Genomic DNA, 113,321 nt, shown 5'->3' with positions numbered 1-113,321 from the left:
ACCTGCCCGAAGACGCGATCCAGTTGGTGCCCACACGCGACCGAGCAGCCGTTCAGGAACTGCTGACGATGACCGACTATGTCGACGTGATCGTCCCGCGCGGTGGTAAAGGGTTGGTGGGCCTTGTCCAGCGTGAGGCGCGAGTGCCCGTGTTCGCGCATCTGGAAGGCATCGTGCATATTTATATCGATAAAGCTGCCGATCCGGCCAAAACGCTTGAGGTCGTGCTGAACGCCAAAACCCGCCGGACGGGGATCTGTGGAGCAGCCGAATGCCTGCTGATCCATCAGGACGTTGCTGAAACTTTGGGCCGGGATGTCATCCAAGCTTTGTTGAGTTCAGGTGTCGAAGTCCATGCCGAGAGTGGTTTGGAGATGAACGGAACGATTGCAGCGTCGGCCGACGATTGGGGAAAAGAGTTTCTCGACAGTATCATCGCCGCCAAACCTGTTGCCGATATTGACGCTGCTATTGCGCATATCCGGCAGTACGGCTCTGACCATACAGATTGTATCATGACCGAAGATGCAGAGGCCGCTGCGCGGTTCTTCGAACGTCTCGACAGTGCAATTCTGATGCACAACGCCTCGACGCAATTTGCCGATGGTGGAGAGTTTGGCATGGGCGCCGAGATCGGTATCGCCACCGGCAAGATGCATGCCCGCGGACCTGTGGGCGCTGCTCAGTTGACCAGTTTTCAGTATCTGGTCCGCGGAAACGGGACTATTCGCACCTAAAACCGTATCTCGACGCGGGTTGAGGTTGTATCCACCGCAACCCGCCGTCCCATAGAAGTCGCGGTATCGGGGAGCAGGGCGAACTGAACGTGGGCAGGCGTGACCTTGTTGGCAAACCGCCCGCGGGGCAGGTTATTCCATAAGTCGTTGTCGATGTTCAATTTGTCCGCGATACCCGTGACGGACCAGCGGTCTATATCATTGCGAATGGAGACTTCGCCGCCGAACGGCATTGCGCTTTCACAGCACATCAATGCCAGAAACGCCAATTTGACCTGATTGCGCGGAACGGCTTCGGTGAGGTTCCAGTTCACCCGCAAACGTCCGGCTCGTTCTACATCTTTCAGCAAATCGCTGACTTCAGTCCGCCCCAAGGGTTGATCCCCAGCGGACCCAAAGGCCACGCGAAAGAACCTGATCCGCGCGCCAGCGCTGCCGACACTGCCCGAGATCAGCTCCATCTCGGGGCCTTGGGTGCCGCCAACCATTTCCAGCAGTTCAAGCCCGTTGGTAATCGCGCCAATAGGGCTGATCAGGTCGTGACAGATGCGCGAGCCGATCAGCTCGGCCAGGTTGACGTCTGTAGCGCTCATGCGTACCTCCTGCCGTATCTGCCGCCGGACCCGGAGCCCAGTCATGTCAGACCTCAATGCCATTCTTGCACCGGGCATGTTTGTCCGCCACCCCGATTTCCCCGATTGGGGCATTGGACAAGTGCAGTCCAATATCGGTGGCAAAATCACCGTGAACTTCCGCGAGCAGGGGAAAGTGGTGATTGACGGATCGCGCATCGCCCTGATGCCCGTCTTTGATCCGTGAAACTGGTTTAGGAAAGGTTAACGCGCGGTCGGTTGCGGCCCATGTTGCCATTCCCCCGATACCTGCGGTATCAGCCCTGAAACCACAGGGACGTTCTAATGTCGGGTACAGGCCCATCCTTCACCGTCAGACTCGCCGAGACCGAGGCCGAACTGCGTGCCGCGCAGCGGCTGCGTTATGACGTCTTCGTCCGCGAATTAGGCGGTGGCGGAGAGATGGTGGACCACGACGCTGGGCTGGAACAGGACCGGTTCGATCCATATTTCGACCATATGCTCGCCATCGACGACCAGACGGGCGAAACTGTTGGCGTTTACAGACTGTTACCGGGTGAACGTGCAGCAGATCTGGGTCAGTTTTATTCCGAAGACGAATATGATGTGAGCGTCCTTAAAGACAGCGGTCGCAAGCTGTTGGAATTGGGGCGATCCTGCCTCCACCCTGACTATCGTGGCGGCACGGCAATGTATCATCTGTGGAACGGTCTGGCCGCCTATGTGAACGCGCGCCAGATTGAAGTTCTGTTCGGCGTCGCCAGCTTTCATGGCAATGATGTTCAGGCGCTGGAGCAGCCTCTGTCGATGTTGCATCACAACCACCTCGCGCCGCCAGACCTGAGGGTGCGGGCGCAACCCGATGTGTTTCAGCCGATGGACTTGGTGGACGTGGATGCGCTGGATCGCCGTGCAGCCATGGTGCAGGTTCCAGCGCTGATCAAAGCCTATCTTCGGCTGGGCGGGTTCGTGGGCGAGGGCGCTTTTATCGACCATGCCTTCAACACAACGGACGTGTGCCTGATCTTGGACACAGCGCGTATGAACGAGCGCCAACGGCGCATCTATACCGGAGCATAACCCTTGAGCGACGCATCCTGGCACAGCGAAGACGCGCCTGATCCCATTGAGTTGGGCCTTATCGGCTGGATTCTGGTCATCTTGCGTGGTCTTCCTCTGGCGGTGTTAGTCTTCGGCGGTCTGATTGTTCTGCTGATCCTACGCCTGATCGAACGACCGATTTACGGTGTCCGCCGCCCCATCACGCCCTTCATCACACAGTTTGTATGTCGCAACGCTTTTCGCATTCTAGGAATGGGGTTCCGCAGTTCGGGAGAGTTGATGACCCAACGCGGTGCAGTGGTGGCCAATCACTCCTCGTGGTTGGATATTTTCGCACTTAACGCCCGCAAGAGGGTCTATTTCGTCTCAAAAGCCGAAGTGGCGAAATGGCCCGGTATCGGCTGGCTTGCCCGGGCCACGGGTACGGTCTTCATCGAACGCAACCGTAAAAAGGCGCGCGAGCAAACCTTGTTGTTTCAGGAACGCTTGTCCGCAGGTCATAAGTTGGTGTTTTTTCCGGAAGGCACCTCAACCGATGGAATCAGGGTTTTACCCTTTAAAACAACACTCTTTGCTGCATTCTTTACCGATGAACTGCGCGAATTCATGTATGTGCAGCCGGTCTCGGTGATCTATCACGCTCCTGCTGGGCAACCCAACAGGTTCTATGGGTGGTGGGGAGATATGGATTTCGGTCCGCATTTGCTGAAAACGCTGGGCGCCCGTCGGCAAGGCTGGGTCGAGTTGATCTACCACATACCCGCCAAGGTCAGCGACTTTGAAAACCGTAAAGCGTTGGCTGCTCATTGCGAAGAAGCCGTGCGTCATGCCCATAGCTTGGCGCGGCTTGAAAAATAGGGGCGAAAGCCTCTTGCGTTGCACCAAAACCTGCCGTATACGCGCGCCATTCAAACCCGCAGGCGGGGTTTGGGCCTTTTGCAGGGAGACATCCTCATCAGGCCCGCCGGTTGGAGCATCCGCTTCTTTCACCCCCGCCAAGGCGTAAACCGGAAAAGGAAAATAGCATGGCTCTTCCCGAGTTCACCATGCGTCAGCTGCTGGAAGCTGGCGTTCACTTTGGTCACCAGACACAGCGTTGGAATCCCCGCATGGGCCCGTTCATCTACGGCTCGCGCAATGGCATCCACATCATGGACCTGACCCAGACCGTTCCGATGCTGGATCAGGCTCTGCAGGCTGTTCGGGACACCGTTGCAAAAGGTGGCCGCGTTCTGTTCGTTGGTACCAAGCGTCAGGCCGCCGGCCCGATCGCCGAAGCGGCTGAAAAGTCGGCTCAGTACTACATGAACCACCGCTGGCTGGGCGGTACGCTGACCAACTGGAAAACCGTTTCCCAGTCGATCAATCGTCTGAACCAGATCGACGAAGCAATGGAAGCCGGCGCAGAAGGCCTGACCAAGAAAGAGCGTCTGGGCATGGAGCGTGACCAGCAGAAGCTGCAGGCTTCGCTGGGCGGTATCCGCGAGATGGGCGGCGTTCCTGATCTGCTGTTCGTCATCGACGTCAAAAAAGAAGCTCTGGCCATCGCCGAAGCCAATAAGCTGGGTATCCCGGTTGTGGCTGTTGTCGACACCAACTGCTCGCCCGACGGTGTTGACTACATCATCCCCGGCAACGACGACGCAGCCCGCGCCATCGGTCTGTACTGCGACCTGGCCGCACGCGCGGCTCTGGACGGCATGACCGCTCAGATGGGTGCTGCTGGCGTGGACCTGGGTGCATTCGAAGAAGCACCGGTTGAAGAAGTAGTCGCCGAAGAAGCCCCCGCGGAAGCAGAAACACCTGCCGAAGCGTAAGCTGCCCGTCACGTAAATGACATATGGGGCAGGGTAGACCTGCCCCAATTCCGTTTGATTTGAGGAGAGCCGAAAGATGGCAATCACAGCAGCAATGGTTAAAGAACTGCGCGACAGCACAGGCGCAGGCATGATGGACGCGAAAAAAGCGCTGACCGAAACCGGCGGCAACATGGACGAGGCCGTTGACTGGCTGCGTACCAAAGGTCTGGCCAAGGCGGCCAAGAAGTCCGGTCGTACTGCCGCCGAAGGTCTGGTTGCTGTTCACGTTAACGGTGGCAACGGTGTTGCTGTCGAGGTGAACTCGGAAACCGACTTCGTTGCGAAAAACGCTGAGTTCCAGGAAATGGTCGGCAAGATCGCATTTGCAGCCGAAGGCGTAGCAGATGTTGACGCTCTGCTGGCGGCTGACCTGGGTGGCAAATCCGTTGCCGACACTCTGACCGACAAGATCGCCACCATTGGTGAGAACATGTCGGTGCGCCGCATGGCGAAACTGTCGGGTGACACTGTTGTGTCCTACGTCCACAATGCAGCCACCAACGGCATGGGCAAAATCGGCGTTCTGGTCGCTCTGACCGGTGGCGACGAAGCGATCGGCAAGCAGGTTGCGATGCACATCGCAGCTGTGAACCCGGCAGCTCTGTCCGAGGCGGACATGGATCCAGCTGTTGTCGAGAAAGAAAAGCAGGTTCAGATGGACATCGCTCGCGAATCCGGCAAACCGGAGCAGGTGATCGAAAAGATGATCGAAGGCCGCATGAAGAAATTCGTGGCTGAATCGACTCTGCTGAACCAGTCGTTCGTTGTGAACCCTGACCTGACCGTTGAAGCAGCCGCCAAAGAAGCAGGCGCAACCATCACCGGCTTTATCCGTCTGGAAGTTGGCGAAGGCATCGTGGTCGAGAAAGAAGACTTCGCAGCCGAAGTTGCCAAAGCCGCGCAAGGCTAAGATGTTTTGTCCGAACCCTTACGGGGGTTCGGCACCTTATCGGAACCGGTCACGCACAGCGTGGCCGGTTTTTTCGTATGGACAATAAAAAAGACGCCGCAGCGCCTGAAATTCAAGGATAGGGTTGGGGGGCCCCGCATGATGGGGATGGTCGAGGCCCCCCAGTGTTTCCGGCAAAGGTACGTGGACGAATAGACGCCCCTGTGCCAGAGCGGTTGGAGAGCCCTGAAATTACAAAGATCCAACCAAATGTTCCCAGGCTAAAGCCACCACTCACGGAACAATCTCACTTTGCAACTGTAGACCGGGATTCGGAAAGTCATGTTTTCCTTACCTAGGGTAAGTTGATGCAAATTAGCGTCAAATTCCCGGTGTTATGCCTCTATTTTGAACATCTGATTCTGCAATGACGCCTTCAGTACAGCCTGAGCGGTGGTTTCAACCGACAGCGATTCTCGGGCTAGCCTCAAATGCTTTTCGACTGTCGCTGCGGTTAAGCCCATCAACAGGGCGATATCTTGCGTGGTTTTGCCATCCCCAACCCATTCCAGCGCTTCACGTTGGCGATTGGTCAACGCTCGATTAGGAGCATTGTAGGGCAGCGTAAGAATTTTCAGATGCGCCACGTTATTCATGAGAAGAATGTCATCGCCATGTTCAGCCCAGATCGCATCGACTTCTTGTTGGGACTGGCCGCCAGAGGCAGAAAGCGAGATCGCACCTTTCGATCTAAAGGAAACCGAGTTGAAGCTGACCGTATAGCCTGCGACGACCCCCAACGACCGATTGAACTCGACCACTTTCCGTTCTTGCGGCGATAGGGTGCCATCCAAAAGCATGTCCTGCGTCATTTGCCAGCTTGCAGCGCCTTCGTTCTCAAGCGCCCATTTCAACATAGGGGCGTTGAAATAAAGCCCATCTCGCAGGAACCCATCCAAGTAGTCCTTGCCATGGTTCGTCAGGATCGTGAAGTCCTCGGGGTCACCCAGGGAAGTTTCCGTTTTGTAGCGCGTAAAGCCGTATAGCAGGCGATCAAACCCATATCCGGCCATCTGACGGCAATGGGCATCCCAAAGCTCCTCAAGCGACTTGACATAGCTGAGAAAGTGCAAATAGGCATCCAGCTTCATGCGCCAACCTCGCCGTCCAGATAGCCCGCCAGTGCGTCCAGTGCCAATACGTAGCTTCGCGTTCCAAAGCCACAAATCTGACCCAACGCAACCTTTGAGATATAGGATTTGTGTCGGAATGGCTCTCGCGCATGAATGTTTGACAGATGAACCTCAACCACCGGCAGGTCGACAGAAGAAATCGCGTCCATCAGAGCAATAGAAGTATGCGTATAAGCTCCGGCGTTCAGAACAATCCCGTTCTGGACACCTTTCGCCGCATGGATCGCGTCGATCAATTCGCCCTCATGATTTGACTGCAAAGTCGAAACGTCAATTCCTATTTTTTTTCCATGGTTAAAGCACAATTCCTCAACCATTTTCAGAGTGGTGCTACCATAAACCTCGGGCTGGCGCGTCCCCAGCAAATTCAAGTTTGGGCCGTTCAAAATCAGAGCTTTGTGCATCGTCTCACTGTTCCCATTTATGAGTTTCTTAAACACGAAGGGGTGCCCGAGTCTACTGCCCGCGCACTTATCACGCGAGCAGGTGTGTTTCTAAACAACGTAGACCGCCTCTGATCCGGAAGTTTCAGGGCATCGACACGACGACTTTACCCAGCACGGACCGATCTGCCAGCTTCACCAGCGCGTCTTGCGCTTGTTTCAGTGGGAAAGTGGCGCTGATTTGCGGTTTGATCTTGCCTTCGCCATACAACCTGAACAAATCGTTGATGTTTTGCGTGTGACCCGCTGGATCCCGGAACACGGATGCTCCCCAGAAAACACCGACAATTTGGCACCCTTTGAGAAGCGGTAGGTTGAGGGGTATCTTGGGAATTCCAGCGGGAAACCCGACTACAAGGTATCGACCATTCCACGCCATACTACGCAGTGCAGGTTCGGCATAGTCGCCTCCGACCGCGTCATAGACCACGTCCACACCCAAAGGTCCGGCCATTGCCTTGATTTCACCCGAAAAGGCTTTCTGCGCATCGCGGTCCATCTGATGGTCGTAGACGATCACCTCATCTGCGCCAATCTTACGGCAGAATTCGGCTTTTTCTTGCGAAGATACAGCCGCAATCACCCGCGCACCCTGTGCCTTTGACAATTCAATCGCAGCTGTCCCAACGCCGCCCGCTGCGCCCAGGACCAAAACAGTTTCGTCTGCCCGCAGGTGCGCCCGGTCTTTCAATGCATGGTATGAGGTGCCGTAGGTAAATATGAAACAAGCGGCATCCTCGAACGGCATCGATTGCGGAAACTTAACCGCTGTCGGCGCCTTGATCGTCATATGAGTCGCGAATCCCCCATGGCCGGTCAAGGCAAGAACACGGTCCCCGACCTCGTAACCCGCGACATCCTCACCAATGGCCAGAACCTCACCTGCAATTTCGCCACCGGGTGCAAAGGGTCTGGGGGGCTTGATCTGGTACAGGTCTCGGATCATCAGGGTGTCGGGGTAATTGACCCCAGCGGCCTTAACGCCAATCAGCAACTCGCCTTTTCCCGGTTCCGGATCGGGCAGGGTGGTCAGTTCCAAAGTTTCCGGTCCACCCGGGGCGACGCTGAGTAAAGCTTGCATGTTGGCCCTATTGTCCTTGTTATTGATTCAGGAGGAAGTTTGGCGCAGCAGCGGGTGTTGTCAAGAAACCGACGAGGTGCAACCCTCGGTCGATCAGCAGCATGCGATTGCGCCAAATAAATGATCGAGGAGCACACTATGACGCCCGAAACCCTATTTTCATTGCATGGAAAGACAGCATTTGTGACCGGGGGCGCCACCGGAATTGGGCGCATGGCTGCTGAGGCATTGGTTCGGGCCGGTGCGCGGGTTCTGATTGCGTCGCGCAAGGCTGACGCGTGTGAAGCCGTCGCCGCGGAACTAAACGCTCTGGACGCGCCGGGAACCGCCGAAGGGTTCGGTGGGGACGTTGGGACAAAGGAGGGCATCGAAGCGTTGGCGTCCGAGGTTCAAAAGCGGACGGACCGACTTGATATCCTTATGAATAATGCCGGTGTATCTTGGGGTGCGCCGATGGGACAATTTCCCTATGAGGCATGGGACAAAGTCATGTCGGTCAACGTTGCTGGTATCTTTGATCTGACCCAAAAACTGTTGCCAATTTTGATGAAGTCCGGAACCCCCGAGGACCCGGCCCGCGTGGTTAATGTGGGCTCGGTGATGGGTGAGGTGCCAATGGGCGATGGCGCATACAGCTATTCGGCCTCGAAAGCGGCTGTATTGCATCTGACCAAGATCATGGCAAAGGAACTGTCGCCGTATCACGTGACCGTCAACGCGCTGGCTCCTGGTCCTTTTGTGTCGCGGATGACCGCCTTTGCAACGGCCGACACAGATACACGGGACAGGGTGGGTAAATCGGTTCCACTTGGCCGCGTCGGCAGCGAAGACGATATCGCAGGATGCATGCTGTTCCTGTGCGGCCGGGGAGGGAGTTATGTAACAGGCGCGGTCATTCCTGTCTCTGGTGGAATCAATGTTGTGACCGCCGGAAACATTTTCGCCGAGGCGCTTTAAGATCGCATTGGAGGGAGCTGAAATGGCGAATAGTTCGACATTGGACCTTGATGCCGTTGATCGGTATCTCAGCGCACATTTGGAAGGGTATCAAGGCCCTCTGCAAGCCACCAAGTTCGATGTCGGGCAATCCAATCCCACCTTCGAATTGCGCACGCCTGAGAAGACTTATGTGCTGCGCCGTAAACCGCCCGGTACGTTGTTGAAATCCGCGCATGCTGTCGATCGCGAGTTTCGTGTTCAGCGCGCGTTGGCAAACACCAACGTCCCGGTTCCCGAGATGTACCTGCTGTGCGAAGACGATGGCGTTATTGGTTCAGAATTCTACGTGATGGAACGTCTTCAAGGGCGCGGTTTTCTCGAGCCTACCATGGACGGCGAAAGCAATGAGACCCGAACAGGGGTTTTCACCGAAATGAACCGTGTGCTGGCCGAACTGCATATGGTCGATATCGACGCGGTCGGTCTGTCTGACTACGGGCCTCCTGGAAACTACTTTGAACGGCAGATAGCGCGGTGGACCAAGCAGTACCGAGCCTCGGAAACCGACCGGATCGATGAGATGGACAGGCTGATTGCCTCGCTTGAAACGTCGTTGCCTGCGGATGACGGGCAACGGACAATGGTTCATGGCGACTACAGGATCGACAACATGTTGTTCGAGCGTGACGGAACGCGTTGTATAGGTGTTCTTGATTGGGAGCTATCGACAATCGGACATCCTTACGCAGACCTGGCCGCTGTTATCATGCAGTGGCAAATGCCGCCCGGAAAAGAAGGTCGCGGATTGGCAGGATTAGATCGAGAAAGCCTTGGTATCCCTTCGGACCATCAGTTTATCTCAGAGTACTGTGAGCGCCGAGGGCTTCCGGCCATCGACAATTTTGGGTTTTATCTTGCTTTCAACTTCTTCCGCATGGCCGGTATTTTGCAAGGCGTTTACAAACGTGCTCTAGACGGTAATGCCTCTGATCCGAAACGCGCTATGAAATTAGGATCTTATGTTCCGATGTTCGCGCAATATGGATTGATGGCGATGAAGGCATCCTAACGATTTTCAAATGCTGGCCCTATGCAAGTTCCAGTTCGAGGTTCCCCAAACTGTTCTTGCCGAAAAACATCTCGGGCCCGCTGAAGAGGGTCGGCACCCCGAACACTCCGCGCCGGACAGCAGCTTTGGTTTGATCCTTCAGCTGCTGTTTCACATCCGGACTGCTGATGGCTTCGCGTAGTTTGCGGACAGGCAAGCCGTTCTCTTGCAGGATTTCGGTTAGTACATTGATCTCATCAACTTTTTGCCCATGCACCCAAATTGCATCAAAAACAGATTTTATGTATCTGTCTTCCCATGATTTTCCAGAGGCATAGATCGCGCCGCGCATGGCGAATTTTGTATTGACTGGAAAATGTGGACTCATGTGAAAGCTCAGGCCGCGGCGCCTGGCAAAACGATGCAGGTCATGCGTCAGATATGCTGTTTTTTGTCTGTTTTCGGAATAGGCTTGAAACGGGCCCTGATTGTTGGTGGCCTTGAATATTGTGCCTAGCAAAACCGGGACGTTGGTCACTGAAACATCGTGGCGGTTCGCCAGTTCAGGAAGAACCTTGTGTGCCAGATAGGCATTTGGACTGCAAAAGTCGTAAACGAATTCTATGGTTTGTGTCACTTTTCTCACTCCCGACCGGTAATCGTTGAAAAAGCACTCACCACAAAAACGAATCTGTTGTGTGACGAGCTTACCATCTCGCCGCAGTATTCAGCCCAGTCTAAATGGGTTTGCTTGAATTTCGCTGTTCATTTTGGGCGTCCTTGCGCAGTGTAAGGCACGTGTATTTCAGGAGACCTAGCCCCTATGATTTGTCCGCCTGGCTTTGACGCCGATCGATTGGATCGTATCCGGATCTGGATGCAGCGCTACGTGGATGACCGTAAATATGCCGGCAGCTCGTTTCTCTTGCGCCAAGGGCAAGACGAGGTTCTGTTCCATGCTGCCGGACACCGCAGCAAAGAGCAAAACCTGCCATTCGAAAGAGATACGATCGCTCGCATTTATTCGATGACAAAACCCATTACATCGGTCGCTATTATGATGTTGGTTGAACAAGGGTTGATCCACTTAGATGGGCAAGTGTCAGACTTAATTCCCGAATTTCGGAATGTTCAGGCGCTGATCCCCGGTGCCGAACGTCTGGATCAAACCGAGGATACGCAACCCCCGACACTGCACCATCTTTTGACCCATACCAGCGGTCTCAGCTATCCGTTCAACCCTGGTGTCCTTCCCGCAGCAATGAATGAGATGGATCTCATCTTTTCAGCTGACCAAGGCCCCCTTAAGGACCGGGTACGTGAATTGGCGACGCTACCGCTCGCGTTTCAGCCGGGCTCCCTTTGGGAATATTCAGTCGGGATAGACGTTTTGGGCCGCGTCGTCGAAATCGTATCTGGCCAACCGCTGGACAAGTTCTTCCAGGCTCAAATATTCGACCCGTTGGGAATGACCGAGACGGGATTCAAGGTTCCCAAAGGGGCAGGGGACAGGTTTGCGTCGCTCTACACACCTCTTTCCGGCGACGCCATGGCGCTGAACGCCACCAAAGAAAGCACGGACACTCTGAGACTGGTGGACGAACCGGGCGCATCGCCGTTTGAACGAACCACCACATTCTCGGGCGGAGGAGGTCTGGTTGGAACGATTGACGATTACGCAAAATTTGCGGACATGCTCAAAAACCGAGGCAGCCTGAATGGGCAGCGTCTGCTGGGGCCAAAAACTGTAGACTTCATGATGGTCAATCACTTACCGGGTGACATTGCATCGATGGGCCCACAGAGTTTCGCCGAACAACCGATGGAGGGAACCGGGTTCGGTCTGGGTGGAGCAGTAGTTATGAACCCCGGCCGCACACGCACTCCGGGCTCGGTCGGAGATTTCAGTTGGGGTGGTATGGCCTCGACATTCTTCTGGTTGGATCGGGTCAATGACCTCACTGCCGTGTTCTTTACTCAGCTCTCGCCATCCAGCTCTTATCCGTCACGCGCTGAGCTCAAGGCGCTTGTCCTAGGGGCAATGATTGATTGATCGGAACAGCGCTGATACCTGTTTCACACGACTCAATCGGAGAGCTGTCATGACCGAAGCCGAACGCGTTCTGCTGGACCTGTTGAATGTCGAAAGGCTGGAGGTTGACTTGTATCGCGGCACCGGTTCCGGCGGTGAAACGCCTAAACGGATCTTTGGCGGGCAGGTCGTATCGCAGGCCCTTGCCGCAGCGTACAGGACCGTCGATGATCGGCTATGCCATTCGCTTCATGCTTATTTCATAAGGCCGGGTGATCCAAGCATTCCCGTGATTTATCAAGTAGATCGCGCCCGAGATGGAGGTTCGTTCACAACCCGTCGCGTGGTCGCCATACAGCATGGCAAACAGATTCTGAACATGTCTGCTTCGTTTCATATCGTTGATGAAGGTTGGGATCATCACCACCCAATGCCTACGATGGAGGCGCCTGAAAATTATCCAGCGCGCACTGATCTGAGGAACAAGTATGTCGATCTTGTTCCTGAAAAACTGCAGGGTGAGTTATTGCGAGAGCGTCCGATCGAAGTTCGTGAGGCAAGCCATTTAAATCCTTTTGCGCCGGAAAAGTCCGACGATCGAAATCAGGTATGGTTTCGGATGAATGCCGCAGCACAAGCAGATCAAATCACACAACAACTCCTTCTGACTTATGCGTCGGATATGTATCTGATGAGCTCGGGGATGCGCCCCCATGGGTTAAGCTGGTTCACCGGCGAAGTGAATGGTGCCAGCCTGGACCACGCGCTTTGGTTCCATGCACCTGTTCATTTTGAGAACTGGCATCTCTATGCGATGGATTCGCCTTGGACCGGGCGAGGGCGCAACTTCAACCGTGGATCAATCTATTCTCAAGATGGCACACTGGTCGCTTCGGTTGCGCAAGAAGGTTTGATGCGCAAAGCCAAGAGGACAGTTTAGTTATTCTCGATAAACACTTGGTTTAACTTCCGCATTCCGCCAAGCCAGCGCTCATAGTCTCCGGCTTTGTGTCGGATGTATTCCAACACCTGAGGATGCGGAAGGATCAGAAATTGCTCGGCCTCTATGCCTTTGACGCAGGCATCAGCAACGTCCTCCGGCTCAAGCATGCCATCGATTGAGGCTACCGAGGTCTCATGACCTTTGGTCATATCGGATCGGACGGCCTGAGGACATAAGACAGACACGCGCAAACCTTTGTGACCATATGTCAAAGACAGCCATTCGGCGAAACCAACGGCGGCGTGTTTGGTGACGCCGTATGGTGCTGCGCCGGGCTGATTCAACAATCCGGCTGCAGACGCAGTCGTAAGGATGTAGCCGCCGCCACGCGACACCATGCGCGGCACCAGATGGCGCGCGGTCCAAACGTGAGACATGACATTGATCTTCCAGATCCTGTCCCAGTCCTCGTCGGGGACATCCAGACCTCCTAACGTCAAAATACCGGCATTCGCGCAGAAAAGATCAATGGGTCCAATGTCTTCTTCGACGGTATTGATTAAGTCTCTGACGCTGGCTTCACTGGATACGTCGCAGTGAAATGCGTGGCCACCAATCTCATTTGCAATGTCCGTAGCGCCGGCATGATTGAGATCCGAGCAAACAACCGTCGCACCTTCGGTAGCAAATCGACGGGCGAGACCTTCGCCAATCCCACCGGCTGCACCTGTTATAACGACGGTTTTGTCATTCAGTTTCATGAATCACTCCAGAGCCACGGGTTCAATTCGTGATCCTATGGTATTGGTAAAGAATGAAAAGTTGCATTTCATTCCACGCACTTAGTTACCATAATACCAATTACGCGATATTTAGTAGAAGGCTTGCAAGCCCGTTTGTGCGCGCCCAAGGATCAACGCGTGGACGTCATGGGTGCCTTCATAAGTGTTTACGGTTTCGAGGTTCACCATATGCCGGATCACTTGGAATTCGAGCGATATTCCGTTGCCGCCATGCATGTCCCGCGCCAACCGTGCGATGTCCAAAGCTTTACCGCAGTTGTTGCGCTTGACGAGCGAGATCATTTCAGGCGCAGCTTCGGCTTGGTCCATAAGACGCCCAACCCGCAGGCTGCCTTGAAGCCCAAGTGCAATTTCGGTTTGCATGTCGGCCAGTTTGCGCTGGAACAATTGTGTCTGGGCCAAAGGTTTGTCGAATTGCTTGCGATCCAACCCATATTGACGCGCAGCGTGCCAGCAGCATTCAGCGGCCCCCATAACTCCCCAGCTGATGCCATAGCGTGCGCGGTTCAAGCAACCAAACGGACCTTTTAGGCCCTGAACATGCGGCAACAGTGCAGTCTCGTCCACCTCAACGCCGTCCAGAACGATTTCTCCGGTGATCGAGGCGCGTAGACTTAGTTTGTTCTGTATCTTCGGCGCGCTCAGACCCTTCAGCCCCTTTTCCAGGACAAATCCACGGATTTTCCCATCATGGGCGTCGGACTTGGCCCAGATTACGAAAACATCCGCAATGGGCGCGTTCGATATCCACATTTTGCTGCCGGTCAAACGGTAGCCATCATCAATTTTCTCGGCGCGTGTCTTCATACCGGCCGGATCCGAACCCGCATCAGGCTCGGTCAGGCCAAAACAGCCGATCCATTCGCCGCTGGCCAGTTTCGGAAGGTATTTGCGGCGCTGCTCTTCGCTGCCATAGGCATAGATTGGGTACATAACCAGCGAGCTTTGGACCGACATCATGGAACGATAACCCGAGTCGACACGCTCGACCTCGCGCGCAACAAGGCCGTATGAGACGTACCCGCCCCCTAGCCCGCCGTATTCCTCGGGGATCGTCGTTCCCAGCAGGCCCATCTGGCCCATTTCGCGGAAGATTTCAGGGTCCGTTTCTTCATTCTGAAATGCCTCAGTGACGCGTGGTTGCAGCTTTTCCTGCGCGTAGGCCCGCGCGCTGGCCTCGATCATGCGTTCATCTTCTGTAAGCTGATCTGTCAGCCGGAACGGATCGTCCCAAGCAAACCGGCCCATGTCCGGAGCATCCTTGGCGCGCAGGGTCGGTTTGGTATCGGGGGCATTCATGGTCCATCTCCGCTCTGTCAGGTTTGACGCAACCTAGCTTTACCGACAGGTAAAAGACAGAAAGAGTTTGGCAATACCTTATGAGAAAAACTCATAAGGTAACATGCGCCCTACCCCAACGCGTAACCTGCGCCACGAACAGTTCTGACCGGGTCCGCACCGCCATGCTGGGTCAAAGCCTTTCGCAGGCGACCGATATGCACGTCCACGGTGCGTGTATCGACATAGATGTCGCGTCCCCACACCCGGTCGAGCAGTTGTTCGCGGCTCCAGACACGGCCGGGTTTTTCCATGAACGTGCTCAGTAGCCGGAATTCGGTTGGGCCAAGTTTCAGCGGCTTGCTATTGCGACTGACTTTATGCGTTTCCGAGTCCAGGATGATATCGTCAAACTCTAGCCGAATGCCAACAGTCGCCGGGCGCACACGGCGTAATTGCGTGCGCACACGGGCCATCAGTTCGACCACCGAGTACGGCTTGACCACATAGTCATCCGCACCGGTTTCCAGACCACGAACCTTGTCGACCTCTTCCGTGCGGGCCGACAACATGATGATCGGAATTGAACGTGTGTCAGGGCGTGATTTGAGGCGGCGGCAGACTTCGATTCCGCTCAGGTTGGGCATCATCCAGTCCAACACGATGATATCCGGGCTGTCTTCATCCACCAGCAGCATGGCTTCGTCACCGCTGGCGGCCTTGGAGACGCGGAACCCTTCTGCCTCGAGGTTATAGGCCAGCACTTCACGCTGTGCTGGCTCATCCTCAACGACCAGAACTGTAGGCTGATCTGCAGACATGGATCAGATCTCCTGCGGGATTTGGGACGTCGTGTCCGCCTTTGGGCGGGTCTCGGTCGGGCGTTCGCCGGTCACCAGATAGACAACCTGCTCCGCGATCGCGGTGACATGGTCACCCATGCGTTCGATGTTCTTTGCGATGAAATGCAGGTGCATACAGGACGAGATGTTGCGCGGGTCTTCCGCCATGAAGGTCAGAAATTCCCGGAACAACCCGTTATACATCTGGTCCACTTCTTCGTCGCGGTTAATGACGTCGGTCGCCAGTTCCGCGTCGCGCTGGATATAAGCGTCCAAAGCGTCGCGAAGCATCCGCTCGACTTCGCGCGCCATGCGGCGCAGGGCGGCGGCGCTGCCGTTGATCTCGCCCGCATTGACCAGTACCGTCGTCCGTTTGGCGATATTCTTGGAATAATCACCGATGCGCTCAAGGTTACCGGACACTTTCAAGACAGAAAGGACCAGACGCAAGTCGCTCGCAGTCGGCGCTCGCAGCGCGATCAGACGCGCGGTTTCCTCGTCAATCAACTCTTCCAACGCGTCGATGGCCTTGTCGCCCTGCCGGACTTCTTGGGCCAATTCTTCGTCTCGGGTCTCCAGTGATCTCGCGGCGCTCATGATGGCGGCCTCGACCAGCCCGCCCATCTTCATGATATGAGCCTGAATCGCCTCGAGGTCGCGGTCGAATGCGGATGCAATATGTTGTTCGCTCATGGTCTGATACCTGTCCTCAGCCGATCCGGCCGGTGATATAGCTTTCGGTGCGGGGATCTCCGGGGTTGGTGAAGATTTGCCCCGTCTCGCCGAATTCGACAAGGTTGCCGAGGTGGAAGAATGCGGTTTTCTGGCTGACCCGCGCGGCCTGCTGCATCGAGTGGGTCACGATCACCACCGAATAGCGCGAGCGCAGTTCGTCTATCAGTTCCTCAACCTGCGCAGTTGCAATCGGGTCCAGGGCCGAGCACGGCTCGTCCATCAGCAGAACCTCAGGCTCGGTCGCGACGGCGCGGGCAATACATAGGCGCTGTTGCTGACCGCCTGACAGGCCGGTTCCCGGGGCGTCCAGACGATCCTTGACCTCATCCCAAATCGCACCGCGACGCAGGGATTTCTCAACGATCTCATCCAGTTCCGCCTTGTTCTTGGCAAGGCCGTGGATGCGGGGGCCATAGGCCACGTTGTCATAGATCGACTTTGGGAATGGGTTCGGCTTCTGGAACACCATGCCCACTTTGGCGCGCAGCTGAACCGGGTCAACGCGTTTGTCATAGATATCCTCGCCATCCAGCAGGATATCGCCCTCGACCCGGCAGATGTCGATCGTGTCGTTCATCCGGTTCAGGCAGCGCAGGAAGGTGGACTTGCCGCAGCCCGACGGACCGATAAAGGCGGTCACGGTCTTGTCTTCGATCTGAACATCCACGTCCTTGATGGCGTGGGTGTCGCCGTAATAGACCTGAACCTTGTTCGCGGCGATTTTAATGGCTTTGGAGTCCACGGCTCTCTCCACTCGTGTCATGTCGTTCATAATAAGCCCCTTACCAGCGGCGTTCAAAGCGGCGGCGCAGGATGACCGCGATGGTGTTCATTGTCACAAGGAAGATCAACAGAATGATGATGCCCCCCCATGCGCGTTCGTAAAAGGCCGGGTCGGCGCGTTTCGACCATTCGTAGATTTGTGCAGGCATGGCCGAGTTTGGAGACAGGAAGCCCGCCACCAGCCCGTCGGGCGGGTTCGAGGCGATAAAGCCCACCATCCCGATCAGCAGCAGCGGCGCGGTTTCGCCAAGCGCCTGCGCCAGACCGATGATCGTACCGGTCAGGATACCGGGCGCGGCCAGTGGCAGAACATGGTGGAACACCGCCTGCATTTTCGAGGCTCCTACCCCCAGCGCCGCATCGCGGATCGATGGTGGAACCGCCTTGAGCGACGCGCGGGTCGAGATGATGATCGTCGGCAACGTCATCAGCGTCAGCACCAAACCGCCAACCAGCGGCGCCGAGGTCGGCAGGTGCATGTAGTTGATGAAGACAGCCAGACCCAGAATACCGAACACGATCGACGGTACGGCGGCGAGGTTGGATATGTTCACCTCGATGATATCTGTCAGCCGGTTCTGCGGCGCGAATTCCTCAAGATAGATCGAGGCCGCGACGCCAATCGGCAGCGCCAAAGCCAACACGACGAACATCATGAACAGAGAGCCCAGCATCGACACGCCGATCCCCGCGGCCTCGGGCCGTTGGTCGGAGGCGTCAGAGCCGAAGATGAAATCGGGGTTGAACGCCTTATACAGCACGCCCGCATCCCGCAGTTGATCGACAAAATCCAGCTGCGCCACCGTGATGCTTTTGTCATTGGCAATGGAGCCGCGGGTCACGCGGCCCTTCATGTAACCATCGACGCGGCTGTTGACCAGAAAGCGGAAGCTGACGGTTTTGCCGATCTCATCAGGGTTTGCGATCACATAGTTCCGCAGTTCAGCCTGTGCGGCTTTGGACAATATCTTACCCATGTCCTTGGGCGAAAGATCGGTCTGGATACCCAGCTCTTGCACTTCCATCTCAATCGCCGAGGCGATCAGCGGCGCGTAGCCAAAGGTCGAGACCTTCTTGATATCCTCGATATTGCGGTTGCCCTTCTTGTCCAGCTTGTCTTCTTTCAGCTCAACATTCAGCTCAAGGAAAGACTGCTGGAACGCTCCGGTGCCCGCGGTCACGATGTTTGTGACAAGCACGATCAGCATCAGCAGGCCGATACCGATGGCAGCAATCCCATACATCTTAAACCGGGATTCAGCCGCATTGCGTTTTTTGGTACGGGCATCCTTTTCGAACAGCGATCCGTGTTTGGAATGTGCCGCAGGTGCTGCGCCGGGGGTTTGGGAAATATCGGTCATTCGTACTGCTCCCGGTATTTGCGCACGATGTAGAGGGCGAAGATATTCAGCCCCAGCGTGATGATGAACAAGGTCAGACCCAGCGCGAAGGCTACCAGCGTTTCGGGGCTGGCAAAGTCGGTATCGCCGGTCAGCTGGCTGACGATCCGGGTTGTGATGGTGGTCATCGCCTCGAACGGGTTGCCCGAGAATTTGGCGATTGCACCGGCGGCCATCACAACGATCATCGTCTCACCGATAGCGCGGCTGGCGGCCAGCAGGATCGCACCCACGATCCCCGGCAGTGCGGCCGGCAGAACCACCTGACGGACGGTTTCGGAGTGCGTCGCGCCAAGACCCAACGAGCCGTCGCGCATCGACTGGGGTACCGCGTTGATGATGTCATCGGACAGCGACGACACGAATGGGATCAGCATGATGCCCATAACCAGACCCGCCGTCAGAACCGCGTTGGAACTGGCCATCCAGCCCACTCCGAATGCACCGCCTTCGCCGAACATTGACACTAGCGCGGGGCCAACTGTCAGCAGGGCAAACAGACCGTAAACAATGGTCGGGATACCGGCGAGGATTTCCAGTAACGGTTTGGCAATCGAGCGGGTCGCACCCGATGCATATTCGGACAGGTAGATCGCTGCGAACAGGCCGATTGGAACCGCCACTAGAAGCGCAATCAATGAGATATAAAGCGTGCCCCACAACAGCGGTAGGATTGATAGTTCCGAGCCCCCTCGGAAGTTCGGGGCCCAGGTACTGCCGAAGAAGAAATCCTTCCACGAATGCAGCTGGAAGAAGTTCATCGTCTCGAACAGCATCGACAGAACGATGCCCACGGTCGTCAGGATCGCGATGGACGCAGCCAGCAGCAGCAGCGCTAGAACGCCCTGTTCTACCACGTTACGCGCGCGGAACTCCTTGTGCGTACGGATATAGGCAAAGGCCGCGCCCAACAGTGCGACCGCGAGCACGATCACCTGCATCGCCACCGAACCGGTTCCGGTCATGCTGCGATAGGTTTGTGCAGCAACCAGAATGGGTTGCGTGATATCCTGCGTCAGCACCTGCCCTGCGTCTTTCAGCGTTTGGGTCAGCTGCGCGATGTCAGCATTTGCGTCTTGAGCCTGCGCCTGCGTCAAGGCACCGACGGCCACCGCGCCCTCAAGACCATCCGCCACCCGGCGGACCTCGCTCATGATCAGGCCCCGGTCGGACCCTTCGGGGATCGCGCTGTCGGGGATTATGCCCGTCACGGTGCTGTTCACGAAAACAGGTTGCGCCAGCAACCAGACAATCAGTACCCCGATGGCAGGGACCAGCGCCGTCAGAGCGACATTGTAGCCATAGTAGGACGGCAGTGAGTGCAGATCACGCGCATCCCCTCCGGCACTTGCCAAAGCACGGGACCGGCCCGTGAAAAATCCGATCACTGCCAGTGCAAGCAGGATGATCAACAGCCAGGATAATGCCATGGGAACTCCGTGGGGATGGCAGTGGTGGAGTCAAAAAGAACCGGGGCGCGCGAAACGCCCCGGTTCTAAAGTGTTAAAGGCTTAGGAGCCGCCGCCCAGAACGGTTTCGTTCGCAACAGCTTCCTGAACTTTTACCAGCTCGGGATCCGAAACCAGACCGTATTCGGCCAGCGGGCCGTCGGGGCCAGCGATCTCGTCTGCGACGAAGAACTCAGCATACTCTTTCAGGCCAGGGATCACGCCGATATGGGCTTTCTTGACGTAGAAGAACAGCGGACGCGACACAGGGTATTCGCCGGTTGCGATCGACTCGGTCGAAGGCACGATGCCGGACATGGTCGCAACTTGCAGCTTGTCGGTGTTGTTCTCGTAGAACGCCAGACCAAAGACGCCGATGCCGTCTTTGTTGCTGTCGATACGTGCCAGAGTTTCAGTGTAGTCGCCGTCAATGTCGACCGACACGCCGTCGGTGCGGATCGCGATGCACTGTTTTTCGGCTGCTTTCTTGTCGTCGCCGGCTGCTGCCTTGAACACTTCGAAATCGCCCAGGTGCTCACAACCTGCCAGGATGACCTTGTCTTCGAACACTTCACGGGTGCCGTGCTTGGTGCCCGGGATGAAGGTTGCGATCGGTTGCGCCGGGAAGTCCGGGTTCACGTCGGCCCAGGTCTTGTTGGGGTTGTCGACAACTTCACCGTCTACGACGATTTTCGCGGCCAGCGCTTTGTACCAGTCTTCCGGCGTGAACTCGAAAGAGTTGCCGTTGATGTCGGATGCGAAAACGATGCCGTCATAACCGATCTGAACTTCGATGATGTCGGTTACACCGTTTTCGGCGCAGGCTTTGATCTCTTTTTCGCGGATGGCGCGCGATGCGTTGGCCACGTCGATGGTGTTTTCGCCAACACCTTCGCAGAAGCGCTTGAGGCCAGCCGAGGAACCGCCCGATTCAACAACCGGTGTCGGGAAGTCAAAGTTTTCACCGAAGGCTTCGGCAACGATCGAGGCGTAAGGCAGAACGGTCGAGGAACCGGCAACCTGAACTTGATCACGTGCAGCAGCAGTAGTGGCCGAAACGGCAGCAATCGCCAGAGCAGAAGCCGACAGTTTTACAAAGGACATCTCAGTCTCCTTGAGAAAGATAACAAATGATCACCCCCATGATGATCTTGGGCGAACCCCTAGAAGCCGCGCGTAAGCCTTTTGTGACAAGTTTGTAACGGTTTTATGACAACTGAATTTGTTTCAACGTGACCCAGCGTAAACGTAAAGAAAGCAGACAACCACGTGGGACTTTCAGGGGTATCATAAACTTGATGTCATCGGGGCAGAATGACAGTAAAAACAGAGCCTTTCCCCAAGTCGCTTTCGACCCTAAGCCGCCCGCGGTGGCGATTCACGATGTGTTTCACAATCGCCAGCCCCAGCCCTGTTCCACCAAGTTGCCGCGACCTGTGGCTGTCCGCGCGATAGAATCGTTCTGTCAGGCGCGGCAGGTGAACGGGATCAATGCCCGGCCCTTTGTCTATCACCTGAACCCGCACTGCGGGTCCCCGCATCGCCGTATCCCGGTCCGAGGCCGTTGCATGAACGTCCACACGCCCACCACTGCCGCCATACTTTATTCCGTTTTCAATCAGGTTGGTAAAAACCTGCCGTAATTGATCGCTGTCGCCAACTATCGACACAGGCCCGTGCGTTTCACTGAGAACCAGCTCGACGCCCGCGTCCTCTGCTAGGGGGCGCAAGGAATTGATAATGGATTGCAACAGCCCGATCAGTTCCAACTGCTCTTTCGGGCGCACCCGTTCTTCACTTTCCACGCGGTTCAGTGAAAGTAAGTCGTCGACCAGACGGTTCATACGGCTGGCCTCGTCGGTCATGATCTGCAGAAACCTGTCCCGGGCGGCGACATCATCGCGTGCGGGTCCGCGTAGCGTTTCGATGAACCCCATCAAAGCCGTTAGCGGCGTGCGCAGCTCGTGGCTGACATTGGCGACAAAGTCTCGTCGCATCTGGCTGGCCTGTTCCAGATGTGTCACGTCCTGAAACGTCGCAAGAACCGCCCCGCCCGAGACGGCCCCCACCCCGTTCATATACCGGCATTCAACTTCGAAGGTTGTATCCTGCGCCCCGTCATTTGCCAGATGTCGGGTTCTAGTGGTGCCTTTCGAACGCAAGCTCTGTTCCATCGCGTCGATAACCTGCGGTTGCCGCAGGATCGTCGCGAAGTGGCGCGTCTCGATGTTTTTGCCCAACATCGTCGTGGCGTCCGTGTTCGCAGCAATGATCCGCTCGGTCTGATCGACCAGCAAAGCAGGCATGGGAATGGCCGACACGAATTCGGCAAGAAGGTTTTCGGACATGGACGTCAACTCTTGCAGGCACTCAGACCCGTTTCATGGTGTCCCGGAATTTGCGCATATTGCTTTGGTAGTGCAACGCACTGAGCGTCAGTTTCTGCGCGGCCGCGTCATCCAACTGACGAATGACCTTACCCGGCGAACCCATGACTAACGAGTTGTCGGGGATTTCCTTACCTTCAGTGATCAGGGCTCCGGCTCCGATCAGGCAGTTCTTGCCGATTTTGGCCCCGTTTAGAACAATGGCCCCCATTCCGATCAAGGAGTTTTCGCCAATCGAACAGCCGTGCAGCATGACCTTGTGACCAATCGTACAGTTCTTGCCAATGGTCAGCGGAAAACCCGGGTCGACATGCATGACGCAGTTTTCCTGAACGTTACTGCCCTCGCCTACACGGATTTCCTCGTGATCGGCACGCAGTGTGCTGCAAAACCAAACCGAGGCCCCCTCTTCCAACACCACTTTCCCGATCAGATTTGCATCAGGTGCGACCCACGTATCCTCATGAAGCTGCGGTGCGTGATCCCCCAAGGCGTAGATGGTCATGATTGTTCCTCAAATTCATTTTGCAGGTTGCGAACGTGGTTCTGAAGGCTGGGTTGCTGGATGCGGCGCATCCGCTCGGCGCTGACTATGGTTTTCAGCTTTTCCTCAGTCGAGTCTAAATCATCATTTACCAATACGTAGTCGTAATAGCCCCAGTGGCTGATCTCATCCCAGCTTTTTAACATCCGTTTTGAAATCACGTCGTCGCTGTCCTGCCCGCGCGTCTCAAGTCGGCGGCGCAGTTCCGGGATCGAGGGCGGTAGAATGAATATTGAAAGCGCGTGCTTGCCCAAATCCGAGTTTCGGATCTGTACTTCGCCCTGCCAGTCTACGTCGAACAGAACATCCTTGCCGGATTCGATCGACTCACGCACCGGACCGGCAGGTGAGCCATAGAAATTTCCAAAGACATGCGCGTGTTCCAGCATTTGTCCGTCGGCAACCTGCTGTTTGAACGCATCCTCCGAAAGGAAATAATACTCGCGGCCGTGTTCCTCGCCCGGTCGTGGTGCGCGAGTGGTGGCCGATACCGAGAATTTCAGATCCGAATCCCATTGCATCAACCTTTTGGCCAGCGTCGATTTCCCTGCCCCTGAAGGCGAGGACAGAATGATGAGAAGGCCGCGTCGATCCGCCATTTGGGGCTCCTGTCGTTATTCCACGTTCTGCACTTGCTCGCGCATCTGATCTATTGCGGCCTTCAACTCAAGCCCCACCGACGTCAGATCAGCGCTTTGCGCCTTAGAACACAATGTATTGGCCTCACGGTTGAACTCTTGCATCAGGAAATCAAGCTTGCGTCCGACCGCAACATCCTGCGCCAATAGGTCCCGAGCTGCACTTACATGGGCCTTCAGGCGGTCGACCTCTTCGGTGATGTCGGCTTTGACAGCGAGTAACGCCAGTTCTTGCGCGACCCGGTCGGGTTCGACCCCCTGCGCGTTGTCCAGAACCCGCGACAGGTTTTCGCGCAGGGCCTCTGCCATTTTGTCTTTGCGCTGCTCAGCAAGATCTGCGGCCTGGTCGGTCAAACTGGCAACTTGGTCCAGCTGTCCACCCAAGACCCGAAACAATGCCTGACCTTCGCTTTCCCGCATTTGGATGAAATCGCTCAGGACGTCCTTAAACTCGACCACCAGGTGCGCGACCAGAGGCGCGGGGTCGTCAATATCACTGCCTGCATCCAACATACCTTTGAGCGATAGCAACTCGGCCGCTGAAGATGGGGCAAGTGTCACATCACGCGCCGACGCCAATTGCTGAGTTCGCACCAAAGCATCCAGCACCGCAGACATTGCGGTTTCGTTCAGCATCAGATCAGGTGCGGTTTCGTCTTTAGACAGCCGCAGAGAAAGGGTTACGTTTCCCCGGCTCAACGATTTTGACAGTTCTGCCCGTAAGGCGGCTTCAAGTCCGCTTAGCCAGTCCGGCATCCGCAATCGCAGATCAAGACCCTTGCCGTTGACGCTGCGCAGTTCCCACGTCCAGCTATGCGGGCCCAACGCGCCTTTACCCGATGCAAATGCGGTCATGGATCTGATCATGCCGGTTCCTTCTGTCTACGCCTGCGTTTGCCTGCCTGGCGCACCTAATGGCATTGGCCGCTTCAGAGCAAGAGTTTGCTGAGTTTGACGGCAAAGCCGACAAGTTAACCTTTCATTAAAGAATTAGTCCAAAATTGACTCAACCCGTGTCAATTTGATCACCGTTAGGACTGGTCAGTCAATGATGCCGCCGGTATCTGGCATTTTATGAAAATCGTGGTCGATTGATGCTAGGGTGATGAAATGAAAACCTTTTTCGGGAACGGATCCGGGTCAAGTTTTGGAAAGATCGTCGCTATGGATCGATTCGACAGTGGGCGCAGCCTGTCGCCCATCCGGCAGGCCGAGGCATATTGGACAGCGCTGCTGACTGGCGACAGTGTTCCTATGCGCACGCAAATCGACCCGCGCGGGCTTGAGAGCATACTGGAATATACCTTTATCCTTGAACGCATCGCGCCCGGCTTGGCACGTTTCCGACTGGCGGGCAGTCATCTGAACAAACTTGCGGGTATGGAGGTGCGTGGAATGCCTCTAACCGCGTTCTTCGAAGCAGAAGCGCGTGAACAGGTCACCGATACACTGGAACAGGTCTTTGGCGGCCCCGCGATTGCCGAGCTGGGTCTGATGTCGACCGGAGCGCTGGGTCGTCTCAAACTGGAGGCGCGGATGATACTCTTGCCGCTGAAAAGCGATCTCGGCGACATCAGCCGGGTGTTAGGCGTTATGGTCAGCGACGGTCCAACAGGCCCCACACCACGTCGGTTTGGCGTGCGCGATCGCAAGCTCCACCCTGTGTCCGAAGTTCAGGCCCCCAGCAAGCGTCCAGCGCCGGAACCTGCAGGTTTTGCGGAAGACACAGCAGAATTCAGCCGTCCCGGTTCGCATTTACGATTGGTCGTTTCGCGTGACGACTAACGGAGTTGGCGCCTGGTCCGAGTTGGCGCCTTCGGAAAAAGGAAGTTGGAGGATCTGACCAGATTTCCAGTAGCGCCCGACCTTGCGTTAGGGCGCTCCGTCCATACGCAACAGCGTGCGAGGATCGGATATTGGTTCAAGGTTCTGCAAATAAGGCGTCAAACAACAAAAGTCATTTGACGCCTTGCTTTCATTCGTTTGGAATATCCGCGCCCCGTTAACCGGCTTCGCGCTTAGTCCGATTGCGCCGCAATGACGTAAGCTCTTCCGCGACAAGGAATGCCAGTTCAAGCGACTGCGACGCATTCAGGCGTGGATCGCAAGCAGTATGGTAACGATCCGAGAGATCCTCTTCCGTTACGGCGCGAATACCTCCGGTACATTCGGTGACGTCCAGACCAGTCATCTCGAAATGCACGCCACCGGGGATCGTGCCTTCCGCCTGATGGACGCCAAAGAAGTCGCGCACCTCGCGAAGGACCGAATCGAACGGACGGGTCTTGTATCCCGTGGCCGACTTGATCGTGTTGCCATGCATCGGATCGCAGACCCAAGTGACCTGGGCGCCCTCTTCCTTGACCGCTTTGACCAGACGCGGCAGATGCTCACCCGCTTTACCGGCACCGAAGCGCGCGATCAGGGTCAGGCGGCCCTCTTCATTTTCGGGGTTCAGTTTGGCCATCAAAACCTTGAGGTCTTCGGCGGTCGTGGTCGGACCGCATTTCAGACCGATCGGGTTCTGAACGCCCCGGCAGAATTCCACATGCGCGCCGTCGGGCTGACGGGTACGGTCGCCGATCCAGATCATGTGACCCGAGCCGGCCAGCCAGTTGCCGGATGTCGAATCCAGACGGGTCAGCGCCTCTTCGTATTCCAGCAGCAGCCCTTCGTGGCTGGTGTAAAACTCCACAGTCGAGAATTCATGCGTGGTATCGGCATTGATCCCGGCAGCATCCATGAAGTCGATGGAATCCTGAATGCGGTCTGCGATTTCCGAGTATTTCTGAACGTCCTGATCGTCGGTAAAGCCCAGCGTCCAGGAATGGACGCGGCTCATATCGGCGAAACCACCGGTCGAAAATGCCCGTAACAGGTTCAACGTGGCCGCCGCCTGAGTGTAGGCTTGCAGCATTTTGGATGGATTCGGAATACGGGCTTCGGGCGTAAAGGCCAACTCGTTGATGATGTCACCACGGTAGCTGGGCAGCTCCACGCCATCAATCACCTCGGTCGGCGCGCTACGCGGTTTGGCGAATTGACCCGCCATGCGGCCCACTTTGACCACCGGCACCTTGGCGCCATAGGTCAGAACCATGGCCATCTGCAGCATTACTTTGAAGGTGTCACGGATCGCATCCGCGCTGAATTGTTCAAAGCTTTCAGCACAATCCCCGCCCTGCAGCAGGAATGCCTCGCCGCGGCCAGCGGCACCCAGTTGCTGTTTTAGGCGTCGCGCCTCGCCCGCAAAAACCAGCGGGGGATACTGTGCAAGCTGGGCCTCGACCTTGGCCAGCGCGGCCGCGTCGGTATAGTCTGGCATCTGAACCCGGGGCTTGTTGCGCCAGTTCGATTTTTGCCACTCGGTCATAGCTTTGATCTCCGCTGAAGTATTCAGGTCGTCTCTATACAAAATGCATTGCTGAGTGACCATATCCGATTTGCGCCCCTTGACGACCTAAACAACCTTTGATCATGGTGGCTGTCACATCTGTCGCCAGACGCAACGTCATCAGGCGCCGAATCAAGGACACCTCGCCATGCAAGAGCAACGCCAAGTTGTCACGGTGCAAGACACTGCGGCCAACCCCCGGAATTTCGTATTTGTCCTGCTGGACAAGTTTTCGCTTTTGTCATTCGCTTCGGCGCTGGACAGTTTGCGTATCGCGAACCGGATGGCTGACAAAGATCTGTATTCCTGGACCTTCGCGGGCGAAGGAGGCGAGACTGTCAAATGCTCGGCCGGGACCGAGTTTAAGTTGGACACCGACCTGAATGAGTTGCAGCGCGATGACGTTGTGATGATTTGCGGTGGCGTCGACGTGCAGGCCGCGACAACCAAAAAGGTTCTGAACTGGGTGCGGCGTGAAGCACGGCGTGGCCTCAAGATCGGGGGGTTGTGCACAGCTGCCTACACGCTGGCCAAAGCTGGTTTGCTGGACGGTAAACGCGCAACCATTCACTGGGAAAACGCAGACAGCTTTGTTGAAGAATTCGATGAGGTCGAGCTGACCAAGTCTGTTTTCCAAATTGACGGCAACCGGATGACAACGGCGGGCGGGACGTCGTCGATTGATCTGATGTTGAAGATTATTGCTGATGACTATGGTGAAGATCTTGCTAATGCCGTTGCCGATCAAATGATCTATTCCTCGATCCGTACGGATCAGGACACTCAGCGTCTTTCCACACCTACCCGGATCGGCGTTCGGCATCCAAAGCTTAGCCAAGTTATCCTGATGATGGAAAAGAACATCGAAGAGCCGATCTCGCCCTCGATTCTGGCCAAAGACGTGGGTATGTCGACCCGTCAGTTGGAACGCCTGTTCCGCCGCTATCTAAGCAGGTCGCCCAAGCGGTATTACATGGAGCTGCGCCTGCACAAGGCGCGCAACTTGCTGATGCAAACCGATATGAGTGTGATCAACGTGGCCCTGGCCTGTGGCTTTGCCTCACCCAGCCATTTCTCGAAGTGCTATCGTGCGCATTACAACACGACGCCTTACCGCGAACGCGGAGCCCAAGCCGGGCGGCTTTCCGTCTGACCGGGCTACAGGGTCTTAGCAAAGTAGTGTAGATGCGGTCTCAGCATGGGCTGATCCAGATAGGTGGTCGTCTCGATGGGTTCGGAAAGCTCTACAAATCCCAATTTCGGATACAGGTTCCGCATCTCGATATTCGGCGTAAGCGTGTCGGCCACCAGGCGCTTTAGTCCCAAGGAACGCGCCGCGTCCTCTCGCGCTTGAATCAAGGCTCGCCCTGCACCTGTGCCGCGTGCAGTTTCGGTCACGAACACCCGTTTCAATTCACCAGTTTCCTGATCCAGACGTTTCATCATGCCGCATCCTATGATCTGACCTGTGCAGTCTCTCGCCAGAACCAGGCACCCGTTCGGCGGTAGATAGTCATCCGACCGCGCCCAAAACTCTGCCAATGCGCTTTTCGGAGCAGCCGGGTCTATTTCAAACCCCATGGCCGTCATGCGTTGAACGATCAACGCATAGTACTGAGACAGGATTCCGTTCAGCTCCTCGTGATCCGGCAGGTCGTCACACATTTCTATCGAGAAGTCGCGCAATGGACAGCACCCTGATATGACCCTGATGCCCCAAAACAAGCCTGGTTCAGGGTCAACAGTCAAGGATCGAGGCCAGCACCCTATGTGTCAGGCGAAAGCCGGAAAACCGCTCCTTGTCCAACGGAAATGAACCAGATCGTTCCGTCCGGTGCTTCGACGATATCCCGAACGCGTTCCGTTTCGGGGCCTTTGATCTGTTCGACTTCTTTCAGGGGGGTACCTGTTAGTCGGGCGATGTAGTTGAATTTGAGCGATCCAACGAAAATATCCCCTGCCCATTGCGGCCACAGTTTTCCCGAATAGACCAACAAGCCGGACGGAGCGATCGATGGATCCCAATAGTGACGCGGCTGCTCCATTCCGTCCTTGGCGGTACCTTCGCCAATACTTTGTCCGGAATAGTGCTTTCCGTATGAAATCACGGGCCATCCATAGTTTAAGCCGGGGCGGATCAAGTTCACTTCGTCGCCTCCGCGCGCACCATGTTCCGATGTCCAAAGCCGGCCTTGGGCGTCCAGCCCCGCGCCTTGTGGATTTCGGTGCCCATAGGACCAAATCTCGGGCCGAATATCGGTTTGGCCCACGAACGGGTTATCCGCGGGGACAGAGCCGTCGCGATTGATGCGGACCACTGTGCCAATATGGTTCGACCTGTCTTGCGCCTGAGGACGATCACCGCGATCTCCGATTGTGACGAACAGTCTCCCGTCCGTCGCTTCGACCACCCGCGAGCCGAAATGGCGACCGCCCGAGCCTCCGGGCAGCGCCTCAAAAATCACCCGTAGGTTCGTCAAACGATCTCCACTTTGCGACAAACGCGCCACGGCAAGTGCAGTGCCAGCACCACCCCGCTGTGATTTTGAAAATGTCAGGAAAATTTCACGGCTCTGGTCAAAATCCTTTGGTACCGTGACATCCAGCAACCCACCTTGCCCGTTCGCAACCACTTTCGGAACACCGCGCACAGGGTTGGCTGTTCCTTCTGCGACATACAACAACTCACCATCCCGTTCGGTCACGAGAAATGCGCCGTTGGGCAGAATACCGATGGCCCATGGCGTATCCAGGTCCTCGACCATCGTGTCGACCTGAACATTCCCGGCGGAGGTTTTCAGCGTATCCGCCAAAGCGGAACCCGTGCCGAACATAAAAACAAGAATCGCAAATACCCGAACCGTCATGTTTTTCACCTTGGAACCGCTGTGTTAGCACTAAGAAAACAAATAGGTTTCCTCTCGACAAAAACACGTTTTCGTTAGGACTTTTCTTTTCCGAACAGCTTGCCTAGGGTCGTGACCAGAACGAATACGTTCACAATAGGGAGTAACCATATGAAAAAGCTGCTTACTGCAACTGCAGCATCCGCTCTGCTGGCTGGTCCGGCACTGGCCGAAGACATTTCGCTGGGTGTTCTGTTTGGCTTCACCGGACCGATTGAATCGCTGGCCCCGGCCATGGGTTCGGGTGCCGAGATGGCGATGGCCGAGGTCACCGAATCCGGCAAGCTGCTGGATGGCACCAAAGTGACCGCGTCGCGTGCAGACACTGGCTGTATCGACAATGGTCTGGCCACCTCGAACGGGGAACGCATGATCGCGGATGGCGTTGCCGGCATCATTGGCGGCGATTGCTCGGGCGTGACCGGCGCGATCCTGCAAAACGTCGCGATCCCGAACGGCATGGTGATGATTTCGCCGTCGGCGACCTCGCCCGGCCTGTCGACCATGGAAGACAACGGCCTGTTCTTCCGCACCGCCCCGTCGGACGCGCGTGAAGGTCAAGTGATGGCGGACATCCTGAATGACCGTGGCATCAGCTCGATTGCTTTGACCTACACCAACAACGACTACGGCAAGGGTTTGGCAGACGCGATCCAGTCCTCGTTTGAGGCGTCAGGTGGCGAAGTGACCATCGTTGCCGCACACGAAGACGGCAAAGCCGACTACTCGGCCGAAGTGGGCGCGCTGGCCTCGGCCGGTGGCGACATTCTGGTTGTCGCGGGTTATCTCGACCAAGGTGGTCTGGGCATCATCCAGTCGGCGCTGGACAGCGGTGCGTTTGACACATTCGGTCTGCCCGGCGGCATGATCGGTGACTCGCTGCCCAACAATGTTGGCCCCGACCTGAACGGTTCGTTCGGTCAGATCGCCGGTTCGGGTGGTGAAGGTGCCGAGAAGTACTTTGCCATGGCCGAAGCTGCAGGTTTCGACGGTTCGTCGCCTTATTCGCCGGAAAGCTATGACGCGGCTGCGCTGTTCATGCTGGCGATGCAGGCGGCCGGATCCACAAACCCCGCTGACTACGGTGCGAAAATCATGGATGTCGCCAATGCTCCGGGCGAAAAAATCTATCCCGGTGAGCTGGCCAAGGGTCTGGAACTGCTGGCCGCAGGTCAGGACATCGACTATGTCGGCGCGTCCGGCGTTGAGCTGATCGGCCCCGGTGAAAGCGCGGGCTCGTACCGCGAGATCGAAGTGACCGACGGCGAAAACAAGACCGTCAACTTCCGTTGATCCGTCGAATACAGTCATAAAAACAAACAGCCCGGGCCTTGTGTCCGGGCTGTTTCAATGACAAAAGCCCGCACCATTCGTACAGGGATGTGGCAACAACGCCGGAAAACGGCGGCTAGGGGATAAGATGATCGTCGTCGAAGACGTGCACAAGCATTTCGGCGGGTTTCATGCGGTGGACGGGGCATCGCTGGAAATCCAAAAGGGCTCGATCACCGGTCTGATCGGACCGAACGGGGCCGGAAAAACCACTCTGTTCAACGTGATCGCGGGCGTTCTGCCGCCGACCAGCGGGAAGGTCCATATGGATGGTGAGGATATCACCGACCTGCCCCCGCATGAGCTGTTTCACAAAGGCCTGCTGCGCACCTTCCAGATTGCGCATGAATTCTCTTCGATGTCCTGCCGCGAGAATCTGATGATGGTTCCGGGGGCGCAATCGGGTGAATCGCTTTGGAACACGTGGTTCGGCCGAAAGCGTATCGCCGATGAAGAACGCGCTTTGAAGGCTAAGGCCGATGAGGTGCTGGAATTCCTGACCATCGAACATCTGGCCGATCACAAGGCCGGTCAGGTCTCGGGCGGGCAGAAGAAACTGCTGGAACTGGGCCGCACCATGATGGTCGACGCCAAGATCGTGTTTCTGGACGAAGTTGGCGCGGGCGTTAACCGCACCCTGCTGATGACCATCGCTGACACCATCCTGCGCCTGAACAAGGAACGCGGCTATACCTTCGTGGTCATCGAGCATGACATGGATTTCATCGGCAAGATCTGCGACCCGGTCATCTGTATGGCCGAGGGCAAGGTGCTGGCCGAAGGCACTCTGGATCAGATCAAGGCCAATGAGCAGGTGATCGAAGCTTATCTGGGCACCGGCCTCAAGAACAAAGACAAACTGGAGGCGGGCGCATGAGCGACAACCCCTACCAGGATGACAAGGGCAACAAGGACGCCTCGATCACCAATACGCATGGTGTCGGCACCATGATCCCCGCCCATCGCACAAGCGGTGAGACGCACAAGGTCGAAGGCGGCCCCTTCCTGATCGGCGACACCATGACCGGCGGCTATGGCAAGGGTCCAGACATCCTGCACGACTGCACCATCGCCGTGGAAAAGGGTGAGATTGCGGTAATCGTCGGCCCCAATGGCGCGGGCAAATCCACCGCGATGAAAGCCGTGTTCGGCATGCTGGACGTGCGCTCGGGCGCGGTGCGGCTGGACGGTGAGGACATCACCAACCTCAGCCCGCAAGACCGGGTGATGCGCGGGATGGGCTTTGTGCCGCAGACCTCGAACATCTTCACGTCGATGACGGTGGAAGAAAACCTTGAGATGGGCGCTTTCATCCGCCGCGACGATATTTCGGGAACGATGGAGCAGGTCTATGACCTCTTCCCCATCCTGCGCGACAAGCGCAACCAAGCAGCGGGAGAGCTGTCGGGCGGTCAACGCCAACAGGTCGCCGTGGGCCGCGCGCTGATGACCCAACCTAAGGTGCTGATGCTGGACGAACCGACCGCTGGTGTCTCGCCCATCGTTATGGATGAGCTGTTTGACCGGATCATCGAGGTCTCGCGCACCGGGCTGCCGATCCTGATGGTCGAACAGAACGCCCGTCAGGCGCTGGAGATCGCGGATAAGGGATATGTGCTGGTTCAGGGGCGGAACGCCTATACCGGCACGGGCAAGGAATTGCTGGCCGATCCCGAAGTGCGTAAGAGCTTCTTGGGGGGGTGAGGTGAGAACCGTATTGATTGTCGCATTTACCTCTTTTTGCAGTTCAGCATGGGCAGCCCCCTGCATACTGCAAGAAATCTGCACAAACCTGGAGAACTGTGAGGGCGATGAGTTCACGCTTGAACTATTGGGCACACCTCCCGAGCGTATAAAAAGTAGCTTCGGAGATTTTTCAGTCGATAGGATCGCCAGAGCAGGCGAGATCACCTCGAAAATTCGTTTGTCCGATGGTCAAGAGTGGACCGCCACTTCACAAAACGACTTGCTGACGGCGTTCCGGGTCGAAGGTGATAAACACGAGTATATGTATGTGACAAAGACTTCGACCACCGAACTATCAGTGACGTTTCTAACCCAACCGCTGCGCTATGCCGACTATACGAAAGCTAGCAACGGACGACGCGCATTCTCAGGCAAATGCGAGCAGGAGTTTTAATGGACTTCCTCAACGCCCTTGTGGCGCTCTCCAACTTCGTTCTTGTCCCCGCAATCGCCTATGGCAGCCAGTTGGCGTTGGGCGCTCTGGGGGTGACGCTGATCTATGGCATCCTGCGGTTCTCGAACTTTGCCCATGGCGACACGATGGCCTTTGGCGCGATGATTGCGGTTCTGGTCACGTGGGGCCTGCAGGCCGCTGGGGTCAGTTTCGGGCCGCTGCCAACTGCCCTGCTGGCCCTGCCCTTTGCCATTCTGGGCTGTATCGTTCTGGTGTTGATCACCGACCGGCTGGTTTACAGGTTCTACCGCGAACAAAAGGCCAAACCGGTCATTCTGGTGATCGTGTCGATGGGCGTGATGTTCATCATGAACGGCATTGTGCGATTCATCATCGGCCCGGATGATCAACGCTTTTCGGACGGCGCACGGTTCATCGTCTCGGCGCGTGACTTCAAAGCGATGACCGGCCTGCGTGAGGGGCTGGCGATCAAGACCTCTCAGGGCATTACTGTGGTCGTGGCCGTTGTCGCCGTGGTGCTGCTGTTCTGGTTCCTGAACAAAACCCGCACCGGCAAGTCGATGCGTGCCTATTCGGATAACGAGGATCTGGCCCTGCTGTCCGGCATCAACCCCGAGCGTGTGGTGATGATCACATGGATCATCGTTGCTGCGCTGGCGACCACTGCAGGTGTGCTCTATGGTCTCGACAAAAGCTTCAAGCCCTTCGTCTATTTCCAGCTTCTGCTGCCGATCTTTGCCTCGGCTATCGTGGGTGGCTTGGGCAATCCACTAGGCGCCATCGCGGGTGGCTTCATCATCGCGTTTTCCGAGGTGACCATAACCTATGCGTGGAAAAAGGTGCTGACCTATCTGGCGCCGGAAAGCTTGGAGCCTTCCGGATTGGTCCAGTTCCTGTCAACCGACTACAAATTCGCCGTCAGCTTTGCGATTCTGCTGATCGTGCTTCTGTTTAAGCCCACGGGCCTGTTCAAGGGGAAAGCGGTATGACCGAGCCCGTCAAAAACACGCTGCTTTTTGTGGCCGTTGCCAACCTGATCCTGCTGTCCGGTTTCACGCAAAGCTGGAACTCGGCCATATTGATCCTGAACATGGGGCTGATCTCGGCCATCATGGCGATCGGGGTAAACCTACAATGGGGATTTGCCGGTCTTTTCAACGTCGGCGTCATGGGGTTTGTGGCCTTGGGCGGGTTGGCGGTTGTTCTGGTCTCGACACCACCGACACCCGGAGCGTGGGTCGCAGGCGGGTATGGGGTCATACTGTCGCTGGTACTGGGTGCAGCGACCGTGGTGGCGACCGTCGTGACCGCTCGGAAATTACCAAAAGGTCGTGTTCAGACATTGACGATTGTGGCCATCCTCATTGTCGGGTTTTTCATCTACCGCGCGGTATTTGACCCCAATGTCGCGGCGATCGAGGCGATCGACCCGGCCGTAGCGGGTAACATCGGCGGCTTGAACCTGCCGGTTCTGATCGCGTGGCCTGCTGGCGGTCTTCTGGCAGCCGGGGCCGCCTGGTTGATCGGAAAAACTGCACTGGGGTTGCGATCCGATTATCTTGCCATCGCGACCTTGGGGATTGCCGAAATCGTCATTGCCGTCATGAAAAACGAGGATTGGCTGGCCCGCGGCGTCAAGAATGTCTACGGCATTCCGCGCCCGGCACCTGTGGTGGGATATGAGGTCGAATTGCAAGCAGATCCCGGTTTCATCGCTCGCGCCGAATGGCTGGGTCTTGATCCCGTTACGGCCTCGACGCTTTCGGTCAAGCTGGGCTATTCGCTGCTGTTCACCATAGTGCTGCTGGTGCTGCTATGGATGGCGCAGATGGCGCTGAAAAGCCCATGGGGCCGCATGATGCGCGCCATTCGCGACAATGAAGTCGCGGCCGAAGCGATGGGCAAGGACGTCACGCGCCGGCACCTGCAAATCTTTGTTCTTGGCTCTGCAATCTGCGGCATCGCTGGCGCAATGATGACCACCCTGGACGGGCAGCTGACACCGGGCACCTACAACCCGCTGCGTTTTACCTTCCTTGTGTGGGTCATGGTGATCGTCGGCGGTTCGGGCAACAATTTCGGAGCGGTTTTGGGTGCGTTCTTGATCTGGTTCCTGTGGGTTCAGGTGGAACCCATTGGTCTTTGGCTGATGAACCTGATCACGTCCGGAATGCCCGAAGGAAGTGCGCTGAAAGCCCACTTGATCGAAAGTGCCGCGCATATGCGCCTGTTCACTATGGGGCTGATATTGCTGATCGTTCTCAGGTTCAGCCCCCGTGGTCTCATTCCGGAAAAATGATCACTTCATCTTGAGAGGCACTACAATCACGCCCGATTTTGGGCGTGATTTCTTGATTTACCCGCCTCTCCCGTCTAGAGCACGTTATACACCATGCGGCCCCAGGAAAACTTCCGGTGTTTACCGGAATTTAGACAAACCGCTTGAGACTGCGACCAAACACTCACAATAAAGAGTTCACATGATTATGACACTAGCCAAACCAATCCTTTTTCTGACGCTGATCGCTGGGCTGACGGGGTGTGTTCCAAGCCCAGAAGATTTTGAAACCACCCCGGTGAAAATCCAGACGCCCGAAGGTGAAATCACCTGTCAACTTTATCGCCAGGATCGCGTGAACTGGGACCGGGCCATTGATTTCCCCGCGACCAAGCTGACGGTTCCTCAGGCCGATGCCTATTGCAAGCAGGAAGGCCAGCGCCGCCTGAAAGGGTGACCCTTCGGCCGGGAAAGCAGCCTGTTTTCCCGGCTTTACCTGCTTTTGAATAGACCCCCAAGAATTCCGCGGACAATACGCCGGCCAGTGGTTCCTTTCAGCTCTTTGATGACAGCTTCACTCATGGCGGTCGCGAACGTGTCCTTCTTGCGCGATACTCGGGAAGATGAGCGTCCGACACGACTGCCTGAATATCTGCGGGCTGTTGCGAACTCTCGTTCGGCTACGGACTTGGTTTCGATCTCTTCCTCGGCCTGTTGAGCCGCCTGAGCAGCGGCATCGGCCCGCGACTGCAAAATCTCAAACGCCGACTTTCGGTCTTTCAAGTCACGGTATTTCTGTTTCATGGGCGAAGCATCAATGACTGCTTGCCGCTCGGCTGAGGTGATGGGTCCAAGGTGAGTCCCTGGCGGGCGGATCAGCGTGCGCTCGACAATTCCGGGCACACCCTTTTTTTGCAGCATCGAGGTGACAGCTTCGCCGACGCCGACTTCACGAATTGCTGCCTCGGTGTCGAAGGCGGGGTTTTCGCGATATGTCTCTGCGGCCAGACGCAGATTTTTCTGATCCCGTGCAGTGAACGCACGCAGCGCATGTTGAACGCGGTTTCCAAGCTGCCCAAGAATATCCTCGGGGATGTCAGCAGGGTTCTGCGAGATGAAATACACTCCCACACCTTTGGATCTGATCAGGCGTGCGACTTGCTCGACCTTGTCGACAAGGATCTTTGGCGCGTCTTCAAACAGCAGATGCGCTTCGTCGAAAAAGAACACCAGTTTGGGCTTTTCGGGGTCGCCGACTTCGGGCAGTTCCTCGAACAACTCGCTGAGCAGCCAAAGAAGGAATGTCGCATAAAGGCGGGGCGACCCCATCAGCTTGTCCGACGCCAGAATGTTCACCATCCCCTGCCCCTGTGCGTCGGTGCGCATTAAATCCGCCAACTCGAGCGCTGGTTCTCCGAACAGGTTGGTCCCGCCCTGATTTTCAAGCACCAAGAGGCGCCGCTGAATAGCTCCGATCGATGCCGTCGAGACATTTCCGAACCGAAGTGACAGTTGCGACCGGTTCTCGCCGATCCAAACCAGCAACGATTGCAGGTCCTTCAAGTCCAAAAGGGGCATCCCTTCATCGTCTGCCACTCGGAAAGCTATATTCAGGATGCCTTCCTGTGCCTCACTTAGATCCATTAGGCGGGACAAAAGCAACGGGCCCATTTCGGTCACTGTTGTACGGACCGGGTGGCCCTGCTCGCCGAACAAATCCCAAAAGGTAACCGGGCAAGCGCCATAGACGTAATCCGTAAACCCAATACGCTCGGCGCGTTCCTGAAAAGCCCGGTGAAGTTTCTGAGTTTCGCTTCCTGCCTTGGCCAACCCGGACAAATCCCCTTTGACGTCGGATAGGAAAACGGGAACGCCGGCTTGCGAGAACCCCTCGGCCAAAATCTGCAGTGTCACTGTTTTGCCAGTTCCTGTTGCTCCTGCAATCAGGCCGTGCCGGTTGGCGTATTTCAATGCAAGGGCCTGCGGCTGCCCGTAGTCCTCACCACCACCGCCCAAGAAGATACTGTTTTCCATAGATTTTCAGCCTTGATTTGCACCGATCTGTCCTCACCATACAAATTTAACATTTGCCTGCGATAGTCTAATTGCTGCCTTCGCGTTTAAGCGCGTCGGCGGCAAACTTCCTCCCTGTCGACTGGCCGCGCCTTATGGCGCGGCTTTTTTGGACAAATCACGCTTTTGAGATTAAAATTTCAGGTTAGCAGTTGACCGTTGCGCTCCCCTTTCGTAACGTCTGCGCATAACTAAGTCGGCCAGTCCGACGGGGAGAAAATTCTATGAAAGGGAGCCGCTCCACCGGCTCCCTTTCTACATCTGGTGCTGGTTTCACGATATTGTATAAACCGGCAAAAATCCGACCAGATTATCGGCTTGGTCAACCTTAGCGACTGACACTGCCGATCAGGGATGGTAGACGAGAAAAAAAGGATCAATCACCTGACCGAGGCATTCATGATCAAGAACACTCTATCTTATAGCTTGCTTGCGACCGCGCTCTGGTGCGGTGCTACTTTTGCGCAGGAAGCCGCGCAAGACAGCGAAACGCCACAAACACAGGTCGGAACCGATCTGGACCTGGGCGAAGCCGGCCCGCGCGTGGGCGAGCAATATGTGAAGGAACAATCCGGCGACTGGGATATCACTTGCCTGAAGACAGAAAACGGAGATGATCCCTGCTTGATGCGTCAGGTTCTGAACGGTCAAGAAGGGCAGCCCATTGCGGATATCACGGTCACCAAACTGCCCGAAGGTTCCGCCGCGATTGCCGGCGCAACCGTTCTTGTCCCTCTGGAAGTTCTTCTGCAGGCGCAGATTGCGCTATCAATAGATGGTGCCCCTGGCCGCCGCTATAATTACCACCACTGCAACCCTGTGGGTTGTCTGGCGCAGCTAGGGTTCACGCAAGGCGATGTCGACGCGATGAAAGCCGGAACCAAAGCCGTGCTCTCACTGGTATCTGTGGTAGCGCCGACGCAGTTGTTGGAACTAGAAGTTTCTCTGGCCGGGTTCACTGCCGGGTTTGACGGACTGCAAGCGCAGCAGAATTGATACCCGATACAAAAAAGAGGCGGCTTTTCAGATCAGCCGCCTCGAATGTTTAGGGCCTTAGACCTGCTTCAATGCCAGCACAGCGTTCAGACCGCCGAATGCAAACGCATTGCTGAGTGCGACATCAACCTTAGACTCTCGCGCCTCGTTTGGGACTACGTCCAGTGCGCATTCAGGATCGGGTTCTTCGTAGCCGATAGTCGGAGCAATGACGCCGTCGCGCAGCGCCATTATACAGGCCAACAACTCAACCGCACCGGTTCCGCCGATCAAATGGCCATGCATGGACTTGGTGGATGAGATCATCAGATCATCCGCATGCGGGCCGAACACATCCGCAACCGCCGCGCATTCTGTTTTGTCATTGGCCGCTGTTCCGGTGCCGTGGGCGTTGATATATCCCACCTGATCCGCATTGATACCCGCATCGGACAAAGCACCCGAAATCGCACGTGCAGCTCCTTGTTTACTGGGCATGACGATATCGGCCGCATCCGAGGTCATGGCAAAACCGACCACTTCGCACAGGATGTCAGCGCCGCGCGCCCGTGCGTGTTCGTATTCTTCAAAGACAAAGACGCCTGCGCCTTCGCCCTGGACCATTCCGTTGCGATTGGCACTAAAAGGACGGCAGGCATCTTTGGACATCACCCGCAGCCCTTCCCATGCTTTGACCCCGCCAAAGCACAGCATGGATTCCGCGCCGCCGGTCAACATCGCCGGGGCCGCTCCGCTGCGGACCATCTGAAACGCCAATGCCATGGCATGGTTGGACGATGCACAGGCTGTCGATACGGTAAAGCTGGGCCCCTTAAGGTTATACTCCATCGAAACATGGCTGGCTGCCGCGTTGTTCATCAACTTGGGCACGACGAATGGATGAACCCGGTTCTTACCATCCTCATAGACCGAGCGGTAATTGTCATCCCAAGTCGATACACCGCCCCCAGCGGTTCCCAGAACAACGCCTGAACGCGCGGCCAAGTCGCCGTGGAACTCGATGCCAGACTGTTCTATCGCCTCTTTCGCAGCGGTCAGAGTGAATTGCGTGAACCGGTCATACAGGCTCATTTGTTGACGGTTAAAACGGCCCTCGGCCTCGAACCCGCGGACTTGACCGCCAATTTTGATGGCCAGCCGTTCGACGTCACGAAACTCGAGATCCGAAATTCCGCAACGCCCTTCGCGCATCGCCTCAAGCGTCGCGGGAACGGAATGGCCCAACGAGTTGATCGTTCCGGCCCCGGTAATAACAACGCGTTTCATGATCCTGTGTCAGACCTTTTCCGACACGAGTTTTTCAATGCCCGCAATGATTGCCGCCACGTTCGAGATGTCAAAATCGCTGGCCGACGGTTCGTTCGCATTGAACGGGACCGAGATGTCAAACTCTTCCTCGATGGCGAAAATGCTTTCGACCAGTCCAAGGCTGTCGATTCCCAGATCCTCGAGCGTACTATCGGGCGTCACATCCGAAGGTTCCAGCACGGCCTGCTCGGCGATGATGGCGATGACGCGGTCGGTGATGCTCATGTCGATCCTCTGATTATCACATTGAGGATGATTTAATCGCTCGGCGACTGTTTGAAAACAGCCTTTTTCAGCGCCTCGACGTCACGCGCCATGCGCGGCAAACGCCGTTGAGCTTTGTATACGTCCGTATGAGTTTCCATCTTGATACCTGGATACCCCATGATCACACGGCCTGCTGGTACGTTGGACAAGATTTTTGTACCGCCGCCTGAGATCACCCCGTCACCGATAAATATGTTGTCGACAACGCCGGTCTGACCGCCCAGAACAACATTATTTCCAATATCAACCGATCCAGATACGCCGGTCTGACCGCACAGAAGGCAATCGCGACCAACCCGCGTATTGTGGCCGACATGCACAAGGTTATCCAGTTTTGAGCCATCGCCGATCCGGGTGTTCCGGATTGTGCCATTGTCCACGGTGCAATTCGCTCCGACCTCGACATCATCCCCAATCTCGACGGCACCAAGCGAGTGGATGCGCAGCCAGCTTTGCGCGCGCGCATCGCCCTTGTCGCCCATAGTCTTGCGTACGTTTTCGACGTCCGAGACCTCGGGGGTCACAAAGCTGAACCCGTCCCCGCCAATCCGCGCGCCTGGTTGCGCGATAAAACGGTCCCCAATGACAGCACGGGCCCCTATGCTGACCATCTCGCGCAGCAAGGCGTTTTTGCCAAGAACAGCGTCCATACCAATGACGCAATGGCTGCCAATCACCGAGCCTTCGCCGATCTTCACACGCGCTCCGATCACTGCAAGAGGGCCAACCGATACATCTTCACCCAGCTCTGCCGACGGGTCGACAACGGCTGAGGGGTGAATGCCCGGTTCAATCCCCTGCCCGCGATCCAACATTGCAGTAATACCAGCCATGGCCATACGAGGGCGTGGAACAAAGATCGCGGCGGACAATCCCAAAGCCTGCCAATCGGCTCCTTCCCACAACACCGCCGAACGGGCCGCTCCGACACCAAGTGCCTCGGCATATTTGGGCGACATTGCCATTGCCAGATCATTCGAGCCCGCATCTGCGGGTTCCGCGGCGCGTTGGATCGTCAGCGATGTGTCGCCCTCGCAGGTCGCGCCCAAAGCGTCGGAAATCTGCTGGATGGTATAGTTCATGTCGGGTTCCCCGGATTAAGGATAACCCGGTGATTACCCCTGAACGTCCGGCAGGGCTACCCCTGCTTTCTGCAGAGCCTCCCAGATTTTCTGATCGCGGCCGTAAACGTCACGGCGATACTGCACATCCCCTTTCGGGCCGATATAGGCTGTCCGGTAAATCAAGTGAACCGGCACGTGCTGTTTGAGCGGAACGGTTGTTTCCTTACCGGTGGACAAAACACGTTGAAAGAATGCTTTGGGATCTTCTTCCTGTTTAGCCAGCAACGCATAGGCAAACTCGAACGGTTGGGCCAGCCGGATGCACCCATGTGAGAACGCGCGCGTTTCCCGGGCAAACAGGCTTTTCTGCGGCGTATCATGAAGGTAGATGTTGTACTGGTTGGGGAACATGAACTTCACCAAGCCCAACGCATTGCTTTTGCTGGGGGGTTGACGCATCGCGAATGGGAAGTTCCGTGCCGTGTATTGCGAAAAATCAACTGCTCCACGATCGACCTGACGACCGCTGCGATCTGTAATGTGGATATGATTAACTGCATTCGGGTTGGATTGCAGTTGCGGTAAATATTCCTTGGTGATGATCGAGCGCGGCACATACCAGCTGGGGTTGATCACCATATGCTCCATCTTATCCGAGAATTCCGGGCTCCGACGATCGTGAACATTTTTGCCAATAACTGCGCGGGTTTCGAAGGTTGCCAGCCCATCATCCACAATTTTGGCGGAAAAATCCGCCTGATTTACCAGGATGTGACGCTGTCCCCGCTCGCGGGGCAACCAGCGTTCGCGTTCGAGTGCGACATATACGGATTTCAGACGGTCTGACGCGCTTCGGTTCAACTCGGTGATCGTGCCCTGCCCGGCCACCCCATCCGATGCGAGACCATGCGCGGTTTGGAAAGCCTTCACTGCTGCAAGTAGTTCTTTGTCAAACTTGGGGCTTGCCGACGGTTTCATATACCCCATCGTGATCAGCCGATTGCGCAGCTTGATGACGTTTGGCCCGATGTCACCGAATTCCAACTTGTCGATGGGCACCCCGGCGCCCCATCCGCCCTGATCAACCAATGTCTGCAGGGCTAGCTTTTGCTTCATCAATGCGCGGTATTGCGCAGTCTGGGGCGGCAAACCGTCTAAATAGGACGCACCGCCAGCAATGACGCCGCGCAAATGATCCTTGGTTGATCTTCTCTGGACTTTACGCACCAGACCGTCGTCAATTTCGGAAGGGCGCAACGCACCCGAATACATATCATTTGCATAGCGAACAAAAGCACGGGTCAACGAGATCTCGATTGCGCCTATTTCGCGCAGAGAACGAGCATTTTCCATTTTGGCCATAAGGCCCTGCGCGCCATATTTGTCTTCCGGCAACCCGTGTAAATGTACCGAAGTCAATGCCCGCATTAAATGCGCGCGGCGCGTTTGGTGTTCTTTCGACGTCCCTGTCCAGATTGGCGCGAACCCGGTTTCTCGATAGAAGTCCGCAATACCAGATCCCGCAGGTGCAAACTCGGCAACAGCCATTTGAAAGCTGGTCGCAGGCGCACGTTCCGCATGCGCAAAGCTGACAGATGCGGTCACACAAGCCGCGACTACAAAACCGGTATAAGCACGAAAAAACGTTCGCATGGGATGACCTTGACTAAACAATGACTTATGCGTCGCACTAGACGCGTTCAGACAATATGGTTTTCCTCATAACCTTATGTCCATTCACAAATACCTCAATTTGACGCTTCTTTATCCGCGTGATGCGCGTTTGCATCGGACACCTAAAAACCGAAGTAACCTGCCCTAAGTTTAAACAGAAAAGCGTCATCTGCGCAAAAAACTGCCGAAAATTCCCCCTTGAAAAGATGAATATGAAAGACTTCTTGGCGCTCTTCCGCGACTGTGCCATAAATTCGCCACCTGGGATGGGAAAAAATTAAGAACGCGCGCGTAACATCGTGTGCAGGCAGGAACAGTACGGGACGAAACATAAAATGACGACGAGCAGTTCCTCGGGCATGACCCGGCGGGCCCTATTGGGCGCATTTGCGGCGACAGCAGTAGTTGCAGCACCGACATATTCAAACGCAGCAGGTTTCCTCCGCGGTGGCGGCGATATTCGTCGTATCCGTATGTATTCCGGTCGCACAGGCGAGCGGATCGATATGATATATTGGGTTGATGGCAAGTACATCAAGGACGCTGTCAAAGAAGTGAACCACTTTATGCGTGACTGGCGGACGGACCAAGTCAAAGACATGGACCTGCGCACTATCGACATCATGGCCGCTTCGCATAATCTGCTGGACGCAAACGAACCTTATATGCTGCTGTCGGGATACCGGTCGCCACAGACAAATGCTATGCTGCGGTCTCGCTCGCGTCGCGTGGCAAAGAACTCCCTTCACATGAAAGGTCAGGCTGCAGATTTGCGTCTTGCTTCTCGGTCGGTTTCGCAGATGGCGAAGGCTGCGATTTCATGCCGTGCGGGCGGTGTCGGTAAATACTACCGTTCGAACTTTGTTCATATGGATTGCGGCGAGGTCAGGTCCTGGGGCGGTTGATACTTGCTAAAGACCATGTCTTCTCTAGCTGGCAGGCGCGATTCTTTCGCGCCTTTGTCTTTGCCGGGTCATCCAACCGAGATACCGACCAAGTGTTTGGCCTGAATTGTTCTGGTTGACGTAAAATCGGCCCCGCGGCCTCTTTTTTTCGACGCTACAAACAAGTTACTTGCCGATGATTCAGCGCGGGGGTGCTGTCATCTGCACATCGAAAACCGGCCACACCTCGCAAAAGGTTTCGACAAAAAAACGGCCGCAATTTCTTGCGACCGTTCGGAATTCGGAGTTCGAAACGATTAACGTTTCGAGAACTGGAACGAACGACGAGCTTTGCGCTTACCGTATTTCTTACGTTCCACGACGCGGCTGTCGCGGGTCAGGAAGCCAGCGGCTTTCAGAGCGCCACGCAGGCTGGGATCGTACAGCTGCAGTGCCTTCGAGATGCCGTGCTTGACCGCACCGGCCTGACCGGTCAGGCCACCGCCTTTGACGGTTGCAACAACGTCGAACTCACCTTCTACACCGGCAACCTGGAACGGCTGGCGCAGGATCAGCTGCAGAACGGGACGCGCGAAGTACTTGTCCTGGTCTTTGCCGTTCACGGTGACCTTACCGGAACCCGGCTTGATCCAAACGCGGGCAACAGCGTCTTTACGCTTGCCGGTGGCGTAGGAGCGGCCCAGCTCGTCACGCACGGGTTCACGCACGATGACTTCTTCGGCTACGGTTTCAACGCCTGCGACGGCGCTCAGCTCTTCGAGAGTATTGATCTGATCAGCCATCGGTCATTAGCTCCGGGTGTTTTTCTTGTTCATGGACTTCACGTCCAGAACTTCGGGCGCTTGCGCCTCATGGGGATGCTCGGCACCGGCGTAAACGCGCAGGTTGGTCATCTGCTGGCGTGCCAGACGGTTGCCCGGCAGCATACGCTTGACCGCCTGGGTCACGACGCGCTCGGGGTGTGCACCTTCCAGGATTTGCTGTTTGGTGCGCGACTTGATGCCGCCCGGGTGGCCAGTGTGCCAGTAGAAGTTCTCTTCGCGCTTCTTGCCGGTCATCTGGATTTTGTCAGCGTTGATCACGATGACATTGTCGCCCATGTCCATGTTCGGGGTGAACGACGCTTTGTGCTTGCCACGCAGGCGCATGGCGACGATCGAGGCAAGACGGCCCAGAACAACGCCCTCAGCGTCGATCAGGATCCATTTCTTGTCGATGTCTGCAGGTGTTGCAGAAAAGGTTTTCATGGCAGGATAGTCCTGTTTGATGTGAAAGACCGCCCCAAGTCAGAGCGGTCCGAATTCGATGGAGCGTATGTAGAGGGGAGTGTGGCGCAGGTCAACAACAGCAATGTCTTTTAAATCAAGCAATAACAGAGACTTATAAAATAGGTATTATTTTACCCCAATCTAAACGCTGATTTGCTCGGGCGGATTGTCTAGTAGGTTGCGCAGGCGTTGCATTGCGTCCTCGAACCTTTCCAATGAGACATGGCCGTTCATTGCAATACGCACTGCGTTCGGCGCACGACCATCCCGTAAAGCAAATTCATCAGCCGAACGCAGTTGGATGCCTTCCCGCTCCGCCGCACGACTGAACGCTGCGGCGCGCCAACCGGAGGGCAGGTTTAGCCAGACAAAAGGCACGTCCGGTGCCCAATTCAGGTCAAACCCTCCCAAAGCATTCACAGTCACGCGAACATATTCACCCATTTTCAGTCGAACATCGCGTGCAATGCGCCGCGTGCGGGGGTCGGACAACATTAACCGAGTTAACTCGGCAAGCGGCTGCGCAAGACCGAAATAACCGTATTCAGCCGACCGACGCAGATCTACACTTCGTTCGCGCGGCGCAATAGCGAAACCAACACGCAGCGCGGGCGTCAGCGTCTTGGAGATGGAGGACACGTGCCACCCCCGCTCTGGTGCAAGAGCGCGATAGCTGGGTTCACGCGCTTCGCCCATTCGGTAGCAATCATCCTCGATGATTTGTAGATCAAAGCGTCGCGCGATTTCGACAACCTCTTTCCTTCGCTCAAGTGGCGTATGCGCGCCGGTGGGATTTTGCACTTCAGGAGACACGCAAACAGCCTGGGCAGGGTTCTGGCGCAGAACGTGCTCCATTGCGCTGGGGTCGATTCCCCACTTGTCCATCTTTACGCCGACCACTTCAGAGCGCATGAGTTCCCCGGCTCTGCGGAATCCCGCGTAAGACAAGTCTTCCACCAAAACGATGGGCTTGGGTCCTCGCAGGATGGTTTGGAAGACAAGGCAAAGGCCGTTCTGCCCCCCGTGCGTAAGTACAATGTCATCATGGGACAATGCGCCCAAGGGCAGATCTGACAACCACTCGACCACCGCCTGACGCATGGGTTTGTAAGCATCTCGGGTGGGATAGTTCAGAAACAATTCCGGATCCGCATGCGAAACTTTTTGCAAGCACTCGCGGATCAGGGCCACTTGCCCCACATCGGCTAAGCGTGGGCTGAACAGGCTGACATTTGCGCTATACTTGTCCTCGCGCAAATGCAGTTGCCGTGCCCAAACGTCGTCCAGTATCGGCGATTTTGGAGGGGCAACAAATGTACCACGCCCCACCTCGGCATGCAGCAACCCCTCATCGGTCAGAATAGTATAGGCGCGCGCCACAGTGCCCGGTGTGATTTGTAACCGATACGCCAGCTCCCGGACCGGAGGCAACTTGGCTCCGACTTCCAGTAAATTGTTATCAATAGCTTTTCGAATTGTATCGGCCACCAGAGTATACTTGGGGCCCTTGGATTTCGGCAGTGATTCCGGCCAAATTGTATCCATTACAATTCTTCCTTTGATTTTAACACAATGTGGAATGTATCAATCACACATACCGAACATATTACGTTTGTGTCAATACAATTTGAAAGGATACCCAAGATGACACGCGCAATGCACACCCCCGCCCTTTTGTTGCTGAACGACAGCCCTCGGCTGCCGCTGATCGCATCGCTGGCCGTGCAGTTTGCGGCGACTGTCACCAAGTGGGAGCGACAGCGCCGCAGCAGGGTAAATTTGTCAAAGCTGGATGATCGGTTGCTGCGTGATGTCGGGTTGACCCGCCATCAGGCCGACCGCGAAATCAATCGCCCGTTCTGGCACGGGTAACAAATCCCCAGTCCCATTTGGGACCTCTTCCTTGGCCGGGCTTGACCCGGCCATTTTTTATCCGAATGCTGCTGCAGCCGAGCCTTCTGGGGGCAGAGAATAAGTCATTGTCGCTCGGGCCACAGGTTTATCTGAGCCTTCCGAAAACATCAGCACATCACCAACGGCCAAAGTTTTTCCAAGTTTCAGCAAGGTGCAATGTGCGATCATGTCCCGCTCTCCATCTGGTTTGCGCATAAAATCCATCGAGCAACCTGTCGTAACAGCCAGAGACTGTCGGCCTTTGCGTGCAAGAATAATCGCGTAAACGCAGACATCCGCCAGACCGAACATCGACGGACCCGACACAGTTCCCCCCGGCCGCAAATGACGGTCTTCAACGACCAGCCGCATGGTGATTTTGTCTTCGGTCAGATCTTCGACTACGAAATCGCGATGAACTTGCGGAAAGATCTGATGCATGTAGTCGCTTAACTCTTCCCGGTTCAGAACCAATGACATACTTCCCCTCCTCGATTTGCCGACCTAGAGTTGGCCCCACATCAGATCGGAGGGCAAGATGGGAATTCTGGAACGTCGCGACACGGGTGCGGTTGCAAGGTTGAAAATGAACGCACCAGAGCGGCTTAATGCCCTGAGCGACGAAATGCTGGCCGCCTTGCAGGTTGAGTTCGACACGTTGCGCGAAGACCAGACGATCCGCGCTGTGATCCTGTCGGGCGAAGGCAAAGCGTTTTGCGCAGGGCATGACCTAAAACAAATGACTGCTGGTCGTCAGAGCGAAGACGGAGGCAAAGCGTATTTCCAGGATCTTTTTGCCAGATGCGCGCGGATGATGTTGTCGATCCAGTCCCTACCCCAACCCGTCATTGCGCAGGTTCATGGCATTGCGACAGCAGCCGGGTGCCAATTAGTGGCCACCTGCGATCTTGCCGTCGCCGCTGAAGGTACAAGGTTTGGCGTAAATGGGGTAAATATCGGGTTGTTCTGCTCGACGCCGATGGTGGCGCTCAGTCGCAATATTCCGCGAAAGCAGGCGTTTGAAATGCTGACCACAGGCGATTTCATATCCGCTGAGCGCGCAACAGAGCTTGGGCTGGTCAACCGCGTCGTCCCTGAAATGCTGCTTGAACACGAAAGTCAGGCACTGGCGGAAAAGTTGGCAGACAAGCTTGGGTCGGCGGTCAAGATCGGCAAACAAGCTTTTTACCAACAACTCGATATGCCAATCGAAAAAGCCTATGACTATGCCGGTGAGGTAATGGCGCAGAATATGCTGCATCGGGATACCGAGGAAGGAATATCAGCATTTATCGAAAAAAGACCGCCAAATTGGCAGCAATAACGCAAATGTTCTTAAGTATTTTATGCACTGTTCGCATTTTTGGACTTTTCAAAAGGGCAACACTGTGGCAATGCTGAGACAAGGCTAAGGCCGATTTACTTATTTTGGGTCGCCGTAGGCGGAAGGTCCCTCCGAGCTGGTCTCTCTCACCAGCGTTGACATTCCCGCAGCGGCGACCCCAAAATTTCCCAGAAAATGTAAAAACTCCGCGCCTTGAGGGTTTGCGTTGCTGTGTGCTGTGCCCTATGTGGCAGCGCATGACACAGAAATTGCATATCGTGGGCGGCGGCATGGCCGGGTCCGAGGCGGCCTGGCAGGCTGCGGAAATGGGCGTTGACGTGGTGATCCATGAAATGCGACCCAAAGTGGGCACCTTTGCGCATCAGACTGGAAATCTGGCCGAAATGGTGTGTTCGAACTCGTTCCGGTCCGACGATGATGAGCAGAACGCTGTGGGTCTGTTGCATTGGGAAATGCGGGCAGCCAACGGATTGATCATGATAACCGCGGACACTCATCGCTTGCCTGCGGGCGGAGCGTTGGCCGTGGACCGCGACCCTTTTGCCGAGTCTGTCACAGACAAGCTGCACGCCCATCCACGCGTAGAAGTGACCGGAGAAGAAGTTACTGCCCTGCCCGATGACGGCCACTGGATCATTGCAACCGGTCCACTGACCTCGGCCGCGCTTGGCGAGTCGATCCGTTCTGAGACAGGGGCCGAGTCACTGGCGTTTTTCGATGCAATTGCGCCTATCGTCTACGCAGACAGTATCGACATGAGCAAAGCCTGGATGCAGTCGCGGTATGACAAGGGCGAGACCGAGGAAGAGCGGACCGCATATCTCAACTGCCCCATGGACCGAGACCAGTATGAGGCATTCATCGACGCTCTGCTAGCTGCCGATAAGACCGAATTCCACGAGGGCGAAACGGCGGGCTATTTCGATGGATGTCTGCCGATCGAAGTCATGTCTGAGCGTGGCCGGGAAACGCTGCGCCATGGCCCGATGAAGCCGGTCGGTCTGACCAACCCGCATCAGCCCGAGGTCAAGCCGCATGCGGTTGTACAATTGCGTCGGGACAATGCGCTGGGGACGTTGTTTAACATCGTCGGCTTCCAGACCAAGATGAAATACGGCGCGCAAACGGACGTCTTTCGGATGATCCCCGGGCTTGAGAATGCCAGTTTTGCCCGCCTGGGCGGCATTCATCGCAATACGTTCATCAACTCTCCAACCCTTTTGGATGAGCAGATGCGTTTGAAATCACGTCCCAATATCCGGTTTGCAGGGCAGATCACCGGTGTCGAAGGTTATGTCGAAAGTGCAGCCATGGGGTTGTTGGCGGGACGGCTCGCTGCAGCCGAGATGCTGGGTCGCACCCTTCCGGACGTTCCACAGGACAGCGCCATGGGGGCCTTGATCCACCACATCACCGGTGGGGCCGAGGCCAAGACGTTTCAGCCTATGAACGTGAACTTTGGCCTGTTCCGTCCTGTCGACGGTCTTAAGGGCGGACGTCGGGGGCGCAAAGATCGCTACAAGGCTTATACAGATCGCGCCAAGGCGGCTTGGACTGACTGGCTCACCCAATGCTGACTGGACGTGTGACGCTGAACAAGCCTAACATGGTGATATGAGCGATGATTATCTAAAAGACGTCTATGGCCTCGACACGCCCGAGGCCACTCGCGATCACTATCAGAAGTGGGCCTCATCCTATGATTCCGAAGTCGAGGCGCACGGGTATGCAACCCCCGGCCGCGTGGCCGAGGCGCTCTGGTCCAAGCTTCCCGAACCTCAGACGCCAATTCTGGATTATGGATGTGGAACTGGCCTGTCTGGCGAGGCCCTGAACGCTGTCGGATTTCAGGTGATTGACGGCATCGACCCGACGCCCAAAATGCTGGAAGGCGCAAAGGCCAAAGGCGTTTACCGAACCCTCAGCACTTTTGATATCGCAGATCCGAACCCGTTGAAAGTCGGAGGCTACAAAGCCATTGCTGCAATCGGTGTAATAAGTGTAGGCGCCGCGCCGCCCGAGACGTTTGATATGCTGATGAATGCATTGCCCACAGGCGGTCTACTCGCATTTTCCTTTAATGATCATACGCTTGAGGACCACACCTATACTTGCCGCCTGAACGATTGGCTTGATATGGGGGCCGCGCGGCTGCTATTGCGCGAATATGGTCCGCACCTTCCTGGAATGGACCTTAAATCCGACGTCTACATTGTTGAAAAAGCGTGACATTCACAACCAGGTTTGCACCTTCTCCGACCGGCCCATTACATCTTGGGCATGCCTATTCGGCGCTGCTGGCCAGCGATATGGCTACGGATCAGCAAGGCGTATTCCTTTTGCGGATCGAAGATATCGACCGATCCCGCTCTAGAACGCATTGGGAAGATCAGATTTATGATGATCTTGAGTGGCTTGGATTAAGCTGGCCAAGCCCGGTTCTGCGTCAGAGCGAACGCCTGCAAGTATATGAAGCAGCACTTGAGGACCTCTGGTCGCAAGGCCTGCTGTATCCTTGTACATGTAACCGCAGGGATATCGCCGCAGCCGCCAGCGCACCGCAGGAGGGTGCTCCTCTCTTAGGGCCGGACGGGCTTATCTATCCCGGAACCTGTCGTAACGCAGCCATTCGGACGGGTGCTATGCCGCGAAATGTTCCTCTGCGGTTGGATATGGAGCAAGCCGGTCGGGTCGTCCCCCCCCAAATCGAGATGAATTTCCCGGAAACCGGCTTTGGACCGAACCGTGAAACCGGGCAAACTTCATTCAGCCGGGCAGATTTGGTTAATACGATTGGAGATGTCGTTCTCTCGCGCCGAGATATGGGTACGTCTTATCACCTGTCGGTGGTTCTGGATGATGCCGAACAGGGAGTAACGCGGGTCGTGCGTGGGCGCGATCTGTTCGAGGCAACTCGAATCCATATTCTTCTACAAATTCTTCTGGGGCTGCCGCGCCCCTCTTATCACCACCACAGCCTGATCCGCGACGATATAGGTAAAAGACTGGCCAAGCGGGATGATGCCCGCGCTATTTCCAAATACCGGGCTGATGGAGCCAGCCCGGAAGACATTCGTGAGATGGTGGGCCTACACCATCGGTGACATCAGCTCGACCTCATCACCGTCACGAACTGCAGTGTAAAAACAGCTGCGCCTGTTCGTGTGGCAGGCCGGTCCTGTTTGTCGCACGACGACCAGCAGGCAATCCCGATCACAGTCGACGCGAAAATCAACCAACTCCTGCACATGGCCCGAGCTTTCGCCCTTGATCCAGAAGGATTGCCGGGATCGAGACCAATAAGTTACGCGCCCGGAGGACAGCGTTTTTTCAATCCCCTGCATGTTCATCCAGGCCATCATCAACACCTCGCCCGAGTTTTCGTCCTGGGCGATGGCGGGGATTAAACCGGCCTCGTTGTATTTTAAGGTGGAAGGGTCGAAGGCGACTGTTCCTGTCATGGTAAAAACCTTTTGCATCCCGATGGATGCTGACTATGTATGGGGAACAGTCAATGAGGGAAAGCCATGTCCGGCGAAAATGACCTGATCAAGCTCTACTCCGGCCGCATTCTTGCTTTGGCTTCCGATATTCCGCATCTGGATCGGTTGGAAAACCCGGATGCCACGGTGAAAAAACGCTCGCCTTTGTGCGGGTCAACCGTAACGGTTGACGTCAAGCTAGAGAATGGGCGCGTCTCCGAATTCGGGCAGGATGTTAAAGCATGTGCTTTGGGCCAAGCCTCTGCTGCTGTCGTCGGAGCTGGCGTTATCGGAGCCACACGGGCACAGGTCGAAACTGCGCGCGATCAGTTGTCGGCGATGTTGAAGAAAAACGGCCCTGCCCCAGACGCGCCATTTGATGGCCTAGAGGTTCTGATGCCCGCGCGGGATTACAAGAACCGGCATGCCTCAATCTTACTGGCGCTGGATGCCACCGCCGAGGCAATGGAACAGGCCGAACAAGCCAATTGCGCCTAAGCGTAGCGTTTTCTTGTGATCCGGTCTAACTTCCTGTGAAATCAGCGGAGCGACCGATTTGAATAATCTGCTCGAACACTTTGTGACGCTTTGGGTCGTTATTGATCCCATCGGTACTATTCCCGTCTTCATCGCAGTCACCGCCGGGCTAGAGGCCGCGGCTCGGCGCAAAATGGCGCTGCTGGCGTCAGTTATCAGTGCCGGTGTTCTGCTGTTCTTTCTTGTCTTTGGCCAGTTGTTGATCGAGGCGCTGGATATCGGCCTTAATTCCTTCCAAGTGGCTGGAGGGATCATCCTGTTTCTATTCGCACTCACAATGATATTCGGCGAAAGTAAGCAGGACGTTGAACAGAAAGCGGCCGAGGACGACGAGCAGGACAAGTTACATCAGCACAATCCCGCGATATTTCCTCTGGCAGTTCCATCTTTGGCCTCGCCTGGCGCGATGTTGGCTATTGTCATTCTAACCGACAATAACCGCTACAGTGCCGCGGATCAGGGCATCACTGCGCTAGTTATGCTTTCAGTTGTCGCGGTTGCGTTTGTGCTGATGTTGTTAGCCGAGCCTATTATTCGCCTGATCGGACATTCCGGAGCAGCGATAATCAGCCGCGTAATGGGCATGATACTTGCTTCGGTCGCGGTGAATTCAGTCCTGTCGGCGATGTTGGAAATCATGAAAACCGGTCAGCTATAAAAAAGCCGCCGCACCTTCCGGGCGGAAAGGGCGGCGGCAGGCTGTGCGTGTCTCATGTGGGGTCCGGAGGTCCGCGCAGGGCCGAGGCATGGCCCTTCAAGGGAATTGGGACAGGCAGGTCACCCTTGATTCAGATGGGGATGACAGCGCGGGATATTCGGCACGAGATCGCAGGCAGAAAGGGTCAGAACACTGCAGGAAGGTGAAGAGCGACCATCAACATGACCACCAAAGACACCGCACCCACCGCATCTTGCAGTAAAGTTGTGTGCGAGCGGCTTATCGCGGTCTTGATCTGGGTCAGCATGGGTCACCTCCGGTCAGGGTTTTAATCCTTTGTTGACCTTTTGTTCTCATATTTCCCCGAGTCGGTAAAGAACTTTTTGAGAACATTTGCGAACTTTATTGTTAACCTACTGAAATTAAACGGATCGCTTCATCCTGCTTCATTAACCACAATAGAACGCGAACGGCTTTGCCCCGTTTAGTCGTAAGTTTTGGATCCTTACCCAGTAAATTCCGGGCATCGCTTTGGGCGATCGCCATCAACCCGGCTTGCCGCTCAAGATCGGCAATTCTGAACTTGGGTAGACCAGACTGCGCCGTGCCGATCAGATCACCGGCGCCGCGCATTTGCAGATCGGTCTCGGAAATTCGAAACCCATCTTCTGTCTCGCGCAGTACCTCTAGCCGCTTGCGTCCCCCGTCGCTCAGCGGCGCTTGGTACATCAACAAGCAAGTCGAATCCGCCTCTCCTCGCCCGACTCGACCCCGCAACTGATGTAGCTGGGCGAGTCCGAAAATTTCCGCGCGCTCGATTACCATGATGGAGGCGTTCGGGACATTCACCCCGACTTCGATAACAGTCGTCGCCACAAGAACTTTGGTGCGACCCTCTTGAAAGGTTTTCATCGCGGCGTCTTTTTCGGCAGCGGGCATCTGGCCATGTACCAGACCGACCACGCCTTCACCCAGTATGGCGCGCAGCCGCTTGAACCTTTCTTCAGCCGCAGTCAGGTCTGAGACCTCGGATTCGTCTACCAATGGACAAACCCAATAGCATTGACGACCTTCGTCGATGGCACGGCGCAGATGGCTGACAACTTCCTCCATTCGATCGGTGCTGACGATGGCGGTTTTGATGGGTTTTCGACCCGGTGGTTTTTCGTCAAGAACCGAAACGTCCATGTCGCCATATTGCGCCAAAGCAAGGCTGCGAGGGATCGGGGTGGCCGTCATGACCAATACATCCGCGCCCTGCCCTTTTTCAGACAGTTCCATTCGCTGACGCACCCCAAACCTGTGCTGTTCATCCACAATCGCCAACCGCAGCGCGTTGAACTCTACATCACTTTGAAACACCGCATGTGTACCAACAAGGATATGAATGTTCCCCTGTTGCAGCGCCGCCAACTTGGCGCGCCGCTCGGCCCCTTTGTCGCGTCCGGTCAGGATTTCAAGCACGATACCAGCCTGTTCAGCCAACGTGCGCAAGCCTTCCAGATGCTGTCGCGCCAAGATTTCAGTTGGTGCCATCATGACGCCCTGACCACCGGCTTCGACGGCCACCAACAACGCCATGAACGCCACCAGTGTCTTCCCAGCTCCGACATCGCCTTGCAACAGTCTGTTCATACGCGCATCAGAGGCCATATCGGCAGTGATTTCGTTGATCGCCCGCATCTGCGCACCAGTCGGAGTGTATGGCAGGTTTTGCAGAACCTTGGATTGTAATCGCCCTGTGCCGATGCTCACAATACCGCGGGCCTTGCGTTCGCGTTGCCGTGCCAGTGCCAGCGTTACCTGATGCGCAAACAGCTCATCATAAGCCAGCCTTTGCCGCGCGGGAGCATGCGCGGACACATCGTCGGCCCCGTTTGGTCCATGCGCAGCTGTTATTGCATCGATCCAACTTGGCCACTCCTGCTGTCCCACCTGAGCCGGGTCGATCCACTCGTCCAAAGCGGGAGCGCGGGACAAAGCACTACGGGTCGCCTTGAACGCGACTTTTTGCGTCACGCCTTGCGTCAAATGATATACCGGTTCGAACTCGGGAATGTCACCAGCGCTTTCGATGGGCAGGATATGGTCGGGATGAACCATCTGAGCCATTCCATCAAACAACTCCAACTTACCCGAAATGATCCTGCGCGCGCCCTCTGGCAGCACCTTCTTGAGGTAATCGCCACGTGCATGGAAAAAGACCAACTGGAATTCCGTTTGCGCATCCTCGACATGGATGCGGTAAGCACCGCCCTTGTTGCGCGATGGGCGGTGCACACCAACGGTTACCTCAACCGTCAGTGTAGTTGGCAGATCGACACCCTGAATCGTTTTCCTTCTGCGCCGGTCGACAACCGCGTAAGGCAGCCCGAATAGAACATCGCGCGGAGTTTCGACACCAGATTGCGTGAGATTTTGCGCAATTTTGGGGCCGACACCGTCTAAAGTTTCCAAACGGGCAAATAAGGGAAACAGAAGTTCAGGACGACCACTCATGCCGAACCAATCAGTTGCAACCAGCCATCTTCATCAAGGGTCTGAATGCCAAGTTCGGCAGCTTTCTTTGCCTTCGATCCGGCTCCTGGTCCCGCCACAAGAATATCGGTCTTTTTACTGACAGACCCAGATACTTTGGCACCCAATGCCTCTGCCCGGGCCTTGGCCTCGGCTCGGGTCATTTTTTCCAACGTCCCTGTGAAAACGACAGTTTTCCCGGCGACGGGGCTGCCACTTGTATCGGGGCGTTTTGCATCCTCAACGTCCAGCTGGGCAACGAGTGAATCAATCGTTTCACGTTCTGCCACTTGCGCGAAAGCTGAGACCAGAGCCCTGGCCATGACCTCACCCACGCCATCAATGGCCAACAGGTCTTCCCACTCAGGCCCGTCAAAGCTGCTGGCTGCCGTGATTGCAACTTCGAACTCATCCCAAGCGCCATAATGGTTCGCCACAAGATTCGAGGCGGCCTCTCCCATATGTCGAATACCGAGCGCGAATAGCAGGCGACCAAACGGAATGCGCCGCTTTTCATCAATGGCGTCCCAAAGATTACCGACGCTTTGTGCGCCCCAACCCTTTCTGTTTGCCAGCTTGTTAAGGTTCGCAGAATCCCGTTGTTGCAATGTAAAGATATCGACCGGAGTTTTGATCGGCAGATCCGGGTCATCATAGAACATTTCTATTTGCTTGGCGCCCAACCCCTCGATATCGAACGCCTTGCGAGATACAAAATGTTTCAATTTTTCAACGGCCTGCGCGGGACAAACGATTCCACCTGTGCAGCGCCGGACGGCATCCCCTTCCTCACGCACTGCATCACTGTCGCACTCGGGGCATCGCGTCGGGAAGATGAATTTTTCCGCGCTGGCTGGTCGTTTAGCTATATCAACGTCAGCCACTTTTGGAATGACATCCCCAGCGCGATAGACCTGAACCCAATCTCCGACGCGAATATCCTTGCCGTCGCGAATGGTCCCGCCTTTTGCATCGCGCCCAGCGATATAGTCTTCATTGTGCAAGGTCGCATTGGACACGACCACGCCGCCCACGGTGACCGGATGCAGCCGAGCGACCGGGCTAAGCGCCCCAGTGCGTCCAACCTGAATATCGATAGCCTCTAACCGGGTCCAAGCAAGTTCCGCCGGAAACTTATGCGCAATTGCCCATCTTGGTGTGGTGGATCTGAACCCAAGACGCGCTTGCAGCGAGAGGTCGTTTACCTTGTAGACAACTCCATCAATGTCGTAGCCCAAAGTCGATCTCTGAGCCTCGATATCGCGATAGTGGTCCAGCATCTGCCGGGTTGTGTCGCATAATGCGGTCAACGGGTTTGTTGAAAAACCGTAAGCGGCCAGTTGCTCAATCGCCGCCATCTGCGTCGTCGCCAAAGGTTGAGACAGATCGCCCCATGCATATGCAATAAATCGCAACGGACGCGCGCGCGTGATCGATGCATCCAACTGCCTGAGAGACCCGGCGGCCGCGTTCCGAGGATTGGCAAAAGTCTTGTCCCCTGCCTCGGCCTTCCGTGCATTCAGAGCGTCAAAATCAGCTTGCGACATGTAAACTTCGCCGCGTACCTCCAGAATCTCTGGTGCATTTTTTAGAACATGCGGAATGTCTGCAATAGTACGCGCATTGGCCGTAACATTTTCACCAACCTCGCCGTCGCCACGCGTCGCCGCCTGAACCAATTCCCCATTCTCGTAGCGCAATGATAACGATAACCCGTCGATCTTCGGTTCGGCAGTAAATGCCACGGGCACAGTATCGTCGAGTCCGAGATATTTCCGAATCGAGCGTGTAAAATCAGCGACATCCCCGTCTTCGAAGGCATTTCCAAGGGACATCATGCGAACCGCATGTGTCACCTTTGAGAATCCATCAGCCGGGCGCGCACCGACCTGCTCTGACGGGCTGTCGGAACGTTTTAGATGTGGGAAACTCTGCTCAATGGCAGAGTTTCTTGCTTTGAGCGCGTCGTATTCCGCATCGGAAATATCCGGCGCATCTTCTGCATGATATTTTTGGTTTGCCTGTGCAATCAGCTCTGCCAACCGCGCAAGCTCTGCCTGCGCTTGACCTTCTGTCAGCTCTGAAACCGGAATTGAATTGCTCATGGCCTCGCCCCGTCACGTCTTCTTGGACCTCAGTGATAGGGCGAGGCCATGGTCAGGTCCAGATGTGCTGTTCAGTGAGTGAGCAGGCCGCCCCGGACCAAAGCGTCTGATGTTTTGGGAAAAGTCAGGCCCCGACGGCAAGTCGGCGGTCATCCATACTGTTGCTTTGCGGATCGCGAAGCACATAACCCCTGCCCCAGACGGTTTCGATGTAGTTTTCTCCGCCGGTTGCATTGCTCAGCTTTTTGCGGAGTTTGCAGATGAAGACGTCAATAATCTTAAGTTCCGGCTCGTCCATTCCGCCGTACAGATGGTTCAAGAACATCTCCTTGGTTAACGTCGTGCCTTTACGAAGGCTCAGAAGCTCCAGCATTTGGTACTCTTTGCCTGTCAGGTGAATGGTTTGCCCCTCGACCTCTACCGTTTTCGCATCCAGGTTAACGGCGACACGCCCTGTATGGATAACGGATTGCGAATGCCCTTTTGAGCGCCGGATGATCGCGTGGATACGGGCCACCAGTTCTTCCCGATGGAATGGCTTGGTCATATAGTCGTCAGCGCCAAATCCGAAGCCTTTGATTTTGCTTTCCGTATCGTCGGCACCCGAGAGGATCAGAATAGGCGTTTCCACCCGCGCAATGCGCAACTGCCGCAAAACTTCATGGCCATTCATGTCCGGTAGGTTCAGGTCCAGCAAAATCAGATCATAATCGTAAAGCTTGGCCAGATCGATCCCCTCTTCGCCCAGATCCGTCGCATAGACATTCAGGTTCGCGTGGGTTAGCATCAACTCGATGCTCTTCGATGTTGTGGGATCATCCTCGACAAGAAGTATACGCATTTACTGCTCCAATTCGGTTCAATTTACCAATTCAAATCAAACCTGCTCAAAAATGGTTAATCTGACGTTACCGTTGAATCATTTATTCACTTTCATCTTTAGGTTGTCGATATTTTTTTAATGCGGTCGCCTTTAAAGCATCTGTTCCGTGTTCTGCGACCGCGGAAACCCACGAATTGAATTCTTCATCACTAAGCCCATAGCGTTTTTTGGCATCGGCCAAGGTGATCAACCCATAAAGGACGCCACGTACAACAATCACTTTCCGCGACGCGACCCAACGTGTGGTGGTATCCGGAGGTAGGTCCGATCTGGATAAAACCGTTCCATCCGGCAGGGTTACGGAGCGTGGCCCTTCAACTTTGTGCAAATACATCTTTCCAACCTTTTCTGCTGCGACAAAGCTGACACCACCCTACTTAATGTGCGGTGAAACCGCCCCTTGAGAGTGTGTAGAATTTTCCTATATTCTGCCGGTCTTTCTTAACCCGCACTGGAATCGTCATGGCCCTCGATACCGAGACACCGCTAAACTCGCTTGGTTTTGCCAAACCGCCCTCGGAAACCCGGGTGGTCGTAGCCATGTCTGGCGGTGTGGACAGTTCTGTCGTCGCCGCCCACCTGGCCGATCAGGGGTACGATGTGGTCGGTGTGACGCTTCAGCTTTATGACCACGGCGCGGCGTTGGCCAAGAAGGGCGCGTGCTGCGCTGGGATCGACATCCACGACGCCCGGCGTGTTGCCGAGGAACGAGGCTTTCCGCATTATGTTCTGGACTATGAGAACATCTTCAAGGACGCGGTGATTGATGAATTCGCCGACAGTTATCTGGCGGGCGCAACCCCGGTCCCTTGCATTCGCTGCAATGAGCGTGTGAAATTCAAGGATCTGCTGGAAACTGCCAAGGATCTTGAGGCAGACTGCATGGCGACCGGCCATTATATTCAACGCAAAATGGGCCCCAACGGTCCGGAACTGCACAGCGCCGAGGATGCGAACCGCGACCAGTCCTATTTCCTGTTCTCGACCACACCCGAACAGTTGTCGTTTCTGCGCTTTCCCTTGGGACACTTGCCGTCCAAGGACGCCACACGTGAAATGGCTGCGCAATATGGGCTGGCAGTAGCGGATAAGCCCGACAGTCAGGACATCTGCTTTGTACCCAATGGCAATTACGCTAGCGTCATCGAAAAGCTGCGCCCCGGTGCGGCTGAACCTGGCGAGATTGTTCATGCCGATGGCCGCGTGTTGGCGCAGCATGACGGTGTGATCCATTATACGATCGGGCAGCGCCGCGGTCTGGGTATTGGTGGTCTGACTGAGCCGCTTTATGTGGTCAAGCTGGACGTGGATAAAAAGCAGGTCGTCGTTGGTCCAAAAGAAATGCTGGCCACCCGCACCATCCCCGTGCGCGAGATCAACTGGCTGGGGGATGAGCCCTTTACCTCGCGCGACGAATGGCACCTAAAGGTCAAAGTCCGCTCAACCCGTCCCCCGCGCGAAGCGATCCTCCGCCCGCTTTCGGACACGACGGCCGAGGTCGAGTTGCTGACCCCCGAAGAAGGTGTCTCGCCGGGGCAGGCCTGTGTGTTTTATGCGTCTGAGGGAAGCCGGATTTTCGGCGGCGGTTGGATCTGGCGAGGGTACTGATTGCTAAAGCACGTCGGTTGGCGTGTTAAGCAAAATATAAAGACCGACCAAGATCATGACATAGGGTGTGATCCTCTCAAGCCGTGTGAAACGTGGCGCAAGGCTTTGAGCATGCGGCGCCCCTATCACGGCGATTGCGGAAACCCCCAAAATGGCGACAACCGCTCCGATCAGGGCAGCAAATCGAAACGCCGTGGTTGAATCGGCAAGTAACGGGGTCATTGCAGCCAATGTGTCGATGGACAGGCTGAGGAACAGGGCAGTGATTGACGAGACGTGACTGTAGTCCTGCGTCTCAGTCGTTCCGTGTAGGGTGAATTGCCGCCAGAGACCGCGCAGGCCCAAAACCAAGGGGATGACGCCCAGATAGCCGATCCATGACAGTATGCCAGTTTGGCTCAGCCCGCTGGCAATGGCGAGCGACACGATCAGAATACCGAGTTGGGCGATAATAAAGCCCATCGCAGCGCGACGGGCGCTGACCACCACGATCAGACCAAGTAATACCGCCAGATTGTCCAGATTGGTCGACACTGTGACCAAAGCCGCGGAAATTGCGAATAACAGATGCTCTAGCATCGGTTCAGCGCATTCTTTCTAAGACGGCATGGGCAGCGCGTAGGCCGGGTGCCTCGCCGCCTCGCCCAAGCCGGTCCATGGTCAAATCCATCGCATGTTTTTGCGCCTCCGGCGCATTGGCCACGCCTGACAATGCCGAAGCAATTTTCTCTGGCTGGCACTCATCCAGCAGGCACTCAGGTACCGTGCGGGTTTCAGACACCAAGTTGACCAGCGTAACCGTATCAAGTTTCACCATCCGTTCGGCCATTTTCTGCGTCAACCAACTGAGCCGGTAGGCGATAACCATAGGCGTCGCCTGTGCTGCCAGTTCCAGCGATACGGTGCCCGACGCGGCCAATGCCAGATCGGCAGCGGCGAAGGCAGCCCGTTTCTGAGAGACCGCCTTGTCCGATGGTATGTCACGCGGGTCGACAACGACCGGATTGCCGGGCCAGTTCTGGATATGGGTTTGGACAGTATCAACCATATGCGCCACAGCCGGCACCACGACGCGCGTATCTGGGCGGTCCTGCAAGTACAGGGCTAAAGCCTGACCAAAGACCGGAGCCAGCCTGTCAACCTCACCGCGCCTGGAGCCGGGCAATGCAAGCACCAGCGGCGAATTTGCTAAATCATAGGCGTTGCGAAACGCCGCGATCTCGTCGTTGGTTGCAACAGGTTCGCTGGCGACAGGATGCCCGACGAAATCGCACTCCATACCCGCGCGTTCCATATAGGGCGGCTCGAACGGTAACAGCGCCAACACGTGGTCGATCACCTTGGCCATCTTGTCCGCACGCCCCGGACGCCACGCCCAAACGCTGGGAGCCACATAGTGAACCGTGCGGATGTTGCTTTGCGCTTTTACCAACTTGGCGACACGTAGCGAAAAGTCTGGGCTGTCGATGGTGATCAGAACATCGGGTTTTGTATCCAGAACCGCCTGCGCAGTTTCGGCAATACGGCGTTTCAGATGGAAGAATTTGGGCAGCACTTCGACCAGTCCCATCACCGACAGTTCCGACATTGGAAAACGGCTGTCCAAACCCTGCGCTTGCATCAAAGGGCCGCCAACCCCGTCAAACTGTACCTTAGGTTCAAGGGTGCGCAGCCCCTCCATCAAAGCGCCGCCCAAGCGGTCGCCCGAGGGTTCACCGGCGACCACGAAAACACGCATCAGATGGTCCGCTCGCGCACGTAAAGGAACAGACCCAACCGGTCACATTCGGCAATGACCTGTTGGCGTTGCAGCACCATCACCCCACCCTTTTCGATGACAATCCCCGCTAAACCGGCGGCGACCGCGTCCGAGACCGTATCCGGCCCAATCGCTGGCAAATCCGCACGACGGTCTTGATCGGGTTTTGGGGCCTTGAACAGAACACCCCCGCCTGCATCCGGTCGTTGCGTCAGAGATTGCAGCATCCAGGCTGTGCCGAAAATCCCCTCAACTGCGAGCGCTTGTCCCTTCGAGACAACGCAGGCTTGCCCAATATCCGCAGCGCCCATGGCACGCACAATGCCTGCTGCGCGATCGGCATCGGTTAGGTCCGCCTCTGATGGCCGGGCCTCGGTCAGTGACCCAAGTCCAGGCAGCAGATTGGGGGCTATTTCATGTGCGGCGCGGACCTTGAGGCCCGCCTCCTCGAAGATCCCGATCACGGCGCGCAACGCTCCATCATCACCAGACATGATGGCCCGCTGCAAAATGGGCACCAAAGGCATGGTTGCAGCATCGATACGGCTGGGATCAATCGCTGGTCGTTGGACCGCGCCAGCCATACAGATTTGCGTTACGCCACGCGCTTTCAAATCTGCAATGAAAGTTCCTAACTGCTCGAGTGGAAAGGTGACGTCGGCATCCAGAACATCTGGTGGAAACCCGTCCATCGCACAGATGACAGGACGTTCAGCCAGTTGGGCAACCACCTCGGCGGGTAAAGCCCCTGTTCCCGCGATCAATGCCAGCATCGGTTCATTTCCTCGGGGTCAGGAAGGATCGATCTGATTGCCCGGTAACGAAATCCACGATCCGCTGGACATATTCACTCTCATTTTCGGCACCGACGCGATGCGCGCGCTCCATGAACGTCCCGTCTCCGGTCGACAGCTCTTTGAACGCGGCACGCAGAGCCGAGATATCCTCCCGCGAAACGCCTTTGCGTTTCAGGCCGACTAAATTGAGCCCGTCCAGTTCGCCCCGCGGTGCCTGAACCAAGCCGTAGGGAATGACGTCATTTGGCACCATGGTCAGCGCACCAATAATGGCCCCTCGCCCGACCCGCACCCATTGATGCAAGCCCGAGATACCGCCCACGATCACGTCATCCTCGATGATGCAATGTCCGGCGGCTCCTGCGTGGTTCACCATGATGACCCGATTGCCAATCTGCACGTCATGCGCCACATGCACACCGGCCATCAACAGGCAGTCATCGCCGATCCGGGTTACGCCGCCACCGCCCTCGGTTCCCGTGTTCACGGTCACATGTTCACGGATCCGGTTACGTTTGCCAATTTCCAACCGCGTATTCTCGCCGCCGAACTTCAAGTCCTGCGGGATCTCTCCAATGACCGAGAAATTGAACACAACGGTCTCATCACCGATAACTGTGTCGCCTGTGACAACAACATGCGATTTCAATTCAACGCGCTCGCCCAGCTTGGCTTGCGCACCGACATAGCAGAACGGACCGATGATACAGCCTTCACCAATCTGCGCGCCGTCTTCGATAATTGCGCTTGGATGGATGCCGTTCATGTCGTCTTTTCCATGTCCCAGTCTACATACGCCGAGAATTCAGCTTCGGCGGCCACTTCGCCATCCACAGTCGCGCGACCTGCAAACTTAAAGATCTTCCCGCCCTTTTTGCCCCGCACGGTTTCAACATGCATTTCCAGCACATCGCCTGGAACCACTTTGCGGCGGAATTTGCATTTGTCGATGTTCATGAAGTAGATCAACAGCTCGCTGTCGATCACATCCATACCCACCCCCAGCATTACACCTGCAGTCTGTGCCATCGCTTCAACAATGGTAACGCCGGGCATGATCGGAGTGCCGGGAAAGTGACCCTGAAAATGGGGTTCGTTCATTGTGACATTCTTGATCCCGACAGCAGACTGATAGCCGGAAATATCAACGACTTTGTCAACCAGCAAAAACGGATAGCGATGCGGCAAGATCCGTTGGATCAGCTGTATGTCTGCGCTCTTGGTTTCCGTCGTCATCGTATCGTCGTCCCGTACTGGATTGCTGTTTGACGCGTGGTTAGCAACACCGCGCCTTGAGGGCAAGCAAACCTATTCGTCAGTTTGGCTTTCTAGCGCTTGACCGTCTCCGATCGCGGCGTTTATCCGCGCGATGGCTGTCTCGGTCACATCCGTACGGTCCGAGCTGAGAAAAACGCTCGACCGTTCGATGATGACCGTGGCCCCGGTCTCACGCAACAGGTCGATCAGGACTGGTTGGATCGTTTCAAAGAACAATTGCTGCGCTTCTTCACTTCTGCGAGACAAAGCGTCCAGCTTGGCGCGTTGTCCATCGCGGTGTGTCTGAACCTTGTTGTCGAACGCCTCGGCCAAAGGACGGAACTCTTCTGGAGTCACTTGCGTGCGCAGTTCCGTCAGATCCTTTTCCTCTTTACTAAGTTCGACGACGATCCGCTCATTCTCCTCCGCCAGCAAAGTTCCTTCGGCCTCGATCTCACGCAAAACGCGCTGACCGAATTCCGAGTCCGCAAACAACCGCTCGCTTGAGATGGTCAAAACCGTCGACGATGGAACCGAGAGTTGCTGCGCCTGTGTCGCAGAAACGAAAAATGCACTCAGCAAAACGCACAGGGCCCATAAAGGGCCCTGCAGCTTAGACTGTATCAAGTCTGACATCGCCTTATCAGAACCGCGCCTGAATGGTCAGGTCAAAGCTCTGCTCTTGGTCAAAGTCCTCTTTCACCAGTGCCTTCGAGAAGTTGAAGCGCAGCGGACCAAACGGGGTGTCCCAAAGAACGGACACACCGATGACATGTCGGATCGACCCGTCCTCACCCACAATGTCGGCGCCGGCTGTGTTCACGTCGTCAAGATTGTACAGGTTGCCCACGTCGTAGAATACACCACCCCGCAGACCTAGCTCTTCAGGCAGGCCAAGGGGAAAATCGGATTCAAACCGCGCGACCCAGTAATAGTTCCCACCGATCGCGTCATCTTGACCATTGGACAGGTCACGTGGGCCAATACCCGACGGCTCGAAGCCACGGAACGTGCTTGGGCCCAAGACAAAGCGGTCAAGTGTTCGGCTGAAGTCATCTCCGGTCCAATGAAGCGCGCCCAGTTCAAGCGATGCCCGCAGCACCACTTCTTCACTCAGAACTCTGGTCTGCGCGATTGCACGTGCGGTGGTTTTGTAGAACTCATTGTCTCCGCCCAATCCCGCAGCATCGACACCAACTTCAAACAGTACGCCCGCGTTGGGGTTCAAGCCACCAAGGCGGCTGTCATACACATAAGACACGCCCAAAGAACTGGTCGAACGCTCACCCTGAGCGATCTCCGACGCAATGACAGCTCCGTTTATTTCATCGTCCTGCTGCGTCATTTCGCTGTTTTCCCAATTATAGCGAAGGCGCAACGACGACAGTTCACCGATTGCATAGCTTAGCTGAGGGGCAAAGAAGAGACGCTCGGTGTCAAAGCTGGCAAAGCTGGAATTGGTTGTTGCCAGACCAAGCCCCAAGTCAAAACGCAGCCTACGCCCCAGCAAGTAGGGTTCGGTAAAGTTGACAACGTATTGCTCCGAGTCCTGAGCCGTTGAAAGGGTAAGGCCAAGGTTTTGACCCCGTCCCAGAAAGTTAGACTCGTTCAAGCCCACGGCGATACCAAAGCCATCCGAGACCGAGAAGCTACCACCGAGGCTAAGCGACCCGGTAGGCTGTTCCTCCACATCAACGTCGACAATGACCTGACTTGGAGTAGACCCTTCGCGGGGTTCAACATCAGCCACAGCAAAGAACCCAAGGGCGCGGATACGTTCAGCGGCCTGCCGGATTTCACGGGGATTGAACGGATCACCTTCAACTGTGTCAAACTGCCGGCGGATAACCCGATCCAGCGTGGTTGTATTCCCTTCGATATCGATCCGTTCAACAAAAATGCGCGGCCCGCGGGTGAGTACAAATTGCACATCCAGGGTCAGATCGCTTGGATTGCGTGTGACGCGCGGTTCGACCCGCAAGAAATCAACACCCTGCTTGATCCCCAGACGCTCTTGCCGGGCAATCGAGTTTTCGATCAGTGAGGGCGAATAGGTGACACCCGGCTTGATCTTCAAAGCAGCCTGATAGTCTGCGGCGTCAACGCCGGGAATTTCACTGACTGTCGAAATCTGTCCAAACGAGAATTTTTGTCCTTCGGTGATGTTCATCACCAGAAAAAACGCGTCCCGTTCCTGAGTGAATTCGACATTTGTGCTGTTGACGCGAAAGTCGACATAGCCCCGCGACAGATAGAAATCCCGAATGACCTGCTGATCAAACTCGATGCGGTCCGCGATGAAGGTGTCTCCGCGCAGGAAGGTACGCAGGAAGTTTGCCTGTTTTGTTTCCAACACACGGCGCAACCTGCGGTCGGTATATGCACGGTTGCCTACAAAACTGACGCGCTCGATCTCAATGGTCGTACCTTCGGCCACCTCGAACACCAGATCGACCCGGTTATCACTGCGGCGGATAATGCGCGGGATCACCGTGGCAGATACACGCCCTTGGGCTGAATAAATCTGAGCAATCAGGTCCGCATCTGCTTCGGCGACCTGCGGCGTAAACACCCGACGCGGCTCTGACGATATGGCTTCGATCAAAACGTCATCTTTGACGCGACGGTTCCCCTCGATGCTGATCTGATTAATGGTCGGATATTCTTCGACCTCAATCACCAGAGTATTGCCGCGCGGAGTCAGCTCAACTGTTTCAAAAACACCACTGTCAAGCAAACGCTGAAAGGCATCGTTCAGTTCTCCAGCGGTGACAGTCTGTCCAGGTTCGATTCCTGTCCTGGTGATAATCGTCGAGGTTTCGATGCGCCTGTTGCCCTCGACCTCGAACGAATTGATGGTAAAGCTTTGGGCGTGCGCGGACTGCGGTGCAGCCATCAAACCCAACAAAACACAAAAAGAAATTACGGATAGCGCTCGCCACAAAATGTTGTCTGCTTGCGTCTGCCCCCCGCAGGATGTGCCTGCGCCTCGCCTATCAGTCATATTTTTCTCTACCCAAAAATTTAGGACTTTAATGCTGAGTAGCGGGATTAATATTCCTTGTCAAAAGGCCAAAAAGCAAAGCGGCCCGATGGGCCGCTATGATATTAATTCTGATGCTGGTTAAGAATCACAACAACGTGTCGCAGACCGCGCAAAGATTGGCTGCGAGAAGGAGATACCAGCATGCCAGCAGCGCTAATGCAGTCGCTCCAAAAAACAAAATTGAATCCCAGTTCAGCGTGAACAGACAGCTGAAGCTTCTGTACGAATCTTTCAATACACGTGTCATGGCTACCTCTGCGGCATTCAAACTCGTCAGAAAGTTAGTCGCAAAATGAGGCAGGAATGGGGCTTTCGCAGGTCGGTTGCGCCTTATTTAGCAGAACAGATCATTGGTGACGGAAAAGACCATCAAGCCAAGGATCAAGGAAACGCCCACACCCATCAGTACACGCAAAGCACCGTCACTGGGCGGCTTGCCCGCCACGGCTTCGTATGCGTAGAAAACCAGATGTCCGCCGTCCAAAGCAGGGATTGGGAACAGATTCAGCAATCCAACGGCCGTGGACAAAACCGCAATGAAGAATATGAAACTTTGCGCGCCCTGACTGGCCATCGCGCCAGATGTTTCGGCAATTCCGATAGGACCTGACATATTACAGGTGCTGATTGCGCCCGTAATCATGTGCCACAGACCCGACAACGACCCGTCAATGATACGCAGTGTTTGCTGTACTCCGCCGCTAAGGGAGGTGATGAGTCCAGCCGGCTCGCGTTCGGGTTCCAACATCATGCCGCCGACAATTCCGATACGCCAATGAGTCACGAACCCGCCTTCTTCCTGCGGTTCGTCCGTTCTGCGCGGCGCCAAAGCAAATTCCAGTTCGGCCCCGTCGCGCCACACATCCAGCAAGAGAACCTTGCCGTCGGACCGCTCCACGTGTTCTTTAAGTTGCTCAAAGGCATAGATGGGGTCGTCGTCGACTGCGTAGATGACGTCTCCGGCTTGCAGGTCGATATCCATGGCAGCACTGCGCGGTGCAACTTGCTGGATAAGGGGCGGATACAACCAAGGACCGACAACATCCAGCGTCTGATCATCCCGAAGGACTGTGTAATCCAGAACAGGTTTGACCGGCAATGTATCCGTAAAGTCCGTCCACGATTCACCCTCATCAAACGCAGGCAGTGGCTGACCTTCGATGGCCAAAATCTCATCGCCTTCACGCAGTTCCTGAACAGTGCCAGGAAGCGGGTAGAGCTTTCCGACGGTCAATGGGCTTTTGGTAACACCTTGTGACAGGAATATTAGCCCGAACACCAATATCGACATAACGAAATTGAACACCGGTCCGGCCGCAACGGTTGCTGATCGTGCCCAAAGCGGTGCGCCATGCATTGTGCGTCGAAGCTCTTCTGGGCTTTGTTCCCGGATTTCAGACATAGCAGTCTCGTCCTTGCCGGACGCCGCGTTGGCGTCCCCAAGAAATTTGACATAACCACCAAAGGGTAAAGCCGCGAATTGCCACCGGGTGCCGCGCTTGTCTACCCTGCTCCAAAGAACCGGACCAAAACCGATCGAGAAGACCTCGGCGTGTATTCCCGACCAGCGACCAACGATATAGTGGCCATATTCATGAACAGCGACAATCGCCGACAAAGCGATCACAAACGCACCGATGGTGTACAGCAAATTACCAAACTGAGGGATCAGCGAAAATACGTCCAAAATTCTATCCTGCTCTTTGGGTCACGGCTTCATCTACCCACTTACGTGCCAAATGGTCCGTTTGCTGTATGTTATCAAGTGTCATAGGGGCATCAATAAGGCCATTTTCGGCGTCAAACCGGTCCAGCACTGCAGCGACCATGTCTGCCATGGCCAGAAAACCGATATGACGCGCGATAAAGTGATCTAGCGCCCGCTCTTTCGCGGCGTTGAATACAGCACCTGCGAGGCCACCGCGCTCCATCACCTGTCGCGCCAATGCCAGCGCGGGATACCGCGTTTCGTCCGGTTCAATAAATCTAAGCTGACCAAGTTTAGCGAGGTTCAGGCGATCCACCGGAAGGTGACGTCGGTCTGGCCAATGTAACGCATATCCGATGGCATGGCGCATGTCGGGCGCGCCCATATGCGCCATAACGGCCCCGTCATCGAAACCCACCAAAGCGTGGACGATAGATTCCGGGTGCACAAGTACTTCTATCTGATCAGGCGAGATACCAAAAAACTCTTTGGTTTCTATCACCTCCAACGCCTTGTTGAACATCGAGGCGCTGTCGATCGTGATCCGTTGACCCATGTTCCAGTTGGGGTGGCTTGATGCCTGTTCGACCGTTGCATCTGCAAGATCTTCGAGCGGCCAATCCCGAAATGCACCGCCGCTTGCTGTAATGATAATACGCTCGACCGTCGCCATGTCCTCGCCGACAAGAGCTTGAAAAACGGCTGAGTGCTCGCTGTCGACCGGCAACAAACGCGCGTTGTGGTTCTGGGCCGTCTGCATCACCAGAGACCCGGCACACGCCAGAGTTTCTTTGTTCGCCAAAGCAAGCGTAGCGCCTTGTTTCAGCGCTTCTAAACCCGGCGGTAAGCCTGCCGCCCCGACAATAGCCGACATCACCCAATCCGACGGTCGCGCAGCGGCTTCGATCAGAGCGGTCGCGCCTGCGGCGACTTCTACACCGCTTCCGTCCAGAGCAGCCCGCAGGTCGTCCAGTTTGTCTTCATGGGCGGTCACCGCAATATCGGCATTCAGTCGGCGCGCATCCTGCGCGAGACGCTCGATATTCGCGCCTCCGGTCAATGCCACGATATCGTAGGCTTCGGGGTTGCGGTTGATCAGATCAATAGTGTTCTGGCCGATAGAACCGGTCGCCCCGAAAATGGAAATCTTGCGCATTACATGGCTCCTGGCGCGTAGAGCATCCCAGCAATCAAAACGAACAGCGCAGCGCCCATCATACCGTCAAACCGGTCAAGAAACCCTCCGTGACCCGGAATAAGGTTCGAGCTGTCCTTGACGCCAAATTTCCGCTTTGTGGCGCTTTCGATGATGTCTCCGGCCTGACTGGCCATTGAAGCCAAGACCGAGACAACCACAAACAACGAGCCAAACCCGGCATAGCTTGCAAAGATAACGCCGACAACCGCTGCTGCAACCCAGCCTCCAGCCGTGCCGGACCATGTCTTCTTTGGGCTAACTTTGGGCCAGAACTTGGGGCCACCTACAGCTTTGCCAACGAAGTACCCAGCCACATCCGTGACAACGACAACGGCGATCAGCCAGATCATCCAACCAAAGCCCATATTCTCGCGGATCGAGATGAACCCAAGACCTGCTGCTGCAATCCAGAAAGCGAACAGCGCATAGGTTCCCTTGGATCGGCTAACCTGCCCTGCCCCAACCAAGGCCGGCGCGGCCAAAAACGGCAATGTGTATAAGGGTGGTAAGTGATAGCTGAGAACGACCGCTGCGCCTGTCAGGACGCCAAGCTGTACCGCAACACCGGGTTTGCCGGGGTCAACCATACGGACCAGTTCCCACGTCATGAGACCACAGGCTACCGCGATGAAGGCTTCGAACCAAAGCCCGCCCAGCCAAACTTCGACAGCGCCTATGGCGACCAAAACAGCCGCCGACAGCACACGCGCGGTTAAATCAGACCATCGGCCTTCGCTCATGCTGGGATCGCTCCGAACCGGCGATCGCGTGCGCCATAACTGCGGCACAGCCGTTCCAGTTCTTCGGCCGTAAAATCCGGCCACAGAGTGTCAATGAACTCGTATTCGGAATAGGCAGACTGCCAGAGAAGAAAGTTAGAAATCCGAGCTTCTCCACTGGTGCGGATGACAAGATCCGGATCAGGAAGAACATGCGTATCCAAATACTTGGGCAGCGTCTCTTCATCCACGTCTTCAGGTCTCAGGCGCCCTTCGGCCACATCCAATGCCAGGCGTTTCGTTGCGCGCGCAACTTCATCCCGCCCACCGTAATTCAAGGCGATGGTCAGGTGGACCAGGTCGTTGCCCTTCGTTGCTTCTTCGAGGGTGTCCATCAAGTCGACCAACTTCGAATCCAACCGCAAACGGTCACCGATAAAACGAACGCGAATTCCGTTTTGGGCCAATGTCTTGGTTTCTTTAATGATATACCGCTTGAACAAGCTCATCAGGCCAGCAACTTCGGCCTGCGTCCGTTTCCAGTTTTCGGTCGAAAAGGCAAAGACCGTTAAATATTTGATCCCGAGACCCGGGCAAGCTTCGACCACATCCCTCACACGTCGTGCACCGGCCTGATGCCCAAATAGACGCGGCCTGCCCCGTGCCTGCGCCCAGCGTCCGTTGCCATCCATGATGATCGCAACGTGATGAGGGCCATCAATCGGCGCTGTATGAGGGGTATCAGGCATAATTCCGTCAGACCTGCATAATCTCGGCTTGCTTAGTTTCCAGCGCAGCGTCGACGGCCTTGATCATCTCATCCGTCAGGTCCTGAACTTCACTTTCCCAAAGCTTCTGGTCATCTTCCGACATCCCATCCGATTTGGCTTTCTTGATCTGGTCCATCCCGTCGCGGCGCACATTACGAATCGAGACCCGTGCGTGCTCGGCGTATTGGCCGGCGACCTTGCCCAGCTCGCGCCGACGTTCTTCGTTCAGTTCCGGAATAGGCAGCATGATGATCGTGCCGTTCAGTTGCGGATTGATCCCCAACCCGCTTTCGCGAATGGCTTTTTCAACTTTACCGACAAGGCCCTTGTCCCAAACGTTTACCGTAACCATCCGCGGTTCAGGAACGTTCACGGTCCCGACCTGATTGATCGGTGTCATCGAACCATAAGCATCAACCATAACAGGTTCCAACATTGATGCTGATGCGCGCCCGGTACGCAAAGACGCAAATTCGGTCCTGAGGTTCGCCATCGCGCCGTCCATGCGGCGTTTCAGATCATCGGTGTCCAGTTCGAAATCGTCAGACATTCTGCTCACTCCCCGTCTTCAGGTGCTGTTTGAAAGGCTCATAAGCCATCACAATCGGGATGTATAGCAATGATGCTCGGGAATTGTGCCAATGACCAGAGGTGTTTCCGGCTTTTTCTCGGTCATTAAAAGGCAGGTGGCCCGGCCAGTGGCGTGTCCGGCCGGGTCGCAGGATAAAGTTCCGGATCAGGCGTTTACGTCAACCACAACGCGGCCTTTGACCTGACCCTTGAGGATGTCAGCGCCAAATTGTGGCAGATCGCTCAGCGTGGCGGGGTGCACCATTGCCTCAAGCTTGTCCATCGGCAGGTCGGTTGCGACGCGTTGCCATGCACGAACACGGTTTTCGTAGGGCTGCATGACGCTGTCGATGCCCAGCAGGTTCACACCGCGCAGCAGGAACGGAATGACGGTTGCTGGAAGCCCGGCGCCCCCCGCCAGACCAACGGCCGAAACCGACGCACCGTATTTCATCTGACCCAGAACGCGGGCCAGCATATCACCTCCAACGGCGTCAACACAGCCTGCCCAAGTCTCGCTTTCCAACGGGCGCTTGGTTGTCTCGTTCAAGTCATCACGGGGGACAATGGTCGTGGCCCCCAGAGATTTGAGATAGTCGCCCGCTTCAGCCCGGCCTGTAACTGCCGCGACCTCGTAACCCAGGTTCGCCAAGATCGCCGTCGCGACCGAGCCAACGCCGCCCGCAGCACCGGTTACCAGAACCGGCCCGTTGCCAGGTTTAAGGCCGTGATCTTCAAGCGCCATAACGGCAAGCATCGCGGTGAAACCGGCGGTTCCGACTGCCATTGCCTGACGCGTGTCCAGCCCGTCCGGCAGCGGCACCAGCCAGTCCGCTTTTGCGTTAGCCTTTTGGGTATATCCACCCCAATGGGCCTCACCCACACGCCAGCCGGTCAGCACAACCTTGTCGCCGGGCTTATAGCGATCGTCCGAGGACGCCTCGACCGTACCGGCATAGTCAATGCCGGGCACATGCGGGTAATTGCGCACCAGACCGCCACCCTTGGGCGACATGCACAGTCCGTCCTTGTAGTTGACCGTCGAATATTCGACAGCCACCGTGACCTCACCCGAAGGCAGATCATCGGTTGAAAGTTGTTTGACCACGGGGCTGGCCAGTCCGCTCTCGTCGTCTTTTTCCATTACCAATGCATTAAACATCTGATTTCCTCTCGTTTCAGAAAAGCCAGGTCCAGTTCTTCACCTGGCGAAAAATATCTCGGGGGAACCGCGTAGCGGCGGGGGCAGAGCCCCTACCCCTTTAGATCCAGAACTTTTCCTGCACCTTGGCGCGGCGCATTCCGTCCGGCGTTTCCACTTCAACAACCGAACCCGCGTCCCAATGGCTCAGCCGCAACATGCCAATGGCGACGTTTGTCTGAAAGTCGGGGGACCACGCCGCCGAGGTTACCTGACCTACGCGCTTACCACCGGCCATCACTGACCACGGTTGATCGCAAGCAGGAACCGCATCGCCATCAATCGCAATGGGGCGAATTTGCTGAACGGGGCCTTCTTTCGCGACGCGTAGGAGCGCATCCCGCCCGATACAACCGATCGCCGTGTGCGTGTTGCAGAACTTGCCCAAACCGCACTCATGTGGCGTGTTGTCGTCTGTCATATCGTTGCCATAAGACAGCAGCCCACCTTCGATCCTCTCGATCAGGTTCGGGCATCCTGCGCGCACGTTCAGGTTTTCTCCGGCTGCAAACAGTGCGTTCCAGAGGGGCATCCCGATATCCGAGCCCTCGACATAGATTTCGAAGCCGCCCTGCTTGGAATAGCCCGACCGCGCGACCGCCAGATCGCGGCCTTCGAATTCGAACATGTCAAACTTGAAGAAACGGATATCGCGCACGCGATCACCGAAGACACGCGACATCAGTTCATCCGCTTTGGGCCCCTGCACTGCCAGTGGCGACACATCGGGTTCATCCACTAGCACATCCAGCCGATACCCGTTGGCAATCCCCTTGACCCAGAGCAGCAGATCGCTGTCCGCAATGGAAATCCACCAGCGGTCATCAGACAGTTTCACCGCCACAGGGTCATTCAGCATACCGCCTGTCTCATCGACGATTGGCACGTAATAGCACTGCCCTGGCAGCATCCCCCGCAGATCACGCGGGGTCAGCATTTGCATAAGCCGCGCCGCATCTGGCCCGCGCAGTTCAACCTGACGTTCGCAGGACACGTCCCAAACCTGAACATGTTCCTTCAGGTGGCGGTAATCTGCCTGGACACTTTCGAAAACCGTGGGCAAGCGCATACGGTTGTAGATGGTGTATGCTTTGACACCAGCTGCCTCGACACCTTCCGAAAACGGTGTGCGACGCAACCGGCGCGAGAGCGAAACTTGCGGCATTCAGGCCTCCTGCAAGATGGGGACCGGATCGTTGACAGGCCGCGTTGATCCATTTTCGGTCAACATCTTCTGGACCTGCCCGCGATGGTGGGTCTTGGGGTTAAGAGTGTAAGAATTCCATTGCCACCACAGCAATGTAGTGAAACATTCAGGACCCATTGGCGCTTGGGAGGATCAGCCTTGACCGCCCCGCTGCGCCATCAGGATCATCACTTTGGGCCAGTCCAATCAATCGGGCAAATTTCAGCCGACTTACCACCGAAATCCCATACGCGTCCGTAGTCGCGCACCTTGGATTTCGTACCCCGCGCAACGATGATGTCAGGTCCCATCCAGTATTTCGAATTTGATACCATAACAGGGTGGTCAGCGTCTTTCCCGGCCAGCATCTCGACCTCGCCCTGAATCTTTCGACCAATCGAAATGCGGCGTTTATTTCCGTCGCGCTCGATCTGGACCGGCGCTTTTTCGGCGCCAATAATCTCGCTCACCAGCATGGTGAACAAACCCGTGGTTCCGCCAGCTTGACCGCTGAAGATCTGTAGAAGCCCGTTATAGGCCTTGCCGCTTGCTCTTTCGTCAACATACGCAGCAACTTTCCACTGACCTTCACCCATCCGTCCGGGAATATCGACCAAAAGCCCAACATTCAGCCCCGACAGATCTTCGCCCTCATAGTGCCCTTCGTCGATAATGATACCCATCCAAGCATGACAATGCCCTTCGGTCGGAGGGTGCGCGCCTAGCGACACAACACACGGACAAAACACATCGCAGGAACAATTCAGGATTAGCTCACCCTTGATCGCCCAGTTCGTTGGCGACATCTCACGCCGCTTGGGATTTGGCATACGACTGTCAATACGTTGACTGATCGGCAACCTATCAGCTTCGGGTTTTCTGTTTTTTGCCATTAGCTTATCCTCCGAAAATATAGGGATAGATCAACAGGATGATACCGCCCGTGATCAGTGCAAACCCCAGCGGACGCGTGATCGCGTGGCCGATTTGGGGAAGTTTTTCGAGTACCATGAAGAAGGTCGCAAGACCCATCCACAACAGGCTCATGACGCCGCCCACAAAACCAAGCGCCATAAAGCCCCAGCAACAGCCGACACAGAATGCGCCAAGACCCAGTCCCATGCGCAAGCCGCCAGTAAAGCCGGTTTTCCAATGCCCAAGGAAATAGGTCATGGGGGCGTGACAGACGCCGTGGCAGACCTCTTTCGCGCGGGTGAACTGAAAAGCTCCGACCGCAATCATCAAGCCGCCTGATACAAGCCCGGATTTGGCAATGCCCAGCATGTCCACGACGCCGCCGAACAACAAAGCCAATTGCACCCCGGTGATCAGGGCGGCAAATCCGACCCAGACCACGAAATATCCGGTCAGGACACCCAACCACCCCGTGCGCGAGCCGTTTGCGCTGCGGATCAGATCGTCATAGCTGCGCAAGGTCGGGACCAAAGTTGGCAGCATCATCGCCGCCATCATGATTGCCCACATCCAGAACAAGGGGCCGAATTCGGCCATGGGCATATACATGTCCATTCGCGGGTCCATGGCGGCCATCGCCTGCCCCATCGGACCGGGGCGGCCGATAAAATCCACATCCATATTGCGGCTCATGGTGAACATCATCCACCACGCCCACAGGATCAGAATGTAGAATCCCAGCCACAAGCCACTGCGAAGTACAGCGCGACTCATATGCTCCTCCCGACTCAGTTCTTGCTTTTCAAATGTCAGACTTTTAAATGTCAGACAAATAAAAAAACACAGGCGGTCACAGGATTATGAAAATCGACCCTCGGAAACCTGCAGATTTATCTGCACAAATCGCACAAGCGATACGCGACGCCATCGTATCAGGCGAATTGATCGTTGATGAGCGTCTGCCGTCCGAAGCAGAACTGGCTGATCAGTTTGAAGTCTCGCGCCCCACGGTTCGTGAAGCGCTGAAAAGACTTGCTGCTCAGTCTCTTATTCGTACGCAACGTGGTGCTACCGGTGGCGCTTTTGTCAATCGCCTGAGTTTCGAAGACGCCTATTCCCAACAGATTACAACCTCAACCTTACTTTTGTCGATGAACACTGTCAGTTTCGATACCGCTTGCGAAGCGCGCTATGCACTGGAACGCGCCTGCGCTCGCCTTTCGTCGGAACGTCGGACGGCCGATCAGCTAGCCACGATGCGCGCCGAAATCTTCAGACAAGCACAGCCGGGCCTGACGGACGAAGCCTTCTGCGCCTCAGACGTGGCCTTTCATCGCGCTTTGGTCGACGGCGCCGGAAACCCCGTCCTGTCCTATCAGCTGGCCGGAGCCGTCGAGGCGATGCAACCGCTTATGAACATGATCACCTTTACGGCCAGATCCCGAGAAGAGATCATTTCGCTGCACACGCAGATCGCGGATGCCTTGGAGCGCGGTGATGTGGAAGAAGTTGACGATAGCCTTTTAAGACTTGAGAAATACACAAGAAAACTGGCGCGTGATGTCGCCGAAAAAAAGCGTAAACCAGCTTGATGAGGAACAGATGGTACCGGTCCTTAATGTTGTCGCAGCCTTACTAACTATTGCCTTTGGTCTGTTCGGCTTTCTTGCACCGGCGTGGACGGCGGCTTCGTTGGATTTAGCTCCAACGAGCAGCACCATGGGCCTAAGTGAGATGCGCGCATCGGTGGGAGGGCTTTTCGTCGTAACCGGGATAGCAGTTCTGTGGCTTAACGCGCCCATGGCTTATACGATGCTGGGTGTTGTGTACGCGGGCGCGGCACTCGGGCGGTTTGTGTCAGTCCTTTTGGACAACCCGCCTTTGGTCAAAGCAGTGACATTCGGTGGAATCGAAGCTGTTCTGGCTATTTGGTTGATTTTGGCCAACGTAAACAAAACAACGTAAGTATCTGTTTTGGCGCGCTTCACCCAAAAAACTCGGGAATTGCATCCCGAAAGCACCTCACCTATATATAACAGGTCCTTCGGGACTATGGACATAAACGCGCTCGTAATAAGCGGATCGGACCCGGGGGCGGTACCCGGCGGCTCCACCATAAACCTTCGTTTGGGGTGTTTGGGGCCGAAATAGGATCGACGAACGTCTAAAGGGGTTAGCTTTGTCCCGGCTGTCTGCCACCGTTATCGGCGAAACTAGTACAATTGCAAACGACAATCGTGCTCCGGTTGCAGTTGCTGCGTAAGCAGTAGCAAGACCGAAACTTAAGCCCTTGCGCCTAGCCGCGTAAGGCGGGGTTCGCAGGTACCTGGCAACAGAAACCTGCATTTTCCGCAAGATGTTTTTCTGCTGTCTGTCTGGCGTTCAGACTTTTTTCACTCCTTTTGCGCATGCTTGACCCACAATAAAGGAGAGCTGAGATGTCTCACGCAAAGGTGCTCAGAGAATGGTATTCCGAAGTCTGGGAAAAGGGGAATACTGATGCCATTGATACCTATTTTGCGCCGGAAACCATGGCCGAAGGGCTGATTCCAGAAATGCAGGTAGGTGCTGACGAATTCCGGGACCTCGTGATAGCTTTTCGGCATATCCTGGGTGACATCGAAGTCGACATGCCCAAAATCGTTGAAGATGGGGATTGGGTGTCAGCTATCATTCATCTGCGTACCACACGCGCCGACAACGGCGCTCCGTTACAGGCGACCGGCAGTATGATGGGTCGGATTAGAGATAATCGTGTGGTTGAGGTCTATAATCAGTTCGACTTCATCTCACTGTTTGAGCAGCTTGGCCAGTTTCCTCAGGATACCTTACCCATATGTATGACGGGTCAGAGGTTGGATTGGGCGTAAACCGCAGTTCCAATCTTTAAGCTGCGCTGTTTCCCCAACAACTCTGAATCCGCTCTGACAATTCTTGTCTGATCCCTGCTAAAAGCCTGTAACGCATGACGGTATCCGGATAGAAGACCCGCATAACAGGTCAGCGGATCGAAAACCATGGCGCCAAACACAGCGGAAATGATCAAAGTGTTCGGGCGCATCGGTCTTTTATCTTTTGGCGGCCCTGCAGCGCAGATTTCCTTAATGCATCAGGAGTTGGTCGAGGAACGTTCATGGTTGGACGAGCAAACATTCTTGCGCGCGCTCTCGTTGTGTATGTTGCTTCCCGGCCCAGAGGCAATGCAGTTGGCAACCTACGCAGGCTGGCGGCTACGTGGCGTTTTGGGCGGGTTGATTGCCGGCTTTCTGTTCGTTCTGCCCGGAGCTCTGGTTATTGCGGTGCTGGTGTCACTTTACGCGAATTACGGCGCGCTTCCGCTTGTGCAATCCGGGTTCTTGGGGATCAAAGCTGCGGTGATCATCATTGTTTTGCATGCTCTTAGAAACCTGTCCCGAAAAGCGCTGAAAGATACTGAGCATATTGGCGTTGCCGCTCTGAGTTTTCTGTCGATCTTTCTTCTTAACCTGCCCTTTCCACTGATAATCGTGGCCGCCGCGGTTTGGGGGTTTTTTAGGTTCCAGAGCGACGGCCAAACTGGGACAATGAATAAGGTCGACGCTCCAACAGGATATATCCGAACCGGACTGACCTGGGTGACGCTTTGGTTGGCGCCTTTGATTTTGCTTAGTCTGACGGGTCAGAAATTACTGGCGGAACTCGGCTGGTTCTTCGCACGTCTTGCAGTTGTGACCTTTGGTGGTGCTTACGCAGTGTTGGCGTATATGACCCAAACGGTCGTAGACAAGTATCACTGGATCAGCACACCGCAGATGATTGATGCACTTGGATTGGCCGAAACGACTCCAGGTCCTTTGATTTTAGTGACCCAATTCGTGGCTATGCTTACCGGTCAGGCGGATGGAGGGTTTCCACTTGCCCTCGCGGCCGGTGCAGTTGCGCTTTGGGCAACATTCGTCCCATGCTTTCTATGGATTTTCATGGCCGCACCTTATCTGGATCACCTCGCAAGCCGCCCAAGATTGTCAGCGGCTCTGAACGGAATCACAGCAGCGGTCGTGGGTGTGATTCTCAATTTGTCGGTGTGGTTCGGCTTAAATGTGCTGTTCCACAATGTCCCGCAGAAAACATGGGGTTTCTTTTCGTTTCCTTGGCCTGACTATGCATCCGCGAACCTGATCGCTTTGTGTCTTGTAGTGTTGGCTTGGGTGTTGATATTTAAATTCAAATTTGGCATGGGGCGAACATTGGCCATGATGGCGGCGGCCGGAATGGCCTCTCACTTCCTATGAACAATCCGCCTAATCGTGGTCTTTCGTTTCCGGCGAAATCGCTTATGCTTAGAACATCAATTTTGAGGAAGACACATGTCGCAGGACATTGATTACGGGAACCTTATGCACACGGCGATGCGTGGGCTAATCAAGAAGGTTCTGACAAGCGTTTCGAAAAACGGCCTGCCAGGGGCGCATCATTTCTTTATTACCTTCGACACCCAACAAGATGGGGTGGAATTGGCTGACTGGCTGCGCGACAGATATCCCGATGAAATGACAATCGTCGTGCAGCACTGGTTTGAAAACCTAGAGGTCGGCGACAAGGGGTTCGCGATCACACTGAATTTTGGCGACGCGCCTGAGCCGCTTTATATCCCTTATTCGTCCATCAAAACGTTTGTTGACCCCTCGGTCGAGTTTGGTTTGCGCTTCGAAAGCCCGGAAGAGGAAGAGGTTGCTCAATTGATCGAAGACGCTATCGAAGTTGAGGAAGAAGAGGAGCAACACGACGCCGACGTCGTTTCGCTCGACAGCTTTCGCAAATAACCGCTGGATTATTGACGCTTTAGAAAAGTCTCGACTGATCGGGACTTCACTCCGTTTCTGAACCGCGAAAACGACAGATTCAGACCGCCTTCGGTCAGCGTTCGATCGTATTGCTGCAGCTCGTAGCCACCGTTTTCGTCGATGAACAAGGAAAAAACTGTCATTGTTTGCCCATCGATCCGGCCCCATACGAACGGTTCGCCCTGCATCGGATCCAAGGGCACTTCGTGTCCAAAGACATTACGTCTCATTGCGGCAGAAAATACGTCTGTACGCTCGGACTCTTTGAAATCAATGGAAAACGACTGCTCTTTTATCCGACCGTCTGCTTTGTAGGTCGTTGTTTTCCAACTGACATTAAACCCATCTTTAAGTTCGTGGATCGAGACGCTCATGTCCCTGGGGACTTCACCTCCATCCGCGTCCACCATGTTTGCAGAGCCAACATAGTCACCGACAAAGGGGGCGATTTCGTCAGCAAGAACAGGTTGAGACGAAAGCGTAACGCACACGAGCGCAACAACAGAGAACGTGAGCATTTTTAGGGCAAGTAGCCGTTCTGAAAGTAACACGAGACTCTCCGCAACATTGACTAACTTATTCTAGCCCACCTGTTAGCACGCACAATGGGTCGAATTGTAATCCCCTAAATAAAATGAAGCATTTGTCGATCTATACCTTTGTGAACCATAAGTTTAAGGTGCGCGAAACTGCCCGATTGCACGGTGGCGTAGTGGCAGGTAAATGGCATACGACTGTATACAAGACGGAGTGACAGATGTCCCAGACCCGCACAGAATCCGACAGCTTTGGCCCGCTGGAGGTTCCTTCGGATAAATATTGGGGTGCGCAGACCCAGCGCTCCATCATGAATTTCCCCATTGGATGGGAGAAACAGCCTGTGGCCATCGTGCGGGCCTTGGGCGTTATCAAAAAAGCCTGTGCAATGGAGAACAAGGCGACCGGTAAACTGGACGCTCGGATCGCTGACGCCATCATTCAGGCCGCCGGAGAAGTCTTCGAAGGCAAGTTCGACGACAACTTCCCACTGGTCGTGTGGCAAACCGGGTCGGGAACTCAGTCCAACATGAATTCGAACGAGGTCATCGCGAACCGTGCGATCGAGATCCTGGGCGGCGTTATCGGATCCAAGGATCCCGTGCACCCCAATGACCATTGCAACATGGGACAATCTTCGAACGACACCTTCCCCACCGCCATGCACATCGCAACAGCCATGAGCGTGCGTGACGTACTGTTGCCTGGGCTCGAAAAGCTAGCCTTGGGTTTGGAGCAGAAATCCGAGGAATTCAAAGATATTATCAAGATCGGGCGGACTCATACACAAGACGCAACGCCGCTGACTCTGGGTCAGGAATTCGGTGGCTACGCCCATCAGATCCGTCAAGGGATCGAGCGCGTAAAGGCCGCTATGCCCGGTATCTATGAGCTAGCTCAGGGAGGCACAGCCGTGGGCACCGGTTTGAACACTCAAAACGGCTGGGGTGAAGCCGTTGCAGCAAATATGGCCGAGATCACCGGCTTGCCCTTCGTGACCGCGCCTAACAAGTTTGAGGCGCTGGCCGCGCATGACGCCATGGTCTTTTTGTCGGGCGCTTTGGCGACAATCGCGGGTAGCTGTTATAAAATTGCCAACGATATCCGTCTGTTGGGATCGGGTCCTCGATCGGGTCTGGGCGAATTGATCTTGCCGGAAAACGAACCGGGTTCGTCAATTATGCCGGGCAAAGTGAACCCCACACAGGCCGAGGCACTGACACAGGTCGCGGCGCATGTCATGGGCAATGACGCCGCCGTCAAGTTTGCCGGTAGCCAGGGCCACTTCGAGTTGAATGTTTACAACCCGATGATGTCCTACAACCTGTTGCAGTCAATCCAGCTTTTGGGCGACGCAGCCGATAGCTTTACCGAACGGATGCTACTGGGCATTCAGGCAAACGAGCCGCGCATTGAAAAGCTGATGAAGGAATCGCTGATGCTGGTGACGGCTCTGGCGCCCACCATCGGCTATGACAACGCCACGACGGTTGCAAAGACTGCGCATAAGAACGGCACGACCCTCAAGGAAGAGGCCATCGCCCTGGGTTTTGTGGATGAAGCGACATTTGACGCCGTGGTCCGCCCCGAGCAAATGATCGGTCCAAAGGACTGATGAGTAAGCCGGTCAATCTGAACCGGTATCGAAAGGAAAAAGCGCGGGCTGAAAAGAAGGCCCGCGCCGACCAGAATGCTATTACCTTTGGGCGTAAAAAGTCAGAAAGAGATGCAGCCGAAAAAGTACTGAACAAGCAACGCCGCGACTTGGACAACCATGAGTTGGACGAATGAGCGGCCGCCCCGTCAAACGGTCCCTGACCCTGAAGGGACACCGTACTTCGGTATCGCTCGAGGATGAGTTCTGGCAGGCATTCCGAGACATTGCCAAAATTAAGGATATTCCAATCAATGCGCTAGCGGCTGAAATTGACGTGTCTCGTGATCCCGAAATCGGCTTGGCATCTGCAATTCGTGTATACATTTTGAACTGGTATCGCGCCTGATATTGGGTGCTTGATTTAAAACTATCGGGCTGTGTATGCTCGACCGGAACAAAAGTGGTACATACATGAGCCAGACTACACAAGGACCGGACGGTCAGCCTCGCTGCAAATGGTGCCAGGCCGCTCCTGAGTTTTTCGATTATCATGACAACGAATGGGGATATCCCGTTGCGGATGACCAACGCTTGTTCGAAAAGCTATGTCTCGAAAGTTTTCAATCCGGGTTGAGCTGGCGGACAATCCTATCCAAGCGCGAGAACTTTCGGAGAGCGTTTAAACAATTCGAAATCAACGCTGTAGCGGCGTTTGATGACGCAGATATTGAACGTCTTTTGCACGATGAAGGAATTGTCCGACATCGCGGCAAAGTACAAGCCGTCATAAATAACGCCCAATGCGCACAGCGTCTGATCACTGAATACGGATCACTGGCTGCTTATGTCTGGCAGTATGAGGCGGATATGCCACCCGAACCTCAGACAGCATCAACCTCGGCTGAGTCTGTGGCCATGTCCAAGGATCTCAAAAAGAGAGGTTGGAAATTCGTTGGGCCAACCACTGTTTTTGCGTTCATGCAAGCGATGGGCCTTGTAAATGATCACGCAAATGGATGCGTAATGCGCGAAAAAGCGGCGCAGAATCGCCGCGATTTCATTGTGCCAACGTAGATCTGTTTAAATCGACGCGCGGTAGATTTTCTCGATATTCCCACCCAGAGCCGCATTGAACTCATCATTCGATTGCTGTTTGGACAGTCCCTCGGTCAGAGCACGCGAGAAAGATGCGATCATTTTACCGTTCTGACCCAACAGATCGCAGGCTTGTTCTGTCGAATATCCGCCCGACAAAGCAACCACACGCACCACGCGTGGATGATCGGCAACGGCGTCATACAGGTTCGCATTGGTGGGGATCGTCAATTTCAGCATCAAATCCTGTCCCTCATCCAATTGATCAAGGTTTTTAAGGATTTCAGCCTTCAGAATGTCTTCGGCTTCGGCCTTGGTTGCCGAGTTAATATTCACCTCAGGCTCGACAATCGGAACCATATCAGCCGCAATCACTTCCCGCGCAATGTCGAATTGTTGCGCAACTACAGCTGCGATGCCCTCGGCATTGGCTTCATGAATAACCGAGCGTTCTTTAGTTCCAAACACGCCTGACGCTTTCGCTAGGGTGTCGGCTAGACCAGGGATCGGCTTCATCATCTGAACGCCATTCGCCTCGTCCTCTAACCCTTTGTCGATCTTGAGAAAAGGCACGATGCGCTTTTCCGACCAAAGGAAATCAGCGACTTTTCGGCCATCAATTTCTTCACCCAGTGTCCGTTCGAACAGGATGGCTCCGATAACTTTTTCATTGGTGAAATCATCTGCCAGGATAATCCGGGCGCGCATCTTCTGAATTTCCCCAAACATCTCCTCGTCCGAGGAATAGTCTGATGCCTCAACCCCATAGAGTGCCAGCGCTTTGGGTGTCGAGCCGCCGCTTTGATCCAGTGCTGCAATAAAGCCAGCTCCATTGGACATTTGCTCGCGCTGTTCTGATTTGGACATATGATATTCCCGTTCGAAATGATTCCGCTGTTTTCAACCGCATACAGCATGGCGCATCACGATGGTAGTTTGTTAGCGCTCAACGATGCGCAACCAAATTCCGTCTTTCGACCGGACAGTCAGATGCGCCACCGGAATCGGCGTTTTGCCCTCGATTAACTCTAACCGGAAGTGCTGCAGCAATTTAGTCAGGATCAATGGGCCCTCGATCATGGCAAATCCAGCGCCCGAGCACACACGAGGACCAGCTGAGAACGGAATGAAGGCTTCTCGCTGGCAACGCTTGCCGTTTTCCGTGACCCATCTGTTCGGATCAAACTCATCCGGATGATCCCAAAGGCGTTCGTGCCGGTGAAGATGCCACGGGCTGATAACGATTTGAGCCCCTTTTGGAACGTCGCGGTCGCGAAAGCGTTGGGGGCACGTAGTTTCGCGCACCATCATGGGGACAGGCGGGTAAAGTCGAAGCGTCTCGCGAAAGACATCTCTGCTCAGCTTTAGCTTCGACATTTCCGTGATATCGGAGAGATTTACAGCCCGAGCTTCGGCAGCAAGCTTATCTTGCCACTCTGGATATAAGGCCATCAGGTACAACGCCCAAGCCAGAGCCGAGGCGCTTGTTTCATGGCCTGCCAGAAAGAAAATCGCAACTTGGTCGACCATCTCATTAGTGTCGAAACGTGTCCCGGTCTCAGGATCCGGAGTCGTCATGATTTTAGTTGCCAGATCGTTGGGCGCACATCCTCGCGCAATTAACTCAGCACGTTGTTGCGTCAGCCTCCCAATCAAAGCCCTTATTTCATTTGCGTTTTTTCGAGTTCTTGAAGAATGGAACCGAGGCATCCACCGTGGTAGCGGAACAAATGCGGCCAGGTTCAACAAGGGTTGCTGGCGCTGGTAAGCCCTGAACTTCTGAAAGACTTGCGCCGCGACTTCATGTTCGATCGGCACTGAGAATAAGGTTCGAAAGATAACATCGGCGGCGGCATGGCTTGTTAACTCTTCACATTCGATGTCGGTGCCGACCAGAGAGCGTATTCGTCGCACTGCTGCTTCCGCGGCTTGAAGCATCGCAGGGAACGTATCTTTAAGCCGCCCCCCCTCAAACGCCGGGTCGATGATCCTGCGTTGTCGTTTCCACGTTTCACCATTGGTTAAGAAAACAGACTCTCCTAAAAGTGGTCGTAAGCCTTCCCTGATGCGTTCAGATTTAGGAAAACTTTCCGTTCGTTTTTTTAAAACAGTTTCAACAAGTTCAGGCTGGTTCATCATGTACGATCGGAAGAACGGAGTCCGAAACTCGGCCATCCATGCGCGATACAGGCGTTGCGGTTGTGCGGAAAGGATATCTTGACGAAACAGCTTGAGGTACCGCCACAGCGAAACATGGTTTGGGCGTGAGGGCGGCTTTGGCGGTATCACAGCATCACCGTCCGGTGCTTTGAGACTGCGATATCGATACGGGACTTAGACGAACTACGACCACGGAATCTCTGGGCCAAAGACTGAGGTCCGGCCGTAATGCGGAAATAGTCGTACGCCCCGACACGATCAAAGGCGCACAGATACTGAAAATGAAGACGAAAGAAACGCCACCGCAAAGCCTGCCAACGCTCTGGCGAAAGTGTTTGCGTGAATGCTGCCGACAAGACCAAGGGCCATTTTTTACTTTCGGTTGAGACGCCGGAAACGCCGACAGGGTCGCAAAGAGCAAAAGAACATCCGTCACCCGGAGCCGATACGTCCACCCAGGTGAGATTGTACTGAACGGAAAGAAATTGAAGATCCGTCCGCAACTCTTTGGCATTTGGGAGAAACGACACCATTGGCACGACCTGACCCAAGGATAGGAAAGACAGAGCTGGTCGGAAACCTGTGTCCGGTGCACTCCTGATTACATCAGCCAGAACTGAGACCCCGATATGTGCGCCGGAACTGTGGCCAACAACCAAGACTTCATCCACGTCCGTAGCCAGCGCCTGCCTAATCAGTTCGGTGAATTCAGTCATGCGTTTACGCAAAGCGGCGGGCGTTTCACCCTTTAAGCTCGCCGAATAAGCGTAGTCGTGCATCAGATAATAAGCGAATAGCTTGTTGTCGATCTTTTGAAACCAACGCAAAAGCAGGCAGAACGTCAGAATGGCTGGAGCAATGGCAAAGAGGTCAAAGAACTGGCTGCCGCCTTTCCAGACGCCCCAGGCTATGGCCAGTGCTGCGGCCAGCTGAAACACAAGCATCGCAAGCGGATAAAGTGCAGCGATTACAGGCCCTTTGCGTAAACGCATCAGTCGTCTAAACGTCCCAGTAGCAAGGTAGATCCACGCGGTTCTAACCAGTTGCACATAAGTCGCAACAACCGAGTTGGACATGCTGTCCCTGACAATATCCGACCAGACCAACACCTGAATCTGTGTCTCAACCTCGGTTCCGTCTTGTTCCGAATGGACATGCCATCCAAAGGGACCGTCCCCCATTTTGGCTGAAACCGATATCTGATATCCTGACAACGCGGACTGCGCCGCCCCTTCCGAGCGGTACAGTTCGCGGTATCTGCGAGGATGTATGGGATCATAACCGGGAATGTAAAACACCCGGCGCCGTTTGACCTGCTCTTGGTTTTCGTGACTGTTCATAGTCTTACCTTCTGCTGAGCAGATTAGCGTAGCGTTATCATCAAGGTAAGTCAGATCAGTACTTTAGCCAAAATTTGCCAGCGCCGGGAAAGCTTCCAGCAACCACCAGCTAAACTCGGTGAACAACCCAGTGATCAACATAACGCCAACGAACAGCAACAACCCGCCCATTACTTTTTCGATTGTCGCCATATGAGGTTTGATCTTGTTCATAACGGTCATCGAGCGGTTAAGGAACATTGCAGCCAGCAAGAACGGTATGCCGAGTCCCGCAGCGTAAACACCCAATAGCAACGTTCCACGGGCCACCGAGGCTTCAGACGCCGCCAAGGACAGGATCGCGCCAAGCTGAGGACCAATACACGGCGTCCATCCAAAAGCGAAAGCCAGTCCGAGGATGTAAGCTCCAAAAACAGAACCGCCCGAATCTCCGGTTTCGATCCGCGCTTCACGGTCCAGGAACGGTATGCGGAAGACATTCAGAAAGTGAAGACCGAACACAATCACCACAGCACCTGAAAGCTTCGCGAAAAGCACTTGGTTTTGCAGGACAAACGCGCCAAAGGCCGAGGCCGTGAAGCCCAGTAACAGAAAGACAGTCGACAAGCCCAGCACAAAGAACAATGCGGTCAGCGTCGCTTTGCGCCGCGCCGCAGTCTGGTCCTGCATTTCGTTGATCGACACACCGCTCATATAGGCAAGATACGGTGGCACGATCGGCAAGACACACGGCGAAAGGAAACTAATCAGTCCGCCCAGCATCGCGATGAACATGGCGGGCAGCAGGCCCGCGTCGATGATATCTATTCCAAACATAATTCAGCACATATGGTATGATGTGGCGAACGTCACGAGGCCATTCAGTCACATCCTCGTGGTTGCACGCTGGACACCCGGTCAAAGTGGAAATATTTCATCTCTATGTCAAACCCAACTGAAACTCTCGACGCATTGGGCCTGCTTTGTCCCCTGCCCGTTCTGAAAGCTAGAAAACATTTGAAATCAATGCCTTCCGGGGCTGTTCTGCGTGTTCTGGCCGACGATCCTGCTGCGATTATTGACGTCCCGCATTTCTGCAGCGAAAGCGGTCACCACTTGCTTTCGCAAGAAGAAACTGAAGGCCATCAAGTCTACCTGATCCAGAAAAAAGGCTAAGTTTAAGCCGCGAATGTTACAAAAAAGGCGGGCTCTTTCGCCCGCCTTTTTGCTTATTGTCCCAGTGACCACCATCCGCGCCGCTTGGGCTTTGCAGGTTCTGCGGGTTCCTCGGCAACGACCTCAAGTACCGGCTCTTCTGCTACTGGTTCCGGTTCCTGGCTTTCCTCTGCGACCGCTGCTACAGGCTCTTCCGCCTCCGCCTCGGGTGACTCAGTGCTTTCAGCAACAATATCGTCAGCGAGTTCGACTTCATTCGATTCCGCTGGTGCAGCCGATTCCTTTACGGTTTCTTCGACCACTTCAGTTTGCACCTCAGCAGTGTCAACCGACTCGCCTTCGGCATCAACCGGTGTGGTTTCCTTCTTTTTACGACGTGGCGCACGGCGGCGTTTAGGCTTAGCCTCTTCCTCGCCGCTTTCCGCCGGAACGGACTCTGCAGCGTCGGTTTCGTCTACTTCGACCGGTGCTACTTCTTCTACAGTTGACGCCTCTGCGGCCTCAACGTCATCTGCGCTCACCTCGGCCGTTTCGCCATTTCCATTGCCCTTCTTGCGGCGGCGGCGGCGGCGCTTGCGCTTGGGCTTGGCTTCTTCGTCTGTCTGAGGCGTTTCGTCTTCGACCTTTTCCTCTTCATCTGCGTCGACAAGATCCATCAGCGATGCATCTACGGAAACGACCGGCGCTGTCGCTTCGGGCACAATCCGACTTGCAGTCTTGAACTTCTCCATCGAGAAATCCGGGCTGACCAGATGGATATCCCCTTCCACACGAACCGAAAGACCATAGCGCGACTCGATTTGGGCGATATGCTCACGTTTCTGGTTCATCAGGAAATTCGCGATGCTGACGGGGCAGCGCACCAAAACCTCGCGCGAGCGGCGCCGCGTACCTTCTTCTTCGATCTGACGCAAAATGGTCAACGCCATGTTGTCGTCCGAACGGATCAGCCCGGTTCCATGACAGGATGGGCAAGGCTGCGTCGTTGCTTCCAGCATACCCGGGCGCAACCGCTGGCGACTCATCTCAAGCAGGCCGAAGCCGGAAATACGACCAACCTGAATGCGCGCCCGATCCGTTTTCAACTTGTCCTTTAGACGCTTTTCGACGGCCGAGTTGTTCTTGCGCTCGTCCATATCGATAAAGTCGATGACAATCAGACCGGCCAAGTCGCGCAGTCGCAACTGGCGCGCCACTTCTTCGGCAGCTTCGAGATTGGTCTTGAGCGCGGTTTCCTCGATCGAACCTTCCTTGGTCGCGCGACCCGAGTTCACGTCGATTGCGACCAACGCTTCGGTTACACCGATTACGATGTAGCCACCCGATTTCAACTGCACAGTCGGGTTGAACATCCCGGCCAGATAGCTTTCCACTTGATAGCGCGCAAACAGCGGCAGAGCATCCTCATACCGTTTCACGTTCTTGGCATGGGACGGCATGATCATCTTCATGAAGTCCTTGGCGATGCGGTACCCGCCCTCGCCTTCGACCAGTACCTCGTCGATATCGCGATTGTACAAATCGCGGATCGAGCGTTTGATCAGGTCGCCCTCTTCATAGATCTTAGCCGGCGCTATGGATTTGAGCGTCAACTCGCGGATCTGCTCCCACATACGCTGCAGGTATTCGTAGTCACGTTTGATCTCAGATTTGGTCCGTTTGGCCCCAGCGGTCCGAATGATCAGGCCGGCACCTGTCGGCACGTCGATTTCTGCGGCGATCTCTTTCAGTTTCTTGCGGTCCGGCGCGTTGGTGATCTTGCGGCTGATACCGCCACCCCGCGCTGTGTTTGGCATCAAGACGCAATAGCGACCGGCCAACGAGAGATACGTGGTCAGCGCTGCGCCCTTGTTGCCACGCTCTTCTTTGACGACCTGAACCAGCAAAACCTGCCGGACCTTGATCACCTCTTGGATTTTGTACCGGCGCGGGCGCGGCTTGCGCGGAGGGCGAATGTCTTCGCTGTCATCCTCATCCGCAACAGATTCGATCGTGTCGTCTTTTGCGGTAGCATCCGCGCGGGCTTCGGTATCGTCCGGCTCATCGGAGTCAGCCTTGCCTTCAGCTTGCTCAGTGTCAGCATCCGACGGCGCGTCTTCCGACGCAACAGCGTCGGCGTCGGGTTGAGTATCAACCTGACCCGCCTCGTCGGTGGAGGATGTTTCCAAGTCCTCTACTTGGTTCTCTTCACCCACCGAATCCGAGGCAACTTCTTCCTCTACAGCGGGGTCGGCACTTTCCGGTTCGTCTGCGGCTGCTTCAGTTTCCGCATCCGGTGCTTCCACGTCGTCGAGCGGTTCCTCAACGGGAGTGTCCGCCACGTGATCCGCTGGGGAAGTCCCTTCGGGCACAGCCATCTCGGGTTGTTCGTCGCCCTCATCCAGATCAATCGTTTCCATACCCGAGGGTTCCGAAGACACCTCAAGCGTCTCGACTGCATCATCCGTTTTGACGTCGGCAGCCTTGGTCCGCGACCGCGAACGGCGTTTCTTGGGCTTGGATTCTTCCGCCTCATCCCGAGCCCTCATGGCCTCGGCATAAGCGCGTTCTTCCTCCATCAGCGCTTCACGATCGGCAACTGGGATTTGGTAGTAGTCGGGATGAATTTCGGAAAACGCCAGAAAACCGTGCCGGTTTCCGCCGTAATCCACAAAAGCCGCCTGCAAAGACGGCTCAACCCGCGTTACTTTTGCTAGATAGATGTTGCCAGCAAGCTGGCGTTTGTTTTCGGACTCAAAATCGAACTCCTCGACCTTGTTTCCATCGACCACCACAACCCGAGTCTCCTCGGTGTGGGCGGCATCGATAAGCATTTTCTTAGCCATGTGTCCTTGGTGCACCGCGCCAAACGCGTTGTCCTGACCCGTCCAGGCGGACAGGCGCTTTTGGGGAGGTGTCTTGTACGGGCGATTTCGGACGGCGCGCGGCAGGGTCTGGCGCTGTGGCCCCCTGCCCGTATAGTCAATCGTTGCGCGCGCGTCATCGCGGTTCTTCTCCGACAGACGCGCCTTGACGCTGTCTGCCCATTATATTCCTTTCGCCCGCAACCACGGGCTCAGGCGTTCAACTGCCCCGGTTCGGGGCACAATCGGTCTGCGCGGCCTGTGTGGGATTAGGTCACCACCTGCGGCGTTGCAGCGAAACTCAAAGATTCGGGACTTTTGGGCACCAAAAACGGCCCGGCCCGTTCAGGTACAATAAAAGCAGTCCTGTGGAAAAGACAATGGGCAAACTGCAATCCCTGCACTTCTGACAACAGGGATCGCTTCATCTGGCCAAAAATATCTCAGGGGTGAATTGAGCTGAAGGCTCAAGAGGGGGCTGGCCCCCTCTCTTCCGTCACAAGTAGTCCGAACGTTGCAGCCCGTATTTGGCCATCTTTTCGTTCAACGTCCGCCGCGGCAAACACAGCTCATCCATTACAGACGCGATCGAGCCTTTATGACGCCGCATGGTATTGTCGATCAGCATCCGTTCGAAAGCCTCAACATATTCCTTCAGGGGCTTGCCTTCCGTTGTCATGACGGGTTGCATTTCTTCATGATCCGACATCAGTAACGATGCAATCGTTCCAGAGCCGCGACGCGATTGCAAAACTGCGCGCTCGGCGATGTTGATCAACTGTCGCACATTCCCCGGCCAAGGCGCCTGCAACAACTGCGCGGCCTCTTGAGCGCTGACTTGCGGCGCATCACAGCCATATTCTTCGGCGAATTGTTCGCTCAGGCGGGTGAACAATGTCAGGATATCTTCGCCGCGCTGGCGCAGCGGCGGCATGGTGATACGCAACGCCGCCAGCCGATAGAACAAGTCCGGCCGCAGAACATCTTCAGAGGTCTTACCGGCTTCCTGAAGGTTCGAGATCGCGATAATCCGCGTCTCGGCAGGCGTACCCTGATCATTCATCACGCTCAGCAAGCGCGCTTGCAGCGTATCGCTTAGCGCTTCAACGTCTTCCAGAACCAAGGTACCGCCGCGCGCTTCTTCAACGGCAGGTAGTTGTGCATCCTCGGGCATCATTGGGCCGAACAACCGTTTGGAAAGCGCCTCTTCTTCCAGAGCCGCGCAAGAAATAAGAACGAATTTCTTACCGGCCCGGCTGCCCACCGCATGCAGGGCGTGCGCCACCAAGGTCTTGCCGGTACCGGTCTCACCGTCGATCAGCACATGACCATCGGCCTGCCCCAGATCCAGAATATCCTCACGCAGGCGTTCCATGACCGGGCTGGCCCCGATCAGCTTGCTCATGATCTGCGTGCCATCCGACAGCTCTCGCCGCAGTGCCCGGTTGTCCAAGGTTAGGCGCCGAGCGTTACTGGCACGCTTAGCCAGTTCCGACATCCGGTCTGGATTGAAGGGCTTTTCCAGAAAATCGAACGCGCCCACGCGCATAGCTTCCACAGCCATCGGCACATCCCCGTGCCCGGTAATCATGATCACCGGCAGCGTACTGTCCGCTCCCATGAGTTTTTTCAACAACTGGATACCGTCCATTCCCGGCATCTTGATATCCGAAATAACGATCCCTGGATAATCCGGCCCCAGAACTTTGAGCGCATCTTCGGCGCTGGCAAATGTTTCCGTGTCATATCCTGAAAGTGCCAGCCATTGACTGATTGACTGCCGCATATCCTGTTCGTCGTCCACAATGGCGATTTTCATGGCCTGTGCCATAGTCTTTCCCCGTTATTCCGCGGCCTCTAGGCCATCGCTTCCAAGTATAGGCAGCTGCATCTCGAACACCGCGCCCCCGTTGGGGCTGTTGCGGGCAGTCAGCCGTCCCCCATGGTCGTTCACGATCCCGGAGGAGATGGCAAGCCCCAGCCCGACGCCATCGCCCGGCTGCTTGGTGGTATAGAAAGGCTCGAACAGGTTTTCGATATCCTCGATTCCATGGCCATTGTCCCGCACTGTCAGCACCGCCATATCCCCTGCGGCCAGAATGATTTCTACATCCGGTTCAGATACTGATTTGGTGGCGTCCAGCGCATTACGCAAGAGGTTGACCATTACCTGTTCAATCCGCATTCGGTCCCCCAGTGCAAACACCGGTTCTTCTGGCAGAATCTGAGTGATCTTGACGTGTCGCTGACGCAATTGCGGCTCCATCATCGACAGGGCCGAAGCCAGCGCTTCGCCAAGATTTACAGGGGAAAACGCATCCGCGCCCTTCCGAGCATAGGATTTGAGTTGACGGGTTATCGCACCCATCCGCTCGATCAGTCCATCGATACGACCAAAGCTGGCCAGCGCTTCTTCGGGGCGGTTCCTGCGCAGCAGCAGGCGCGCGCCTGCCAGATAAGTTTTCATTGCAGCCAGAGGTTGATTAAGCTCGTGACTGACAGCGGCCGACATCTCGCCTAACGCGGCCAGTTTCGAGCTTTGCGCCAGCGTCTGTTCGGCAACTTCCAGCGTCTTTTCAACCCGTTCTCTCTCAGCGATTTCCCGCTGCAGGCGTGCATTCAATGCGCGAAGCTCTGCCGACTCGCGCTGAAACAGCGCCATGCGGAACGTCGCCCGGCGGCTGAGAGCATAGAAAGCCAGAGCAAGAAGAATCGCAAACCCCATGATTTCCAGCGCAATTACACTGTTCACCTTTTCCCGGATGGACGAGTAAGTTGTGAAAGACGTGATCGTCCAACCACGGAACGGTATGCGGGAGTCCATACGCATAACAGCTTCGCCCTGCAGATAAGCATCCGGCGGCAGCGCGGTCCAATCGGCGGTTGCGCGGATCGCCCGCTCAATGGCGTTTTCGGGCGGTTGCCGCTGAATGGCAGTGCTTTCCTCCAATCCGCGCCACCGCGGTTCGGTCGACAGAATGACCGTACCCGTACTGTCTGCAACCATCACAGCATCAGAAATACCCGCCCAGGCGCGTTCGAATTTCTGCAAATCGACTTCAACGACGATGACGCCCAGAATATCTGCTCCAGAGTCCATGCGGCGCGAATAGACAAAACTGTATCCCCCCGCCTCATTCTCAATGACCGAAAAAATCGTGGCATTGGAACGAACAGCATCCACATAGTAAGGCGAGTTTCGATGCGCTTCGCCTAAGCGGTTCCTGTCGGTAGCAGCCACGGTCCGCCCGTCGCTGTCCAACAACATCAATGATGCGGCGCCGATCTCCTCGACAAACGAGATAAGGCGCTGAGTGGATAGGGTATAGTCGCTGGACTGAAGCGCCGATATCAGTGTCGGATCACGAGCCAGTAGTTGCGGAACAATCGCGTTCCGCCGCAGTTCGCTCAGCAAGTTTCCCGAATACAGCGCAAGGCGTACTTCGGCTCTGTTTCGGGTCGATTCAGTAAAACGGTCCGTCAGCAAACGGTTGGTCACCCAAATCGTTCCAACGGTTGCAATCAGAAGGATCGAAACCGCGACCCGTAGGCGCCACCCCAAAGGAGCGCCCCGGAACGGATTTTTAATAGAAGACCAGCCAGATTGGGTGTCGGAGCTCATGCCCGGAAACTACGCGGGCTTGAGTGCAACCTCAAGTCACGCCGGCGCCAAAACGCCCGACAATGCGCGGAACAATGCCGTGCCGTCTGTGCCGCCGTGACCTTCGTCTGCAGCGCGCTCGGGGTGTGGCATCATGCCAAGAACGCGACGGTTTTCCGACAAGATGCCCGCGATATCGCCAACCGACCCATTGGGATTCTCGGTATAGGTGAACGCGATCCTGTCTTGATCACGAAGTGTGGACAGTGTTGCGTCATCGGCGAAATAGTTTCCATCATGGTGCGCAATCGGTATACCAATGACGTCGCCGGCATTATAAGCGTTGGTGAAAGCACTGTCGCTGGTCTCTACCTTCAAGCCTACAGTCCGACAGATATATTTGAGCCCGGCATTGCGCAACAAAGCGCCCGGAAGGATGCCGGTCTCGGTCAGGATTTGGAAGCCGTTGCAAACACCAACCGCATAGCCACCGCGTTCAGTGTGTTCCACAACTGCCTTGCAGATCGGCGATTGCGCCGCGATAGCGCCACATCGCAGGTAGTCACCGTACGAGAAACCGCCGGGGACTCCGACGATATCGACGCCCTCGGGCAGAGACGCGTCTTTGTGCCAGACCATGTCGACCTGAAAACCGGCTTGTTCAAAAGCGACGGCCAAATCCCGGTCACAGTTGGAACCGGGGAATACAATGACTGCAGCGCGCATGGCGGGGCCTCCGGAGGTAAGGGTCAGACCAGTTCGATCTCGTAGCGTTCGATGACCGTATTGGCCAACAGCTTTTCGCACATCTCGGTTATGTCTGCCTCGGTTGCACCATCGGCCAATTCAAGGTCAATCACCTTGCCCTGACGTACGCCTTCGACCTGGTCAAAGCCCATGGCACCCAATGCGTGGCGCACGGCCTCGCCCTGTGGGTCGAGAACCCCATTCTTGAGCATCACATGCACACGTGCTTTCATTCCTGCAACTCCAGTTAAGGGCCAGCGGATACGGCCCGTTCCGTTGCGCGGGGGATAGCGCGCCTTTTGCCATTCGACAACCCTTGTCCGCACGCAGTTTGCCGCAGGCCGCATCAGCTCTTTCCTGAAAGCCCCGGATAATGCGCGTCAATCGCGTTGAATGTCCCTGTCAGCACCATTTCAACGGCAACCGCGACAAGAATAATAGCCATGACCCGAGTGACCACATTTATCATCGTCGGCCCAAGAACCCGCGAAATCGGATCGGCGAACAACAAACCAAGCCCCACAATTGCGCAGGCTATAAGGACCGCTGAACCCAATGTTACAATCTCGGCCCCGTCTGGTAGGCTATGCGCAAACACGATAGTGGTTGCGATTGTACCGGGACCAATAGTCAGGGGGATCGCCAAAGGCACAACGGCGATGTTGCTTTTCTTCGCCCCATCTTGCACGGCTTGCTGATCCCCCTTTGGCCGGTCCGATGCATTCAGCATAGACATGCCGACCCCGAGGATGATCAACCCGCCCGCAATTCGAAATGATGGGATATCGATCCCGAAAACGGCCAGAATTTCTTCGCCAATCAAAACGGCAATCAATGCGACAGCGACAACCGTGGCAGTCACGATCAGCGCGACCCGTTTGCGCTCGGGTGCCGTGTAGCCATCGGTCATGCCCAGGAAAATCGGGATACCGTACAACGGGTTGAAAATCGCGAGCAAAGCCGCAAGAAATTTCAGAAAAACTGCCTGGTCAAATAGTTCAGCCATTTCACGCCTTGCTTAGAATTGCCTCGGCAGACAACGCGAGACAATCCATGGCACTGTCAAACGCCACCAACAAAAGAAAAAACGCCGCTTGACGAAGCGGCGTTTCGACTTGTCCTGAGGGCAGAGATTCAGTTGATCAGCGTCGGCTTGGTTACATTGCTTTTTGGCAAAACACCCAAACGACGTGCAACTTCGGAATAGGCATCTGTCAGATTGCCCAAATCTCTCCGAAACACGTCTTTATCCAGCTTTTGGCCACTTTCGATATCCCAAAGGCGACAGCTGTCAGGGCTGATTTCATCTGCCACGATCAAACGTTGATAATCGCCTTCGAAAACACGCCCGATCTCGATCTTGAAGTCGACCAGACGAATGCCAACGGCCAACATAATGCCGCTCATGAAATCATTTACGCGCAGCGCAAGGCTTAGAATATCGTCCATATCCTGCTGGCTGGCCCAGCCAAAAGCAGCGATGTGCTCTTCGGTCACCAGCGGATCACCCAGCGAGTCATCCTTGTAGCAGTACTCGACGATGGGGCGCGGCAATTGAGTACCTTCGGCAATACCCAAACGTTTGGACATCGACCCTGCAGCGTAGTTGCGCACGATGACTTCCAGCGGCACGATTTCACAGCTGCGCACCAATTGCTCACGCATATTCAGGCGGCGAATGAAATGTGTGGGCACGCCGATCTGATTCAGGCCGTTCATGAAATATTCGCTCAGGCGGTTGTTCAGCACGCCTTTACCGTCGATCACGTCCTTCTTTTCCGCATTGAATGCGGTCGCGTCGTCCTTGAAGTACTGAACGATCGTACCCGGTTCGGGACCTTCATACAGAATTTTGGCCTTGCCTTCGTAAATTTTTTTGCGACGCGCCATAAGCGACCCTTCCAGACTGTGAAGCGAGAGATTTCCCGCTTTGTTGCGCCCTCATAGTCCAAGCCCCCCTTTCCCGCAAGTTCAGTAAGCCGAGGGCCTTTGACGCAGCGCAAATCCCTTGCGTCGAAGCCTTGCTATGGTCATATCTGCAAAAGACAAGATGTAATCCAAGGGGTCCCCAACCAATGACCACATTTGACGAACGCGAAAACGCCTTTGAAGCGAAGTTTGCCCATGACGAAGAAATGCAGTTCAAAGCACAAGCACGCTGCAACAAACTGCTGGGTCTTTGGGCCGCAGAAAAGTTGGGAAAATCCGGCGAAGAGGCTGAAGCTTATGCTAAAACTGTCGTGATCGCCGATATGGAAGAGGCAGGCCACGAAGACGTCGTCCGCAAAGTGTCGGGTGACTTGGGATCACTGTCGTCTGACGATGAAATACGCGCCAAAATGACTGAACTTCTACCCGAAGCCAAATCGCAAATCCTGAGCGAGGCGGATTAACCCTCTGCCCTTGAACTCATGATCTTCATGAGTTTTATGAATTTGATTTGAAGCCCCGGTCATGAGACACGGGGCTTCTTATTTTTTCGGCTCCGCCGACTTTTCGGGAACGCCCAATGACAAACGCGCTGACTGATCTTCTTGCCGCAAATGATGCCATCCTTGCCGACGGTGCAACCGGCACAAACTTGTTCAATATGGGATTGCAGTCCGGGGACGCGCCAGAATTGTGGAATGTGGACGCGCCAGACAAGATACGGGCTTTGTATCAGGGATCAGTTGATGCGGGCAGCGACCTGTTTCTGACCAACACGTTCGGTGGTACGTCAGCACGGCTTAAATTGCACGACGCCCAGAACCGTGTGGGTGAATTGAACCGTATTGGCGCCGAGCTTGGTCGCGAAGTTGCTGACAAGGCGGGCCGGACGGTCGTTGTGGCTGGTTCGGTCGGTCCGACCGGTGAGATAATGGAACCTGTCGGAGCTCTGTCCCATGCCGGGGCGGTCGAAATGTTCCACGAACAAGTTGAAGCGTTGAAAGCGGGCGGCGCGGACGTCCTGTGGCTGGAAACGATCAGCGCCCCCGAGGAATTCCGCGCGGCGGCCGAGGCGTTTGCTCTAGCCGATATGCCTTGGTGTGGCACCATGAGCTTTGACACCGCCGGTCGCACCATGATGGGCGTCACGTCGGCCGACCTGGCGCAGCTGGTTGAGACCCTGCCAAACCCGCCCGTCGCCTTTGGTGCAAATTGCGGAACCGGCGCATCGGACATCCTGCGCACGGTTCTGGGTTTTGCCGCGCAAGGCACCGAACGTCCCGTGATCTCGAAAGGGAATGCGGGCATTCCTAAATATGTGAATGGGCATATCCATTACGACGGTACACCCGAACTGATGGCGCAATACGCCGCAATGGCGCGTGATGCGGGTGCGACGATTGTTGGCGGTTGTTGCGGTACGATGCCCGACCACCTGCGCAAAATGCGCGAGGCGTTGGATAGCACGCCCCGTGGAGCGCGCCCAACACTGGATCAGATCACTAATGCGCTGGGGCCGTTTTCGTCCGCCTCTGATGGCACCGGAGACGACGCGGTGCCAGAGCGCCGGACCCGCCGCCGCCGCCGCGCGTAAAGCTCAACGCCCTTCGAATTTCGGGGGGCGTTTTTGCATGAAGGCTACGACGCCCTCGGCAAAATCCCGAGACCGCCCGCATTCACCCTGAAGGTGGGCTTCGATCTCAAGCTGTTCACCCAGCGTCTTTTCGTAAGTCCCGCGGATCGCCTTTTTGATCGCGCCAAACCCAGCGGTCGGACCGCTGGCCAGATAGGCGGCTCGGCGTCGCCAATGGGCGTCGAAATCGGCATCCGGGACAGCCTCCCAGATCATGCCCCACTCATCGGCTTGCCGCGCGCTGATCTTGTCCGCAAACAGAGCGGCCCCCATCGCTTTGGCAAAGCCCATTTGGCGCGGGGTAAACCATGTCCCGCCAGCATCCGGCAACAAGCCGATCCGGGCAAATGCCTGTAGGAAATAGGCGCTTTCCGTTGCAATCACTACATCCGCGCACAAGGCCATATTGCAACCAGCCCCCGCAGCCGGGCCGTTCACAGCGGCAATGGTGGGAACCGGACAGTTGTAGATCGTTTCGAGCATCGGCTCGTATTCATCCCGCAACGTGCGTTCGAGGTCGATTTTTCCCGTGGTCGAGGAATCGCCCAAATCCTGACCGGAACAGAACGCGGCCCCTGCCCCAGTAAGCACCACGGCGCGTGCATTGGCTGCGGCCTCTTTCATGGCATATGCGACTTCTGCCCGCATCTGGGCGGTCATCGCATTCATCTTGTCCGGTCGATTCAGGGTCACTACCGCCAAATCGTCCGAGATGTTCAGCAGCACGGTTTCATAATCCATCAGGTTCCCCCCCAAGCACTATTCTTGCGGACAAGCCTGACTTAATTCACAATCAAGGGAAAGACCGACCAAGGGTCAGTCCTTCAGAATTTGCTCCAACCGCTTCTTTTCAGCGTCGCTAAGCCCGTCAATATCCGCGGTCGCATGCGCATCTGCGCGCTTTCGAAGGAAACTCCAACCCACCGCTGCAGCAATCAACAGCATGATCGGTCCCGCAAGCCACAGCAGCAGGTTTGAACCAGTTATGGTAGGCTTCAACAGCACGTATTCCCCATAACGGTCTACAATGAAGCTGATTGCTTCTTCGTCGCTATCGCCCGCAACAAGCCGTTCCCGCAACAACAGGCGCAAATCCCGCGCCAGCCCGGCATTGCTTTCGTCAATACTTTCATTGCGACAGACCAAACAGCGCAAACCGGTACTCAGGTCACGTGCACGTTGTTCTAAGACCGGATCGTCCAGTACCTCGTCTGGCTGCACGGCGTATAAAGGCGACGCGATAATCGCCAGGATCAGGATCAGGCGTTTCATTCTGCTGGCACTCCGCCTGTTGGGGCCTTGCGCGCGCCTGCGGCCACGCGGAACCTTCTGTCGGACAGGCTAAGGAACCCACCCAAAGCCATCAGGATACAACCGCCCCAGATCCAGTTTGCCAGAGGCTTGATGTAGGTTCGCATCACCCAGCCTCCGTCAGCCTGCTGATCGCCGATCACAACGTACAGGTCCCCTAAGAACCGGTAGTCGATCGCCGCTTCGGTCGTTGGCATTCTGGCAACAGGATAGTCCCGTTTTTCGGGGTGCAACATACCCATGGGGCGGCCGTTTTTTTCCACCCGAACATCGGCGGTGGTCGAGAAGTAGTTGGGCCCTTGCACGCGGCGGACATCGTCCAGTGTCAGGGTGAATTGACCAACCTCAAAAGGCTGACCGGGCTGCGCCACGCGGATATCCTCAACCTCCCACGCGGTCAGGCCGGCAATGGCAAACATGGTCACGCCAAGCCCGGTATGAGCAACGGCTTTGCCCCAATCGGCTCCGGGCAGCCGGAACAGGCGGCTTAGGCTTCCGTTGCGGCCTGTACGGCTCCACAAATCAACCGCAGCACCAAAAGTGACCCACGCCCCAAGGAACAGCCCGATAGGGCCAAGCGCGCTACGCCCCGTTTGCATGACCCAGACCAGTATCGCCAAAGCCACGGCCAATACAAAGGCGTAGCGAAGCGAATACGCCGCCTTGCCAATCTTGCCGCGTTTCCATGGCATCATTGCGCCCACAGGTAGAACGATCCCCAAAACGATCATGAAGGGTGTAAAGGCCGCATTGAAAAACGGTGCCCCGACCGAGAGTTTCCGGTCAAAAGCCATTTCGGCCACCATCGGCCACATGGTCCCGAAGAACACCACAAAGCAACTGACAGCCAGCAGAATATTATTCAGCACCAGTGCGCTTTCACGGCTGACCATGCCAAAGACGCCCTTGGCCTCCATCGCTTGCGCGCGTGCGGCAAACAGCGTCAGCGCACCACCGATAAAGATGACCAAAATGAACAGGATAAAAACGCCGCGTTCCGGATCGTTGGCGAAGGCATGAACCGAGGTCAGCAAACCCGAGCGCACGATGAACGTGCCAATCAACGAGAACCCGAACGCAATGATCGCCAACAGGATCGTCCAGCTTTTCAGCGCCTCGCGTTTTTCGACAACGATGGCGGAATGCAGCAGAGCAGCAGCCAGAAGCCAAGGCATGAACGACGCATTCTCGACGGGATCCCAGAACCAGAACCCACCCCAACCCAGTTCATAGTAGGCCCACCAAGACCCAAGCGCGATCCCAATAGTCAGAAAAACCCACGCGGCCAATGTCCACGGGCGCACCCACCGACCCCACGCCGCGTCGATACGGCCTTCGATCAAGGCAGCAACGGCAAAGCTGAACGCCATGCTGAGCCCCACGTAACCCAAGTACAAGAACGGCGGGTGGAACGCCAAACCGGGATCCTGAAGCAATGGGTTCAGGTCCCGCCCATCAAAGGGCGCAACGACAAGCCGGTCAAAGGGGTTCGATGTGAACAGGATAAAGGCATAGAACGCCACGCCAATCGCGGCTTGAACAGCCAGCACGCGCGCCTTCAGTGTAGGTGGCAAACCCGCCCCGAAAATCGCAGCCATCCCACCGAATATGGCCACGATATAGACCCACAACAACATGGACCCTTCATGGTTTCCCCATGTCCCGCTGATCTTGTAAAGCATTGGCTTAGCTGAATGACTGTTCTCGACCACGATGCGCAGCGAGAAATCCGATGTGGCAAAGGCCCAAACCAGCGCACTGAAAGAAAACGTCATGAGCACCAGTTGGGCCACCGCGGCGGTTTCCCCAAAAGTCATCCAACCCGTCCACCTTTTGGACGCGCCAACCAGCGGAATGACGGACTGCACGATCGCCACGAGAAAGGCGAGGATGAGGGCGTAGTGACCAAGCTCTGTAATCATGGCCCTGCATATAATCCTGTTGCAAAGGAAGCACCAATAACTTTCGCGTCCTGAAGACGCACATAGTGTCGCGGCTCATGCCGTGCGGGCGCGCCTCCAATCGTCCAGTGCCCGGTTTTCGTCAGGGTTCAGCGCGTGCTCGGCAAGAGTTACATCGGTCCCCGGATCAGCTGCACCAACGGACTTCGCCCGCATATGTCTGAGTTCCGCGATATTCTGCGCAACTACAGGCGCGCGCCGCACTGTCGCCGAAAGCTCGCGTTGCCAGTCCTGCATTTTGGCTTGGTGCAGCGCGCCGAAATAGAACGAAACAATAACCCCCAAAAGCCACCACAGCGGCTCAGGCACAAGAGCGATGCCCTGCATCCGCGCCGCAAACCAAAGGGGATCCACCATTGCCGCCACGAATAGCGCAAGCGTACCAAGCGCCAGAGCGGGACGCGGCAATCGGTTGAGGCCGTCCATAAAACGGTCGAAACCACCCTTGCGCGGTACGGCATATTCAGCACCGAACTGAACCATTGCTTGCTGTTGAAGCGACAGGTCCCGTTCGGCACCTTTTTCCGCATTTTCACGAAACACTTCGGCAGTTTCGCGAACAACATTCCTTCCGTCCCCAAAAAGGAATGACAAAAAACCCGAGATCAATCCCATCCCGCAACCCTCTGCTGAAATTCCGCATCACTCAGGTGGTACCCCGGAGAGACAAATTCCTCTGCTCTTCGAATCCACCCACCCTTGCGTCCAGTTTGCGTACGCGCGTATTTCCGCGAAGCAACGCGCCCATCGGCAATCCGGAAATAATAATTCCGACGCGCCACTCCATACGCGTCTCGCAAGGCAATCGGGTCCGGCAGCGCGGCAGTCTTGCTGGCCTTCGCCGTTTGTGGGCCGACAACACCGTCCACTGTGATCTTAAAATCCATTTTCCTCAGAAGATATTGAAGTATTTTAACCGCTTGCGCGCCAGCGTTGACATACATGTCAAAGACAGAAGGTTGCAGTACCTCTGGCAACATGCCCAGTCTTGGGCCCTTGAAATAGTGAGACACGAAAATATCGACAGCCTGCGTTTTGGAGAGACGCTTAACGTCTTGGCCTGTAATGAATTCATCGCCGGTCAAGTCCAGCCCCAAACGCCGCATTGTGTGGATCGTGACACCGTATTTTGTCACGCCGCCCGGATCATCCGGGTCGTCTGCAAAGCCACCTTCGCGCGATACTATATCAGTCGCGATCTCTTGAACCGTCTGCATTGCATCCTCCGCTTTAATTCGCACAAAGGCTGCAGTCTCTGGGTTAAGAGCGATCTACGAAAAAGGGCGCTGCTACCGCAACGCCCTGTAACAATTCTATCTATTCGAAGGTTCAGCCTTCGCTTGGCTCCACATACACGCCTTGTTCCTTCAGCGCGTCCACAACCTCTTTGGGCATGTAGGTTTCATCGTGTTTGGCAAGAATCTCGGTCGCCTCGAATACGCCATTCACATAAGAACCAGTCCCAATCATTCCCTGGTTTTCTTCGAACAAGTCCGGCAATACGCCTGTGAAAGCGACTGGTACACTTTCCCCGCCATCGGTCACGACAAACGTCACCGTTTCACCCTGCCCGCGAACGATCGAGCCCTCTTCGACCAAACCACCAATCCGGAACACTTCGGTGGACTTTGGCGGCTCTGCGATTACCTCGCTAGGCGAGCGGAAAAAGTTCATACCGTCCTGCAAAGCCCAGCCGATCAATGCTGTAGATGACACAAGGGCCACGACTGCCAGCAGTATGATCTGTACGCGACGGCGTTTCTTGAGCGACTTCATGATATCCTCATGGGAACAGAGGGGCCATCATCAGGCCCGTTGTTTCAGATTCACCTAACATAAGGTTGGCGTTCTGCAAGGCTTGGCCACTGCTACCTTTTGTCAGGTTATCCAGAGCACCGATCACGATCGCGCGACGTTCGATCCGGTCGCCAACTACACCTATATGGCAAAAATTCGAGCCCCGCACGTCGTGGGTCGATGGCGTCTCGCCAAAGGGTAGCATCTCAATAAAGGGTTCGTTTTCATAGGTCTTGGTCAACGCCTCGTACACGCTGGCCGGATCGCCTTTGACATAGGTAGTGGCCAGAATCCCCCGGTTCGCGGGCACCAGATGCGGCGTGAACTGAACCTTGACCGGACGGCCTGCCAATGCCGAGAATTCTTGATCGAACTCTCCCAAATGCCGGTGCGTTCCGCCGACGGCATAGGCGTTGTACCCCTCGCTAAGTTCGGCGTGCAGCAGGTTTTCCTTGAGCGACCGCCCCGCGCCGGACACTGCGCACTTAAGATCCAGAATGATGTCATCCAGATCAATCACATTGGCCGAGATCAGCGGGCGCAGCACATATTGCCCCGTCGCCGCGTTACAGCCAGTGCCCGCCACCAGACGGGCGCTGCGGATGTCTTCGCGGTAGAACTCGGTCAGGCCGTAGACGGCCTCATCCTGCTGCGCCAGAGCGGCATGTGGGTTGCCGTACCATTTTTCATATTCCGCCGCATCACGCAGACGGAAATCGGCGGACAAGTCGATGATCTTGAGGGTCTTGGGCAGATCGCGGATCACTTCCTGACTGGTCTTATGCGGTAAGGCACAGAAACACAGGTCGATCTGCGAAAAGTCGATTTCGGAAATCTTGCACAGGGCCGGCAGGTCCATGTGGCGCAGATGCGGAAAGACCTGCGCCATGGTCATTCCGGCCTTCCGCTCGGCGGCCAGTGCGGCGATCTCCATGTTGGGGTGTTCGGCAATCAGCCGTACCAGTTCAGCGCCTGTATAGCCCGAAGCCCCTAGAATTGCGATTTTATGGGTCATGTCAGACCTCTTGTTTGCGTGGTGTCACATGTCACGACCGCCGATGCGACGGTCCGGGAATAAATCAGCACAAGGCTGGGTGTCTTTGACCTGAGTCAGACAGCCTCGAACGTGATTTGTCGTCGCAGGAACTGTGTTGCGCGGTCGCTGACTGTGTCGGGCTTGCCGGTTGTCAGGAATCCGCCCTGCCCCCCGCCCCGCATGTTTGGATGACGTTCCAGATAATCCGCAAGGCTTTCGGCGACCAATGCGCCCTGGCTGAATACCTGCACATCCTCACCCAGCGCGGCCTGAAACTCGTCAGCCATCAGCGGATAATGGGTGCAGCCCAGAATGGCCGCCTGCGGTTCGGGCATTTTACGTTTGAGCGCGTCCACATGGCTGCGCACCAGCGCCTCGGCCAGGATCATATCGCCGTCTTCGATGGCATCGACCACACCGCCACAGGCTTGCGCTTCGACATCCACACCGATGGCGCGGAAAGCCAGTTCGCGTTGGAACGCTCGGCTAGAGACCGTCGCAGGCGTTGCAAACAGCGCCACATGCTTGACCGCAACCTCGCGCGGAGGGCTGTTGTCTCCCCATTGCCGTTCGGTCAGCGCCTCGATCAAAGGCACAAAAACACCCAGGACTCGCTTGCCCTCGGGCACGCCCTCTTCCTGCATCCGGCGCAGAGCCGCGGCGCTGGCCGTGTTGCAGGCCAGAATCACCAGATCACAGCCCCGGTTCCAAAGCTCATTCACCGCGCCGCGTGTAAGCTCATAGATGTTCTGTGCGTCCCGCACGCCGTACGGCGCATGCGCACTGTCCGCGTAGTACAGGAAATCCAAGTCCGGCAGACGTTTCTGCGCGGCGTCCAGAACGGTCAGACCGCCCAAACCAGAATCAAAAATACCTACTGCCATTAGCCCCTTCAGGCGCGATGCCGTTCCTCAAACTCATAGCCGTAGTCATAGGACTCTAACGGCGTTGGAGACAGCTCATACGTGGCTTTGCGCAGGAAATCCATCATCTTGCGCGTGTCCTTGGCCAGAGGGTCCAAAACGTCGCGGCCGATGGGCTCTCCGATCACCACTTTGACCGGAGTGTCGACGCGCTTTTTGAACTCTTTGATCAGCAAGCCCATGCGCAAAGTGTTGTGCAGATGGCTGGCGACCTGAAACAGGCGCGAAGTGTGGCCCTCAAAGAATACGGGCACCACCGTTGCGTTCGACTTGGCGACCATGCGCGCCGTAAACCCGCGCCAACCCGGATCCATGGGATATGAGAACGGTTTGACCCCGGTGCTAACCGTGCCACCGGGGAAAATCCCGATCGCGCCGCCTTCATCCAGATAATTCAAAGCGGTTTTGCGGGTATCCAAATTCAGCTTCATCGCCTCTTTCGACTCATCGAACGAGATCGGCAGGATAATGCGGTTCAAATCTTCGGCTTTGCGGAATACGCGATGGGCCAGTATGCGGAAATCGCCCCGAGCCTGAGACAGTATGTGGCCCATCATCATCCCATCCAGAATGCCGTAAGGATGGTTGGCGATCAGGATCAACGGACCGGTCTGAGGGATGTCGGATAACGCGCCTCCGACTACATCCAGCGACAAACCATACCGGTCCACCATAACCGACCAGAAATCGCGCCCCTGCGCGACCTCGTTCTCGTACCCATCCGCACGCTTGATCAGGCGCATGCGGCCTGTGGTATTCTCCATCAGTTTGATCACCATCCGTCCGCCTTTCGTTTCGGCGGAATGGGCATAAGAAATGTCACGAGCGACGTGGCGGCGCGAGGGCATGGTTGTCTCCGAAACTTGCTGCCTGCAATCTATGTGCGGCTAACAATCTTGCATAGTGATCGTGACAGTGTTGTGACGATTTACTCGGCCGCTGCGCGCAAAATGGGCCCTCCGCTACGGATCGTTGACAAAAGTTCCTCTCGGCGTTTCGCTGCCTTGGCTTCGTTTTCCTGAAGCACCGGGCCGAAGCCGCGAATATCCAGTGGCAGTTCGGCCAAAGCGATGACGGCATCGCGGGTCTCAGAACTGATCAGCGGAGTGATCTCTTTGAGATCACGCTCGTATTGCTTAATCAGAGCTCGTTCCATTCGGCGTTCTGCACTGTACCCGAATATATCCAGGGGCGTCCCACGCAAGGCTTTCAACCGGGTCATCAGCTTCAATGGCCCCAGCATCCACTCGCCATAAGTTCTTTTGCGCGGCCGACCATCCGGGCCTGTACCACCAAGGATCGGCGGCGCGAGGTGGAACGTCATCTTGAAGTCACCATCAAATTCGGTCTCCGCTTTTTCGCGGCTGGACAACAAAAGACGCGCGACCTCGTATTCATCCTTACAAGACAGCAGCTTATGATACCCTTTTGCAACGGCTTCACGGATACCCTTATCTTCGAATGTTTCGACCAGTCTGCGGTACCGTTTCGCGAGCCGCGCACCTTGATAAGCGGTCAGGTGATCGGCGCGAAAACTGATCATTTGATCCAGCGTCTTGGGTAGTTCAGCCACACTGGGCCGCAGAATCTCCGCGACTTTTTCCGGATACAGAACCGCCCAGCGACCGATATCAAAGGCCCGCTTGTTTCGCTCTACAGCCGTTCCGTTCAGTTCGATCGCCTGAAGAACAGCCGAATGGCTGATCGGAAGCAAACCACGCTGCCACGCAGCCCCGAACACCATCATGTTGGAATAGATCGAGTCGCCCATAACTGTCCGCGCCAGATCAGTTGCGTCGAACAGCGAGACATCCTCTTTCAAGCGCGCCTGTAAAGCCAACTCCAGACGATCGCCCGGAATCCGGAACTTGGTATCGCGTGTGAAATCACCGGTGACCGTTTCGTGGCTGTTGACGACGGCACCAGTTTGCCCCGTCCGGGTCAATCCCAGTGTCTTGGCCCCGGCAGAGACCACCAGATCACCACCTATCAGCGCATCGGCTTCTCCTGTGGCGACGCGGATCGCGCTGATATCTTCAGGCCGGTTGGCCAGACGGCAATGGATGTGTACGGCACCCCCTTTTTGCGCCAGCCCGGCCATCTCCATCATCCCGGCTCCTTTGCCGTCGATCTGAGCGGCCTGAGCCAAAACAGCACCGAGCGTGACAACACCTGTGCCGCCGATACCCGTGATGACCACGTTATGCGTGCCTATGATCTTAGGCAGTGTCGGCATCGGAAGGTCTGGCAGGTCGATCTCGGTCGTTGCCTCCTTGCGGATTTTTGCACCTTCCAGCGTCACGAAGGACGGGCAAAACCCCTTGAGGCAGGAAAAGTCTTTGTTGCAACTGGACTGGTCGATCGCGCGCTTCCGGCCGAGTTCAGTCTCTTTGGGCACAATCGACACACAGTTCGACTGAACGCCGCAATCGCCGCAACCTTCGCAGATATCGGTGTTTATAAATACCCGCTTGTCGGGGTCAGGAAAGGTGCCGCGCTTACGACGGCGGCGCTTTTCGGCGGCACAGGTCTGCACATAAACCAGGACTGAGACCCCTTCGACACCGCGCAATTTTTCCTGGACCTGCATCAGCTCGGCGCGTTCGTGTGTTTCGACACCTGCAGGCAAGGCTTTGAAGTTCACATCTTCCTTTTCATCATAGACCAGCGCGACGTCTTTGACGCCCATAGCCTTAACCTCTGCCGCGATCCGTTCGGCGGTCAGATCGCCTTCATTTCCCTGACCACCAGTCATCGCGACGGCATCGTTGAACAGAATTTTGAACGTGATGTTGGTGCCAGCGGACAGGGCCGCGCGGATCGCTTGAACGCCCGAGTGGTTATAAGTTCCGTCACCAAGGTTCTGGAAAACGTGATCCGTGGTCGAGAACGGCTCTTCCCCGATCCAGTTGGCCCCTTCTCCACCCATCTGCGTGAAGCCCGAGGTGCTGCGGTCCATCCACTGGACCATGTAGTGGCAACCGATCCCGGCATAGGCCCGGCTTCCATCCGGCACCTTGGTCGAACTGTTATGCGGGCATCCCGAACAGAAATACGGCAGACGCGTTGCGATCTCCTCCGCGTTGTCGGCACGCCGGGCCTCGGACAACTTGGCCAATCCGGCGCGAACACCATCGGTATCACGGCCTTCCTCAATCAGAATTTCGCCAAGCTTTTCAGCGATCATGTTGGGGTCCAATGCCCCTCGGGTCGGGAACAGTTCTTCGCGATGCAGAGTACCCGCACCGCCCTTGTACCAGCCATACACACGACGCCCCCGACGGTCGTCAAAGATTGCCTCTTTAACCTGAACCTCGATCAGCTTGCGCTTTTCCTCGACGATTACGATCAGATCCAGACCTTCTGCCCAATCGTGGAACCCAGCCATGTCCAGTGGGAATGTCTGGCCCACCTTGTATGTCGTGATACCCAAACGCTCGGCCTCGGCTTCATCGATGTTCAGAAGAGACAGCGCATGGGCCAAATCCAACCAGTTCTTGCCTGCGGCAACAAACCCGATTTTTGCGCCGGGTTTGCCCCAGACACGTTTGTCCATCTTGTTGGCGTGCGAGAACGTCTCGGCCGCGAAGCGTTTGAAATCTATCAGTCGTGCCTCTTGCAGGTGCGGCGTGTCCACCAGCCTGATGTTCAACCCGTCCTGAGGCATATCAAAGTCAGGGACGACAACGGACATCCGATCTGCGCTGCCATCCACGACCGAGGTGACCTCGATCGTGTCCTTCATGGTCTTTAATCCGACCCAAACCCCGGCAAACCGGCTAAGGGCAAAGCCATAAACACCATAATCCAGAATTTCCTGTACGCCTGCAGGGCTGACGATCGGCATATACATGTCAACCAGCGACCATTCTGACTGATGCAGCACGGTCGAGCTTTCACCGGTATGGTCATCCCCCATAGCCATCAATACGCCGCCATGGGTCGCAGTGCCCGCCATGTTGGCGTGGCGCATCACGTCGCCGGAACGGTCTACTCCGGGCCCTTTTCCGTACCAAAGACCGAAAACCCCATCAAACTTGCCATCCCCTCGAAGGCCCGCCTGCTGACTGCCCCACAAAGCAGTTGCAGCCAAATCTTCGTTTAGACCGTATTGAAAGGTGACATCGCTTTCTGCCAATTGCTTTTGGGCGCGCATCATCTGTTGATCAACCGCCCCAAGCGGAGAACCACGGTAGCCGGTTACAAGCCCGGCAGTATTCAACCCGGCCTGACGATCCCGCGCCTTTTGCATAAGCATCAGACGCACCAGCGCTTGGGTGCCATTCAACAAAACCTGGTTCTTTTCCAGATCGAACCGGTCATTCAAAGTTACTTGTGGCTTACTCATCAAACGCCTCCCCACGTCAGATCAGTGTGCTATCTTTAATTGCATATTAGGTCATAAACTATGACCTGTATAGGGATTTTCCCATAAAACATAAGGATTTCACCGTTTGAATGTAGAAGTTGTTACCTATTTCATATAGGCGTTCCGAAGGATAACGAAAGTTGCGGCGATGGATTGGGATAAGCTTAGGATATTTCACGCGGTTGCAGATGCGGGCAGCCTGACCCATGCGGGCGATAGGCTGAACTTGTCGCAATCCGCCGTCAGTCGACAAATCCGAGCGCTGGAAGAGTCTCTTGATTCGACTCTTTTTCATCGCCACGCGCGTGGTCTGATCCTGACCGAACAGGGTGAGTTGTTGTTTGACGCCACCTCGGCCATGTCTAAACGCCTGGACGCTGCTGCGGCACGCATTCGCGACAGCGAAGAAGAAGTCTTTGGTGTTCTTCGCGTCACCACAACTTTCGGTTTTGGAACCCTGTGGTTGGCCCCGCGTCTGCCAAAGCTGTATGAACAGTATCCCGACCTCAACATTGACCTGATGTTGGAAGAGCGGGTTCTGGATCTTCCTATGCGCGAAGCCGACGTGGCCATTCGGATGAAAGAACCCAGCCAGGCAGATCTGGTGCGCAAAAGACTGATGACAGTTCAGATGCAGCTATACGCGACACAGGAGTACATTGAGGAAAACGGCACCCCTCAATCGTTGGAAGACATTTCCAACCATCGACTGATCTGCCAGACCCCCGCTGCCCCACAAGCTGGGGCAAGCGCTGCCATGGTGCGGCATCTTATGACTTATAATCCGGGGTCCTTGCTAACGGTGAACAACTATTTCGGTGTTCTACAAGGCGTACTGCACAATTTGGGCATCGGCGTGTTGCCAGACTACGTGACACAAGATTTCCCCCACCTCGTTCCGCTTCTGGCAGATATCGAAACTGCGGATGTCCCCGTTTATCTCGCCTACCCAGAAGAACTGCGGCACTCCAAGCGCGTGGCCGCGTTCCGCGATTTCGTTCAGGACGAAATTATTGCGCAACGTAAACAGTTGAAGCAGTTGGGAAAGCTGTAGCTATGCGCCTTAAGCATAGCGGGCATGATCACTCAACAGCATGAAACATCTTGATCGTTCATAAACTGATCCCTAAATGAGCACTCGAAGACGGTGATGCTGAAACGCTCATCATCTTCATACCTCCCTGTTGGACTACGGCCGAGCTTAGTGCTCGGCCTTTTTTTTGTTCGAACTTCAGATTTTCGCACGCCACAGGGGAAACATCTGGGAAAATCTGACACTTATCCCTATTATCACGAAAAAATCATCAAGACGTGAGTTCGAGGACAGATTCGATGTTTCACCCCATTCGCCTCATTTTGGCGATCATTTCCGTCATTTGTCTGTCGGCGCCAGTGCTGTCACAAGAGAGCAGCACAACCAGTCCGACTACGCCTATCGCTATTCCCGAAGACCTGACACCTGAACAGGTGGATGATCTGGTCGCGCGGATGTCTGACGACCAGGTTCGCGCCATTTTGCTGGACCGGCTAGACGCCGTAGCAGAGGAGCGCGCCGCCGAGGCCGCTGACCGCGAAGACCCCATCAAGGAATTAAATGCCATCTGGGAGGCAATGGTTGCCTCGTGGACGCATGTGTTGACGACCATTCCGAACCTCATCAGCGCTCAGGTTCATGCTACCGAGAACTTTATCGGCACATTTGGTTCAACAGGCGCCCTGACCCTGATGGGTATTGTTCTTAGCGTATTGGTCGTTGGTTTCATTGCTGAGAAGCTGTTCTACCTCTTGACGCGAAAATGGCACGAAAATTCAGGCATGCACCAAGACAACGACCTGCGGGGAGCTGTTCGTTTTCTGTTCCGCCGCTTTTGCCGAGAAATCGCCGGACTGGTAGTGTTTTACGTAGTCATCCGAGCAGTTGGGCGTGGATTGATGACGCCAGAACAGATCACTTATGCCGCACCTTTCGTCTTCTATCTGATCTGGGTTCCCCGTCTAGGTGCTGCTGCGTCGCGTTTCGTACTGGCACCCAACCAGCCGCATTACCGACTGGTCAACATTGACGATCATTGGGCAAGGTTCCTGCACCGCAACCTGATTGGGTTGCTGATCCTGATCGGTTTGACGCTGTTTACAGTGCACTTCAACGCGCTTAACGGCATCACCCCCGGCGAAACCCGTATCGGTTTCTGGCTGAACGCAGGCATTCACATCTATATTGGTGTCATCGCCTGGAAAGCTCGCGAAGGCCTGACGCAGATGATGCTGGGCACTGACCCGGATCACACCAAGTTTGACGAGGAAGTTGCCTACTATTACCCCTATTTCGCCATTGGCGTTTCAGCGGTGATCTGGCTGCTGGTTGAATTCCTAGCCGCACAGCGAGATCCAGTTCTTCGATCGCTGTTGCTGCAAGGTGCGCATTTCACCACTATGTTCTGGCTGCTGATAGCGCCCGCACTGGATACGCTGATCCGCGGTCTGGTGCGTCACTTGCAACCTCCGATGCTAGGTGAAGGTCCGGTAGCCGAACGCGCGTATAAATCGACCAAGCGCAGCTACATCCGTATCGGGCGCGTTTTGGCCGGTATTCTGGTCATTTTGATGATTTCACGCGCGTGGGATCTGAACCTTCAGGAAATCGCTGGTGGCGGTGATGAGTCCGGCAGCAAACTGGTGCAGTTTTTCATTATTATCGCCATCGGCTATATACTTAATGAGGTCATATCGCTGTGGATCAACCGCCGTCTGGCCAAAGAACACACCGCCAATGGCCAAAGTCCTGATGAAGAGGCTGGCGAAGGTGGCGGTGCCGGTGGCTCGCGTCTGGCGACGGTGCTGCCGCTGCTACGAGTCACCGCGCAGGTCGCGATTGCAGTGATCTTTGTGTTATTGGCGCTGGGCGCGTTGGGCATCAACATCACACCACTGCTGGCCGGTGCTGGTGTTCTGGGTCTGGCCATCGGCTTTGGGGCACAGAAGCTGGTAGCAGATATCGTTGGTGGGA

116 protein-coding genes and 1 other RNA gene (2 of these 117 cut by a window edge) are annotated in these 113,321 nt (G+C 55.7%); 44 read left to right on the top strand and 73 right to left on the bottom strand.

Going from position 1 to position 113,321, the window contains the following annotated elements:
• Window positions 1-737, top strand: the 3' portion of a protein-coding gene (locus ABWV79_RS00890) for a glutamate-5-semialdehyde dehydrogenase (protein WP_353389764.1). The gene continues 526 nt to the left of window position 1, outside the view; the window shows 737 of its 1,263 coding nt (coding positions 527-1,263); its start codon lies off the left edge, out of view; it ends in the stop codon at window positions 735-737.
• Here ABWV79_RS00890 and ABWV79_RS00885 read toward each other — a convergent pair.
• A complete protein-coding gene (locus ABWV79_RS00885; protein ID WP_353389762.1) occupies window positions 734-1,330 on the bottom strand; it encodes a histidine phosphotransferase family protein in 597 nt (198 codons plus the stop codon). The genes ABWV79_RS00890 and ABWV79_RS00885 overlap by 4 nt on opposite strands.
• Before the next feature lie 43 nt (window positions 1,331-1,373).
• Between ABWV79_RS00885 and ABWV79_RS00880 the strand changes: the two genes are divergently transcribed.
• The 5 genes from ABWV79_RS00880 to tsf all read left to right on the top strand — a co-directional run bounded on the left by ABWV79_RS00880 (window position 1,374) and on the right by tsf (window position 5,161).
• Complete coding sequence (locus ABWV79_RS00880) at window positions 1,374-1,556, top strand: DUF3553 domain-containing protein (RefSeq protein WP_170769740.1); 183 nt, start codon at window positions 1,374-1,376, stop codon at window positions 1,554-1,556.
• A gap of 98 nt (window positions 1,557-1,654) precedes the next feature.
• A complete protein-coding gene (olsB, locus tag ABWV79_RS00875; RefSeq protein ID WP_353389760.1) occupies window positions 1,655-2,410 on the top strand; it encodes an L-ornithine N(alpha)-acyltransferase in 756 nt (251 codons plus the stop codon).
• Between the two features lie 3 nt (window positions 2,411-2,413).
• Window positions 2,414-3,250, top strand: coding sequence for a lyso-ornithine lipid O-acyltransferase (gene olsA / locus ABWV79_RS00870; protein ID WP_353389758.1), 837 nt, complete (start codon window positions 2,414-2,416; stop codon window positions 3,248-3,250).
• Between the two features lie 167 nt (window positions 3,251-3,417).
• Complete coding sequence (gene rpsB, locus ABWV79_RS00865; protein WP_170751223.1) at window positions 3,418-4,209, top strand: 30S ribosomal protein S2; 792 nt, start codon at window positions 3,418-3,420, stop codon at window positions 4,207-4,209.
• Window positions 4,210-4,285: 76 nt separating this feature from the next.
• On the top strand, window positions 4,286-5,161 hold the full coding sequence (gene tsf / locus ABWV79_RS00860; RefSeq protein ID WP_170354186.1) for a translation elongation factor Ts: 876 nt from the start codon (window positions 4,286-4,288) through the stop codon (window positions 5,159-5,161).
• Window positions 5,162-5,535: 374 nt separating this feature from the next.
• On the opposite strand, the gene ABWV79_RS00855 is transcribed toward tsf, so the two are convergent.
• From ABWV79_RS00855 to ABWV79_RS00845, 3 genes are all read right to left on the bottom strand, one after another.
• Entirely contained in the window at window positions 5,536-6,291 is a 756-nt protein-coding gene (locus tag ABWV79_RS00855) for a LuxR family transcriptional regulator (RefSeq protein WP_170354185.1), read from the bottom strand.
• On the bottom strand, window positions 6,288-6,737 hold the full coding sequence (aroQ, locus tag ABWV79_RS00850) for a type II 3-dehydroquinate dehydratase (protein WP_353389755.1): 450 nt from the start codon (window positions 6,735-6,737) through the stop codon (window positions 6,288-6,290). Before aroQ ends, ABWV79_RS00855 begins: the two co-directional genes overlap by 4 nt.
• A gap of 124 nt (window positions 6,738-6,861) precedes the next feature.
• Window positions 6,862-7,857, bottom strand: a complete 996-nt coding sequence (locus ABWV79_RS00845; protein ID WP_353389753.1) for an NADPH:quinone oxidoreductase family protein — start codon at window positions 7,855-7,857, stop codon at window positions 6,862-6,864.
• A 138-nt stretch (window positions 7,858-7,995) separates the two neighbouring features.
• On the opposite strand from ABWV79_RS00845, the gene ABWV79_RS00840 reads away from it, so the two are divergent.
• Both ABWV79_RS00840 and ABWV79_RS00835 read left to right on the top strand, forming a co-directional pair.
• Window positions 7,996-8,814, top strand: a complete 819-nt coding sequence (locus tag ABWV79_RS00840) for an SDR family oxidoreductase (protein WP_170354182.1) — start codon at window positions 7,996-7,998, stop codon at window positions 8,812-8,814.
• Between the two features lie 22 nt (window positions 8,815-8,836).
• Window positions 8,837-9,865 (top strand): phosphotransferase, encoded by a 1,029-nt coding sequence (locus ABWV79_RS00835; RefSeq protein WP_353389750.1) that lies wholly within the window; start codon window positions 8,837-8,839, stop codon window positions 9,863-9,865.
• 19 nt (window positions 9,866-9,884) lie between these two features.
• Here ABWV79_RS00835 and ABWV79_RS00830 read toward each other — a convergent pair whose 3' ends face one another.
• A complete protein-coding gene (locus tag ABWV79_RS00830) occupies window positions 9,885-10,490 on the bottom strand; it encodes a 2-hydroxychromene-2-carboxylate isomerase (RefSeq protein WP_353389748.1) in 606 nt (201 codons plus the stop codon).
• A 177-nt stretch (window positions 10,491-10,667) separates the two neighbouring features.
• Here ABWV79_RS00830 and ABWV79_RS00825 point away from each other — a divergent pair, with 177 nt between their 5' ends.
• The gene (locus ABWV79_RS00825; RefSeq protein ID WP_353389746.1) at window positions 10,668-11,897 is read left to right on the top strand and encodes a serine hydrolase domain-containing protein; all 1,230 of its coding nucleotides are present in this window, start codon (window positions 10,668-10,670) and stop codon (window positions 11,895-11,897) included.
• Window positions 11,898-11,946: 49 nt separating this feature from the next.
• Complete coding sequence (locus tag ABWV79_RS00820) at window positions 11,947-12,816, top strand: acyl-CoA thioesterase (protein WP_170354178.1); 870 nt, start codon at window positions 11,947-11,949, stop codon at window positions 12,814-12,816.
• Here ABWV79_RS00820 and ABWV79_RS00815 read toward each other — a convergent pair.
• The 12 genes from ABWV79_RS00815 to ABWV79_RS00760 all read right to left on the bottom strand — a co-directional run bounded on the left by ABWV79_RS00815 (window position 12,813) and on the right by ABWV79_RS00760 (window position 24,532).
• Window positions 12,813-13,580, bottom strand: a complete 768-nt coding sequence (locus tag ABWV79_RS00815) for an SDR family oxidoreductase (RefSeq protein WP_353389742.1) — start codon at window positions 13,578-13,580, stop codon at window positions 12,813-12,815. The two genes, ABWV79_RS00820 and ABWV79_RS00815, sit on opposite strands and share 4 nt — an antisense overlap.
• A gap of 111 nt (window positions 13,581-13,691) precedes the next feature.
• The gene (locus ABWV79_RS00810) at window positions 13,692-14,921 is read right to left on the bottom strand and encodes an acyl-CoA dehydrogenase (protein ID WP_353389739.1); all 1,230 of its coding nucleotides are present in this window, start codon (window positions 14,919-14,921) and stop codon (window positions 13,692-13,694) included.
• A 110-nt stretch (window positions 14,922-15,031) separates the two neighbouring features.
• On the bottom strand, window positions 15,032-15,721 hold the full coding sequence (gene phoB, locus ABWV79_RS00805; protein ID WP_170354175.1) for a phosphate regulon transcriptional regulator PhoB: 690 nt from the start codon (window positions 15,719-15,721) through the stop codon (window positions 15,032-15,034).
• A gap of 3 nt (window positions 15,722-15,724) precedes the next feature.
• Window positions 15,725-16,435, bottom strand: a complete 711-nt coding sequence (phoU, locus tag ABWV79_RS00800; protein ID WP_353389737.1) for a phosphate signaling complex protein PhoU — start codon at window positions 16,433-16,435, stop codon at window positions 15,725-15,727.
• A gap of 16 nt (window positions 16,436-16,451) precedes the next feature.
• Window positions 16,452-17,249: a phosphate ABC transporter ATP-binding protein PstB gene (gene pstB, locus ABWV79_RS00795; RefSeq protein WP_353389736.1), complete on the bottom strand. Its 798-nt coding sequence runs from the start codon at window positions 17,247-17,249 to the stop codon at window positions 16,452-16,454.
• Between the two features lie 10 nt (window positions 17,250-17,259).
• A complete protein-coding gene (pstA, locus tag ABWV79_RS00790; protein ID WP_353389734.1) occupies window positions 17,260-18,621 on the bottom strand; it encodes a phosphate ABC transporter permease PstA in 1,362 nt (453 codons plus the stop codon).
• On the bottom strand, window positions 18,618-20,090 hold the full coding sequence (gene pstC / locus ABWV79_RS00785; protein ID WP_353389732.1) for a phosphate ABC transporter permease subunit PstC: 1,473 nt from the start codon (window positions 20,088-20,090) through the stop codon (window positions 18,618-18,620). The genes pstA and pstC overlap by 4 nt, the downstream gene beginning before the upstream one ends.
• An 81-nt stretch (window positions 20,091-20,171) precedes the next feature.
• On the bottom strand, window positions 20,172-21,212 hold the full coding sequence (locus ABWV79_RS00780) for a substrate-binding domain-containing protein (protein WP_170354170.1): 1,041 nt from the start codon (window positions 21,210-21,212) through the stop codon (window positions 20,172-20,174).
• Between the two features lie 197 nt (window positions 21,213-21,409).
• Window positions 21,410-22,456 (bottom strand): PAS domain-containing sensor histidine kinase, encoded by a 1,047-nt coding sequence (locus ABWV79_RS00775; RefSeq protein ID WP_170354169.1) that lies wholly within the window; start codon window positions 22,454-22,456, stop codon window positions 21,410-21,412.
• Between the two features lie 22 nt (window positions 22,457-22,478).
• The gene (locus ABWV79_RS00770) at window positions 22,479-23,000 is read right to left on the bottom strand and encodes a gamma carbonic anhydrase family protein (protein ID WP_353389728.1); all 522 of its coding nucleotides are present in this window, start codon (window positions 22,998-23,000) and stop codon (window positions 22,479-22,481) included.
• The gene (gene gmk / locus ABWV79_RS00765) at window positions 22,997-23,638 is read right to left on the bottom strand and encodes a guanylate kinase (RefSeq protein ID WP_170354167.1); all 642 of its coding nucleotides are present in this window, start codon (window positions 23,636-23,638) and stop codon (window positions 22,997-22,999) included. Before gmk ends, ABWV79_RS00770 begins: the two co-directional genes overlap by 4 nt.
• A 15-nt stretch (window positions 23,639-23,653) precedes the next feature.
• Complete coding sequence (locus ABWV79_RS00760; RefSeq protein ID WP_353389726.1) at window positions 23,654-24,532, bottom strand: YicC/YloC family endoribonuclease; 879 nt, start codon at window positions 24,530-24,532, stop codon at window positions 23,654-23,656.
• Window positions 24,533-24,841: 309 nt separating this feature from the next.
• Here ABWV79_RS00760 and ABWV79_RS00755 point away from each other — a divergent pair, with 309 nt between their 5' ends.
• Window positions 24,842-25,462 carry a PAS domain-containing protein gene (locus ABWV79_RS00755; protein WP_353389723.1) on the top strand — a complete coding sequence of 207 codons (621 nt, stop codon included), beginning with the start codon at window positions 24,842-24,844 and terminating at the stop codon, window positions 25,460-25,462.
• 217 nt (window positions 25,463-25,679) lie between these two features.
• Here the strand turns inward: ABWV79_RS00755 and ABWV79_RS00750 are convergent, their stop codons facing one another.
• Window positions 25,680-27,050 carry a class II 3-deoxy-7-phosphoheptulonate synthase gene (locus tag ABWV79_RS00750; RefSeq protein WP_353389721.1) on the bottom strand — a complete coding sequence of 457 codons (1,371 nt, stop codon included), beginning with the start codon at window positions 27,048-27,050 and terminating at the stop codon, window positions 25,680-25,682.
• A gap of 169 nt (window positions 27,051-27,219) precedes the next feature.
• Between ABWV79_RS00750 and ABWV79_RS00745 the strand changes: the two genes are divergently transcribed.
• On the top strand, window positions 27,220-28,224 hold the full coding sequence (locus ABWV79_RS00745) for a GlxA family transcriptional regulator (RefSeq protein ID WP_170354163.1): 1,005 nt from the start codon (window positions 27,220-27,222) through the stop codon (window positions 28,222-28,224).
• A 5-nt stretch (window positions 28,225-28,229) separates the two neighbouring features.
• Here the strand turns inward: ABWV79_RS00745 and ABWV79_RS00740 are convergent, their stop codons facing one another.
• Both ABWV79_RS00740 and ABWV79_RS00735 read right to left on the bottom strand, forming a co-directional pair.
• Window positions 28,230-28,757, bottom strand: coding sequence for a GNAT family N-acetyltransferase (locus ABWV79_RS00740; RefSeq protein WP_353389719.1), 528 nt, complete (start codon window positions 28,755-28,757; stop codon window positions 28,230-28,232).
• An 80-nt stretch (window positions 28,758-28,837) separates the two neighbouring features.
• The gene (locus tag ABWV79_RS00735) at window positions 28,838-29,938 is read right to left on the bottom strand and encodes a PQQ-dependent sugar dehydrogenase (RefSeq protein WP_353389717.1); all 1,101 of its coding nucleotides are present in this window, start codon (window positions 29,936-29,938) and stop codon (window positions 28,838-28,840) included.
• Window positions 29,939-30,088: 150 nt separating this feature from the next.
• Here ABWV79_RS00735 and ABWV79_RS00730 point away from each other — a divergent pair, with 150 nt between their 5' ends.
• From ABWV79_RS00730 to ABWV79_RS00700, 7 genes are all read left to right on the top strand, one after another.
• A complete protein-coding gene (locus ABWV79_RS00730; protein WP_170354160.1) occupies window positions 30,089-31,270 on the top strand; it encodes an ABC transporter substrate-binding protein in 1,182 nt (393 codons plus the stop codon).
• 127 nt (window positions 31,271-31,397) lie between these two features.
• Entirely contained in the window at window positions 31,398-32,186 is a 789-nt protein-coding gene (locus tag ABWV79_RS00725) for an ABC transporter ATP-binding protein (RefSeq protein ID WP_353389715.1), read from the top strand.
• Window positions 32,183-33,013, top strand: a complete 831-nt coding sequence (locus ABWV79_RS00720; protein WP_353389713.1) for an ABC transporter ATP-binding protein — start codon at window positions 32,183-32,185, stop codon at window positions 33,011-33,013. The genes ABWV79_RS00725 and ABWV79_RS00720 overlap by 4 nt, the downstream gene beginning before the upstream one ends.
• A 1-nt stretch (window position 33,014) precedes the next feature.
• Window positions 33,015-33,449: a hypothetical protein gene (locus tag ABWV79_RS00715; protein WP_353389711.1), complete on the top strand. Its 435-nt coding sequence runs from the start codon at window positions 33,015-33,017 to the stop codon at window positions 33,447-33,449.
• Entirely contained in the window at window positions 33,449-34,459 is a 1,011-nt protein-coding gene (locus ABWV79_RS00710) for a branched-chain amino acid ABC transporter permease (RefSeq protein WP_353389709.1), read from the top strand. Before ABWV79_RS00715 ends, ABWV79_RS00710 begins: the two co-directional genes overlap by 1 nt.
• Window positions 34,456-35,769 (top strand): branched-chain amino acid ABC transporter permease, encoded by a 1,314-nt coding sequence (locus ABWV79_RS00705; RefSeq protein WP_353389707.1) that lies wholly within the window; start codon window positions 34,456-34,458, stop codon window positions 35,767-35,769. The genes ABWV79_RS00710 and ABWV79_RS00705 overlap by 4 nt, the downstream gene beginning before the upstream one ends.
• Before the next feature lie 181 nt (window positions 35,770-35,950).
• Complete coding sequence (locus ABWV79_RS00700; protein WP_247742620.1) at window positions 35,951-36,205, top strand: hypothetical protein; 255 nt, start codon at window positions 35,951-35,953, stop codon at window positions 36,203-36,205.
• A gap of 35 nt (window positions 36,206-36,240) precedes the next feature.
• Here ABWV79_RS00700 and ABWV79_RS00695 read toward each other — a convergent pair whose 3' ends face one another.
• A complete protein-coding gene (locus ABWV79_RS00695) occupies window positions 36,241-37,782 on the bottom strand; it encodes a helicase HerA-like domain-containing protein (RefSeq protein WP_353389705.1) in 1,542 nt (513 codons plus the stop codon).
• 393 nt (window positions 37,783-38,175) lie between these two features.
• Here ABWV79_RS00695 and ABWV79_RS00690 point away from each other — a divergent pair, with 393 nt between their 5' ends.
• A complete protein-coding gene (locus ABWV79_RS00690; protein ID WP_353389703.1) occupies window positions 38,176-38,817 on the top strand; it encodes an invasion associated locus B family protein in 642 nt (213 codons plus the stop codon).
• Between the two features lie 57 nt (window positions 38,818-38,874).
• On the opposite strand, the gene ABWV79_RS00685 is transcribed toward ABWV79_RS00690, so the two are convergent.
• The 4 genes from ABWV79_RS00685 to ABWV79_RS00670 are packed head-to-tail and all read right to left on the bottom strand — an operon-like array spanning window position 38,875 to window position 43,109.
• On the bottom strand, window positions 38,875-40,083 hold the full coding sequence (locus tag ABWV79_RS00685; protein ID WP_170354152.1) for a beta-ketoacyl-[acyl-carrier-protein] synthase family protein: 1,209 nt from the start codon (window positions 40,081-40,083) through the stop codon (window positions 38,875-38,877).
• Window positions 40,084-40,092: 9 nt separating this feature from the next.
• Window positions 40,093-40,350, bottom strand: a complete 258-nt coding sequence (locus ABWV79_RS00680; RefSeq protein WP_170354151.1) for an acyl carrier protein — start codon at window positions 40,348-40,350, stop codon at window positions 40,093-40,095.
• A 32-nt stretch (window positions 40,351-40,382) separates the two neighbouring features.
• Entirely contained in the window at window positions 40,383-41,474 is a 1,092-nt protein-coding gene (gene lpxD, locus ABWV79_RS00675) for a UDP-3-O-(3-hydroxymyristoyl)glucosamine N-acyltransferase (RefSeq protein WP_353389701.1), read from the bottom strand.
• Between the two features lie 33 nt (window positions 41,475-41,507).
• Window positions 41,508-43,109 (bottom strand): L,D-transpeptidase family protein, encoded by a 1,602-nt coding sequence (locus tag ABWV79_RS00670; RefSeq protein ID WP_353389699.1) that lies wholly within the window; start codon window positions 43,107-43,109, stop codon window positions 41,508-41,510.
• Between the two features lie 356 nt (window positions 43,110-43,465).
• On the opposite strand from ABWV79_RS00670, the gene mepK reads away from it, so the two are divergent.
• Window positions 43,466-44,035 (top strand): peptidoglycan L,D-endopeptidase MepK, encoded by a 570-nt coding sequence (gene mepK, locus ABWV79_RS00665; RefSeq protein WP_170354148.1) that lies wholly within the window; start codon window positions 43,466-43,468, stop codon window positions 44,033-44,035.
• A 296-nt stretch (window positions 44,036-44,331) separates the two neighbouring features.
• Here mepK and rpsI read toward each other — a convergent pair whose 3' ends face one another.
• From rpsI to ABWV79_RS00650, 3 genes are all read right to left on the bottom strand, one after another.
• The gene (rpsI, locus tag ABWV79_RS00660; RefSeq protein ID WP_039535473.1) at window positions 44,332-44,817 is read right to left on the bottom strand and encodes a 30S ribosomal protein S9; all 486 of its coding nucleotides are present in this window, start codon (window positions 44,815-44,817) and stop codon (window positions 44,332-44,334) included.
• A gap of 6 nt (window positions 44,818-44,823) precedes the next feature.
• Window positions 44,824-45,282, bottom strand: a complete 459-nt coding sequence (gene rplM / locus ABWV79_RS00655) for a 50S ribosomal protein L13 (protein ID WP_039536983.1) — start codon at window positions 45,280-45,282, stop codon at window positions 44,824-44,826.
• Window positions 45,283-45,444: 162 nt separating this feature from the next.
• Window positions 45,445-46,848: an aminotransferase-like domain-containing protein gene (locus ABWV79_RS00650; protein WP_353389696.1), complete on the bottom strand. Its 1,404-nt coding sequence runs from the start codon at window positions 46,846-46,848 to the stop codon at window positions 45,445-45,447.
• Between the two features lie 99 nt (window positions 46,849-46,947).
• On the opposite strand from ABWV79_RS00650, the gene ABWV79_RS00645 reads away from it, so the two are divergent.
• A complete protein-coding gene (locus tag ABWV79_RS00645) occupies window positions 46,948-47,175 on the top strand; it encodes a DUF1127 domain-containing protein (protein WP_170354145.1) in 228 nt (75 codons plus the stop codon).
• A 57-nt stretch (window positions 47,176-47,232) separates the two neighbouring features.
• Here ABWV79_RS00645 and ABWV79_RS00640 read toward each other — a convergent pair whose 3' ends face one another.
• On the bottom strand, window positions 47,233-47,676 hold the full coding sequence (locus tag ABWV79_RS00640) for a PaaI family thioesterase (RefSeq protein WP_353389694.1): 444 nt from the start codon (window positions 47,674-47,676) through the stop codon (window positions 47,233-47,235).
• Between the two features lie 58 nt (window positions 47,677-47,734).
• Here ABWV79_RS00640 and ABWV79_RS00635 point away from each other — a divergent pair, with 58 nt between their 5' ends.
• From ABWV79_RS00635 to gluQRS, 4 genes are all read left to right on the top strand, one after another.
• The gene (locus ABWV79_RS00635; protein WP_353389692.1) at window positions 47,735-48,520 is read left to right on the top strand and encodes an enoyl-CoA hydratase; all 786 of its coding nucleotides are present in this window, start codon (window positions 47,735-47,737) and stop codon (window positions 48,518-48,520) included.
• Window positions 48,521-48,777: 257 nt separating this feature from the next.
• The gene (trmFO, locus tag ABWV79_RS00630) at window positions 48,778-50,118 is read left to right on the top strand and encodes a methylenetetrahydrofolate--tRNA-(uracil(54)-C(5))-methyltransferase (FADH(2)-oxidizing) TrmFO (RefSeq protein ID WP_353389690.1); all 1,341 of its coding nucleotides are present in this window, start codon (window positions 48,778-48,780) and stop codon (window positions 50,116-50,118) included.
• A gap of 37 nt (window positions 50,119-50,155) precedes the next feature.
• Window positions 50,156-50,770, top strand: a complete 615-nt coding sequence (locus tag ABWV79_RS00625) for a class I SAM-dependent DNA methyltransferase (RefSeq protein ID WP_353389689.1) — start codon at window positions 50,156-50,158, stop codon at window positions 50,768-50,770.
• Entirely contained in the window at window positions 50,767-51,645 is an 879-nt protein-coding gene (gluQRS, locus tag ABWV79_RS00620; protein ID WP_353389687.1) for a tRNA glutamyl-Q(34) synthetase GluQRS, read from the top strand. The genes ABWV79_RS00625 and gluQRS overlap by 4 nt, the downstream gene beginning before the upstream one ends.
• Here the strand turns inward: gluQRS and hisI are convergent.
• The gene (gene hisI, locus ABWV79_RS00615; RefSeq protein ID WP_353389685.1) at window positions 51,631-52,020 is read right to left on the bottom strand and encodes a phosphoribosyl-AMP cyclohydrolase; all 390 of its coding nucleotides are present in this window, start codon (window positions 52,018-52,020) and stop codon (window positions 51,631-51,633) included. The two genes, gluQRS and hisI, sit on opposite strands and share 15 nt — an antisense overlap.
• A 48-nt stretch (window positions 52,021-52,068) precedes the next feature.
• On the opposite strand from hisI, the gene ABWV79_RS00610 reads away from it, so the two are divergent.
• Together ABWV79_RS00610 and ABWV79_RS00605 are read left to right on the top strand one after the other, a co-directional pair.
• Window positions 52,069-52,521, top strand: coding sequence for an iron-sulfur cluster assembly scaffold protein (locus ABWV79_RS00610; protein ID WP_170751153.1), 453 nt, complete (start codon window positions 52,069-52,071; stop codon window positions 52,519-52,521).
• Between the two features lie 58 nt (window positions 52,522-52,579).
• Window positions 52,580-53,218 (top strand): MarC family protein, encoded by a 639-nt coding sequence (locus tag ABWV79_RS00605; RefSeq protein WP_170751151.1) that lies wholly within the window; start codon window positions 52,580-52,582, stop codon window positions 53,216-53,218.
• A 184-nt stretch (window positions 53,219-53,402) separates the two neighbouring features.
• On the opposite strand, the gene ABWV79_RS00600 is transcribed toward ABWV79_RS00605, so the two are convergent.
• The 5 genes from ABWV79_RS00600 to sciP all read right to left on the bottom strand — a co-directional run bounded on the left by ABWV79_RS00600 (window position 53,403) and on the right by sciP (window position 59,057).
• The gene (locus ABWV79_RS00600; RefSeq protein WP_280635687.1) at window positions 53,403-53,525 is read right to left on the bottom strand and encodes a hypothetical protein; all 123 of its coding nucleotides are present in this window, start codon (window positions 53,523-53,525) and stop codon (window positions 53,403-53,405) included.
• Between the two features lie 101 nt (window positions 53,526-53,626).
• Window positions 53,627-55,717, bottom strand: a complete 2,091-nt coding sequence (gene recG, locus ABWV79_RS00595; RefSeq protein WP_353389682.1) for an ATP-dependent DNA helicase RecG — start codon at window positions 55,715-55,717, stop codon at window positions 53,627-53,629.
• Window positions 55,714-57,840 carry an NAD-dependent DNA ligase LigA gene (gene ligA / locus ABWV79_RS00590; protein WP_353389680.1) on the bottom strand — a complete coding sequence of 709 codons (2,127 nt, stop codon included), beginning with the start codon at window positions 57,838-57,840 and terminating at the stop codon, window positions 55,714-55,716. The genes recG and ligA overlap by 4 nt, the downstream gene beginning before the upstream one ends.
• A gap of 124 nt (window positions 57,841-57,964) precedes the next feature.
• Complete coding sequence (gene ctrA, locus ABWV79_RS00585; RefSeq protein WP_353389678.1) at window positions 57,965-58,681, bottom strand: response regulator transcription factor CtrA; 717 nt, start codon at window positions 58,679-58,681, stop codon at window positions 57,965-57,967.
• Between the two features lie 82 nt (window positions 58,682-58,763).
• Window positions 58,764-59,057: a CtrA inhibitor SciP gene (gene sciP / locus ABWV79_RS00580; RefSeq protein WP_353389676.1), complete on the bottom strand. Its 294-nt coding sequence runs from the start codon at window positions 59,055-59,057 to the stop codon at window positions 58,764-58,766.
• A 128-nt stretch (window positions 59,058-59,185) separates the two neighbouring features.
• On the opposite strand from sciP, the gene mnmA reads away from it, so the two are divergent.
• Window positions 59,186-60,331 (top strand): tRNA 2-thiouridine(34) synthase MnmA, encoded by a 1,146-nt coding sequence (mnmA, locus tag ABWV79_RS00575; RefSeq protein WP_170751143.1) that lies wholly within the window; start codon window positions 59,186-59,188, stop codon window positions 60,329-60,331.
• A 3-nt stretch (window positions 60,332-60,334) separates the two neighbouring features.
• On the opposite strand, the gene ABWV79_RS00570 is transcribed toward mnmA, so the two are convergent.
• The 16 genes from ABWV79_RS00570 to ABWV79_RS00495 form a co-directional block, all read right to left on the bottom strand.
• Complete coding sequence (locus ABWV79_RS00570; protein WP_353389675.1) at window positions 60,335-60,910, bottom strand: hypothetical protein; 576 nt, start codon at window positions 60,908-60,910, stop codon at window positions 60,335-60,337.
• A gap of 4 nt (window positions 60,911-60,914) precedes the next feature.
• A complete protein-coding gene (gene lpxB, locus ABWV79_RS00565) occupies window positions 60,915-62,069 on the bottom strand; it encodes a lipid-A-disaccharide synthase (protein ID WP_353389674.1) in 1,155 nt (384 codons plus the stop codon).
• Window positions 62,069-62,863 carry an LpxI family protein gene (locus tag ABWV79_RS00560; RefSeq protein WP_353389672.1) on the bottom strand — a complete coding sequence of 265 codons (795 nt, stop codon included), beginning with the start codon at window positions 62,861-62,863 and terminating at the stop codon, window positions 62,069-62,071. Before ABWV79_RS00560 ends, lpxB begins: the two co-directional genes overlap by 1 nt.
• Before the next feature lie 4 nt (window positions 62,864-62,867).
• Window positions 62,868-63,653, bottom strand: a complete 786-nt coding sequence (lpxA, locus tag ABWV79_RS00555) for an acyl-ACP--UDP-N-acetylglucosamine O-acyltransferase (protein ID WP_170751136.1) — start codon at window positions 63,651-63,653, stop codon at window positions 62,868-62,870.
• A complete protein-coding gene (gene fabZ, locus ABWV79_RS00550; RefSeq protein ID WP_170354127.1) occupies window positions 63,650-64,123 on the bottom strand; it encodes a 3-hydroxyacyl-ACP dehydratase FabZ in 474 nt (157 codons plus the stop codon). The genes lpxA and fabZ overlap by 4 nt, the downstream gene beginning before the upstream one ends.
• Before the next feature lie 72 nt (window positions 64,124-64,195).
• Window positions 64,196-64,780 (bottom strand): OmpH family outer membrane protein, encoded by a 585-nt coding sequence (locus ABWV79_RS00545; protein WP_170354126.1) that lies wholly within the window; start codon window positions 64,778-64,780, stop codon window positions 64,196-64,198.
• Between the two features lie 7 nt (window positions 64,781-64,787).
• On the bottom strand, window positions 64,788-67,148 hold the full coding sequence (bamA, locus tag ABWV79_RS00540; RefSeq protein WP_170354125.1) for an outer membrane protein assembly factor BamA: 2,361 nt from the start codon (window positions 67,146-67,148) through the stop codon (window positions 64,788-64,790).
• Between the two features lie 376 nt (window positions 67,149-67,524).
• Window positions 67,525-68,877 (bottom strand): RIP metalloprotease RseP, encoded by a 1,353-nt coding sequence (gene rseP / locus ABWV79_RS00535; RefSeq protein WP_353389667.1) that lies wholly within the window; start codon window positions 68,875-68,877, stop codon window positions 67,525-67,527.
• A 4-nt stretch (window positions 68,878-68,881) separates the two neighbouring features.
• Complete coding sequence (gene dxr, locus ABWV79_RS00530; protein ID WP_353389665.1) at window positions 68,882-70,054, bottom strand: 1-deoxy-D-xylulose-5-phosphate reductoisomerase; 1,173 nt, start codon at window positions 70,052-70,054, stop codon at window positions 68,882-68,884.
• Entirely contained in the window at window positions 70,054-70,836 is a 783-nt protein-coding gene (locus tag ABWV79_RS00525) for a phosphatidate cytidylyltransferase (protein ID WP_353389663.1), read from the bottom strand. The genes dxr and ABWV79_RS00525 overlap by 1 nt, the downstream gene beginning before the upstream one ends.
• Entirely contained in the window at window positions 70,833-71,564 is a 732-nt protein-coding gene (uppS, locus tag ABWV79_RS00520; protein ID WP_170751124.1) for an undecaprenyl pyrophosphate synthase, read from the bottom strand. Before uppS ends, ABWV79_RS00525 begins: the two co-directional genes overlap by 4 nt.
• Before the next feature lie 7 nt (window positions 71,565-71,571).
• A complete protein-coding gene (gene frr, locus ABWV79_RS00515) occupies window positions 71,572-72,135 on the bottom strand; it encodes a ribosome recycling factor (protein WP_170354120.1) in 564 nt (187 codons plus the stop codon).
• A 186-nt stretch (window positions 72,136-72,321) separates the two neighbouring features.
• Window positions 72,322-73,317, bottom strand: coding sequence for an acryloyl-CoA reductase (gene acuI, locus ABWV79_RS00510; RefSeq protein WP_353389660.1), 996 nt, complete (start codon window positions 73,315-73,317; stop codon window positions 72,322-72,324).
• A gap of 100 nt (window positions 73,318-73,417) precedes the next feature.
• Window positions 73,418-74,521, bottom strand: coding sequence for a dimethylsulfoniopropionate demethylase (locus ABWV79_RS00505; RefSeq protein WP_353389658.1), 1,104 nt, complete (start codon window positions 74,519-74,521; stop codon window positions 73,418-73,420).
• Window positions 74,522-74,730: 209 nt separating this feature from the next.
• On the bottom strand, window positions 74,731-75,435 hold the full coding sequence (locus tag ABWV79_RS00500) for a DUF1326 domain-containing protein (RefSeq protein ID WP_170354117.1): 705 nt from the start codon (window positions 75,433-75,435) through the stop codon (window positions 74,731-74,733).
• 4 nt (window positions 75,436-75,439) lie between these two features.
• Window positions 75,440-76,231: a DUF2182 domain-containing protein gene (locus tag ABWV79_RS00495; protein ID WP_353389656.1), complete on the bottom strand. Its 792-nt coding sequence runs from the start codon at window positions 76,229-76,231 to the stop codon at window positions 75,440-75,442.
• Window positions 76,232-76,317: 86 nt separating this feature from the next.
• Here ABWV79_RS00495 and ABWV79_RS00490 point away from each other — a divergent pair, with 86 nt between their 5' ends.
• The 6 genes from ABWV79_RS00490 (at window position 76,318) to ABWV79_RS00465 (ending at window position 80,259) form a co-directional block, all read left to right on the top strand.
• The gene (locus tag ABWV79_RS00490; protein ID WP_170354115.1) at window positions 76,318-77,049 is read left to right on the top strand and encodes a FadR/GntR family transcriptional regulator; all 732 of its coding nucleotides are present in this window, start codon (window positions 76,318-76,320) and stop codon (window positions 77,047-77,049) included.
• 10 nt (window positions 77,050-77,059) lie between these two features.
• The gene (locus tag ABWV79_RS00485) at window positions 77,060-77,422 is read left to right on the top strand and encodes a DUF4345 family protein (RefSeq protein ID WP_353389654.1); all 363 of its coding nucleotides are present in this window, start codon (window positions 77,060-77,062) and stop codon (window positions 77,420-77,422) included.
• Window positions 77,423-77,457: 35 nt separating this feature from the next.
• Window positions 77,458-77,804, top strand: a transfer-messenger RNA (tmRNA) gene (gene ssrA / locus ABWV79_RS00480).
• 91 nt (window positions 77,805-77,895) lie between these two features.
• Window positions 77,896-78,327, top strand: a complete 432-nt coding sequence (locus tag ABWV79_RS00475; protein WP_170354113.1) for an ester cyclase — start codon at window positions 77,896-77,898, stop codon at window positions 78,325-78,327.
• A gap of 147 nt (window positions 78,328-78,474) precedes the next feature.
• Complete coding sequence (gene chrA / locus ABWV79_RS00470) at window positions 78,475-79,728, top strand: chromate efflux transporter (RefSeq protein ID WP_353389652.1); 1,254 nt, start codon at window positions 78,475-78,477, stop codon at window positions 79,726-79,728.
• 75 nt (window positions 79,729-79,803) lie between these two features.
• Entirely contained in the window at window positions 79,804-80,259 is a 456-nt protein-coding gene (locus ABWV79_RS00465) for an SspB family protein (RefSeq protein WP_353389650.1), read from the top strand.
• 8 nt (window positions 80,260-80,267) lie between these two features.
• Here the strand turns inward: ABWV79_RS00465 and ABWV79_RS00460 are convergent, their stop codons facing one another.
• The gene (locus ABWV79_RS00460) at window positions 80,268-80,831 is read right to left on the bottom strand and encodes a hypothetical protein (RefSeq protein ID WP_331251804.1); all 564 of its coding nucleotides are present in this window, start codon (window positions 80,829-80,831) and stop codon (window positions 80,268-80,270) included.
• A 206-nt stretch (window positions 80,832-81,037) separates the two neighbouring features.
• On the opposite strand from ABWV79_RS00460, the gene fumC reads away from it, so the two are divergent.
• From fumC to ABWV79_RS00440, 4 genes are all read left to right on the top strand, one after another.
• Window positions 81,038-82,432, top strand: a complete 1,395-nt coding sequence (gene fumC, locus ABWV79_RS00455; RefSeq protein ID WP_170751107.1) for a class II fumarate hydratase — start codon at window positions 81,038-81,040, stop codon at window positions 82,430-82,432.
• Complete coding sequence (locus ABWV79_RS00450) at window positions 82,432-82,608, top strand: DUF4169 family protein (protein WP_170354109.1); 177 nt, start codon at window positions 82,432-82,434, stop codon at window positions 82,606-82,608. The genes fumC and ABWV79_RS00450 overlap by 1 nt, the downstream gene beginning before the upstream one ends.
• Complete coding sequence (locus ABWV79_RS00445) at window positions 82,605-82,820, top strand: ribbon-helix-helix domain-containing protein (RefSeq protein ID WP_170354108.1); 216 nt, start codon at window positions 82,605-82,607, stop codon at window positions 82,818-82,820. Before ABWV79_RS00450 ends, ABWV79_RS00445 begins: the two co-directional genes overlap by 4 nt.
• A 65-nt stretch (window positions 82,821-82,885) precedes the next feature.
• Window positions 82,886-83,488 (top strand): DNA-3-methyladenine glycosylase I, encoded by a 603-nt coding sequence (locus ABWV79_RS00440; protein ID WP_353389647.1) that lies wholly within the window; start codon window positions 82,886-82,888, stop codon window positions 83,486-83,488.
• Between the two features lie 6 nt (window positions 83,489-83,494).
• On the opposite strand, the gene ABWV79_RS00435 is transcribed toward ABWV79_RS00440, so the two are convergent.
• From ABWV79_RS00435 to ABWV79_RS00420, 4 genes are all read right to left on the bottom strand, one after another.
• Window positions 83,495-84,376 (bottom strand): fructose bisphosphate aldolase, encoded by an 882-nt coding sequence (locus tag ABWV79_RS00435; RefSeq protein ID WP_353389645.1) that lies wholly within the window; start codon window positions 84,374-84,376, stop codon window positions 83,495-83,497.
• 72 nt (window positions 84,377-84,448) lie between these two features.
• Window positions 84,449-85,798: a cytochrome P450 gene (locus ABWV79_RS00430; RefSeq protein ID WP_353389643.1), complete on the bottom strand. Its 1,350-nt coding sequence runs from the start codon at window positions 85,796-85,798 to the stop codon at window positions 84,449-84,451.
• Window positions 85,795-87,009, bottom strand: coding sequence for a hypothetical protein (locus ABWV79_RS00425; RefSeq protein WP_353389642.1), 1,215 nt, complete (start codon window positions 87,007-87,009; stop codon window positions 85,795-85,797). The genes ABWV79_RS00430 and ABWV79_RS00425 overlap by 4 nt, the downstream gene beginning before the upstream one ends.
• A gap of 63 nt (window positions 87,010-87,072) precedes the next feature.
• Window positions 87,073-87,825, bottom strand: coding sequence for a cytochrome c biogenesis CcdA family protein (locus ABWV79_RS00420; RefSeq protein WP_353389640.1), 753 nt, complete (start codon window positions 87,823-87,825; stop codon window positions 87,073-87,075).
• 105 nt (window positions 87,826-87,930) lie between these two features.
• Between ABWV79_RS00420 and ABWV79_RS00415 the strand changes: the two genes are divergently transcribed.
• Entirely contained in the window at window positions 87,931-88,164 is a 234-nt protein-coding gene (locus ABWV79_RS00415) for a sulfurtransferase TusA family protein (protein WP_353389638.1), read from the top strand.
• A gap of 53 nt (window positions 88,165-88,217) precedes the next feature.
• On the opposite strand, the gene ABWV79_RS00410 is transcribed toward ABWV79_RS00415, so the two are convergent.
• The 7 genes from ABWV79_RS00410 to purC form a co-directional block, all read right to left on the bottom strand.
• A complete protein-coding gene (locus ABWV79_RS00410) occupies window positions 88,218-90,989 on the bottom strand; it encodes an Rne/Rng family ribonuclease (protein ID WP_353389637.1) in 2,772 nt (923 codons plus the stop codon).
• A gap of 514 nt (window positions 90,990-91,503) precedes the next feature.
• Window positions 91,504-92,838, bottom strand: coding sequence for a sigma-54-dependent transcriptional regulator (locus ABWV79_RS00405; protein WP_170354101.1), 1,335 nt, complete (start codon window positions 92,836-92,838; stop codon window positions 91,504-91,506).
• Between the two features lie 12 nt (window positions 92,839-92,850).
• The gene (locus tag ABWV79_RS00400; protein ID WP_170354100.1) at window positions 92,851-94,629 is read right to left on the bottom strand and encodes a sensor histidine kinase; all 1,779 of its coding nucleotides are present in this window, start codon (window positions 94,627-94,629) and stop codon (window positions 92,851-92,853) included.
• Between the two features lie 36 nt (window positions 94,630-94,665).
• Entirely contained in the window at window positions 94,666-95,334 is a 669-nt protein-coding gene (gene purQ, locus ABWV79_RS00395) for a phosphoribosylformylglycinamidine synthase subunit PurQ (protein WP_170354099.1), read from the bottom strand.
• A gap of 23 nt (window positions 95,335-95,357) precedes the next feature.
• Window positions 95,358-95,588: a phosphoribosylformylglycinamidine synthase subunit PurS gene (gene purS / locus ABWV79_RS00390; RefSeq protein ID WP_170354098.1), complete on the bottom strand. Its 231-nt coding sequence runs from the start codon at window positions 95,586-95,588 to the stop codon at window positions 95,358-95,360.
• 113 nt (window positions 95,589-95,701) lie between these two features.
• Window positions 95,702-96,361 carry a MarC family protein gene (locus ABWV79_RS00385; RefSeq protein WP_353389634.1) on the bottom strand — a complete coding sequence of 220 codons (660 nt, stop codon included), beginning with the start codon at window positions 96,359-96,361 and terminating at the stop codon, window positions 95,702-95,704.
• A gap of 128 nt (window positions 96,362-96,489) precedes the next feature.
• Window positions 96,490-97,245 (bottom strand): phosphoribosylaminoimidazolesuccinocarboxamide synthase, encoded by a 756-nt coding sequence (purC, locus tag ABWV79_RS00380; RefSeq protein WP_353389633.1) that lies wholly within the window; start codon window positions 97,243-97,245, stop codon window positions 96,490-96,492.
• A 185-nt stretch (window positions 97,246-97,430) separates the two neighbouring features.
• Between purC and ABWV79_RS00375 the strand changes: the two genes are divergently transcribed.
• Together ABWV79_RS00375 and bmt are read left to right on the top strand one after the other, a co-directional pair.
• Complete coding sequence (locus tag ABWV79_RS00375) at window positions 97,431-97,748, top strand: DUF1476 domain-containing protein (RefSeq protein ID WP_170751086.1); 318 nt, start codon at window positions 97,431-97,433, stop codon at window positions 97,746-97,748.
• 116 nt (window positions 97,749-97,864) lie between these two features.
• Window positions 97,865-98,878, top strand: coding sequence for a betaine--homocysteine S-methyltransferase (bmt, locus tag ABWV79_RS00370; protein ID WP_353389631.1), 1,014 nt, complete (start codon window positions 97,865-97,867; stop codon window positions 98,876-98,878).
• Window positions 98,879-98,881: 3 nt separating this feature from the next.
• On the opposite strand, the gene ABWV79_RS00365 is transcribed toward bmt, so the two are convergent.
• The 10 genes from ABWV79_RS00365 to ABWV79_RS00320 form a co-directional block, all read right to left on the bottom strand.
• Window positions 98,882-99,658, bottom strand: coding sequence for an enoyl-CoA hydratase-related protein (locus ABWV79_RS00365; RefSeq protein WP_170354093.1), 777 nt, complete (start codon window positions 99,656-99,658; stop codon window positions 98,882-98,884).
• 75 nt (window positions 99,659-99,733) lie between these two features.
• Window positions 99,734-100,189: a cytochrome c-type biogenesis protein gene (locus tag ABWV79_RS00360; protein WP_170354092.1), complete on the bottom strand. Its 456-nt coding sequence runs from the start codon at window positions 100,187-100,189 to the stop codon at window positions 99,734-99,736.
• Window positions 100,186-102,150 carry a heme lyase CcmF/NrfE family subunit gene (locus tag ABWV79_RS00355; RefSeq protein ID WP_353389628.1) on the bottom strand — a complete coding sequence of 655 codons (1,965 nt, stop codon included), beginning with the start codon at window positions 102,148-102,150 and terminating at the stop codon, window positions 100,186-100,188. The genes ABWV79_RS00360 and ABWV79_RS00355 overlap by 4 nt, the downstream gene beginning before the upstream one ends.
• A gap of 75 nt (window positions 102,151-102,225) precedes the next feature.
• Window positions 102,226-102,804 (bottom strand): holin family protein, encoded by a 579-nt coding sequence (locus ABWV79_RS00350; RefSeq protein WP_353389626.1) that lies wholly within the window; start codon window positions 102,802-102,804, stop codon window positions 102,226-102,228.
• Window positions 102,795-103,406, bottom strand: coding sequence for a holin-associated N-acetylmuramidase (locus ABWV79_RS00345; RefSeq protein ID WP_353389624.1), 612 nt, complete (start codon window positions 103,404-103,406; stop codon window positions 102,795-102,797). The genes ABWV79_RS00350 and ABWV79_RS00345 overlap by 10 nt, the downstream gene beginning before the upstream one ends.
• Before the next feature lie 112 nt (window positions 103,407-103,518).
• Window positions 103,519-103,965 carry a cytochrome c maturation protein CcmE gene (gene ccmE / locus ABWV79_RS00340; RefSeq protein ID WP_353389622.1) on the bottom strand — a complete coding sequence of 149 codons (447 nt, stop codon included), beginning with the start codon at window positions 103,963-103,965 and terminating at the stop codon, window positions 103,519-103,521.
• Between the two features lie 7 nt (window positions 103,966-103,972).
• Window positions 103,973-105,001 (bottom strand): N-acetyl-gamma-glutamyl-phosphate reductase, encoded by a 1,029-nt coding sequence (argC, locus tag ABWV79_RS00335; RefSeq protein ID WP_353389620.1) that lies wholly within the window; start codon window positions 104,999-105,001, stop codon window positions 103,973-103,975.
• Between the two features lie 95 nt (window positions 105,002-105,096).
• Window positions 105,097-105,906, bottom strand: a complete 810-nt coding sequence (gene murI, locus ABWV79_RS00330) for a glutamate racemase (protein ID WP_170751072.1) — start codon at window positions 105,904-105,906, stop codon at window positions 105,097-105,099.
• A gap of 8 nt (window positions 105,907-105,914) precedes the next feature.
• On the bottom strand, window positions 105,915-106,793 hold the full coding sequence (locus tag ABWV79_RS00325; protein ID WP_353389618.1) for a lysophospholipid acyltransferase family protein: 879 nt from the start codon (window positions 106,791-106,793) through the stop codon (window positions 105,915-105,917).
• Window positions 106,794-106,873: 80 nt separating this feature from the next.
• Window positions 106,874-110,293 (bottom strand): indolepyruvate ferredoxin oxidoreductase family protein, encoded by a 3,420-nt coding sequence (locus ABWV79_RS00320; RefSeq protein WP_353389616.1) that lies wholly within the window; start codon window positions 110,291-110,293, stop codon window positions 106,874-106,876.
• A gap of 169 nt (window positions 110,294-110,462) precedes the next feature.
• Here ABWV79_RS00320 and ABWV79_RS00315 point away from each other — a divergent pair, with 169 nt between their 5' ends.
• The gene (locus ABWV79_RS00315) at window positions 110,463-111,368 is read left to right on the top strand and encodes a LysR family transcriptional regulator (protein WP_353389614.1); all 906 of its coding nucleotides are present in this window, start codon (window positions 110,463-110,465) and stop codon (window positions 111,366-111,368) included.
• A 278-nt stretch (window positions 111,369-111,646) separates the two neighbouring features.
• Window positions 111,647-113,321, top strand: partial view of a mechanosensitive ion channel domain-containing protein gene (locus tag ABWV79_RS00310; RefSeq protein ID WP_353389612.1) — the 5' portion only. Its footprint extends 575 nt past the window's final position; only the first 1,675 of its 2,250 coding nucleotides appear in the window; the start codon lies at window positions 111,647-111,649; its stop codon lies off the right edge, out of view.

The organism is Ruegeria sp. HU-ET01832 (genome assembly GCF_040371315.1).
GTDB lineage: Bacteria > Pseudomonadota > Alphaproteobacteria > Rhodobacterales > Rhodobacteraceae > Ruegeria > Ruegeria lacuscaerulensis_A.
The sequence above is the reverse complement of the archived record's forward strand: the minus strand, read 5'-3'. Positions and strand labels throughout refer to the sequence as shown.

Coding starts and splice junctions, on each gene's coding strand:
- ABWV79_RS00885 (WP_353389762.1), bottom strand. CDS start 1,330: ATGAGCGCTACAGACGTCAACCTGGCCGAGCTGATCGGCTCGCGCATC.
- ABWV79_RS00880 (WP_170769740.1), top strand. CDS start 1,374: ATGTCAGACCTCAATGCCATTCTTGCACCGGGCATGTTTGTCCGCCAC.
- olsB (WP_353389760.1), top strand. CDS start 1,655: ATGTCGGGTACAGGCCCATCCTTCACCGTCAGACTCGCCGAGACCGAG.
- rpsB (WP_170751223.1), top strand. CDS start 3,418: ATGGCTCTTCCCGAGTTCACCATGCGTCAGCTGCTGGAAGCTGGCGTT.
- tsf (WP_170354186.1), top strand. CDS start 4,286: ATGGCAATCACAGCAGCAATGGTTAAAGAACTGCGCGACAGCACAGGC.
- ABWV79_RS00855 (WP_170354185.1), bottom strand. CDS start 6,291: ATGAAGCTGGATGCCTATTTGCACTTTCTCAGCTATGTCAAGTCGCTT.
- aroQ (WP_353389755.1), bottom strand. CDS start 6,737: ATGCACAAAGCTCTGATTTTGAACGGCCCAAACTTGAATTTGCTGGGG.
- ABWV79_RS00845 (WP_353389753.1), bottom strand. CDS start 7,857: ATGCAAGCTTTACTCAGCGTCGCCCCGGGTGGACCGGAAACTTTGGAA.
- ABWV79_RS00840 (WP_170354182.1), top strand. CDS start 7,996: ATGACGCCCGAAACCCTATTTTCATTGCATGGAAAGACAGCATTTGTG.
- ABWV79_RS00835 (WP_353389750.1), top strand. CDS start 8,837: ATGGCGAATAGTTCGACATTGGACCTTGATGCCGTTGATCGGTATCTC.
- ABWV79_RS00825 (WP_353389746.1), top strand. CDS start 10,668: ATGATTTGTCCGCCTGGCTTTGACGCCGATCGATTGGATCGTATCCGG.
- ABWV79_RS00820 (WP_170354178.1), top strand. CDS start 11,947: ATGACCGAAGCCGAACGCGTTCTGCTGGACCTGTTGAATGTCGAAAGG.
- ABWV79_RS00815 (WP_353389742.1), bottom strand. CDS start 13,580: ATGAAACTGAATGACAAAACCGTCGTTATAACAGGTGCAGCCGGTGGG.
- ABWV79_RS00810 (WP_353389739.1), bottom strand. CDS start 14,921: ATGAATGCCCCCGATACCAAACCGACCCTGCGCGCCAAGGATGCTCCG.
- phoB (WP_170354175.1), bottom strand. CDS start 15,721: ATGTCTGCAGATCAGCCTACAGTTCTGGTCGTTGAGGATGAGCCAGCA.
- phoU (WP_353389737.1), bottom strand. CDS start 16,435: ATGAGCGAACAACATATTGCATCCGCATTCGACCGCGACCTCGAGGCG.
- pstB (WP_353389736.1), bottom strand. CDS start 17,249: ATGAACGACATGACACGAGTGGAGAGAGCCGTGGACTCCAAAGCCATT.
- pstA (WP_353389734.1), bottom strand. CDS start 18,621: ATGACCGATATTTCCCAAACCCCCGGCGCAGCACCTGCGGCACATTCC.
- pstC (WP_353389732.1), bottom strand. CDS start 20,090: ATGGCATTATCCTGGCTGTTGATCATCCTGCTTGCACTGGCAGTGATC.
- ABWV79_RS00780 (WP_170354170.1), bottom strand. CDS start 21,212: ATGTCCTTTGTAAAACTGTCGGCTTCTGCTCTGGCGATTGCTGCCGTT.
- ABWV79_RS00775 (WP_170354169.1), bottom strand. CDS start 22,456: ATGTCCGAAAACCTTCTTGCCGAATTCGTGTCGGCCATTCCCATGCCT.
- ABWV79_RS00770 (WP_353389728.1), bottom strand. CDS start 23,000: ATGACCATCTACGCCTTGGGGGATCACGCACCGCAGCTTCATGAGGAT.
- gmk (WP_170354167.1), bottom strand. CDS start 23,638: ATGGCGGATCGACGCGGCCTTCTCATCATTCTGTCCTCGCCTTCAGGG.
- ABWV79_RS00760 (WP_353389726.1), bottom strand. CDS start 24,532: ATGACCGCATTTGCATCGGGTAAAGGCGCGTTGGGCCCGCATAGCTGG.
- ABWV79_RS00755 (WP_353389723.1), top strand. CDS start 24,842: ATGGATCGATTCGACAGTGGGCGCAGCCTGTCGCCCATCCGGCAGGCC.
- ABWV79_RS00750 (WP_353389721.1), bottom strand. CDS start 27,050: ATGACCGAGTGGCAAAAATCGAACTGGCGCAACAAGCCCCGGGTTCAG.
- ABWV79_RS00745 (WP_170354163.1), top strand. CDS start 27,220: ATGCAAGAGCAACGCCAAGTTGTCACGGTGCAAGACACTGCGGCCAAC.
- ABWV79_RS00735 (WP_353389717.1), bottom strand. CDS start 29,938: ATGACGGTTCGGGTATTTGCGATTCTTGTTTTTATGTTCGGCACGGGT.
- ABWV79_RS00730 (WP_170354160.1), top strand. CDS start 30,089: ATGAAAAAGCTGCTTACTGCAACTGCAGCATCCGCTCTGCTGGCTGGT.
- ABWV79_RS00725 (WP_353389715.1), top strand. CDS start 31,398: ATGATCGTCGTCGAAGACGTGCACAAGCATTTCGGCGGGTTTCATGCG.
- ABWV79_RS00720 (WP_353389713.1), top strand. CDS start 32,183: ATGAGCGACAACCCCTACCAGGATGACAAGGGCAACAAGGACGCCTCG.
- ABWV79_RS00710 (WP_353389709.1), top strand. CDS start 33,449: ATGGACTTCCTCAACGCCCTTGTGGCGCTCTCCAACTTCGTTCTTGTC.
- ABWV79_RS00705 (WP_353389707.1), top strand. CDS start 34,456: ATGACCGAGCCCGTCAAAAACACGCTGCTTTTTGTGGCCGTTGCCAAC.
- ABWV79_RS00700 (WP_247742620.1), top strand. CDS start 35,951: ATGATTATGACACTAGCCAAACCAATCCTTTTTCTGACGCTGATCGCT.
- ABWV79_RS00695 (WP_353389705.1), bottom strand. CDS start 37,782: ATGGAAAACAGTATCTTCTTGGGCGGTGGTGGTGAGGACTACGGGCAG.
- ABWV79_RS00690 (WP_353389703.1), top strand. CDS start 38,176: ATGGTAGACGAGAAAAAAAGGATCAATCACCTGACCGAGGCATTCATG.
- ABWV79_RS00685 (WP_170354152.1), bottom strand. CDS start 40,083: ATGAAACGCGTTGTTATTACCGGGGCCGGAACGATCAACTCGTTGGGC.
- ABWV79_RS00680 (WP_170354151.1), bottom strand. CDS start 40,350: ATGAGCATCACCGACCGCGTCATCGCCATCATCGCCGAGCAGGCCGTG.
- lpxD (WP_353389701.1), bottom strand. CDS start 41,474: ATGAACTATACCATCCAGCAGATTTCCGACGCTTTGGGCGCGACCTGC.
- ABWV79_RS00670 (WP_353389699.1), bottom strand. CDS start 43,109: ATGCGAACGTTTTTTCGTGCTTATACCGGTTTTGTAGTCGCGGCTTGT.
- mepK (WP_170354148.1), top strand. CDS start 43,466: ATGACGACGAGCAGTTCCTCGGGCATGACCCGGCGGGCCCTATTGGGC.
- rpsI (WP_039535473.1), bottom strand. CDS start 44,817: ATGGCTGATCAGATCAATACTCTCGAAGAGCTGAGCGCCGTCGCAGGC.
- rplM (WP_039536983.1), bottom strand. CDS start 45,282: ATGAAAACCTTTTCTGCAACACCTGCAGACATCGACAAGAAATGGATC.
- ABWV79_RS00650 (WP_353389696.1), bottom strand. CDS start 46,848: ATGGATACAATTTGGCCGGAATCACTGCCGAAATCCAAGGGCCCCAAG.
- ABWV79_RS00645 (WP_170354145.1), top strand. CDS start 46,948: ATGACACGCGCAATGCACACCCCCGCCCTTTTGTTGCTGAACGACAGC.
- ABWV79_RS00640 (WP_353389694.1), bottom strand. CDS start 47,676: ATGTCATTGGTTCTGAACCGGGAAGAGTTAAGCGACTACATGCATCAG.
- ABWV79_RS00635 (WP_353389692.1), top strand. CDS start 47,735: ATGGGAATTCTGGAACGTCGCGACACGGGTGCGGTTGCAAGGTTGAAA.
- trmFO (WP_353389690.1), top strand. CDS start 48,778: ATGACACAGAAATTGCATATCGTGGGCGGCGGCATGGCCGGGTCCGAG.
- ABWV79_RS00625 (WP_353389689.1), top strand. CDS start 50,156: ATGAGCGATGATTATCTAAAAGACGTCTATGGCCTCGACACGCCCGAG.
- hisI (WP_353389685.1), bottom strand. CDS start 52,020: ATGCAAAAGGTTTTTACCATGACAGGAACAGTCGCCTTCGACCCTTCC.
- ABWV79_RS00610 (WP_170751153.1), top strand. CDS start 52,069: ATGTCCGGCGAAAATGACCTGATCAAGCTCTACTCCGGCCGCATTCTT.
- ABWV79_RS00600 (WP_280635687.1), bottom strand. CDS start 53,525: ATGCTGACCCAGATCAAGACCGCGATAAGCCGCTCGCACACAACTTTA.
- recG (WP_353389682.1), bottom strand. CDS start 55,717: ATGAGTGGTCGTCCTGAACTTCTGTTTCCCTTATTTGCCCGTTTGGAA.
- ligA (WP_353389680.1), bottom strand. CDS start 57,840: ATGAGCAATTCAATTCCGGTTTCAGAGCTGACAGAAGGTCAAGCGCAG.
- ctrA (WP_353389678.1), bottom strand. CDS start 58,681: ATGCGTATACTTCTTGTCGAGGATGATCCCACAACATCGAAGAGCATC.
- sciP (WP_353389676.1), bottom strand. CDS start 59,057: ATGTATTTGCACAAAGTTGAAGGGCCACGCTCCGTAACCCTGCCGGAT.
- mnmA (WP_170751143.1), top strand. CDS start 59,186: ATGGCCCTCGATACCGAGACACCGCTAAACTCGCTTGGTTTTGCCAAA.
- ABWV79_RS00570 (WP_353389675.1), bottom strand. CDS start 60,910: ATGCTAGAGCATCTGTTATTCGCAATTTCCGCGGCTTTGGTCACAGTG.
- lpxB (WP_353389674.1), bottom strand. CDS start 62,069: ATGCGTGTTTTCGTGGTCGCCGGTGAACCCTCGGGCGACCGCTTGGGC.
- ABWV79_RS00560 (WP_353389672.1), bottom strand. CDS start 62,863: ATGCTGGCATTGATCGCGGGAACAGGGGCTTTACCCGCCGAGGTGGTT.
- lpxA (WP_170751136.1), bottom strand. CDS start 63,653: ATGAACGGCATCCATCCAAGCGCAATTATCGAAGACGGCGCGCAGATT.
- fabZ (WP_170354127.1), bottom strand. CDS start 64,123: ATGACGACGGAAACCAAGAGCGCAGACATACAGCTGATCCAACGGATC.
- ABWV79_RS00545 (WP_170354126.1), bottom strand. CDS start 64,780: ATGTCAGACTTGATACAGTCTAAGCTGCAGGGCCCTTTATGGGCCCTG.
- bamA (WP_170354125.1), bottom strand. CDS start 67,148: ATGACTGATAGGCGAGGCGCAGGCACATCCTGCGGGGGGCAGACGCAA.
- dxr (WP_353389665.1), bottom strand. CDS start 70,054: ATGCGCAAGATTTCCATTTTCGGGGCGACCGGTTCTATCGGCCAGAAC.
- ABWV79_RS00525 (WP_353389663.1), bottom strand. CDS start 70,836: ATGAGCGAAGGCCGATGGTCTGATTTAACCGCGCGTGTGCTGTCGGCG.
- uppS (WP_170751124.1), bottom strand. CDS start 71,564: ATGCCTGATACCCCTCATACAGCGCCGATTGATGGCCCTCATCACGTT.
- frr (WP_170354120.1), bottom strand. CDS start 72,135: ATGTCTGACGATTTCGAACTGGACACCGATGATCTGAAACGCCGCATG.
- acuI (WP_353389660.1), bottom strand. CDS start 73,317: ATGTTTAATGCATTGGTAATGGAAAAAGACGACGAGAGCGGACTGGCC.
- ABWV79_RS00505 (WP_353389658.1), bottom strand. CDS start 74,521: ATGCCGCAAGTTTCGCTCTCGCGCCGGTTGCGTCGCACACCGTTTTCG.
- ABWV79_RS00500 (WP_170354117.1), bottom strand. CDS start 75,435: ATGGCAAAAAACAGAAAACCCGAAGCTGATAGGTTGCCGATCAGTCAA.
- ABWV79_RS00495 (WP_353389656.1), bottom strand. CDS start 76,231: ATGAGTCGCGCTGTACTTCGCAGTGGCTTGTGGCTGGGATTCTACATT.
- ABWV79_RS00490 (WP_170354115.1), top strand. CDS start 76,318: ATGAAAATCGACCCTCGGAAACCTGCAGATTTATCTGCACAAATCGCA.
- ABWV79_RS00485 (WP_353389654.1), top strand. CDS start 77,060: ATGGTACCGGTCCTTAATGTTGTCGCAGCCTTACTAACTATTGCCTTT.
- ABWV79_RS00475 (WP_170354113.1), top strand. CDS start 77,896: ATGTCTCACGCAAAGGTGCTCAGAGAATGGTATTCCGAAGTCTGGGAA.
- chrA (WP_353389652.1), top strand. CDS start 78,475: ATGGCGCCAAACACAGCGGAAATGATCAAAGTGTTCGGGCGCATCGGT.
- ABWV79_RS00465 (WP_353389650.1), top strand. CDS start 79,804: ATGTCGCAGGACATTGATTACGGGAACCTTATGCACACGGCGATGCGT.
- fumC (WP_170751107.1), top strand. CDS start 81,038: ATGTCCCAGACCCGCACAGAATCCGACAGCTTTGGCCCGCTGGAGGTT.
- ABWV79_RS00450 (WP_170354109.1), top strand. CDS start 82,432: ATGAGTAAGCCGGTCAATCTGAACCGGTATCGAAAGGAAAAAGCGCGG.
- ABWV79_RS00445 (WP_170354108.1), top strand. CDS start 82,605: ATGAGCGGCCGCCCCGTCAAACGGTCCCTGACCCTGAAGGGACACCGT.
- ABWV79_RS00440 (WP_353389647.1), top strand. CDS start 82,886: ATGAGCCAGACTACACAAGGACCGGACGGTCAGCCTCGCTGCAAATGG.
- ABWV79_RS00435 (WP_353389645.1), bottom strand. CDS start 84,376: ATGTCCAAATCAGAACAGCGCGAGCAAATGTCCAATGGAGCTGGCTTT.
- ABWV79_RS00425 (WP_353389642.1), bottom strand. CDS start 87,009: ATGAACAGTCACGAAAACCAAGAGCAGGTCAAACGGCGCCGGGTGTTT.
- ABWV79_RS00420 (WP_353389640.1), bottom strand. CDS start 87,825: ATGTTTGGAATAGATATCATCGACGCGGGCCTGCTGCCCGCCATGTTC.
- ABWV79_RS00415 (WP_353389638.1), top strand. CDS start 87,931: ATGTCAAACCCAACTGAAACTCTCGACGCATTGGGCCTGCTTTGTCCC.
- ABWV79_RS00410 (WP_353389637.1), bottom strand. CDS start 90,989: ATGGCTAAGAAAATGCTTATCGATGCCGCCCACACCGAGGAGACTCGG.
- ABWV79_RS00405 (WP_170354101.1), bottom strand. CDS start 92,838: ATGGCACAGGCCATGAAAATCGCCATTGTGGACGACGAACAGGATATG.
- ABWV79_RS00400 (WP_170354100.1), bottom strand. CDS start 94,629: ATGAGCTCCGACACCCAATCTGGCTGGTCTTCTATTAAAAATCCGTTC.
- purQ (WP_170354099.1), bottom strand. CDS start 95,334: ATGCGCGCTGCAGTCATTGTATTCCCCGGTTCCAACTGTGACCGGGAT.
- purS (WP_170354098.1), bottom strand. CDS start 95,588: ATGAAAGCACGTGTGCATGTGATGCTCAAGAATGGGGTTCTCGACCCA.
- ABWV79_RS00385 (WP_353389634.1), bottom strand. CDS start 96,361: ATGGCTGAACTATTTGACCAGGCAGTTTTTCTGAAATTTCTTGCGGCT.
- purC (WP_353389633.1), bottom strand. CDS start 97,245: ATGGCGCGTCGCAAAAAAATTTACGAAGGCAAGGCCAAAATTCTGTAT.
- ABWV79_RS00375 (WP_170751086.1), top strand. CDS start 97,431: ATGACCACATTTGACGAACGCGAAAACGCCTTTGAAGCGAAGTTTGCC.
- bmt (WP_353389631.1), top strand. CDS start 97,865: ATGACAAACGCGCTGACTGATCTTCTTGCCGCAAATGATGCCATCCTT.
- ABWV79_RS00365 (WP_170354093.1), bottom strand. CDS start 99,658: ATGGATTATGAAACCGTGCTGCTGAACATCTCGGACGATTTGGCGGTA.
- ABWV79_RS00360 (WP_170354092.1), bottom strand. CDS start 100,189: ATGAAACGCCTGATCCTGATCCTGGCGATTATCGCGTCGCCTTTATAC.
- ABWV79_RS00355 (WP_353389628.1), bottom strand. CDS start 102,150: ATGATTACAGAGCTTGGTCACTACGCCCTCATCCTCGCCTTTCTCGTG.
- ABWV79_RS00350 (WP_353389626.1), bottom strand. CDS start 102,804: ATGGGATTGATCTCGGGTTTTTTGTCATTCCTTTTTGGGGACGGAAGG.
- ABWV79_RS00345 (WP_353389624.1), bottom strand. CDS start 103,406: ATGCAGACGGTTCAAGAGATCGCGACTGATATAGTATCGCGCGAAGGT.
- ccmE (WP_353389622.1), bottom strand. CDS start 103,965: ATGAAGTCGCTCAAGAAACGCCGTCGCGTACAGATCATACTGCTGGCA.
- argC (WP_353389620.1), bottom strand. CDS start 105,001: ATGACCCATAAAATCGCAATTCTAGGGGCTTCGGGCTATACAGGCGCT.
- murI (WP_170751072.1), bottom strand. CDS start 105,906: ATGGCAGTAGGTATTTTTGATTCTGGTTTGGGCGGTCTGACCGTTCTG.
- ABWV79_RS00325 (WP_353389618.1), bottom strand. CDS start 106,793: ATGCCCTCGCGCCGCCACGTCGCTCGTGACATTTCTTATGCCCATTCC.
- ABWV79_RS00320 (WP_353389616.1), bottom strand. CDS start 110,293: ATGAGTAAGCCACAAGTAACTTTGAATGACCGGTTCGATCTGGAAAAG.
- ABWV79_RS00315 (WP_353389614.1), top strand. CDS start 110,463: ATGGATTGGGATAAGCTTAGGATATTTCACGCGGTTGCAGATGCGGGC.